Origin of the sequence: Enterobacter sp. 50588862 (genome assembly GCF_001462935.1) — a bacterium.
GTDB classification, from domain to species: domain Bacteria; phylum Pseudomonadota; class Gammaproteobacteria; order Enterobacterales; family Enterobacteriaceae; genus Enterobacter; species Enterobacter bugandensis.
The window spans coordinates 1-115,343 of record NZ_LNHM01000049.1 but is presented as its reverse complement, the minus strand read 5'-3'; the positions used below and the strand labels follow the sequence as shown (position 1 = coordinate 115,343).

The following is a 115,343-nucleotide window of genomic DNA, read 5'->3' as shown; positions in this document are numbered from 1 at the left end:
GAAGTAGTAACGGGTCGTTTCCGAGCAGCAGATACGCCGCGCGCAGCCCTTCATTGAGCTGCGCGCGGAGTTGTTCAGGATACAGCCTGATCATCATTTACCCAGAGAGGTAGAAACAGGAGGCGTACTGGCATCCGGTTTTTCAATAATGTCAGAGCCTTCTCGGTTAGACGCTGCAATACCCGGCAGTTTGCGGATCAGCTGTTCCGCCGCCTTGTCGTACATTTCGTTGATGATAATCTGCTGTTCGGCATCTTTTGCCAGCGCGGTTTGCGGGTTATCAAAGAACGAACGATACACTTTTGCGCTGATCGGATAGATGTCTTTACCCGGGATCAGTACAGCCGCGTTGACCGACAGCACCATCTGATATTCAGCCGTGCGGCCGTCCTGGAAGATGGACGCCGTATCCTGGCCCAGCGTCATTCCCAGTACGCGCAGAGACGGTACATCCTGGCGCAGCGTACCTTTCTCAATAAGCTCAACGCCGTTCAGGCGCAGCTGATTACGAATGGCCCGGCTGAGCGGTCCGTTTGGATCCCCGGAATCAAAGATCATTGTTTTCATCTCAGCAGGCACCGCCGTGGTGTTGCGCAGATGCCAGCCACAGCCAGCGGTGACAAGCACCGCCAAAGATAAGAGTATTGTTGCCAGTTGTCGCACGTTTCCTCCCGCGCTTAGCCAACGACCAGATTGAGCAGTTTACCCGGTACGTAGATCGCTTTACGTAAGGTAACGCCCTCAAGATATTTCGCAACCAGAGGTTCCTGGCCCGCGCGCTCGCGAACCTGATCTTCAGTTGCATCGACCGCCACGGTAATTTTACCACGGACTTTGCCGTTGACCTGGACCACCACCAGCGTGGTGTTTTCCACCATCGCTGCTTCGTCAGCCACCGGCCACGGCGCGTTGTCGATATCGCCTTCGCCTTTCAGCTCCTGCCACAGGGTGAAGCTGACGTGTGGCGTGAACGGGTTAAGCATGCGAACCACGGCCAGCAGCGCTTCACGCATGATGGCACGATCCTGCTCGCCGTCCTGCGGGGCTTTCGCCAGCTTGTTCATCAGTTCCATAATAGCCGCAATTGCGGTATTGAAGGTCTGACGACGACCAATATCATCGGTCACTTTCGCGATCGTTTTATGAACATCACGACGCAGCGCCTGCTGATCTTCGCTCAGCGCAGCGGCGTTCAGTGCCGGAGCATCACCCTGTGCGGTATGTTCGTACACCAGCTTCCAGACGCGTTTCAGGAAGCGGTTCGCGCCTTCTACGCCGGATTCCTGCCACTCAAGGGTCATATCAGCCGGAGAAGCAAACATCATGAACAGACGTACGGTGTCCGCGCCGTAACGCTCAACCATCACCTGCGGGTCGATGCCGTTGTTTTTAGACTTGGACATCTTGCTCATGCCGGTATAAACCAGTTCATGGCCTTCAGCGTCTGTCGCCTTCACGATACGGCCTTTCTCGTCGCGCTCAACGATCGCATCAACCGGAGAAACCCAGTTACGCTCTCCGTTCGCGCCAACGTAGTAGAAGGCGTCTGCCAGCACCATACCCTGGCACAGCAGCTGTTTAGCAGGCTCGTCAGAGTTCACCATGCCGGCATCGCGCATCAGCTTATGGAAAAAGCGGAAGTAGAGCAGGTGCATGATGGCGTGTTCGATACCACCAATATAGATATCTACCGGCAGCCAGTAGTTGGCGGCGTCAGAATCCAGCATGCCTTCTTTGTACTGCGGGCAGGTGTAGCGCGCGTAGTACCAGGAGGACTCCATAAAGGTATCGAAGGTGTCGGTTTCACGCAGCGCAGGCTGGCCGTTAACGGTGGTTTTGGCCCACTCAGGATCGGCTTTGATCGGGCTGGTGATGCCGTCCATAACCACGTCTTCCGGCAGGATCACGGGCAGCTGATCTTCAGGCGTTGGCATGACGGTGCCGTCTTCGAGGGTCACCATTGGAATTGGCGCACCCCAGTAACGCTGACGGGAGACGCCCCAGTCGCGCAGACGGAAGTTCACTTTACGCTCGCCCACGCCCAGTGAGGCCAGCTTATCGGCGATGGCGTTGAAGCCCTCTTCGAAGCTGAGGCCGCTGAACTCACCGGAGTTGAACAGGGTGCCTTTTTCGGTCAACGCCTGCTCGGACAGGTCAGGTTCAGAACCATCGGCGGCCAGAATAACGGCTTTAATCGGCAGGTTGTATTTGGTGGCAAACTCGTAGTCACGCTGATCGTGACCCGGAACGGCCATGACTGCACCTGTACCGTACTCCATCAGAACGAAGTTTGCTGCCCAGACCGGGATCGCTTCGCCCGTCAGCGGGTGCTTAGCATAGAAGCCCGTCGCAACGCCTTTTTTCTCCATCGTCGCCATGTCGGCTTCGGCCACTTTCGTGTTGCGGCATTCGTCGATGAAGGTCGCCAGTTCCGGGTTGTTCTCTGCTGCTTTCTGCGCCAGCGGGTGACCTGCGGCCACGGCCAGATAGGTCGCACCCATGAAGGTGTCCGGACGGGTGGTGTAGACGGTCAGGGGCTGGTCGTAGTTCTCAACGTTGAAGGTAATTTCCACGCCTTCAGAACGGCCGATCCAGTTGCGCTGCATGGTCTTAACGGTGTCAGGCCAGTGATCCAGCGTATCCAGATCGTTCAGCAGTTCGTCAGCGTAAGCGGTGATTTTGATAAACCACTGCGGGATCTCTTTACGCTCAACTTTGGTGTCGCAGCGCCAGCAGCAGCCGTCGATAACCTGCTCGTTCGCCAGAACGGTCTGGTCATTCGGGCACCAGTTAACGGCAGAGGTCTTCTTATACACCAGGCCTTTTTTGTACAGCTCGGTGAAGAACTTCTGCTCCCAGCGGTAGTATTCCGGGGTACAGGTCGCCAGCTCGCGGCTCCAGTCATAGCCGAAGCCCAGCATTTTGAGCTGGTTTTTCATGTACGCGATGTTGTCGTACGTCCACGGTGCCGGAGCGGTATTGTTTTTCACCGCTGCGCCTTCTGCAGGCAGGCCGAACGCATCCCAGCCGATTGGCTGCAGAACGTTTTTGCCCAGCATGCGCTGGTAACGGGCGATCACATCACCGATGGTGTAGTTACGCACGTGGCCCATGTGTAGTCGACCAGAAGGATAGGGAAGCATCGACAGGCAGTAATACTTCTCTTTGCTCTCGTCTTCGGTTACTTCAAAGGTGCGCTTCTCGTCCCAGTGTTGCTGGACTTTTGATTCTATCTCTTCCGGGCGGTATTGCTCTTGCATGGCAGCCAGTGGTCCTGTGTTCAATACAGCTACAAAAATGTAGCCAATGGATGTGGTAATTCAGATCCGCATAGCATAGCCCAAACGCCCGCGTCAAAACAGCCTTTCGCGCAATTGCACTTTGCAGGAATTTACCGGGTCTGTGCTTCACCTGACAAAGCGGCGGCGAAATAAGGTCTATTATTAGAAATAGTTATTTACCCGGGAGGCAAAATGATGAACAAGGTTGCTCAATTTTACCGCGAACTGGTGGCGACACTGACGGAACGGCTGCGTAACGGCGAGCGCGATATTGACGCGCTGGTCGAACAGGCGCGTGAACGGGTGACGCAAACGGGTGAGTTAACGCGAACCGAAGTGGAAGAGGTGACGCGCGCCGTACGCCGCGATCTGGAAGAGTTCGCGCGCAGCTACGAAGAGAACCAGGATGAGATCGCCGACAGCGTCTTTATGCGGGTGATCAAAGAGAGCCTGTGGCAGGAGCTGGCGGATATTACCGATAAAACCCAGCTGGAGTGGCGCGAGGTGTTCCAGGATTTAAATCATCACGGCGTGTACCAGAGCGGTGAAGTGGTGGGGCTGGGGAATCTGGTGTGCGAGAAGTGCCATCACCATATTGCGGTATATACGCCGGATGTGTTGCCGCTGTGCCCGAAGTGCGGGCACGATCAGTTCCAGCGTCGCCCGTTTGAGCCATAAGTAAAAGCGCAGTTTAGTTCCCTCTCCCCGTGGGAGAGGGCCAGGGTGTGGGCGTCAGGCCGCACAATAGTAAGCAAGTCTTTCCGCCAGCAAATCCACAAACGCCTCCCGGTCGATATCCACCATCAGCGTCGTATTCGGTTTATTCCCCGTCAGCGAATAGTAATCCACCACCGTCATCCCCTGGGTATATTTCCCCTGCGTCTCCACGCCAACCCATCTGTCCACCGTGGTAAACATTTCAGGCTTCAGCAGCCAGGCGATGGTGCACGGGTCATGCAGCGGCGCGCCGTGAAAGCCCCATTTCTCGGCTTTGTGATACTCCATAAAGAAGTCGAGCAGCTCGGCTACGGTTGTCGCAACCGGGTTGCCCACGGCGCGGAAGCGCTCAATATCGTCTGCCATAATCTGTGCCCGATGCGTCACGTCCAGCCCCGCCATCACAATCGGCAGGCCCGACTGGAAGACGATCTCCGCCGCTTCCGGATCAACAAAGATGTTGAATTCGGCCGCAGGCGTCCAGTTCCCTAGCCCCATAGCCCCACCCATAATCACAATACGGGCGATTTTACCGCGCAGTTCCGGATGGCTGTTCAGCAGGAGCGCAACGTTGGTCTGCGGGCCGGTAGCCACCAGCGTCACGGGCTCTGCGCTTTCACGCAGTATCTTCGCCATCAGCTCCACGGCGGTGCAGTTTTGCGGTGCAAAGCCCGGCTCCGGCAGCGCCGGGCCATCCAGCCCACTTTCACCGTGAACGTTGTCGGCAATGATCAGCTCGCGCATCAGCGGCTTAACGGCGCCGCCTGCGACAGGAATATCGGTGCGTTTCAGCAGCGTCAGCATTCGTAAAACGTTGCGCAGGGTTTTGTCCGGCGTCTGATTTCCGGCGGACGAGGTGACCGCTTTCACGTCCAGTTCAGGGGAGGCAAGCGCGAGGACGAGCGCGATCGCGTCATCATGACCCGGATCGCAGTCGAGAATTATAGGGTGTGCCATAGCGTTCTCCATTCTTAGCATTATTTTGTGACAAGGTTAACGCTGCGATGTGACGCCGAATAGAAAAAGAGATCTAAAGCGTGAAGCAGTGCGCAATCCGCAGATTGCGCACCGAGAAGATTAATGAAGAATTTTCGCGAGGAAATCTTTGGCGCGTTCGGATTTCGGGTTGGCGAAGAACTCTTCTTTCGGTGAGTCTTCGACAATTTTCCCTTCGTCCATGAAGATCACGCGGTTGGCCACTTTACGGGCGAAGCCCATTTCGTGCGTCACCACCATCATGGTCATCCCTTCGTGCGCCAGCTCGACCATCACGTCCAGCACTTCGTTGATCATTTCTGGATCGAGCGCTGACGTGGGCTCATCGAACAGCATCGCCACCGGATCCATGCACAGTGCGCGCGCAATCGCCACACGCTGCTGCTGGCCGCCGGAAAGCTGTGCCGGGAACTTATCGGCATGTGCAGAAAGCCCCACGCGCTCCAGAAGCTTGAGCCCCTTTTCGCGCGACGCTTTTTTATCACGCTTGAGCACTTTGACCTGAGCCAGCGTCAGGTTCTCAATAATGGACAGATGAGGGAACAGCTCAAAATGCTGGAACACCATGCCGACGTGAGAGCGAAGCTGGGCCAGGTTGGTTTTCTTGTCGTTCACTTTCGTGCCGTTAACAACAATTTCGCCCTGCTGCACAGGCTCCAGACCATTAACCGTTTTGATCAGCGTAGACTTACCGGAACCGGACGGCCCGCACACCACCACCACATCGCCTTTTTTGACTTCGGTGGAGCAGTCGGTCAGCACCTGAAAGTGCCCATACCATTTAGAAACATTTTTCAGGGAAATCATTATACCGTCCTTTTCTTCAGCCAGCTGACCAACAGCGACGCGCTTAAACTAATCACAAAATAGACCGCACCCGCGAAGAGCACCATCTCGACCTGCGTACCATCGCGTTCACCTATTGTCGACGCGGTACGGAAGAAGTCCGCCAGGCTCAGAACGTAAACCAGAGAGGTATCCTGGAACAGCACGATACCCTGGGTCAGCAGGAGCGGAACCATGGCGCGAAACGCCTGAGGCAGAATGATGAGCTGCATGGACTGCCAGTGCGTCATTCCCAGCGCCAGCGCGGCGCTGGACTGCCCACGGGAGATACTCTGGATACCCGCACGGATAATCTCTGAATAGTAAGCGGCCTCAAACATCGAGAACGCCACCATCGCAGAGATCAGGCGGATGTCGGTTTTCGGCGACAGTCCCAGCACATTCTGTAAGAAGCCTGGAACAATCAGGTAAAACCACAGCAGCACCATCACCAGCGGGATGGAGCGGAAGACGTTAACGTAGGCAGTCGCAAACCAGGCGAGCGGCTTAAAGCTCGACAGGCGCATGACGGCCAGCAGGGTGCCCCAGACGATACCCACGACGATAGCGATCGCGGTGATCTTTAGGGTAATCACCAGGCCATCGAGCAGGTAAGGCATGGATGGAACAATAGAACTCCAGTCAAATTCGTACATTATTTGCCTCCCAGATTGCCCGGCAGGCGTACTTTGCGTTCAACCAGGTTCATCACCAGCATGATGAAAGCGTTAATCAGAACATACGCGAGCGTGATCGCGGTGAAGGATTCCCACGCGTGAGCGGAGTAATCCAGCAGCTTGCCCGCCTGTGCAGCCATATCCACCAGGCCGATGGTTGAGGCGATGGCCGAGTTTTTCACCAGGTTCATCATCTCAGAGGTCATCGGTGGAACGATAACGCGGTAGGCGTTAGGCAGCAGCACGTAGCGGTAGGTTTGTGGCAGGGTCAGGCCCATCGCCAGGCCCGCATTTTTTTGTCCGCGTGGCAATGACTGAATGGCGGCTCGCACCTGCTCGCAAACGCGCGCAGCGGTAAACAGCCCCAGACACATCATGGAGGAGACAAAGAACTGCACGTTCGGATCCAGCTCCGACTTGAACCACATGCCAATATTTTCCGGCAGCAGTTCCGGGATGACCAGATACCAGGTAAAGAACTGCACGATGAGCGGAACGTTACGGAACAGTTCCACATACAGTGTGCCAATTGTTGAAAGAAAACGGTTAGGGACGGTTCGCAGAATACCGAACAGCGAACCGACAAGAAACGCGATGATCCACGCCGTTATCGATAATGCCACGGTAACCTGAAAGCCGCTCCACAGCCAGCCAAGATAGGTGGTGTTGCCGAACGGGGCTTGTTGCAGGAAAATGCCCCAGTTCCAGTCTATTGACATAATAAACTCCAGAAAAAAGAGGGTAGCAGCGCTACCCTCGAAGATTGGTGAGAAGCTCTTTTTTCGCGCTGAGTGGGGAACGACCACTCAGCGTATATGTCTGTCCATGCTTCCCGACAATCGAGAGGGCAGGAGATCCCGCCCCTGTTGTTCTAATTAGTTAAGAGCCTTGTCATTTGGAGATTTGAACAGCGCTTTCATATCGTCAGACAGTTCAAAGTTCATATTGAGATTTTTTGGTGGAATCGGGTTCTTAAACCACTTGTCGAACCATTTTTCCGCTTCGCCGGAGGTCTGCACCTGGGCGATAGTGTCATCGATCAGCTTTTTGAACTGCGGATCGTCTTTACGCAGCATGCAGCCGTAGGCTTCTTTGGACTGCGCGGTACCGACGATATCCCAGTTGTCTGGTTTCTTCGCCTTCGCACGTTCGCCCGCCAGCAGGGCGTCATCCATCATAAACGCGACGGCACGACCGCTTTCCAGCGTACGGAAGGAGTCGCCATGGTCTTTCGCGCTGATGATGCGCATATCCATTTTCTTCTCGTCGTTCAGCTTGTGCAGCAGGACTTCAGAAGTGGTACCGGAGGTCACAACGACCGCTTTGCCTTTCAGGTCCGCAAAATCTTTGATTGCTCCGCCCTTCTTGGTCAGCAGACGGGTGCCCACGACAAAGATGGTGTCAGAGAAGGCCGCCTGTTTTTGACGCTCGAGGTTGTTAGTGGTGGAACCACACTCGAAGTCAAAGGTGCCGTTTTGCAGCAGTGGAATACGGTTCTGTGAAGTGATTGGGATCAGCTTCACCTGTAGGTCAGGTTTGTTCAGCTTTTTCTTCACAGCTTCAACGATAGCGTTGGAGTAATCCTGTGAATAGCCCACGACTTTTTGCGTGTTGTCGTAGTAAGAGAACGGGACGGAAGATTCACGGTGGCCGACCACGATGACGCCGTTTTTGGCAATCTTGTCGAGAGTGCTGCCTGCTGCCGGAGCGTCTTCAGCGAGAACCACGCCTGCGGACATTCCCATAACCAGCATTGCTGTGGCCAGTTTACGTAATTGCATACCCAACTCCTTTCTTATCAGCGCCAGTGACGCATAGATACCCATTGTGATGTTGTTATATCTCGCGCAATGCGAGTGCAGTGTTATGCAAGCTTGTTAACATTTAGTCTGGCTTAATGTAAAGATTTTGCTGCGTTATTGTTTATTTTTGCGAAGCGCGCCGCACCATTCAGAGGCAATAATCTCCCGTTGCACCGTTTCGGTGCTAGCGACGATCTACACTGGTGCGACAAGGTTGCACGTTAAGCCAGACAGCGTTTACGTGAATAAATAAAGCAACAGGCGTGCCAGAATTGAAGATTGGGAGAAAATTGCCGGGTAAGGCGCAGCCGCCACCCGGCATCAGAAGGCAAGATTATTAATGACGCTGACGCAGGCTCATCAGCACGGCGCCAAAGCCGAACAGCGCGGTCAGGATCCACAGCGGCCAGTTGCCGGTGCGGGCGTATGGCGTCAGGCCCGTGGTTGGCGTGACTTTGGTTGTCAGCACTTCACGGGTGAACTGTGGGATCATGGCCTGGATTTCGCCCTGCGGGCCAATCACGGCGGTGATGCCGTTATTGGTGCTACGCAGCAGCGGACGCGCCAGCTCCAGAGAACGCATGCGTGCCATCTGGAAGTGCTGCCACGGGCCAATCGATTTACCGAACCACGCATCGTTGGAGATGGTCAGCAGATAGTCGGTGTCCGGGCGGAAGTTATCGCGCACCTGCTCGCCGAGGATGATTTCGTAGCAGATGGCGGCCGTCAGGGCCAGACCGTGCGCGTGCAGCTGGGGCTGAACGTACGGACCGCGGCTGAAGGAGGACATCGGCAGGTCAAAGAACGGTGCCAGCGGACGCAAAATAGACTCCAGCGGCACAAATTCACCGAACGGCACGAGGTGGTTCTTGTTGTACCGGTCGGTGGAGTGGTAGCTGTATTCGCTGTCTTTGCCGAGCGTAATAATGGTGTTGTAGGTGTCGTAGCGGTTCTGCTGATTCAGGCGCGCATCAACAATGCCGGTAATCAGGGTGCTGCCGCGCGCCACCAGCAGATCGTTCATCATGTTGAGGAACGGCTGCTGGTTAATTTCCAGATCGGGAATAGCGGATTCTGGCCAGATAATCAGCTGCGATTTGCCCATCACCTCTTCGGTGGCGTTGGCGTAGATCTTCAGCGTGTTCAGCAACTCTTTTTCGTCCCACTTCATGGACTGCGGGATATTCCCCTGCACCATGGAAACCTGCATGGCGCGCTCGGGCTCGGGCGTGAACCACTGGATATAGCGCAGCGGGAAGGGCAGGGCGAACAGCACCAGGGCCACAGCCAGCGGCTTCCAGCCGCGCGTGACCAGCGCCAGTACCAGCAGGCCGCTCACCACCATCAGCAGGAAGTTAATGGCTTCAACGCCCATTACCGGTGCCAGACCTTTCAGCGGGCCGTCAATCTGGCTGTAGCCGAACTGCAGCCACGGGAAGCCGGTCAGCACCCAGCCGCGCAGGAACTCGGTAATCTGCCAGACCACTGGCGCGGCAATGGCGACACGCAGCCAGGTGGTTTTAGGCCACAGGCGAGAGAGAATTCCGGCGAACAGACCGGTATAGAGCGAGAGATAGGCGGCTAGCAGGACGACCAGGAAGACGTTAACCGGCCCCGGCATCCCGCCAAACTGTGCGATGCTGACGTAGACCCAGTTAATGCCGGAGCCAAATAGCCCCAGCCCCCAGAAGTAGCCGATCGCAGCGGCCTGTACCGGACGACGATTCAGGGTTAACCCCTGAAGCCCCATCAGGGAGAGAATGGCCGCGGGCCAGATATCGTAAGGAGAAAAAGCCAGCGTACCGCTGGCTCCGAGTAACAGCGCCAGCAGCAAACGGACGCGCTGGCGTTCAAGCAATGGGGCAAATGCCATTTACATTAATCTTCCAGTTTTGGCACCGGTGAATCGTCCGGCGTTCTGACGTGAACCTGTATAATACGTCGGCTGTCGGCCATTGCCACTTTGAACTGGTAACCGTCGATGTCAACGGTCTCACCGCGCGCCGGAAGATGGCCAAAGGCCTGCATCACCAGCCCGCCAATGGTATCGACCTCTTCATCGCTGAAGTGAGTGCCGAAGGCGTCGTTGAAATCTTCAATCGAGGCCAGCGCGCGCACGGTCCAGGTGTGGCGGCTAAGCTGACGGAAGTCGATATCTTCTTCTTCGTCGTACTCGTCTTCGATTTCGCCCACGATCAGCTCAAGAATATCTTCGATCGTGACAAGACCTGAGACACCGCCGAATTCATCAATAACAATCGCCATGTGGTAACGCTGAGAGCGAAACTCTTTCAGCATCCGATCCACACGTTTACTTTCCGGCACGACCACGGCCTGGCGTAACACTTTTTCCATGCTGAAGGCTTCGGCATCGCTGCGCATAAACGGCAGCAGATCTTTGGCCATCAAAATCCCTTCGATGTGATCTTTATCTTCGCTGATGACCGGGAAACGCGAGTGGGCGGATTCGATGATCACATCGAGGCACTCGTCCAGCGTCTGGTTACGTTTCAGGGTGATCATCTGCGAGCGGGGGATCATGATGTCGCGGACGCGCTGGTCGGCAATGTCCATGACCCCTTCGAGCATTTCGCGCGTATCTTCGTCGATAAGGTCGTTCTGCCCGGAATCACGAATCAGCTCCAGCAGTTCATCACGGTTTTTCGGCTCGCCGTGGAAAAGCTGGTTCAGAATGAGGGAGAAAAATCCCTTTTTACTGGTTGTCGTGTCGCTACTGTGTGAATTGTCGTCGCTCATGGCGTTTGTTAAGGGTTCTCTTGTTAGTTCAATGTTAACCGCCGCGCTATGTCCCTGCGCGGCGGCATGGTAGTCAGTAACTGACTATTCTTTCTCGGCAATGTACGGATCCTCATAGCCCAGAGCAAGCATTATCTCTGTCTCAAGGGACTCCATCTCTTCCGCTTCGTCATCTTCAATGTGGTCGTAGCCCAGCAGGTGCAGGCTGCCATGTACCACCATATGCGCCCAGTGGGCTTCCAGCGGTTTCTGCTGCTCTTTGGCTTCCTGCTCAACCACCTGACGGCAGATGATCAGATCGCCCAGCAGCGGCATCTCAATACCCGGCGGCGCTTCGAACGGGAAAGAGAGCACGTTGGTTGGCTTATCTTTCCCTCGGTAGGTCAGGTTAAGCTCATGGCTTTCCGCTTTATCCACCAGGCGAATTGTGACTTCTGATTCTTCCTGAAACTGGGGGATTACCGCATCCAGCCATTTCTGAAACTGTGCCTCTTCTGGCATGCCGGAATTGTCTTCACATGCCAGCTGTAAATCGAGGATCACCTGACTCATTTCTGTTCTTGCTCCTGCGCTTCGCGCTTACGTTCAGCGGCCTGTTCGGCCCTGCGTTTTTGATCCGCCTCTTCCCAGGCTTCATAGGCGTTAACGATGCGCGCGACCACCGGGTGGCGAACGACGTCTTCACTGTGGAAGAAGTTAAAGCTAATTTCGTCTACCTCTGACAGCACCTCAATGGCGTGGCGCAGGCCTGATTTAGTGCTGCGCGGCAGGTCGATCTGGGTAACGTCACCGGTGATCACCGCTTTCGAGTTGAAGCCGATACGCGTCAGGAACATTTTCATCTGTTCGATGGTGGTGTTCTGGCTCTCATCGAGAATGATGAACGCGTCGTTGAGTGTGCGGCCGCGCATGTAGGCGAGCGGGGCCACTTCGATCACGTTACGTTCGATCAGCTTCTCCACTTTCTCGAAGCCGAGCATCTCGAACAGCGCGTCGTACAGCGGGCGCAGGTAAGGGTCGACCTTCTGGCTCAGATCGCCGGGCAGGAAGCCAAGTTTTTCACCCGCTTCAACGGCGGGGCGGGTCAGCAGGATACGACGGATCTCCTGACGCTCCAGCGCATCCACCGCAGCGGCAACCGCCAGATAGGTTTTACCCGTCCCCGCCGGACCCACGCCGAAGGTGATGTCATGGTCAAGAATGTTGGCGATGTACTGTGCCTGGTTAGGCGTACGCGGCTTGATGACGCCACGCTTGGTCTTGATATTGATTGCCTTGCCGTAGTCCGGCACGCTTTCCGCGCTCTGCTCAAGCACGCGCGCCTCTTTAATGGCGAGGTGGATCTGTTCCGGCTCGATATCCTGAATTTCGCCGCGCATCGGGGCGGTATCGACATACAGGCTGCGCAGAATATCTGCTGCCGCGTTGACGCAGATAGGGCGTCCGGTGAGTTTGAAATGGTTATCGCGACGATTGATTTCGATACCCAGACGTCGCTCCAGTTGTTTGATGTTGTCATCAAACGGCCCGCACAGGCTCAGCAGGCGAGCGTTGTCTGCGGGCTCAAGGCTAATTTCACGCGTATCTATGTTCAAACTGTTCCTCTTTAAATGGTTAACTGACCCGCTGCCATACGGCGCAATAGAACGGTCATTACCGAAATTATTCACGCCACAGAATAAAGGCGCAAGCGTTGCGGTAGATATTGGGGGTGATGAGAGGAAATACAAGGCCTGACGAAGAGGCAGGCCTGAAGGATCAAGGCTGGTAAATCCCAACGCCAGAATCGTTTTCTTTGCGGGTACGAGAAATAACGGATTCCGGTGACTCGGCAATACGCAGGCCCATTTCGTCCTCGGTGCGTACCACCTTCGCGCGCAGCGAGTTGGTCAGCACTTCGACAATTTCGACGTCCACAAATTTACCGATCATGTCCGGGGTGCCTTCGAAGTTCACCACGCGGTTGTTCTCGGTACGACCGGACAGCTCCATGATGCTCTTGCGGGAGGTGCCTTCCACCAGAATGCGCTGGACGGTGCCGAGCATGCGGCGGCTCCAGGCGTTGGCCTGCTGGTTGATGCGTTCCTGAAGAATATACAGACGCTGCTTTTTCTCTTCTTCCGGCACGTCGTCAACCATGTCGGCCGCAGGCGTGCCAGGACGCGCTGAGAAGATGAAGCTGTAGCTGACGTCAAAGTTCACTTCACCGATGAGCTTCATGGTGCGCTCGAAGTCATCAGCGGTTTCGCCTGGGAAGCCGACGATAAAGTCAGAGCTAATCTGGATATCCGGGCGCGCTTCGCGCAGCTTGCGGATGGTGGATTTGTACTCCAGCACCGTATGCGGGCGGCCCATCAGGTTCAGCACGCGGTCAGAGCCGCACTGAATAGGCAGGTGCAGGAAGCTCACCAGCTCTGGCGTATCGCGATAGACGTCAATAATGTCGTCGGTAAACTCCATCGGATGGCTGGTGGTAAAGCGAATACGGTCAATGCCGTCAATCGCGGCTACCAGGCGCAGCAGTTCGGCAAAGCTGCCGGTGGTGCCGTCGTAGTTCTCGCCGCGCCAGGCGTTAACGTTCTGGCCCAGCAGGTTCACTTCGCGAACGCCCTGCGCGGCAAGCTGCGCAATTTCAAACAGAATGTCGTCCGCAGGGCGGCTGACCTCTTCACCGCGGGTGTAAGGCACCACGCAGTAGGTACAGTATTTGTTGCAGCCTTCCATGATCGAGACGAAGGCGGTCGGGCCATCGGCGCGCGGCTCTGGCAGACGGTCAAATTTCTCGATCTCCGGGAAGCTGACGTCAACGACCGGGCTACGGTTGCCGCGAACCTGATTGATCATCTCCGGCAGGCGGTGCAGGGTCTGAGGACCAAAGACGATATCCACATACGGGGCTCTCTGGCGGATCAGCTTACCTTCCTGCGACGCGACGCAGCCACCGACGCCAATGATCAGGTCCGGATTTTTCCGTTTGAGAAGCTTCCAGCGGCCTAACACATGAAAGACTTTTTCCTGTGCTTTTTCACGAATTGAACAGGTGTTCAGCAGCAGCACATCGGCTTCTTTCGCATTTTCAGTCAGCTGGTATCCGTGGGTGGTATCCAGCAGATCGGCCATCTTGGATGAATCGTATTCGTTCATCTGACAGCCCCAGGTTTTTATATGGAGTTTTTTAGTCATCGACTTGCTCAGCTCAGGATTGCAAGCCGCGTATTGTAATGCTTTGGTGGGGTTGTGACCAGTATGAAGGTTGTGTGTCTCAGGACCGCAAAAATCCGGTAAACTTAAGGGATTCTCCAATAAGGAAAATTGACCATGACACTCCAACACACCGAAGTTGCCGTTGTCGGCGGCGGTATGGTCGGCGGCGCGCTGGCGCTGGGGCTGGCGCAGCAGGGATTTGATGTAACCGTTATTGAACAGGCGGCTCCCCCGGCATTCGATCCCGCCAGCAAACCGGACGTGCGCATTTCCGCCATCAGCGCGGCGTCCGTCGATCTGCTGCGCGGCCTGGGCGTCTGGGAGGCGGTGCAGGCGATGCGCGCGCACCCTTACAGCCGCCTTGAAACCTGGGAGTGGGAAAATGCCCACGTGTCGTTTGACGCCGCCGAGCTGAAGCTGCCGCGCCTGGGCTATATGGTGGAAAACAACGTGCTCCAGCTGGCGCTCTGGCAGGCGCTGGAGGCACATCCGAAGGTGACGCTGCGTATGCCTGCGTCACTTAAGGCACTGCATCCTCATGAAAGCGGCTATTTGCTGACGCTCGACAGCGGCGATGAACTGGCCGTGAAGCTGGTCGTCGGGGCCGATGGCGCTAACTCGCAGGTCAGGGAGATGGCGGGTATTGGGGTTCATGCCTGGCAATATCAGCAATCCTGCATGTTAATCACCGTTCAGTGTGAGAATGCGCCGGGCGAAAGCACCTGGCAGCACTTTACTCCGAACGGCCCGCATGCATTCTTGCCGCTGTTTGATAACTGGGCTTCGCTGGTGTGGTACGACAAACCGGCGCGCATTCGCCAGCTGCAGGGGCTGTCGATGGAGCAGTTGCAGCGCGAGATCCTGCTTCACTTCCCGAGCCGCCTTGGCAACGTGACGCCAGTCACCGCAGGTGCATTCCCGCTCACGCGCCGTCATGCTTTACAGTATGCCCGAGAAGGGCTGGCGCTGGTGGGCGATGCGGCACACACCATTCACCCGCTGGCGGGGCAGGGAGTCAACCTTGGATACCGTGACGTCGATGCGTTAGTGGACGTGCTGGGCAACGCACGCGCTCACGCGGAAGCCTGGGCCAGCCATCAGGTACTGAAGCGCTACCAGACGCGCCGTATGGCGGATAACTTCATCATGCAGTCAGGGATGGATCTGTTCTATGCCGGTTTCAGCAATGACCTGGCCCCGGTGCGCATTCTGCGTAACATTGGCTTAATGGCGGCAGAGCGTGCCGGTGGGCTGAAGCGTCAGGCCCTGAAATACGCCCTCGGACTCTAATCTTAATTCCCTCTCCCGTGGGAGAGGGGTAGGGTGAGAGCATCAGGCCGCGCTATTCTGAGCAACAAAAACAAAAAAGCCCGCAGAGCGGGCTTGTTTGTTTTAAGTGGCTGGGGTGCAGGGATTCGAACCCCGGAATGCTGGTATCAGAAACCAGAGCCTTACCGCTTGGCGACACCCCAATTGCGTTAAACAGACTGCTTAACGACTTTTAAATTGGCTGGGGTACGAGGATTCGAACCTCGGAATGCCGGAATCAGAATCCGGTGCCTTACCGCTTGGCGATACCCCAACAATTTTTTATTACCGAAACAAATCGATAATCTTAATTTGGTGGCTACGACGGGATTCGAACCTGTGACCCCATCATTATGAGTGATGTGCTCTAACCAACTGAGCTACGTAGCCAGTACTGCAGTCTTCGATGGCTGGGGTACCTGGATTCGAACCAGGGAATGCCGGTATCAAAAACCGGTGCCTTACCGCTTGGCGATACCCCAATACCGCGGAGAACCGCAAAATCGAAGAAATATGGCTGGGGTACCTGGATTCGAACCAGGGAATGCCGGTATCAAAAACCGGTGCCTTACCGCTTGGCGATACCCCATCCGTGCAACGCTTACCCGGGAATGGTGCGGGAGGCGAGACTTGAACTCGCACACCTTGCGGCGCCAGAACCTAAATCTGGTGCGTCTACCAATTTCGCCACTCCCGCAAAAAGATGGTGGCTACGACGGGATTCGAACCTGTGACCCCATCATTATGAGTGATGTGCTCTAACCAACTGAGCTACGTAGCCATCTTTTTTTCGCGTTACCTTATCGGCGTTGCGGGGCGCATTATGCGTATAGACCCTTGCAGCGTCAACACCTTTTTCAACGAAAATAGCCGGAATGTGACTGTTTGGTTAGGTTGCGAACAGCGTGACCGAATATTCGGCAATTATTGGTTATTAATCGATTTTTGGTGGTGAAATGTGAGGCAAAAAAAACAGGCCCCTTAGGAGCCTGTTTGAAATCGTTGTGATTATTTGTAGGCGGACTGGTGAACGCCTACCGCACGCCCCGATGGATCGTTCATCGCCTTGAAAGATTCATCCCATTCAATGGCTTTCGCGGATGAACAGGCCACTGACGGACCGCCAGGAACACACTCGGCAGCGCTCGGCACCGGGAACAGTTCTTCAAAGATCTCACGGTAGAGGTACGCTTCTTTCGAGCCCGGCGTGTTGTACGGGAAGCGGAAGCTTGCGGTTTCCAGTTGCTGGTCAGAAATCTGCTTCGCCGCCACCTCTTTCAGGGTGTCGATCCAGCTGTAGCCAACGCCATCAGAGAACTGCTCTTTCTGACGCCATGCCACGCTCGCCGGCAGGTAAGATTCAAAACATTCACGCAGGATATGTTTTTCCATTTTGCCGTTGCCGCACATTTTATCCTGCGGGTTGATGCGCATCGCCACGTCGAGGAATTTCTTATCCAGGAACGGCACGCGCGCTTCCACGCCCCAGGCCGACATCGCTTTGTTGGCACGGGCACAGTCGAACATATGCAGCGCCTGCAGCTTACGCACGGTCTCTTCATGCAGCTCTTTGGCGTTTGGCGCTTTATGGAAGTACAGGTAGCCGCCAAACACTTCGTCAGAACCTTCGCCGGAGAGCACCATCTTGATGCCCATCGCCTTGATCTTACGCGACATCAGGTACATCGGCGTGGAGGCGCGAATGGTGGTCACGTCATAGGTTTCAATGTGATAGATCACATCGCGGATCGCATCCAGACCTTCCTGCACGGTGAAGTGAATTTCATGGTGCACGGTGCCGAGGTGGTTTGCCACTTCCTGCGCGGCTTTCAGATCCGGTGCCCCTTCCAGGCCCACGGCAAAGGAGTGCAGCTGCGGCCACCAGGCCTCGGAGCGCTCCTGATCTTCCACGCGACGAGCCGCGAATTTCTTGGTGATCGCGGAGATCACGGAGGAGTCCAGACCGCCGGAGAGCAGTACGCCGTAAGGCACGTCTGACATCAGGTGGCTTTTCACGGAATCTTCCAGCGCCTGACGCAGCTCGGCTTTATCCGTCACGTTGTCTTTCACCGCGTCATAGTCAAACCAGTCGCGCTGGTAGTACGAACGGATTTCACCGTCTTTACTCCACAGATAGCTGCCCGCCGGGAACTCTTTGATGGTGCGGCAGACCGGTACCAGGGCTTTCATTTCGGACGCGACATAGAAGTTGCCGTGTTCATCGTGACCCATGTACAGCGGGATAATACCGATATGGTCACGGCCAATCAGGTAAGCGTCTTTTTCGCTGTCGTACAGCGCGAAGGCAAACATGCCCTGCAGGTCGTCGAGAAACTCGGGACCTTTCTCCTGATACAGCGCCAGGATCACTTCACAGTCAGAGCCGGTCTGGAAGGCGTAGTGGTCGCCGTACTCGGCGCGCAGCGCCTGATGGTTATAAATTTCACCGTTGACAGCCAGCGCGTGCGTTTTTTTCTCGTTATACAGCGGCTGTGCACCGGCGTTGACGTCAACAATAGACAGGCGTTCGTGAGCCAGAATCGCTTTGTCGCTGGCGTAAACGCCTGACCAGTCCGGGCCGCGATGGCGCATCAGGCGGGACAATTCGAGTGCTTTTTTACGCAGTTCGCCCGCGTCAGTTTTAATATCCAGTACGCCAAAAATTGAACACATAACCTTCTCCGTTAACCCTGTTGCATTGTGATGTTGCTTGCTTATGAAAATGCCGCAAAAGGGGGGAGGGGCGCAAGGGTTTTACGGGCCAAAACGGAAAAAGTGCAATAGTGATTGCTGAATAGTGAAAAAAGAGTACGTCAAACATCCTTTTATTGATGATTATGCAATGAAAAGGGTTTTTTGTTAGATGGTGTTTTGTTTGTATAAGCTGAAAATGAAAAACCACGCCCTGGGACGTGGTTCAGAATCAAATAACGTCGATTTCGTCGACAGAGGGGTAAATCCAGCTTGGTCGGAAGGGCATCGTATCGATGTCATCAAGCTGCGAGACGCCAGAAAGTACCAGGATGGTTTCAAGCCCTGCCTGGAAGCCAGCCAGAATATCGGTGCGCAGGTTGTCGCCAACAATGACGGTTTCTTCTGAGTGTGCCTGCATCGTATTCAACGCGGCGCGGATGATCCATGGGCTCGGTTTGCCGACAACAAAAGGCTTTCGGCCCGAGATTTTTTCAATACCGGCGCACAGCGCGCCGCAGGCCGGATAGAAACCACGGCCGTGCGTATCCGGGTTGGTGGCAATAAAACGCGCACCATTGGCGACAAAGTAGGCTGCTTTATGCATCATCTCCCAGTTAAAGGAGCGCGTTTCTCCCACGATCACAAAGTCCGGGTTCACATCGGTAATGGTAAAGCCTGCTTTATACAGCTCGTGGATCAGCGCGCCTTCACCGACCACGTAGGCTTTTTTTCCTTCCTGACGCTTCAGGAAATCCGCCGTTGCCATTGCGGAGGTATAAAACACGCTGTCCGGCACGTCGACGCCTGCGGTGGCAAAGCGATTCGCCAGATCCTGACCGGTTTGGGAAGGGTAGTTCGTGAGTAGAACCAGTGGCATTCCTTTGTCGATGATGCGGTGAAGAAACTCCGCAGCACCCGGCACGGCAACGTTGTCGTGCATCAGCACGCCGTCGATATCACAAATTACATTCTTAATGGTCATGGACATTCCGACATCAAAAAAAGAAGGCGTTACTATAAGGTCCGATCAGGATTCCAGCAAATGCTGGAGCAGGATCCCGTTGAGCATGGCGCGCTTGACCAGCGCAAACGCGCCAATCGCCGAGCGATGGTCAAGCTTCGAACGAACCACCGGGAGGTTCTGTCGGAACGCTTTCAGCGCCTGGGTGTTGATACAGCCTTCGATGGCGGGCAGCAGCACCTTTTCCGCTTCAACAATCTCTCCGGCGATCACCACTTTCTGCGGGTTAAACAGGTTAATGGCGATGGCGATGGTTTTCCCCAGATGGCGACCTACCTGCTCGATCACCTCACAGGCCAGCGCGTCGCCTTTATTGGCGGCTTTGCAGATGGTGCCTATCTTGCAATCGTCCAGCGTGACGCGGCTTTGATAACCCTGCTCAAGCAGGTGGCGAACGCGCTGCTCGATGGCCGTGTTGGCGGCGATGGTTTCAAGGCAGCCGAAGTTGCCGCAGTGGCAGCGTTCGCCGAGCGGTTCAACCTGGATGTGGCCGATCTCGCCAACGTTACCGTTACGACCAATAAAAATACGGCCATTGGAGATAATGCCTGCGCCCGTACCGCGGTGTACGCGCACCAGAATAGAGTCTTCACAGTCCTGACTCGCACCAAAGTAGTGCTCAGCCAGCGCTAAAGATCGAATATCATGGCCGACAAAGCAGGTCACCTTAAAGCGTTTTTCCAGCGCGTCGACCAGCGCCCAGTTCTCAACCTGAATATGCGGCATGTATCGGATCACACCGCTTTCCGGGTCGACCAGACCAGGCAGAATGACGGAGATGGCGATCAGTTCGCGGATCTTGCGCTGACAGCTTTCAATAAAGTGCGCGATAGTATTCAGCAGCGCGTGTTCCAGCGTCTCCTGGGTGCGCTCGGGCAGTGGGTAGTGCTCTTCCGCAATGGCTTTGCTGCTCAAATCGTACAGCGTGAGCGTGGTGTCATGACGACCAAGCCGGACGCCAATGGCCTGAAAGTTGCGGGTTTCGGTAATGATGGAGATGGCGCGGCGGCCCCCGGTGGAGGCCTGCTGATCGACTTCTTTGATCAAACCGCGCTCAATGAGCTGGCGGGTAATTTTTGTCACGCTGGCGGGAGCAAGCTGGCTTTGTTCGGCTATCTGGATCCGCGAGATTGGACCATGTTGGTCAATCAGGCGATAAACCGCCGCACTGTTAAGTTGTTTAACGAGATCGACATTACCGATTTGAGCTTGTCCGCCTGGTGTCATACTTTTACTTACTCAGTGACGACCTCGTTACCATTAACGATGGTCTTAATAATTTTATAATCGTGTGTGAATGCCGTCAGGTTTGCAACCATACCTGGTGCAATTCCGCCGAGCTGTTTATCCACGCCGATGGCGCGAGCCGGATAAAGGGTGGCCATACGCAGGACTTCATCAAGCGCAATCCCACAATGCTCCACCAGATTACGCACCCCTTCAATCATGGTCAAAGAGGAGCCACTCAGCGTACCGTTTTCATCCACACACAGTCCATTGCGGTAGTATATTGTTTTACCAGCAAAAATGAACTGCTCAATATTTGCACCTGCTGGCGCGGTGGCATCGGTGACCAGGCAGAGCTTGTCACCTTTCAGCCGTTTGGCGTTGCGAATGTTGGTGTAATCAACGTGCATGCCATCAGCGATAATGCCGCAGTAGACGTCTGGTTCGTCGAGAATCGCCCCGACCAGACCCGGTTCACGGCCGGTAATATACGGCATGGCGTTGTAAAGGTGGGTCGCAAAGGTAATGCCGGCACGGAAGCCCGCTTTGGCTTCTTTCAGCGTGGCGTTTGAGTGGCCTGCTGAAACCACAATCCCGGCGGCAGCCAGTTTGCTGATGACCTCAGTACCGGTCATTTCAGGCGCCAGCGTCACTTTAGCGATCACATCAGCATTGGCACACATGTAGTCGACCAGTTCAGCATCCGGCTTGCGCACGTAATCCGGGTTATGCGTGCCTTTTTTCACTATGTTCAGCCATGGCCCTTCCAGATGCAGACCCAGCGCCTGGTTCGGGTGTTTGGCCAGGTATTCGCGCATCACGCGGATACCCTGTTTCATCAGGTCATCACTGCTGGTGATGAGCGTCGGCAGATAGCTGGTGCAGCCTGATTTCTCGTTAGCTTTCTGCATGATTTCCAGCGTTTCAACCGTCACCGCCTCGGCGGTGTCATTGAACTGCACACCGCCGCAGCCGTTAAGCTGTACGTCGATGAAACCGGGGGAGATTACTGCTCCATTGAGTGAGCGCTGTTCTATCTCCGGCGGCAGTTCTGCCAGCGGGCAAACACGTTCAATCAGGCCATTGGCGATAACAATCGCATGGTCATCCAGAATTTCATGGCCGGTATAAATCCGACCGTGGGTTAAAGCGTACATATCGACCCCCGGTTAAAAAAAGCGACCGCCTCTGACAGAAGAGGCGGTTATTCAATTACAGACCTTTGATGTTCTCAGCTTCTAACTCGTTGAAGTATTTCAGCGTTTTCACCTTCAGTTCCATGGTGGACGGTTCGTCGCAGACGATGACTGATTTTGGATGCAGCTGCAGGCAGCTGATGGTCCACATGTGGTTAACGTTGCCTTCAACGGCTGCCTGGAGCGCCTGCGCTTTCACGCCGCCCAGTACCAGAATCATCACCTCTTCGGCATCCAGCAGGGTGCCTACGCCAACGGTCAGGGCGTATTTTGGAACCTGGTTCACGTCACCGTCAAAGAAGCGGGAGTTTGCCACGCGGGTGTCATGGGTCAGCGTTTTAATACGGGTACGGGAAGCCAGAGAAGAGGCTGGTTCGTTAAACGCGATATGACCATCGTTGCCCACGCCACCCATGAACAGGTGGATTTTACCGTAAGAACGGATTTTTTCTTCGTACTGACGGCATTCTGCGTCAATATCAGGCGCATTTCCATTCAGCAGGTTAATATTTTCAGCTGGGATATCAACGTGATCAAAGAAATTGCGGTGCATGAAGCTATGGTAGCTTTCAGGATGCTCCTTTGGCAGGCCGACATATTCGTCCATGTTGAAGGTCACAACGTGTTTAAAGCTAACCTGGCCCGCTTTATGCATTTCAACCAGCGCTTTGTACGCGGTCAGTGGGGTACCACCGGTTGGAAGGCCAAGAACGAAAGGACGATCGGCAGTAGGCTTGAAGGCATTAATACGGTTAACGATATGGCGAGCGGCCCATTTACCGACTTGTTCAGCAGTTGCCAGGGGAATCAGTCTCATTGTTCACCTCAAAGTTTAAGTAGAAGAGTGGGCGGATGGGTATCGGAACCTGATGCTTAAGCGTAACCTGGAACCTTTCAGGCCGGATCAATCCGTCTTGATTTTTTGAATGATAAAATAAGTTTTGGCTGTTAGCCAGTGAAAGGGAGGAGGGAATACGATATTTGGTGACAATAATCACAAAAAATAGGTGTTTAATTTGCGATACGAATTAATTTTTCACACACTCAGACTGCCAGTGAATCATCAACTGTATCAATCGTTCGTGACACAATAAAAACATAGTTTATGCGCGAGTCTTAATAATGGGTCTCGTAGGGGGAATAGGATGAATATTTTAGGTTTTTTCCAGCGCCTCGGTAGGGCTTTGCAGCTCCCTATCGCCGTGCTACCGGTTGCAGCGTTGCTGCTGCGATTTGGGCAACCCGATCTTCTTAACGTGCCGTTTATTGCCCAGGCAGGCGGCGCCATTTTTGACAACCTTGCGCTGATTTTCGCCATCGGCGTGGCGTCAAGCTGGTCAAAAGACAGCGCCGGTGCTGCGGCACTGGCAGGGGCGGTAGGTTACTTCATCCTCACGAAAGCGATGGTAACCATCAACCCGGAAATCAACATGGGTGTACTGGCGGGTATCATTACCGGTCTGGTCGGTGGTGCCGTGTACAACCGCTGGGCGGGTATCAAACTGCCTGACTTCCTGAGCTTCTTCGGCGGTAAACGTTTTGTGCCAATTGCGACGGGCTTTTTCTGTCTGATCCTGGCAGCTATCTTTGGCTACGTCTGGCCGCCGGTGCAGCATGCTATTCATGCGGGCGGCGAGTGGATTGTTTCAGCAGGTGCTGTGGGCTCAGGTATCTTTGGCTTTATCAACCGTCTGCTGATCCCAACCGGTCTGCATCAGGTGCTGAACACCATCGCCTGGTTCCAGATTGGTGAGTTCACCAATGCTGCGGGCACCGTATTCCACGGCGACATCAACCGCTTCTACGCGGGCGACGGCACCGCGGGTATGTTCATGTCTGGCTTCTTCCCAATCATGATGTTTGGTCTGCCGGGCGCTGCACTGGCAATGTACCTGGCTGCGCCAAAAGCGCGTCGCCCAATGGTTGGCGGCATGCTGCTGTCCGTTGCGATTACCGCGTTCCTGACCGGTGTAACCGAGCCGCTGGAATTCCTGTTCATGTTCCTGGCGCCGGTGCTGTACCTCATGCATGCGGTGCTTACCGGTATCAGCCTGTTTGTGGCGACCCTGCTGGGCATCCATGCTGGCTTCTCTTTCTCTGCAGGCGCGATCGACTACGTGTTGATGTACAACCTGCCGGCGGCAAGCAAGAACGTCTGGATGCTGGTGGTAATGGGTCTGGTCTTCTTCGTCATCTACTTCGTGCTGTTCACTGCGGTTATTCGTATGTTTAACCTCAAAACACCAGGCCGCGAAGATACCAAAGACGAAGTGGTCACCAACGAAGCCAACAGCAATACCGAAGAGGGTCTGACTCAGCTGGCGACCAGCTATATCGCTGCCGTCGGTGGGACTGACAACCTGAAAGCGATTGATGCCTGTATCACCCGTCTGCGTCTGACGGTGGGTGACTCGGCGCGCGTAAGCGACGCAATGTGTAAACGCCTTGGTGCATCGGGCGTGGTTAAACTGAACAAACAAACTATCCAGGTTATCGTAGGCGCCAAAGCGGAATCCATTGGCGACGAAATGAAGAAAGTGGTTGCCCGTGGCCCGGTCGCAGCCGCATCAGCCGACAGCGCACCTGCGTCGACGGCTGCGCCAGTTGCTAAGCCGCAGGCCGTGCCGAACGCCGTGACGGTGGCCGCGCTGGTCTCTCCGGTAACGGGTGACGTGGTTGACCTTGAGCAGGTGCCTGATGAAGCCTTCGCCAGCAAAGCGGTTGGTGACGGTGTGGCGGTGAAACCAACGGATAAAACCGTTGTGTCTCCGGCGGCAGGCACCATCGTGAAAATCTTCAACACCAACCACGCGTTCTGCCTCGAAACCGAAAAAGGCGCGGAGATCGTTGTCCATATGGGGATCGATACCGTAGCGCTGAACGGTCAGGGCTTTACTCGCCTGGTGGAAGAGGGGGCTGAAGTGGTGGCAGGTCAGCCGATTCTGGAAATGGATCTGGACTTCCTGAACGCCAACGCGCGCTCGATGATTAGTCCGGTCGTGTGCAGCAACATCGACGACTTTAGCGGTCTGGTACTCCAGGCGAAAGGTCAGGTGGTTGCGGGTCAGACACCGCTGTATGAGATTAAAGGCAAGTAATCGCTCCTGAGTAGAGTCATGCCTTAAGCGGCGGGGGATATCCTCCGCCGCTTTTTTTTGCAGCAAACGCCCCCATTATTTTCATCTGATACGTATTTTCCGTAACTAAGGGTTGTCACTACGTCCGGCTTATAAGATCATACGCCGTTATACGTTGTTTACGCTTTGAGGAATCCACGATGAGTGAGGCAGAAGCCCGCCCGAGTAACTTTATTCGTCAGATCATCGATGAAGATCTGGCCAGTGGTAAGCACACCACGGTACATACGCGTTTCCCGCCGGAGCCGAACGGCTACCTGCACATTGGTCACGCGAAATCGATCTGCCTGAACTTTGGCATTGCGCAAGACTACCAGGGGCAGTGCAACCTGCGTTTCGATGACACCAACCCAGTAAAAGAAGACATCGAATACGTTGAGTCCATTAAAAACGACGTGCAATGGCTGGGCTTCAACTGGTCTGGCGATATCTGCTACTCCTCTGACTATTTTGATCAGCTGTATGCCTACGCGGTGGAGCTGATCAACAAAGGTCTGGCATACGTTGACGAGCTGTCTGCGGACGAAATCCGCGAGTATCGCGGTACGCTGACTGCACCAGGCAAAAACAGCCCGTTCCGCGATCGCAGCGTGGAAGAGAACCTGGCGCTGTTTGAAAAAATGCGTGCCGGTGGCTTCGAAGAAGGTAAAGCTTGCCTGCGTGCCAAAATCGATATGGCGTCGCCGTTTATCGTGATGCGCGATCCGGTGCTGTACCGCATTAAGTTCGCAGAACACCACCAGACCGGCAACAAGTGGTGCATCTACCCGATGTACGACTTCACCCACTGCATCAGCGATGCGCTGGAAGGCATTACGCACTCGCTGTGTACGCTGGAGTTCCAGGATAACCGTCGTCTGTACGACTGGGTGCTGGATAACATCACCATTCCTGTGCATCCGCGTCAGTACGAGTTCTCTCGTCTGAATCTGGAATACACCGTGATGTCCAAGCGTAAGCTGAACCTGCTGGTGACCGACAAGCACGTTGAAGGCTGGGACGACCCGCGCATGCCGACCATCTCCGGCCTGCGTCGTCGTGGTTACACTGCCGCTTCTATTCGTGAGTTCTGCAAACGTATCGGCGTGACCAAGCAGGACAACACCATCGAAATGGCGTCTCTGGAATCCTGCATTCGTGAAGATCTTAACGAAAACGCCCCGCGCGCGATGGCTGTTATCGATCCGGTGAAACTGGTGATTGAAAATTACCCGCAGGGTGGAAGCGAGCTGGTCTCTATGCCTAACCATCCGAATAAACCGGAAATGGGAAGCCGCGACGTGCCGTTCAGCGGTGAGATCTGGATCGACCGTGCAGACTTCCGTGAAGAAGCCAATAAGCAGTACAAGCGTCTGGTGTTGGGTAAAGAAGTTCGTCTGCGTAACGCGTACGTCATCAAAGCCGAGCGCGTAGAGAAAGATGCTGAAGGTAACATTACCACCATCTTCTGTTCGTACGATGCTGAGACGCTGAGCAAAGATCCGGCAGACGGCCGCAAGGTGAAAGGCGTGATCCACTGGGTGAGCGCTTCCCACGCGCTGCCGGTAGAAATTCGTCTGTACGATCGTCTGTTTAGCGTACCTAACCCGGGTGCGGCGGAAGACTTCCTGGCGACCATCAACCCTGAATCTCTGGTGATCAAGCAGGGTTATGCGGAGCCATCGCTGAAAGCCGCTGAAGCGGGCAAAGCGTTCCAGTTCGAGCGTGAAGGTTACTTCTGCCTGGACAGCCGTTACAGCACGGCAGAAAAACCGGTATTTAACCGTACCGTAGGTCTGCGTGATACCTGGACCAAGATCGGCGAATAATAACGTTGCACTGGTCAATGAGAAACAAACGCCGCTTATAGCGGCGTTTTTTTATTTAATGATCATATCGTTAAAGTAGGCCCGTAATTAGGCCAGCTAAAATTTTTGGTCAATGCGGTGCTACTTATTTTTCTAAAAAAAGTTTGTCTGTTTCATAAAAAAGAGAATTAAGACAAATACGGGTTTTATTACGATCTGATACGCCGAAATTACCTGCTCTACCCCCGCCATACCTCGCATCCGGCCAAATGTTACAAAGCACTACCAATTATGTGCACTTCGTCATAATCCTGACTTTTGCCCACTGAAAAGCATTGATAATTCGCGTCGCGAAAAATAACCTAAAGACGGTAGTTAATTCGAGGGTATTTATAACTACCCCTGGCCTTTTGGTCTTTTATATTTTCGCCGTTTAAGGCGTTTTAATTCGTCAAAGAGGAATAATCTATGCGTACGTTCAGTGGCAAACGTAGTGCGCTGGCGCTGGCTATTGCCGGTGTGACAGCAATGTCGGGCCTGGTGGTGACACCAGAGGCAAAAGCAGCAGGTTTCATCGAAGATTCTACCCTCACTGGCGGTATTTATTACTGGCAGCGTGAACGTGACCGTAAAGATGTCACAGAAGATAAATACAAAACCAACCTCTCTCACTCCACCTGGAACGCCAACCTGGACTTCCAGTCAGGCTACGCCGCCGATATGTTCGGTCTGGATATTGCCGCGTTTACGGCGATTGAAATGGCTGAAAATGGCGACAGCGGCCACCCGAACGAAATTGCCTTCTCCTCCAGCAATAAAGCCTATGACGAAGACTGGTCAGGGGATAAAAGCGGTATCAGCCTTTATAAGGCCGCAGCGAAATTCAAATACGGCCCGGTATGGGCGCGTGGGGGCTATATTCAGCCAACCGGCCAGACGCTGTTAGCGCCGCACTGGAGCTTTATGCCTGGTACCTATCAGGGGGCAGAAGCCGGGGCTAATTTTGACTACGGTGATGCAGGTGCGTTGAGCTTCTCCTATATGTGGACCAACGAGTACAAAGCGCCGTGGCACATTGAGATGGACAAGTTCTACCAGAACGATAAGAAAACCAAAGTCGATTATCTCCACTCGCTGGGTGCGAAGTACGATTTCAAAAACGATCTGGTTCTGGAAGCCGCATTTGGTCAGGCGGAAGGCTATATCGATCAGTATTTTGCTAAAGCCAGCTACAAATTTGATATCGCCGGTAGTCCGCTGAGCACCAGCTACCAGTTCTACGGTACGCGCGATAAGGTCAGCGATGGCAGCGTAAATGACATTTATAACGGCACCGCGTGGCTGCAGGCGTTAACCTTCGGCTATAAGGTCGGTCAGGTTGATTTGCGTCTGGAAGGCACATGGGTGAAGGCGGAAGGGCAGCAGGGCTACTTCCTGCAGCGTATGACGCCGACCTATGCCTCATCCAACGGTCGTCTGGATATCTGGTGGGATAACCGCTCAGACTTCAACGCCGACGGCGAGAAAGCGGTCTTCTTCGGCGCCATGTATGACCTGAAAAACTGGAACCTGCCGGGCTGGGCGGTGGGCGCTTCTTACGCTTACGCCTGGGATGCAAAACCAGCAGACATGGCGACGCCGGATGCGTACTACGATCCAAACTATCGCCTGAAAGAGTCCTCCTACAGCCTGGATGCTATCTACACCCTGCAGGATGGCCGCGCGAAAGGCACGATGTTTAAGCTGCACTTCACGCAGTATGACAATCACTCCGATATCCCAAGCTATGCGGGCGGTTACGGCAACATCTTCCAGGATGAACGTGACGTCAAATTCATGGTTATCGCCCCATTCACCATCTTCTGATGAGCACACCGGCGGGCTGAGTCCCGCCAGTCTGGAGACTGCATATGATGAAAAAAATCGTAATCGTCGCGCTGATGGCATCAGGGCTGGTGGCGTGTGTTCAGACTCAGGCACCGAAAGAGGACGCCCGTCTGAAGGAGGCGTATAGCGCCTGCATTAATACTGCGGAAGGATCGCCGGAGAAAATTGAAGCCTGTCAGAGCGTGCTGAACGTGCTGAAGAAAGAGAAAGCGCACGAGCAGTTCGCGACGCAGGAGAACGTCCGCGTGATGGATTACCAGGCCTGTATCCAGGCGCGTAAAACCGGTAACGATCAGGAAGTGGCGAAGCGTTGCGATAAGATCTGGAACGAGATACGCAATAACAATAAGTAAGTTGCTTTACGCCCGGTAGCACAGCGCCACCGGGCTTTTTTCTGGCAAAAAAAAGCCAACCTTACGGCTGGCTCAGAGTATGAACGCTAACTTATTTTGTGTCGTGAGCGTGTTCATTCTCGCGGCAATCCCCTTCAGCGCAGTGACCGTAAAGGTACAGGCTGTGGTTGGTCAGGCGAATGCCATGACGAGCTGCGATTTCACGCTGACGCGCTTCGATGGAATCATCGCTAAATTCAATGACCTTGCCGCAATCGAGGCAGATCAGGTGATCGTGGTGATGCTGCTGGGTCAGTTCGAATACAGATTTACCGCCTTCGAAATTATGACGGGTAACAATGCCCGCGTCATCAAACTGGTTCAGCACGCGATATACGGTGGCCAGCCCAATCTCTTCACCCATGTCGATAAGACGTTTATAAAGGTCTTCCGCACTGACATGGTGATTGTCTGGACCCTGAAGCACTTCCAGGATTTTTAACCGAGGAAGCGTTACTTTCAGGCCAGCCTTCTTTAATGCGGTATTGTTGTCAGTCATGCGGAATCTGTCCTGTTGCTAAACGATTCACTTCTCTGGGAAGTGACAGAAAATGCACCTGGGATAATGCGTCTCATTATAGAACTGCCATGCCTAAATGAAAACTGCAAGTCTCAGGCAAAGTATGCTTATAAAAACGTGGTATCACCTACAAACTTGCTCAATGGAAACCACATTTTGCCAGGGAGACATTGTACAGGTCTGGGCGAAAAAGTTAAAAGTTTGTAGCAATTAATTTAATCGGTTTTACCTGGAAAAGGGGCGCAACCCGCGTTGCGCCGTAAAAAATCAGGCGTTGAGAATATCGTCCAGATGCAGTTCTTCGCGGATCTGCTTAACCCACTTCTCTACACGCTCTGCGGTCAGTTCTGGCTGACGGTCTTCGTCAATGGCAAGTCCGACAAAATGATCGTCATCGGCCAGGCCTTTAGAGGCTTCGAAGTGGTAACCGGCAGTCGGCCAGTGGCCCACAATAACCGCGCCATTAGGCTCAATGATGTCGCGAATCGTCCCCAGCGCATCACAGAAGTACTCGGCGTAATCTTCCTGATCGCCACAACCGAACAGGGCAACCAGCTTGCCGTTGAAGTCCACCTCTTCCAGCGTCGGGAAGAAATCGTCCCAGTCGCACTGGGCTTCACCATAGTACCAGGTTGGAATACCCAGCAGCAGAATGTCATAGCCCTCGAGATCTTCTTTGCTGCTCTTGGCGATGTCATGCACATCAGCAACGTCTTTACCGAGCTGTTTCTGAATGTTTTTTGCGATATTTTCGGTATTGCCGGTATCACTGCCGAAGAAAATGCCGATGATTGCCATGAGTAAAATAACCTCTTGAAACTTAATGGTATGGTGGCGCAATTCGGCCACGGATAAGGGCAATAATAGCAGAACTGGCAACCCTGCGGAAACCGCTATCGCGCAGGACTGCACTCTGTGCTACATGAAAAGGGCGATAAAGGGGTTTTTCAGACTTATGCCTGGCTGCGCAGCGTCTCAAGTTGGGCGATGAGCATCTCTTCAATAAGCTCGCTGCGGCTGATATTACGCGCCTCTGCCAGCTCGTTAAGCGCATCGACCGCGTCGGCGTTGAGCTTCAGTTCGACACGCTTAAGCCCACGATTTTTATCGCGTTTAAGCTGATTGCGTTTATTGATACGCAGCTGTTCATCGCGCGAAAGCGGATTCGTTTTCGGTCGTCCCGGTCGACGCTCATTCGCGAACAGATCTAGTGTCGTACGGTCCGTTTGTTCTTTGGCCATGATTATGAGACTTCGGGGGAAACACGCCGCCCTGCTAAAGCCCGGGCGATAAGCGCGCCATCATACATCACCAAAAACGGCACGCCAACGACTGGAAGCCCGTCATCTTCCAGTCGCTCTCTTTTTAATCAATTTGCAGTATCAGCGAGATAGCGGCGAATGGCGCGCAGTACAGCATCCGGTTTTTCCGCATGCACCCAGTGTCCGGCACCGGCAATGACGTGGGCGCGCGCCTGCGGGAATTGTGCCAGCAGCGTGTCCCGGTACGCGTCGGTAATATAAGGAGAGTTACCGCCGCGAATAAAGAGGGCAGGGTGCGGCCAGGCGGGAACGGTTTCCCAGCCCACGATGTGGTTGTACTGGTCCCACAGCACTGGCACGTTAAAACGCCACTGCCCGTCAACAAACGACTTCAAAAGGAACTGCACCACGCCTTCTTCATCAAGATGCTCACGCATAACCGCTGCCGCCTGCTGACGAGTGGAAACGCCAGCTTCGGTTACGGCATTGATCGCCGCGAAAATCTCATCGTGACGGCGAACGTCGTAATCCACAGGCGCAACGTCAATCACGACAAGCCCGGAAATTCGCTCTGGCGCCAGCGCGGTGAGCGCCATAACCGCTTTACCGCCCATTGAATGCCCGATGAGGGTCACCTTCTGCAGGTTGTGCGCGTCCAGCGTATCCAGCAGATCCTGCGCCATTGCCGCATAAGTCATTTCGTCTGAGCGGCCGGAAAGCCCGTGGTTGCGCATATCGACCTGCAAAATATCGTGATCGGTAACCAAATCGCGGGCCAGCACGCCCAGGTTATCCAGGCTGCCAAAAAGTCCATGAACCAGCACGATGGGGGAATTATTGTTCGGCGATTGTGCAGTTTGCGCTCGGGTATTCAATTTCATGGCAAAGTTCTTTTTTTACGTATGTCAGGTTAGGGTATCATGTTGACCATTCTGCCGCCCGGCTGCAAGGTTCCAGTTTAATCTGACTTTTGCCGCCAACCTGGTTTGACGCTATCCGCTGTTGGGATTTGACCTTATAATCCCAATGACTTGTATTCAGATAAGATATCGCACTGGATTAAGATGAAAACAATCGAAGTTGATGACGAACTCTATCAGTATATTGCCAGCCAGACGCGGCATATCGGGGAGAGCGCGTCCGACATTTTACGGCGCATGCTTAAAATTTCCGCCGCTTCACAGCCTGCCACCCCAGTTACCAAAGATGTCGTGTCTCAGCCGAGCGTTGCTGCACAAGCAAAACCTGCCGTGACGCCGGTGAAAGATAAAGTGCGCGCGATGCGCGAACTGCTGCTCTCCGACGAATATGCGGAGCAGAAAAAGGCGGTTAACCGTTTTATGCTGGTGCTGTCTACACTTTACTCCCTGGATAACAAAGCGTTTGCTGAAGCGACCGAGTCGCTGCACGGCCGTACCCGCGTCTATTTCGCGGGCGACGAGCAGACGCTGCTGCAAAATGGCAATCAAACCAAACCTAAACATGTCCCTGGCACTCCGTACTGGGTGATCACCAATACCAATACGGGCCGCAAGTGCAGCATGATTGAACACATCATGCAGTCCATGCAGTTCCCGGCGGAATTGATTGAAAAGGTTTGCGGTACAATTTAACCCTTGCATCATAAGGACCCGGTAATGGCAAATCACAGCCGTGCAGGCCAACCTGCACAACAAAGCGATTTGATTAACGTCGCTCAGCTGACCGCGCAGTATTACGTGCTGAAACCGGTCGTGGGCAACGCAGAACACGCAGTGAAGTTTGGTACATCTGGTCACCGCGGCAGCGCGGCGCGCCACAGCTTTAACGAACCGCACATTCTGGCCATTGCTCAGGCCATTGCGGAAGAGCGCGCTAAAAACGGCGTTACCGGTCCGTGCTACGTGGGCAAAGATACCCATGCGCTGTCTGAACCGGCGTTTATTTCCGTGCTGGAAGTGCTGGCGGCGAACGGTGTGGACGTGATTGTTCAGGAGAACAATGGGTTTACTCCAACACCGGCGGTATCAAACGCGATCCTTGTGCACAACAAAAAAGGCGGCGCGCAGGCTGACGGTATCGTCATCACGCCATCCCACAACCCGCCGGAAGACGGTGGTATAAAATACAACCCGCCTAACGGCGGCCCGGCTGACACTAACGTCACCAAAGTGGTGGAAGATCGTGCAAACGCGCTGCTGGCCGACGGTCTGAAAGGCGTTAAACGCATTTCTCTTGATGAGGCGATGGCCTCCGGCCACGTGAAAGAGCAGGATCTGGTTCAGCCGTTTGTGGAAGGGCTGGCGGATATCGTCGATATGGCGGCGATTCAGAAAGCTGGCCTGAAGCTGGGCGTGGATCCGCTGGGCGGCTCCGGTATTGAGTACTGGAAGCGCATCGCCGAGCACTACAAGCTGGATCTGACCATCGTGAACGATCACGTCGATCAGACCTTCCGCTTTATGCACCTGGACAAAGACGGCGCGATCCGTATGGACTGCTCCTCCGAATGTGCGATGGCGGGCCTGCTGGCGCTGCGCGATAAATTTGACCTGGCGTTTGCTAACGACCCGGACTATGACCGTCACGGCATCGTCACCCCTGCCGGGCTGATGAACCCGAACCACTATCTGGCTGTTGCGATCAACTACCTGTTCCAGCACCGTCCGCAGTGGGGCAAAGAGGTGGCTGTCGGTAAAACGCTGGTCTCTTCTGCGATGATCGACCGCGTGGTGGACGCGCTGGGCCGCAAGCTGGTGGAAGTGCCGGTGGGCTTCAAGTGGTTCGTTGACGGTCTGCACGACGGCAGCTTTGGCTTCGGCGGCGAAGAGAGCGCAGGCGCGTCCTTCCTGCGTTTCGACGGCACCCCGTGGTCAACCGATAAAGACGGCATCATCATGTGCCTGCTGGCGGCGGAGATTACCGCGGTTACCGGCAAGAATCCGCAGGAACACTACAACGAGCTGGCTGCACGCTTTGGTGCACCAAGCTATAACCGTATTCAGGCTGGCGCGACCTCTGCCCAGAAAGCGGCTCTGTCCAAACTCTCTCCGGAGATGGTCAGCGCAAGCACCCTGGCAGGCGATCCGATCACCGCGCGTCTGACGGCGGCACCGGGTAACGGTGCGTCTATCGGCGGCCTGAAAGTGATGACCGAAAATGGCTGGTTTGCCGCGCGTCCGTCCGGTACGGAAGATGCGTACAAGATCTATTGCGAAAGCTTCCTCGGCGCTGAGCATCGCCAGCAGATTGAGAAAGAAGCGGTAGAGATTGTCAGCGAAGTGCTGAAAAACGCATAAGTCGTGTTCTGGTGCGGGCTGATGCCCTCACCCCGGCCCTCTCCCGCGGGGAGAGGGAGAAAACACTAAAAACGGCAACCTCAGGGTTGCCGTTTTGCTTTTACCTAACTGTGTTTGTTCTTCAATTCAAATCTCGGCGACACCAGACCGTACAGCGTCCAGCCCATGAAGGTCACTATCGCCCCGTACAGCATCGCCTCCTGTCCGGACGAGTAGAGCGCATAGAAGCTGTATATCGCCCCAACCAGCGCCACGATATTCGCTACTCGCGCTTTGTGCGGATCCACCTTCGCCACCTTCTGAATGATCGCCAGCGCCGCCATCGACAGAATATACGGGATGATGTTCGTCACCACCGCCAGGTTGACCAGCACGTTGAACTGGCTGTTCAGCGACGGGCTGATGGTCATTAGCGATAATCCGCTCTGGAAGATGACAATTGCCAGCATACCCTGCACCGGCGCATCGGCTTTGGTCACGCGGGAGAAGATTTTCGGGAAATAGCCTTCATCTGCCGAAGATTTAAAAACCTGTGCAATGGTGAACTGCCAGCCAAGCAGCGATCCGCAGCAGGACATCACCATCAACCCCATGATCACTTTCCCGACTTCCGGGGTGAACATCTGCGCAAAGGCCAGTCCGAACGGTGCCGTGGAGTTAGCCAGATCCATGTTTGGCACGATCCCCGCTATCACGTTGGTTGAAACGATATAGATCACCGCCGCGCCCAGCGTCCCGCCGAGAACCGCAATCGGCACGTTCTTCTCCGGATTTTCCACCACTTCCGCATTTGCGCAGGCGGATTCCAGGCCCAGGAAAGCCCAGAGCGTCATGGCGATAGACGAGCCCACGGCGGTGAAGAACGGCACATGGTGCGGGTTCCAGGAGTTGGCGTACAGCGTCGGGCTAAACCAGAACCAGCCGATGATGCACAGGCCGACCACCGGGATGATCACGCCCCAGACGGTAATGCTGCTGAGCTGTCCGGTGATGCGCGCGCCGCCAAAGTTGGCGACGGTACAGATCCACAGCACGCCGATGGTTGCCAGCCCAATTTGCACCGGGCTGAGCGTCGCGCCAAACAGCTCCGTACCGTAGCCCACGGCGGAGATGGCAATCGCCACGTTGGCGATCAGCAGCGACACCCCATAGGTATAGTTCGCCATAAAGTTGCCGGACTTGCCGAAGGCGTACTCGGCATAGCCGCCCATGCCGCCTGACTTGCGGCTGAACATCCCGCACTTGGCAAACGCCCACGCCAGCGCCATCGATCCGACAGCCGTCACCAGCCAGGAGATGATCGAGATGGTCCCCACCTCGGCAAGCTTGGTGGGCAGCATGATAATCCCGGAGCCCATCATGTTAACCATGGTGAGGATAGTCAGCTGCACCACGCCCATCTTATTGGACTTGCTCATAATTTTTCTCCTTTCAGCAGCGTTGGCTGAGCAGCGGATTGTTTGATGACGTAGCAGCGAACCTGTTTGCGACCGTCACACTCCTCGACGTACACGCCCTGCAGCTCCGGCGCGAAGCCCGGCAGCAAGTTGATGCCTTCTTCCAGCGCGGCAAAGTAGCGCAGCACGGAACCGCCCCAGACTTCCCCTGGAACCACGCACAGTACCCCCGGTGGGTAAGGGAGCGCACCTTCGGCGGCGATGCGGCCTTCCGCGTCGCGCAGGGAGACCAGCTCGACCTCACCGCGCAGGTAGGCGTAGTTCGCCTCTTGCGGGTTCATCATCACGTGCGGGAAGTGAGACTTGCGGAACATCTCTTTTTGCAGCTGCTTCACGTTATGTCGGGCGTACAGGTCGTGCATCTCCTGGCAGATCTGGCGCAGGGTGTAACCCGCGTAACGTTCCGGATGCTGTTTGTAGAGGGAGGGCAGGACGTCTTTCAGCGGCACATCGCTCTCAAGCAGTTTTTCGAAGCGCACCAGCTGGCCGACCAGCTGCTGCAGCTTGCCCATGTCCTCCGCAGGGGTGAGCAGGAACAGGATCGAGTTGAGATCGCATTTTTCCGGCACGATGCCGTTTTCACGCAGGAAGTTGGCGAGAATGGTGGCGGGCACGCCGAAGTCGTCATACTCCCCGGTGCGGGCGTTAATGCCCGGCGTAGTCAGGAGGAGCTTGCACGGGTCGATAAAATACTGATGCTCAGCGTAGCCATCAAAAGCGTGCCAGCGTTCACCCGGTACGAAATGGAAGAAGCGCAGATCGGTTGCAATCTCTGCCGTGTCCCAGCTTTCCCACGCGCGGCCATCCACCGTCTCGGGCACAAATGGACGAATAAATCGGCAGTTCTCCAGGATCAGCTTGCGCGCCTCAATGCCCGTCACCACGCAGTCCATCCACATGTTGCGGCCGCTTTGCCCCTCATGCATGCGGGCGTTAATGTCCAGCGCGGCAAACAGCGGATAAAACGGGCTGGTGGAGGCGTGCATCATAAAGGCATTGTTGAGCCGCTTATGTGGGACATAGCGTTGCTGGCCTTTGATGTGGCTGTCCTTCTTGTGAATTTGCGAGGTCTGCGAGAAGCCAGCCTGCTGTTTATGCACGGACTGGGTGACCAGAATCCCCGGATCGTTTTCGTTCAGCTCCAGCAGCAGCGGCGAGCAGTCGGCCATCATCGGAATAAACTGCTCGTAACCCACCCAGGCCGAGTCAAACAGGATGTAGTCGCACAGGTGCCCAATCTTATCCACCACCTGACGGGCGTTGTAGATGGTGCCATCGTAGGTGCCCAGCTGGATCACCGCCAGGCGGAACGGACGCGCATCGCGTGCACGGCCAGGCGCCACCTCTGCCACCCGTTCACGCAGGTAGCTCTCCTCAAAGCAGTGCGCGTCAATGCCGCCGATGAAGCCGTACGGGTTGCGCGCGGTTTCCAGATAGACCGGCGTTGCCCCAGCCTGAAGGAGGGCACCGTGGTGGTTAGACTTGTGGTTGTTACGGTCGAACAGCACCAGGTCGCCTGGGGTGAGCAGGGCGTTCAACACCACTTTGTTGGACGACGAGGTGCCATTCAGCACGAAGTAGGTCTTATCGGCGTTAAAGACTTTTGCCGCATGATGCTGGGCAATGCACGGTGCGCCTTCGTGGATCAGCAGATCCCCCATCGCAACGTCGGCGTTGCACAGATCGGAGCGGAAAAGCGTCTCGCCAAAGAAATCGACAAACTGATTGCCGGCAGGATGACGGCGGAAAAACTGCCCGCCCTGATGCCCCGGGCAGTCAAACGCGCTGTTGCCCTGCTTCACGTAGTCGACAAGGGCGCGGAAAAACGGCGGGCGCAGCTGGGTTTCATACTTCTGCGCGGCCGCTTCCAGCTGGCGTCCATAAAAGTCTTTGCTGGTGTCTGAATGCTCAAATACGCCGTGAATGCGCGATAAATAATCTGCCGGGATGAGCTCTTCTTTGTGCGTCGCCACAAATACGGGAATGCCAAAACCGGTAGCTTCTATTTCTTCCAGGATACCGCTGGCAATATCCGTGACCGCCAGAACAATGGCGGCAACATCAATATAATCAGAAGCGCGGACATCCACCACTTCACGCTGGGTAGTAAAGCAGTCCGGACATGCACGGCTGGCTGCGATTTTTAAATTTTTCATCTTTCTCTCTTTATTTTAGGTAATAAGCGTCCCTCGATTTCTTGCAAGAAAGAAATCGATAATTTTCCGGAAAAAAAGCAATGGGTAGCCGCTGATTAAAATCAGTGAATTGCTTTTTTGATGATTGAAATTCAGTCCGCCCGGTGCGGATGAGTCTGAATCAAGATGAATGAGCGCACGAGTTTACAGGCAATTGCCTGTAAGCTAAGGTTTTTCAGGATAACCTGTAAGCGAGTGCGCCAGAAGTCGAAGGACTACCGGGCATTAAAGAGATGAAAGTCAAAGCAGTTTCGGTGGGCAAACATCATAATATGCGTTGTCCGCCTTATATGGGGCATTAAGCGATTGTTGTTTTCCATGTTTCATTTTCCTTTCAGTAATTGAAAGCATGGTCATTTTATCCAGGCAAAGGCGATTAACCGTGAAGCAGATCACCATTAACCGATCATTTCAGAAATAATTAGTCGTTTTTGATGAATAATGCAGATCAAAATTCTGAATTGTTAGTGTCGCGTTAATAGATTGTGTTGTGAATGTTTGATGTGAGCGTAAATAATCAAAAAAATAACGGTTGGGATATTTGTGAAATATTTTCTGAGAGTTTTCGTTTTTATTTAAAAATAAATTGAATAGTTATTCAAAGCATAAACCGATAACCGATACCGGTTTCAGTTAATAAATGACGGGGGCGCGCGGGGTCAACTTCAAGTTTCTGGCGAAGATGTCCCATATATATGCGTAAATAGTGACTATGCTCCACCGCGTTGGGTCCCCACACCTGACTTAACAGCTGGCGCTGGGTGAGTACTTTACCGTGATTATTAAGCAGCACGGCGAGCAGGCGAAACTCGATTGGCGTGAGATGGATTTCTTCTTCACCGCGCACAATACGTCGCGCGGCCAGATCAACCCGGATATCCCCAAACGTGTAGGTTGGGTCAGCAGGCGTGGTTGCGCTATGGCGGCGCAGGGCCACGCGCAGGCGAGCCTGTAGCTCGCCGATACCAAAAGGTTTTATCAGATAGTCGTCCGCCCCGGCATCCAGCGCGGCGATTTTATCCGTCTCTTCAGTACGGGCGGAGAGCACCAGAATCGGCATCTGGCTCCACTGACGTACCTCGCGGATAAAATCGATGCCGTCACCGTCCGGCAGGCCAAGATCGAGGATCACCAGGTCCGGCTTGCGGGTTGCGGCTTCAATTAACCCCCGCTGAAGCGTACCCGCATCATGAACGCGCAGACCATCGCCTTCCAGCGCTGCGCGCAGAAACCGGCTAATGGCGATCTCATCTTCAACAATCAGAACGTTGATCACAAATCCTCTGGTAATTCATTCAGTTCCGGCGGGGTTTCCAGAGGAAGTGTAACACAAAAACGCGCGCCGCCTTCCGGACGATTCTCCGCGAAAATGGTTCCGCCATGAACATCAATTATTGCCTGACAAATCGCCAGCCCCAGCCCCACGCCCGGGATGGCAGATTCTTTATTGCCGCGTGCGAATTTTTCGAAAATAGCCATCTCCTGTCCGGCAGGAATGCCCGGCCCGGTATCCCAGACGTCAAGACGAAGCGTGTCGTCGTCCACCGTCGCATCCACCCCAATCCGGGCGCTGGCACCTGCATATTTGCCGGCGTTTTCCAGCAGGTTAATCAACACTCGTTCAAAAAGCGGACCGTCGACGTGAATTAACGTCAGGGGCTCGGGCATGTTCAGCGCAATATGCCGCCCACCGAGGCCGGGTTCGAGCATTTTCAGCGCGCTGCCCACCACCTCTTCAAGCGTGAGCCACTCTTTTTTGAGGTTAAAACCGCCCGACTGGATCCGCGCCATATCGAGCAGGTTATTCACCAGGCGCGTGGTATTGAGCACGTGCTGACGGATTTCGCTGGCCTGCATGGCGTGTTTTGAACCTTCTGCTGCCAGGTCCAGCGTCAGGATTTCCGACTGGCCAAACAGGACGGTAAGAGGTGTGCGCAGGTCGTGAGACAGCGCCGCCAGGAGCGAGTTACGGATGCTTTCGCGCTCGCTTGCCAGCCGGGCCTGCTCTTCGCTGGCGGTGAGGGCCAGCCGTTCCAGCGCGCTGGCAACAAGCAGCGTAAAGGTCTCCAGCAGTCGCTGCTGTTCGGGGATCATCAGCTGGCGCAGATTGGAGGGCTCCACGATAACCAGCCCCAGGTTTTTATCGGCGCTGCGCAGGGGCAGAATTTGATAGGGCACGCCGGGCAGGGTGTCGGTCCCTGCACCCGCCGGTAGCCCTTTATCAAAGCTCCAGCGGGCGATGGCTTCGTCCCAGGGCGTCATGCCCGAGGCCGACGTCAGCGGGCGCAGCTTGCCGTGATCGTCCGGGAGTAAAATCAGGTTGCTGGCATGAAAGGTCGAGCGAATAAACTGCTCGCTGGTCTGCACAATATCCAGCGGCGTGCGGCCTACCGCCAGCGATTTCGACATCTCATAAAGATGCCGCGTGCGCTGTTCGCGATAGCGGGCGATACGCGCCTGGTAGCGCACGCCAGCCGTTAAGTTCCCGATCACCAGCCCGACGGTAAGCATCACGGCGAAGGTGAGGATGTACTGTACGTCCGAGACGGCGAGCGTCCCGCGGGGGGCAATAAAGAACAGATCGAAGCTGATGACGTTAATAACCGTCGCCAGTACCGACGGCCAGCGTCCGTAAAAGAGCGCCACCACTACCACGCCCAGCAGGTAGATCATCACCAGGTTGGCCGCGTCGAAGGCAATCAGCCATTTGCTGGCGATTATAGTGATCAGGGCGCAGAGCACGACGGCGACAAAACAGCCGCGGAGCTGAATGCGCCATTTATCGCTGAAGGCCCGGCTGTCCGGCGCGCGGCTGGGGAGGGGAGCAGGTTTATCATCCAGCGCCACGATCACCAGGTCCAGATCCGGCGCGCGGCGGGCCAGCTTGTCGGCAAAGGATTCGCGGCTAAACCAGCGGCGATGCTGGCGGCGGCCAATGACAATTTTCCCCAGGTTATGCTCCCGCGCGTAGCGCAGAATGGCCTTATCTTCCTGCGGATCGGAAAGGGTAGCGGTTTCGGCACCCAGCTCCTGCGCCAGGCGCAGCGAGCTCAGGATCGCGCGGCGCTGATTTTCGGGCAGAGCGTGCAGCTGCGGCGTTTCGACATACACCGCATGCCAGACGCTGCCAAATTTGGCCGCCAGGCGCGCAGCGGTGCGGACCAGTTTTTCATTGCCGCTGCCGTGCCCCACGCACAGCAGAATGGCATCCCGCGTATGCCAGACGCGCTCCTGTCCCTGCAGGTCGCGCCAGGCGCGCATCTGATCGTCAACGCGATCGGCAGTACGCCGCAGGGCCAGCTCGCGCAGGGCAATCAGGTTACCTTTGCGGAAGAAATGTTCGATGGCGCGCTCGGCCTGGCCGGCAATATAAACCTTTCCTTCGTGCAGGCGCTGGCGCAAATCGTCAGGAGGCAGGTCAACCAGCACCACCTCATCGGCAGAATCAAAGAACGGGTCGGGCACCGTCTCGCGCACCTGAATGCCGGTCACGCCGCTGACTACGTCGTTCAGACTTTCAAGATGCTGAACGTTAACCGTCGTGAACACATCAATGCCGGCCTCGAGCAGCTCTTCAACATCCTGCCAGCGTTTGGGATGGCGTGAGCCTGGCGCATTGCTGTGCGCCAGTTCGTCCATCAGGATAAGCGCGGGACGGCGGGCGAGGGCGGCATCGAGATCGAATTCAGTGACTAACCGACCGCGATGGCTGATGCGGCGGGGCGGCTGGGTAGCCAGCCCCTTCAGCAGTGATGCTGTCTCTTTACGTCCGTGGGTTTCAACCACGCCGATCAGAATATCGAGCCCCTGCGCCCGAAGCCGCTGGGCTTCCGTCAGCATGGCGAAGGTTTTCCCGACGCCTGCGCAGGCGCCAAAGAAAATTTTCAGTTTGCCGCGATGGGCTTCAGCCGTCTGTTCAAGCAGCCTGTCCGGATCCGGGCGCATGGGCTCGTCGGTCATTTAGTTTTTCCTTAGCGCGTCCAGCGCCAGATTCAGCTCAACAATATTTACCACGGGCATGCCGATGAAGTTGACCAGCGGCTTTTGCGTGTGCTCTGCCACCAGCTTGCTCACCTGTTCCACGGTCAACTGACGGGCGGCGGCGACGCGCGGGATCTGCCAGGCCACCGCTGCCGGCGTCAGGCTGTAGTCCAGCCCGCTGGCCGAGGCGGTCACCAGCTCTACGGGCACCTCGCGGCTGGCCTGAGGATTGGCGGCACGCAGGGTTGCCACGCGTTCAGAGACGGCTTTGTCCAGCTCCGGGTTGCTGCCCGCCAGGTTACTGCCGCCGGATGCCATCGGATTATACGGGCTTTCGGCAGTGGCGGAAGGGCGTCCCTGGAAGTAGCGAGCATCCGTAAAGTTCTGACCAATCAGGCGTGAACCGCGGTTTTCGCCGTTTTGTATAATCAGCGAGCCGTTGGCCTGATCCTTAAACCACCACTGGCCCAGCGCGGTGGTTACCAGCGGGTACAGCCCGCCGGTAATGAGAGACAGCAGAATAAACAAAAGTATAGCGGGGCGTAACATCGTCATTTGATTCACCTTTTAAACCAGCCCGAACAGCGTCAACAGCAGGTCGATAGCCTTGATACCGATGAAAGGCACCACCAGCCCGCCCAGGCCGTAAATCCACAGGTTGCGGCGCAGCATGGCGGCGGCGGTCAGCGGCTTATAGCTCACGCCCTTCAGCGCCAGCGGAATAAGAAAGACAATGATCAGGGCGTTGAAAATCACCGCGCTCAGAATGGCCGATGCCGGAGAGTGCAGGTGCATCACATTCAGCGCATTGAGCTGCGGATAGGTGGCCGCAAAGGCCGCCGGGATAATGGCGAAATACTTCGCCACGTCGTTGGCGATACTGAAGGTGGTCAGCGAACCGCGCGTCATCAACATCTGTTTGCCGATGTGCACCACCTCAATCAGCTTGGTCGGGTTAGAGTCGAGGTCGACCATGTTGCCCGCCTCTTTTGCTGCCTGGGTACCGGAGTTCATCGCCACCGCCACGTCGGCCTGCGCCAGGGCAGGGGCATCGTTGGTACCGTCGCCGGTCATCGCCACCAGACGACCTTCCGCCTGATACTGACGAATCAACGCCAGCTTGGCTTCCGGCGTGGCTTCGGAAAGGAAATCATCCACGCCCGCTTCGGCGGCAATCGCCGCTGCGGTAAGACGGTTATCCCCGGTGATCATCACCGTTTTAATGCCCATTTTACGCAGCTGGGCAAAGCGCTCTTTAATGCCGCCTTTAACGATATCTTTCAGGGAAATTACGCCCAGCACGTTCGCGCCTTCTGCCACCACCAGCGGCGTGGCCCCCTGACGGGCTACGCTTTCGACCAGGTTGTCCACTTCAGGCGGGAAGTGGCCATTGTTGGCCTCAATGTGGCGACGGATGGCGTCAACAGAGCCTTTACGGATCATGCGATCCTGAATGTTAATCCCGCTCATTCGGGTTTGCGCCGTAAACGGCACGAAGGTGGCATGCAGGCTCTGAACGTCGCGCTGGCGCAGGTTAAAGCGCTGCTTGGCGAGAACAACAATGCTTCGGCCCTCCGGGGTTTCATCGGCAAGCGAGGAGAGCTGTGCCGCATCCGCCAGCGTTTTTTCATCCACGCCCGGGGCGGGTAAGAAATCCGACGCCTGGCGGTTACCGAGGGTAATGGTGCCGGTTTTATCCAGCAGCAACACATCCACGTCACCGGCGGCTTCTACGGCACGCCCGCTGGTGGCGATGACGTTGGCACCGAGCATACGGCTCATGCCAGCCACGCCGATGGCCGACAGCAGGCCGCCAATGGTGGTGGGGATAAGGCAGACCAGCAGCGCCACCAGTACCGTGACGGTGACCGCGGTACCGCCATAGGCGGAGAACGGCCACAGTGTGGCGGTTGCCAGCAGGAAGACAATGGTCAGGGCCACCAGCAGGATGGTCAGGGCAATCTCGTTTGGCGTTTTACGGCGCTGTGCGCCTTCCACCATGGCGATCATCCGGTCGAGGAAGGTTTCACCCGGGTTAACGCTGCATTGGATCACCAGCCAGTCGGAGAGAATGCGCGTCCCGCCCGTCACGGAGGCAAAATCACCGCCGGATTCACGGATCACCGGTGCGGATTCCCCGGTAATGGCGCTTTCATCTACCGATGCGCCACCTTCAATGACTTCTCCGTCGCACGGGATGATGTCGCCAGCTTCCACCAGCACCACATCACCTTTACGTAGTTCATCCGCCGGAACGTGGTCCATCTGCGCACCGTACTTCGGTTCACGTAGCTTGCGCGCGAAGGCGGTTTTTTTCACCCCTTTCAGGCTATTGGCCTGGGCTTTACTGCGGCCTTCCGCCAGCGCTTCGGCAAAGTTGGCGAACAGCACGGTAAACCACAGCCACAGGCTGATGGCGCCGGTAAACATCGCATTTCCCGGCATATGGCCCGTTCCCATGACAATCGCCAGGGCGGTTGTCAGGACGCTTCCCGCCCAGACAATAAACATCACCGGGTTGTGCCACTGCACGCGCGGGCTCAGCTTTTTCACCGCATCCATGAGCGCCTGGCGAACTAATGACGGTTCGAACAGGGCCAGTTGTTTACGACTCATGACAATTTCTCCGCAAAATCAGCGTAAAGAGAGGTATTCCGCGACCGGGCCTAACGCGAGGGCGGGGATAAAGGTCAGGGCGCCGACCAGCAACACGGTGCCCGTCAGCAGGCCGATAAACAGCGCGCCGTGGGTCGGTAATGTCCCGGTAGTGGTCGGCTGGATTTTTTTGTTCACCAGCGATCCGGCTATCGCCATAACCGGCACAATGATCCCGAAGCGGCCCACGAACATGCAGAACGCCAGCAGACAGTTCCAGAACGGAGAGTTGGCGCTTAAGCCTGCAAAGGCGCTGCCGTTGTTGTTGGCGGCAGAGGAGACGGCATACAGCACTTCACTGAAACCGTGAATGCCGGGGTTAAAGATGCCGCTGCGTCCGGCCTCGGTCATCAGCGCCAGCGCGGTGCCGAGCAGCACGAGAGCCGGGGTGACCAGGATTGCCAGCGCGGTTAATTTCATCTCGCGAACGTCGATTTTTTTACCCAGATATTCCGGGGTGCGGCCAATCATCAGACCGGCAATAAACACCGCCAGCAGCACGAACAGCAGCATGCCGTAAAGACCGGAGCCCACGCCGCCAAATACCACCTCGCCAATCTGCATCAGCCACATCGGGATCATGCCGCCCAGCGCGGTGAAAGAGTCATGCATGGCGTTCACCGCCCCGCACGAGGCTGCTGTAGTGACGACTGCATAAAGGCTGCTGGCAAGAATGCCGAAGCGGCTTTCTTTGCCTTCCATATTAATAGTGCTGTTCGCCCCAAGCTGCATGAAATGGGGGTTACCGCTCCATTCAGCCCACATCACCAGCGCCACGCAGACCACGAAGATCAGCGACATGGTCCAGAGCAGTGTGCGGCCCTGACGGCGATCGTTGACCACATCACCAAAGGCGAAACAGAGCGCGGCGGGGATCAGGAAGATCGCCAGCATCTGCACAAAATTGGTCAGGGCGGTAGGGTTTTCAAACGGATGCGACGAGTTGGCGTTGAAGAATCCGCCGCCGTTGGTGCCGAGCATCTTGATGGCTTCCTGCGACGCCACTGGGCCCATCGGCAGGAGCTGTTTTGCTCCTTCCAGCGAGGTATACGGGGCGTAAGGCAGCAGGTTTTGCAGGGCGCCCTGCTGAATAAAGAACAGCGCGATAAGCAACGCAATCGGCAGCAGGATCCACAGCGTAATGCGCGTCAGATCCACCCAGGCGTTACCCAGGGTACCGATTTTCTGACGTGCAAACGCGCGCGTCAGCGCGAAAATTACCGCGATACCGCTGGCTGCAGAGAGGAAGTTCTGCACGGTTAATCCAGCCATCTGGCTGAAATAGCTCAGCGTGGTTTCACCGGCATAGGACTGCCAGTTGGTGTTGGTAACAAAACTGACCGCCGTGTTCAGCGCAAGATGCCAGGACAGGCCCGGTAACCGTTGCGGATTCAGCGGCAGGATGCCCTGCAGCATCAGCATGGCAAAAAGTGCAAAAAGCCCAACGATGTTCAGCAGCAGAATAGCGAACAGATATTCGCGCCAGCTCATCTCCCGATCGTCGATTCCCAGCACGCGCCAGATCCCTTTTTCAACGCTTCCCGTGCCGGGCAGGGGGACGTTGTTGATAAGCCTGGCCAGCCCCGTTCCCAGCGGCCTTGCCAGAACGAACAATACCACTAAGAAGCTGGCAATAAGCAAAAACGCCTGAGCAGCCATCAGAATGCCTCCGCGTTAATCAGGGCATAGACCAGATAACCCAATAACAGGAACACCAGCACGATGCCGGCAATAAGACCTGCACTCACAATCCACCTCCGGGTGACTTTTGTTGTTGTGCTAACGGTAGGATTTATGGCGCAAAGATTTCGCAAAAATGAGAAGGGCGGGTGTAAAAAAAGTATAAAAATGGCAAAGCCCACAGTTTAACTATTGATAAGTAAATCGTTAACTTTTTTGTAACTTAATTACGGTGCGAGTGTAAGTTTTTGCTAAACGGACGAAAATAAGTGGTCGGATGAGTAGTAAAATTACAAACAAAGCGATATTATTTTATCCAGGTCACAGATTTCACATTTTCCGGAGAAGGTTTCCGGCCAACTACAGGGGAGAAAAATATGGATCTTTATAAAGAGTATCCGGCTCATATCGTGTTCATGCGTCGCACTTTCGCCGTAGTGGCTGGCGTGCTGGCCCTGCCGGTGATGTTGTTCTGGAAAGATCGCGCGCGTTTTTATAGCTATCTGCACCGCGTCTGGGCGAAAACCAGCGAGAAGCCGGTGTGGATGGATCAGGCAGAGAAAGCGACCTGCGATTTCTATTGATACAACGCTGACGCGTAGCCATAAAAAAACCGCCAATAGCAATATGGCGGTTTTTTTGTCCCTCGGGATTCGCGGTCCGTTGGGTGGTCTTCAAGCCCTCGTCAGAGGCTTCCAAGAATATCTCGGGTCCTTAAGTAATCAAACTGCAACTCCCTAAATATATTCTTAAAATCTTTTCGGTGGATTACGTTTTACACCAGGGCCAACTACTATGCAGCGTCCCTTTCCGCCATCTCGCACATGGGCACCGGTCCCGGGAAAGGCGTCACCACAACCGTAAGTCAGGCTCTCGTCAGGGCTTGTGTCCACCGATTTATCACCGGTGGTGAACGGTGGAGCGGTTAGCAGCAGGGACCGCATAGTGAAACGCTATATATGCATCGCGTTCATTGTCGCCAGCGTACTCGTTGTAAAGAGTGATGAACCTAATGCGTTTGTCGCTTTAACCACGATAGCGCAGGACAAGTAGCGTTAAGGCCGCCCCGGGCGGCCTTTTTTATTTCATCCCGTCTACACTTCATGGCAAAGTAGTTCAATGCATGCTTTTTCCTTGTATGGCATGCCCTTATGGACATAATGGACAATAGCCTGGAGTTTTATGGCCACCCATCTGGTTTGGTTTCGCGCGGATTTGCGCGTACATGACAACATCGCTCTCGCGGCAGCCTGCCGCTCTGATGACGCCAGCGTACTGGCGCTATTTATCGCCACGCCTGAGCAGTGGCAGCAGCATGATATGGCACCACGGCAGGCGGCTTACCTCAAATCACACCTGAACGAACTGCAGCACGCGCTTGCCGAGAAAGGCATACCTCTTATCTACAAAGAGGTCAGCGATTTTACCGCGCAGCTTCATATGCTGCAGGAGATATGCCAGCAGAACGGCGTCACGCATCTTTTTTATAACTACCAGTACGAACTGAACGAACAGCAGCGGGACCGCCAGCTGGAGAAAATGCTGGGAGAGGTGGTATGTGAGGGATTTGATGACAGCGTGATGCTGGCTCCGGGCAGCGTTATGACCGGCGGTCACGAAATGTATAAAGTGTTTACGCCGTTTAAAAATGCTTTTGTTAAGCGCCTGAAAGAGGCGCTGCCGGAGTGCGTACCCGCGCCCGCCGCCAGAGGAGAGGCTATAACCGATCTCCCCGAATTAACGTTCAACTATCCCCTGCGGGCATTTGATGAACTTCTGTTCCCTGCCAGTGAGAAGGCCGCTATTGCGAAGCTGCGCCAGTTTTGCAAGCAGTGCGCGGGAGAATATGACGCGCGCAGGGATTTCCCGGCAATTGAAGGGACAAGCCGGTTATCGGCCTGCCTGGCGCTGGGCGTGCTCTCTCCTCGCCAGTGTTTGCATCGTCTTCTGGCCGAACAGCCGCAGGCGCTGGACGGTGGTGCGGGCTCGGTGTGGCTGAACGAACTTATCTGGCGTGAATTCTACCGCCATCTGATGACGTACCATCCCAATCTCTGTAAGCATCGTCCGTTCATTACGTGGACCGACAGCGTAAAATGGCAGCACGATGAGGCACTTTTACAGGCCTGGCAAAAAGGGGATACGGGCTATCCGATTGTGGACGCCGCTATGCGCCAGCTAAATGAAACCGGGTGGATGCACAATCGTCTGCGAATGATTACCGCGAGCTTCCTGGTGAAAGATCTGCTTATCGACTGGCGAATCGGAGAGCGCTATTTTATTTCTCAGCTGATCGATGGCGATCTGGCGGCGAATAACGGTGGCTGGCAGTGGGCGGCCTCTACCGGCACCGATGCGGCTCCCTATTTCAGGATTTTTAATCCGACCACGCAGGGGCAAAAATTTGATGCCAACGGCGACTTTATTCGCCGCTGGTTGCCCGCGCTCAGGAACGTTCCTGAAAAAGCGATCCATGACCCGTGGGCATGGGCGGATAAACAGGGCGTAAAGCTCGATTATCCCCGCCCGATTGTCGACCATAAACAGGCGCGCGTCGCCACGCTGGCGGCGTACGAAGCCGCCCGAAAAGTTTGAGAGAATGATGATGAAAAACAGTGAACTGGAACGCCTGATTAACGAAAAACTTAATACCGCCTCCTTTAGCGACTATGGCCCGAATGGCCTGCAGGTCGAAGGGCGCGAAACGGTGCAGAAAATCATCACCGGCGTGACGGCAAGCCAGGCGCTGCTGGATGAGGCGGTGCGTCAGGAAGCCGACGCGGTGATTGTCCATCACGGTTACTTCTGGAAAAACGAATCGCCGATTATCCGCGGCATGAAGCGCAACCGCCTCAAAACGCTGCTGTCGAATGATATCAACCTGTACGGTTACCATCTGCCGCTGGATGCGCATCCTGAACTGGGAAATAACGTCCAGCTGGCGCAGCTGTTAGGGATTACCGTGATGGGTGAAATCGAGCCGCTGGTGCCGTGGGGCGAACTGTCGATGCCGGTACCGGGGCTGGAGCTGGCCTCGTGGATCGAAGCGCGGCTGGGGCGTCGTCCGCTGTGGTGCGGAGATACCGGGCCGGATACCGTGAAGCGCGTGGCGTGGTGTACCGGCGGCGGCCAGGGCTTTATCGACAGCGCCGCGCGCTTTGGTGTTGATGCGTTTATTACCGGCGAAGTCTCCGAGCAGACGGTTCACTCTGCCCGCGAGCAGGGGCTGCATTTCTACGCGGCAGGCCACCACGCTACCGAGCGCGGCGGTATTCGCGCCCTCAGCGAGTGGCTGACGGAAAATACCGATCTGGATGTGACCTTTATTGATATTCCTAATCCGGCCTGATGAGAGGTAGTTAAGTGCAGCGAGCGCGTTGTTATCTTCTGGGTGAAACCGCGGTAGTTCTGGAGCTTGAGCCTCCCGTGACGCTTGCCACGCAAAAGCGTATCTGGCGCCTGGCACAGCGACTGCCCGAGCTACCCGGCGTGGTTGAAGCTATTCCGGGTATGAATAATATCACCGTGGTGTTACGCGATCCGCACACCGGGGCGCTGGATGCCATTGAGCGTCTTCAGCGCTGGTGGGAAGAGAGCGAGGCGCTGGAGCCAGAATCGCGGGCGATTGAGATCCCGGTTGTCTATGGCGGCAAAGGTGGCCCTGACCTTGGCGTGGTGGCCGAACACTGTGGATTAACAGTAAAGCAGGTTGTGGAGCTGCACAGCTCGGTGGATTACGTCGTCTGGTTTCTGGGTTTTCAGCCGGGCTTTCCGTATCTGGGCGGATTATCTCCCCGGCTGCATACCCCGCGTCGGGCTGAGCCGCGCCTGAGCGTACCCGCAGGAACGGTGGCGATTGGCGGTGAACAAACCGGAATTTATCCGCTTACTTCACCGGGCGGCTGGCAGCTTATCGGGCACACCTCTATGCCACTATTTAAACCGGGGCAGGAGGCACCGATCCTCCTGCGTCCGGGTGATACCCTGCGCTTTATCCCGCAGAAGGAGGGGGTATGTTAACGCTTATTCGCGCGGGGCTTTATACCTCCGTTCAGGATGCCGGACGCTTTGGCATGCGCCAGTCCGGCGTGAGCTACTGCGGTGCGCTCGATCGTCCTTCGCTGGAGATTGCCAACCTGCTGGTAGGCAACGCGGGCAGCACGGCGGCGTTAGAAATTACGCTGGGTCAGTGCGTTATTGAATTTGGTGAGGAGACCTGGTTCGCCTTAACCGGCGCGGGCTGTGACGCAACGCTGGACGGCAAAGCGGTGTGGACCGGCTGGCGATTGCGGGCGAAAGCCGGGCAGCGTCTGACGCTTAAGCGTCCTCTGCACGGCGTGCGCAGCTATCTTGCCGTGGCGGGGGGCATCGACGTGCCGGAGGTGTTGGGGTCGTCCAGCACCGACCAGAAAGCGGGAATGGGCGGCCATGAAGGACGGCTGCTGCGCGACGGCGATCGTCTTGCGATTAAGCCATCAGCGCGCCATTTCACCACCACGCAGGGCGTGAAGCAGCTGCTTTGGGGGAACGTGATCCGCGCCTTGCCGGGACCGGAATATCAGGAGTTTGATGAAGCCTCAAAAGAGTCTTTCTGGCGTTCGCCGTGGAAAATCAGCCCGCAGAGTAACCGTATGGGTTACCGGCTTCAGGGGCAGCCGCTGACCCGCACGACTGACCGGGAGCTGCTTTCCCACGGGCTGCTGCCGGGGGTGATTCAGGTGCCGGGCAACGGGCAGCCCATCGTACTGATGAACGACGCGCAAACTACCGGCGGCTATCCGCGTATTGCCTGCATTATCGAAGCGGATCGCTACCATCTGGCGCAAATCCCTCTCGGTCAGCCGATTCATTTCGTGCAGTGTACGCTGGAGGAGGCGCTAAAGGCCCGGCAGGATCGGCAGCGCTATCTCGAACAGCTGGCGTGGAGGCTTGATGGTAAAGATTGATTTAAACGCCGATCTGGGGGAGGGCAGCAGCGCCGATGCGGAACTGATGACCCTGGTCTCCTCGGTCAATATCGCCTGCGGTTTTCACGCGGGCGATGCGCAAACCATGCTGGAGAGCGTGCGTAATGCCATTAAAAACGGCGTGGCGATTGGCGCTCACCCGAGCTTCCCGGACCGGGAGAACTTTGGCCGTACGGCGATGGATCTGCCCCCTGAGACGGTCTACGCTCAGGTGCTCTACCAGATCGGCGCGCTGGAGGCGATAGTGCGCGCTGAACATGGCGTGCTGCGTCACGTCAAACCGCACGGCATGCTCTATAACCAGGCAGCGAAAGCCCCGGCGCTGGCGGAGGCGATTGCCCGCGCGGTGCGGGACTGCAATCCGCAGCTGATTCTGGTTGGCCTGGCGGGTAGCGAGCTTATTCGTGCCGGAGAACGGCTGGGGCTGACGACGCGGCAGGAAGTCTTTGCCGATCGGGGATACATGCCGGACGGCAGCCTGGTGCCGCGCACGCAGGCCGGTGCGCTGATTACTGACGAAAATAAAGCGCTGGCGCAGACGCTGGCGATGGTGCGCTTCGGGCGGGTGACCGCTGTGGACGGCACGTCGGCACACGTTCAGGCTGATACGGTATGTTTACATGGTGATGGCGAGCATGCGCTCCAGTTTGCGCGCCGCCTGCGGGCGGCGTTCTCTGAAGAGGGCATTCTCGTCAGCGCAGATTGATTATTAAAGGACAATGACATGCCTGAAGGTCCGGAGATCCGCCGTGCGGCGGATAGCCTGGAGGCGGCGATAAAGGGCAAACCGCTGACCGATGTCTGGTTTGCCTTTCCTCAACTTAAGCCGTTTGAAACAGAGCTGGTGGGACAGACGGTGACCCACATTGAAACGCGCGGCAAAGCGTTGCTCACGCATTTTTCCCATAACCTGACGTTATATAGCCATAACCAGCTCTACGGTGTGTGGCGCGTCGTCGATGCGGACGAGCAGCCGCAAACGACGCGCGTGCTGCGCGTCCGGTTACAAACGGCGGATAAGGCGATCCTGCTCTACAGCGCCTCTGATATTGAAATGTTAACGCCGGAGCAGCTGCTGACGCATCCGTTCTTACAGCGCGTCGGGCCGGACGTGCTGGACATGCGCCTGACGGCGAGCGACGTGAAGGCCCGACTGTTATCGCCAAAATTCCGCAACCGCCAGTTTTCCGGATTGTTGCTCGATCAGGCTTTTCTGGCGGGATTAGGCAACTATCTGCGGGTGGAAATCCTTTGGCAAGTGGGGCTGGCGCCGCAGCGCAAGGCCTCTCAGCTTAGCGAGGAACAGCTGGACGCGCTGTCGCACGCGCTGCTGGATATTCCACGGCTGTCGTACAACACGCGCGGCGTGGTGGATGAGAACAAACATCACGGGGCGCTGTTCCGCTTTAAGGTGTTCCATCGGGCGGGGAAAAAGTGCGAGCGGTGCGGCGGGATTATCGACAGGATTATGCTCTCTTCCAGACCTTTTTACTGGTGCCCGCACTGCCAGAGATAAAAGCAAAACGGTAACCCAGGGGTTACCGTTTTTAAGGTTTGTTCCCTCTCCCTGTGGGAGAGGGCCGGGGTGAGGGCATCAGGCCGCACCCAACGTTTTTTAGCGCTTCAGGTCAGACTTAAAATCACGCTGCTCGTAGCCGGTGTACAGCTGACGAGGACGGGCGATTTTCATACCTTCGCTGTGCATTTCGTTCCAGTGCGCAATCCAGCCCACGGTACGCGCCATGGCGAAGATCACGGTGAACATGGAAGACGGAATGCCCATCGCTTTCAGAATAATGCCAGAGTAGAAATCGACGTTCGGGTAGAGTTTCTTCTCGATGAAGTACGGGTCGTTCAGCGCGATGTGTTCCAGCTCCATCGCCACTTCCAGCAGATCGTCTTTGGTGCCCAGCTCTTTCAGCACTTCATGGCAGGTCTCACGCATAACGGTTGCGCGCGGGTCGTAGTTTTTGTAAACACGGTGACCGAAGCCCATCAGGCGGAAGGAGTCATTCTTGTCTTTCGCGCGACGCACGAACTCTGGAATGTGCTCAACGGTGCTGATCTCTTCCAGCATCTTCAGCGCCGCTTCGTTCGCGCCGCCGTGCGCCGGTCCCCACAGGGAGGCGATGCCCGCAGCGATACAGGCGAACGGGTTCGCGCCTGAAGAGCCTGCGGTACGGACAGTAGAGGTAGAGGCGTTCTGCTCGTGGTCAGCGTGCAGGATCAAAATACGGTCCATCGCGCGTTCCAGCACCGGATTCACTTCATACTCTTCGCACGGCGTGGAGAACATCATGCGCAGGAAGTTGCCGGCGTAGGAGAGGTCGTTACGTGGGTACACAAACGGCTGGCCGATGGAGTATTTGTAGCACATCGCCGCCATGGTCGGCATTTTGGACAGCAGGCGGAACGCCGCGATATCACGGTGACGCGGGTTATTCACGTCAAGTGAGTCGTGGTAGAACGCCGCCAGCGCACCGGTAATCCCGCACATCACCGCCATTGGGTGAGAGTCACGACGGAACGCATGGAACAGACGGGTAATCTGCTCATGGATCATGGTGTGACGGGTTACGGTGGTTTTGAATTCATCGTACTGCGCCTGCGTCGGCTTTTCGCCGTTCAGCAGGATGTAGCACACTTCCAGGTAGTTGGATTCGGTGGCTAACTGATCGATGGGGAAGCCGCGATGGAGCAGGATACCTTCGTCACCGTCAATGTAGGTGATTTTGGATTCGCAAGATGCGGTAGAGGTAAATCCAGGGTCAAAGGTAAATACTCCTTTGGAACCCAGCGTACGGATATCAATAACATCCTGACCGAGCGTGCCTTTTAGCACATCCAGTTCAATAGCATCATCACCATTTAGGGTGAGTTTTGCCTTTGTATCAGCCATTTACGGTCTCCTTAGCGCCTTATGCTTAAGACTGCTTTTACCGGATTTGCCTTCAGCTGTTAATCACCGTTACCAGATTGTTATTTGGCTTACCGCTCAGCTCACGAGGAGTAACCAGGGTACAGAGCTATGGCGCCTTGCAGGTAAACGAATGAAATATCAGTGAAACAACAGCAAATCAGCGTTTTTGCAGTCCGAATTATTCAAACCTGTATATCACTAATAACTGTCCTGATAACTTCGGTCAATACCATCACACTGTTACATAACTATTTGTCAGGTGAAAGAGAGACCTCATAACTTTTGCGCATTATATGCCTTTTCTGATGACGTTTGTAACAATATTGTTTAACATTTGTCAAATCAGATGATTAAAAATTAAAAAGATGTTGTTATCGTGACCCTGATCACTGTTCCAGAGAAAACCCAACAAACTGTATGTAGGTTAATTGTAATGATTTTGTGAACGGCCTATACTGCCGCCAGGTCTCCGGAACACCCTGCAATCCCGAGCCACCCAGCGTTGTAACGTGTCGTTTTAGCATTTGGAAGCAATGTTTTGCATGACGCGCAGTTATAGAAAAGGAACGCTGCTTGACCCGCATCGCAGTCCGGAGGAAGGAAACAATAAGAACAGCATGTGGGCGTTATTCATGATAAGAAATGTGAAAAAACAAAGACCTGTCAATCTGGATCTCAAAACGATCCGGTTCCCCGTAACAGCAATAGCGTCCATTCTGCACCGTGTTTCTGGTGTGATTACGTTTGTGGCGGTCGGTATTTTGCTGTGGTTACTGGGCACCAGCCTCTCTTCCCCTGAAGGATTCCTCCAGGCCTCGGCCATCATGAATAGCTTCTTCGTGAAATTTATCATGTGGGGCATTCTCACCGCGCTGGCCTATCACGTTGTTGGCGGCGTACGCCACATGCTGATGGACTTTGGCTATCTGGAAGAGACGTTCGAGGCCGGGAAACGTACCGCGAACATTTCATTTGTGATCACTGTCGTGCTTTCACTTCTCGCAGGAGTTCTCGTATGGTAAGCAACGCCTCCGCATTAGGACGCAACGGCGTACATGACTTCATTCTGGTCCGCGCTACCGCCATCGTCCTCACGCTTTACATCATCTATATGATCGGTTTCTTCGCGACCAGCGGCACGCTGACGTGGGAAAACTGGAGTGGTTTCTTCGGATCGGCCTTCACCAAAGTGTTCACCCTGCTGGCCCTGTTCTCCATCCTTATCCATGCCTGGATCGGCATGTGGCAGGTGTTGACCGATTACGTTAAACCGCTGGCGATTCGCCTTCCGCTGCAACTGATTATTGTTGTTGCGCTGCTGGTTTACGTCATTTATGGATTTGTTGTGGTGTGGGGTGTGTAATGAAACTGCCAGTCAGAGAATTTGATGCTGTTGTGATTGGTGCGGGTGGCGCAGGTATGCGCGCCGCACTGCAAATTTCCCAGAGCGGCCAGACCTGTGCGCTGCTCTCTAAAGTGTTCCCGACCCGTTCCCACACTGTGTCCGCGCAGGGCGGTATTACCGTTGCGCTGGGTAACTCCCATGAAGATAACTGGGAATGGCACATGTACGACACGGTAAAAGGTTCCGATTATATCGGCGACCAGGATGCCATCGAATATATGTGTAAAACCGGCCCGGAAGCGATTCTGGAGCTGGACCATATGGGTCTGCCGTTCTCCCGTCTGGAAAATGGCACCATCTATCAGCGTCCGTTTGGCGGCCAGTCGAAAAACTTCGGCGGCGAGCAGGCGGCACGTACCGCGGCGGCGGCTGACCGTACCGGTCACGCACTGCTGCACACCCTGTATCAGCAGAACCTGAAAAACCATACCACCATCTTTTCCGAGTGGTATGCGCTGGATCTGGTGAAAAACGCCGATGGCGCAATTGTTGGCTGTACCGCACTGTGCATCGAAACCGGTGAAGTGGTTTACTTCAAAGCCCGCGCGACCGTGTTGGCGACCGGTGGCGCGGGCCGTATTTATCAGTCCACCACTAACGCCCACATCAACACCGGTGACGGCGTCGGTATGGCTATTCGCGCCGGCGTACCCGTGCAGGACATGGAGATGTGGCAGTTCCACCCAACCGGTATCGCCGGTGCGGGCGTGCTGGTCACCGAAGGCTGCCGCGGTGAAGGTGGCTACCTGCTGAACAAACACGGCGAGCGCTTCATGGAGCGTTATGCCCCGAATGCGAAAGACCTGGCGGGTCGTGACGTGGTGGCGCGTTCCATCATGATCGAAATCCGTGAAGGCCGCGGCTGCGATGGCCCATGGGGTCCACACGCGAAGCTGAAGCTCGACCATCTGGGTAAAGAAGTGCTGGAATCCCGTCTGCCGGGCATTCTGGAACTGTCCCGTACTTTCGCGCACGTCGATCCGGTGAAAGAGCCGATCCCGGTTATCCCAACCTGCCACTACATGATGGGCGGTATTCCGACCAAAGTGACCGGTCAGGCGCTGACCGTGAACGAGCAGGGCGAAGACGTGGTCATTCCTGGCCTGTTCGCGGTAGGCGAAATCGCCTGCGTATCCGTACACGGCGCAAACCGTCTGGGCGGCAACTCGCTGCTGGACCTGGTGGTATTTGGTCGTGCGGTGGGTCTGCATCTGCAGGAGTCCATTGCCGAGCAGGGCGCGCTGCGTGATGCAACCGACGACGAAATCGACGCCTCTCTTGAACGCCTCAACCGCTGGAACGGTAACCGTAACGGCGAAGATCCGGTGGAAATCCGTAAAGCGCTGCAGGAGTGCATGCAGCACAACTTCTCGGTATTCCGTGAAGGCGATGCGATGGCCAAAGGCCTTGAGCAGCTGAAGGCGATCCGCGAGCGTCTGAAAAATGCCCGTCTGGACGACACCTCCAGCGAGTTCAACACCCAGCGCGTTGAGTGCCTGGAGCTGGATAACCTGATGGAAACCGCATTCGCAACCGCCATGTCGGCAAACTTCCGTACCGAAAGCCGTGGCGCCCATAGCCGCTTCGACTTCCCGGATCGTGACGATGAAAACTGGCTGTGCCATTCCCTGTATCTGCCAGAGTCGGAAACCATGACGCGTCGTAACGTCAACATGGAACCGAAACTGCGTCCGGCGTTCCCGCCGAAGATTCGTACTTACTAATGCGGAGACAGGATAATGAAACTCGAATTCTCAGTTTATCGTTATAACCCGGATGTTGATGACGCTCCGCGCATGCAGGACTATACCCTCGAAGCGGAAGAAGGTCGTGACATGATGCTGCTGGATGCCTTAATCCAGCTGAAAGAGAAAGATCCTACGCTGTCGTTCCGCCGCTCCTGCCGTGAAGGGGTATGTGGCTCTGACGGTGTGAACATGAACGGCAAAAACGGCCTGGCCTGCATCACGCCAATTTCAGCGCTGCAGCGTCCTGGTCAGAAAATTGTTATCCGTCCTCTGCCAGGCCTGCCGGTCGTGCGTGATTTGGTGGTAGACATGGGGCAATTCTATGCACAATATGAGAAGATTAAGCCTTACTTATTGAATAATGGGCAAAATCCACCCGCTCGCGAGCACTTACAGTCTCCTGAGCAGCGTGAAAAACTCGATGGTCTGTACGAGTGTATTCTCTGCGCATGCTGTTCAACGTCCTGCCCGTCGTTCTGGTGGAACCCGGACAAGTTTATCGGCCCTGCGGGTCTGCTGGCTGCCTATCGCTTCCTGATCGACAGCCGCGACACCGAAACCGACAGCCGTCTGGAAGGATTAAGTGACGCTTTCAGCGTATTCCGCTGCCATAGCATCATGAACTGCGTCAGTGTGTGTCCGAAGGGGCTGAACCCGACGCGTGCCATCGGCCATATTAAGTCGATGCTGCTGCAGCGCAGTGCGTAAGTAGTGAGAGGGGAGCGCTGTTCCCCTCACCCTAACCCTCTCCCAAAGGGAGAGGGAATAAATTGCAGAAACCTTTAAAAACTGCCAGATAAGTAAATAATCGAGACGTTCAGCGCGAGACAAGGCGCGGTTGAACGAATCCCCAGGAGCATAGTGAACTATGTGACTGGGGTGAGTGAAAGCCGCAACGCAGTCGCAGCCTGAACGACGAAGATTATTTAGACAGTTTCTAAAGGTTCCTTCGCGGGCCAAAGTAAAAGAGCTCGCAGGTGAACCCCGGCACGTACACGCGGTGTGCGTGGTAGTTTCTACGGCGAAAGTAAGCATAAAAATGCTTAAGGGATCACGATGCAGAACGGCGCAATGAAAGCCTGGCTGGACTCTTCTTACCTCTCTGGTGCCAACCAGAGCTGGATAGAACAGCTCTATGAAGACTTCTTAACCGATCCTGACTCAGTGGACGCAAACTGGCGTTCCATGTTCCAGCAGTTGCCTGGTACAGGGGTCAAACCGGATCAATTCCATTCCAAAACACGTGATTATTTCCGTCGTCTGGCGAAGGATGCCTCACGTTACTCTTCTGCGATTTCCGACCCTGACACCAATGCGAAGCAGGTTAAAGTCCTGCAGCTTATCAACGCTTATCGCTTCCGCGGTCACCAGCATGCGAATCTCGATCCGCTGGGACTGTGGCAGCAGGAACGTGTGGCCGATCTCGATCCGGCGTATCACGATCTGACCGAGGCCGATTTCCAGGAAAGCTTTAACGTAGGTTCCTTTGCTATCGGCAAAGACACGATGAAGCTGGGCGATCTGATTGACGCGCTCAAGCAAACCTACTGCGGCTCCATCGGCGCGGAATATATGCACATTACCTCTACTGAAGAGAAACGCTGGATCCAGCAGCGCATCGAATCCGTAGCGGGCCACGCGACCTTCTCGGCCGACGAGAAGAAACGCTTCCTCAGCGAACTGACCGCAGCGGAAGGGCTTGAGCGCTATCTGGGCGCGAAGTTCCCGGGCGCAAAACGCTTCTCGCTGGAAGGCGGCGACGCGCTGGTGCCGATGCTGAAAGAGCTGATTCGCCACGCAGGCAAGAGCGGCACCCGTGAAGTGGTGCTCGGCATGGCGCACCGTGGTCGTCTGAACGTGCTGGTCAACGTGCTGGGTAAAAAACCGCAGGACCTGTTCGACGAATTCGCGGGCAAACACAAAGAACACCTCGGCACCGGCGACGTGAAGTACCACATGGGCTTCTCGTCAGATATCGAAACCGAAGGCGGTCTGGTTCACCTGGCGCTGGCGTTTAACCCGTCACACCTGGAAATCGTCAGCCCGGTGGTTATCGGTTCCGTGCGCGCGCGTCTGGATCGTCTGGACGAGCCGAGCAGCAATAAAGTGCTGCCAATCACCATCCACGGTGATGCGGCGGTCACAGGGCAGGGCGTGGTTCAGGAAACCCTGAACATGTCGAAAGCGCGTGGTTATGAAGTGGGCGGTACCGTTCGCATCGTGATCAACAACCAGGTGGGCTTCACCACCTCTAACCCGCTGGATGCGCGTTCTACCCCGTACTGCACCGACATCGGTAAGATGGTACAGGCGCCAATCTTCCACGTTAATGCGGATGACCCGGAAGCCGTTGCTTTCGTTACCCGTCTGGCGCTGGACTTCCGTAATACCTTTAAGCGCGATGTGTTCATTGACCTCTTCTGCTACCGCCGTCACGGCCACAACGAAGCGGATGAGCCAAGTGCAACCCAGCCGCTGATGTACCAGAAAATCAAAAAACACCCGACCCCGCGCAAAATCTATGCTGACAAGCTGGAAAGCGACAACGTGGCGACGCTGGAAGATGCGACCGAAATGGTCAACCTCTACCGCGACGCGCTGGACGCGGGTGAATGCGTGGTGAAAGAACTGCGCCCGATGAACATGCACTCCTTTACCTGGTCGCCGTACCTCAACCACGAGTGGGATGAGAGCTACCCGAACAAGGTTGAGATGAAGCGCCTGCAGGAGCTGGCTAAACGCATCAGCACTGTGCCGGACGCTATCGAGATGCAGTCTCGCGTGGCGAAAATCTACGCCGACCGTCAGTCCATGGCGGCAGGCGAGAAGCTGTTCGACTGGGGCGGGGCGGAAACGCTGGCCTACGCAACGCTGGTTGACGAAGGGATCCCTGTTCGTCTGTCCGGTGAAGATGCGGGCCGTGGGACCTTCTTCCACCGTCATGCGGTGGTTCACAACCAGTCTAACGGTTCAACCTACACCCCGCTGCAGCACGTGCACAACGGTCAGGGCCAGTTCAAGGTCTGGGACTCCGTGCTGTCTGAAGAAGCGGTACTGGCTTTCGAATACGGTTACGCCACGGCGGAACCGCGCACCCTGACCATCTGGGAAGCGCAGTTCGGTGACTTCGCCAACGGTGCGCAGGTGGTTATCGACCAGTTCATCTCCTCCGGCGAACAGAAATGGGGCCGCATGTGTGGCCTGGTGATGCTCCTGCCGCACGGTTATGAAGGCCAGGGTCCGGAGCACTCCTCCGCGCGTCTGGAACGTTATCTGCAGCTCTGCGCCGAGCAGAACATGCAGGTCTGCGTGCCGTCCACCCCGGCGCAGGTGTACCACATGCTGCGTCGTCAGGCGCTGCGCGGTATGCGCCGTCCGCTGGTGGTGATGTCGCCGAAATCCCTGCTGCGTCATCCGCTGGCGGTCTCCAGCCTGGAAGAGCTGGCGAACGGCACCTTCCTGCCGGCCATCGGTGAAATTGACGAGCTGGATCCGCAGGCCGTGAAGCGTGTGGTGATGTGTTCTGGTAAGGTTTATTACGACCTGCTGGAACAGCGCCGTAAGAACGATCAGAAAGATGTCGCCATCGTGCGTATCGAACAGCTTTATCCGTTCCCGCATCAGGCGATGCAGGAAGTGCTGAAACAGTACGCTCACGTACATGATTTTGTCTGGTGCCAGGAAGAGCCGCTCAACCAGGGCGCATGGTACTGCAGCCAGCATCATTTCCGTGAAGTGATTCCATTTGGGTCAGCCCTGCGCTATGCAGGTCGCCCGGCCTCCGCCTCTCCGGCGGTAGGGTATATGTCCGTTCACCAGAAGCAGCAACAAGATCTGGTCAATGACGCGCTGAACGTCGATTAATTAAAGGATACATAATGAGTAGCGTAGATATTCTTGTTCCCGACCTGCCTGAATCCGTAGCAGATGCGACCGTCGCTACCTGGCACAAAAAACCAGGCGATGCCGTTAAGCGCGATGAAGTGCTGGTAGAAATCGAAACTGACAAAGTGGTACTGGAAGTACCGGCTTCGGCGGATGGCGTTCTGGACGCGGTGCTGGAAGATGAAGGCACCACCGTCACCTCTCGTCAGATCCTGGGGCGCCTGCGTGAAGGCAACAGCGCGGGCAAAGAGTCCAGCGCGAAGTCTGAAGAGAAAGCCTCTACGCCGGCTCAGCGCCAGCAGGCTTCTCTGGAAGAACAGTCTAACGACGCCCTCAGCCCGGCGATCCGTCGCCTGCTGGCTGAACACAGCCTTGACCCGGCAGCCATCAAAGGCACCGGTGTGGGCGGTCGTCTGACCCGCGAAGACATCGACAAGCATCTGGCAAAAGCGCCTGCTCAGGCAGAAGCGAAAGCCCCTGCGGCAGCTCCGGCAGCACAGCCTGCGCTGGGTGCCCGCAGCGAAAAACGCGTACCGATGACGCGCCTGCGCAAGCGCGTGGCCGAGCGTCTGCTGGAAGCGAAAAACTCCACCGCGATGCTGACCACCTTCAACGAAGTGAACATGAAGCCAATTATGGATCTGCGTAAGCAGTACGGTGACGCGTTTGAAAAACGTCACGGTATCCGTCTGGGCTTCATGTCCTTCTACGTGAAGGCGGTGGTTGAAGCGCTGAAACGTTACCCGGAAGTGAACGCGTCTATCGATGGCGATGACGTGGTTTACCACAACTACTTCGACGTCAGCATGGCGGTTTCTACCCCACGCGGCCTGGTGACCCCGGTTCTGCGTGATGTGGATACCCTGGGTATGGCTGACATCGAGAAGAACATTAAAGAGCTGGCCGTGAAAGGCCGCGACGGCAAGCTGACCGTAGACGATCTGACCGGCGGTAACTTCACCATTACCAACGGCGGCGTATTCGGCTCGCTGATGTCTACCCCGATCATTAACCCGCCGCAGAGCGCGATCCTGGGTATGCATGCCATTAAAGATCGCCCGATGGCGGTAGACGGTAAAGTTGAGATCCTGCCGATGATGTACCTGGCGCTCTCTTACGACCACCGCCTGATCGACGGCCGCGAGTCCGTGGGCTTCCTGGTAGCTATTAAAGAGCTGCTGGAAGATCCAACGCGTCTGCTGCTGGACGTCTAGTAACGATTTAGCATCACCTGCCCCGTGGACCGGCACACGCTGCGCCGGTCTACAGGTTTGAAGATAACGATTACCCTGAAGGATGGATAGAACACATGAACTTACATGAATATCAGGCCAAACAGCTGTTTGCCCGGTATGGCTTACCGGCTCCGGTGGGTTATGCCTGTACTACCCCGCGTGAAGCAGAAGAAGCCGCATCTAAAATCGGTTCCGGCCCGTGGGTAGTTAAATGTCAGGTTCACGCTGGTGGCCGTGGTAAAGCGGGCGGTGTGAAGGTTGTTAAGAGCAAAGAAGAGATTCGTGCGTTTGCTGAACATTGGCTCGGCAAGCGTCTGGTGACCTACCAGACAGATGCGAACGGCCAGCCGGTTAACCAGATCCTGGTCGAAGCGGCGACCGACATCGCGAAAGAGCTGTACCTGGGCGCGGTGGTTGACCGTAGCTCCCGTCGCGTGGTGTTCATGGCGTCTACCGAAGGCGGCGTGGAAATTGAAAAAGTGGCGGAAGAGACCCCGCACCTGATCCACAAAGTGGCTATCGATCCGCTGGCGGGCCCAATGCCTTATCAGGGTCGCGAGCTGGCGTTCAAGCTGGGTCTGGAAGGCAAGCTGGTTCAGCAGTTCACCAAGATCTTCATGGGCCTGGCGACTATCTTCCTTGAGCGCGATCTGGCGCTGATCGAGATCAACCCGCTGGTGATCACCACCCAGGGCGACCTGATCTGCCTCGACGGCAAGCTGGGCGCTGACGGCAACGCGCTGTTCCGCCAGCCGGATCTGCGCGAAATGCGCGACCAGTCTCAGGAAGATCCGCGTGAAGCACAGGCTGCTCAGTGGGAGCTGAACTACGTGGCGCTGGATGGCAACATCGGCTGCATGGTTAACGGTGCGGGCCTGGCGATGGGCACCATGGACATCGTTAAGCTGCACGGCGGTGAGCCGGCGAACTTCCTTGACGTGGGCGGTGGCGCAACCAAAGAGCGCGTAACCGAAGCGTTCAAAATCATCCTCTCTGACGACAACGTTAAAGCGGTACTGGTTAACATCTTCGGCGGCATCGTCCGTTGCGACCTGATTGCTGACGGCATCATCGGTGCGGTAGAAGAAGTGGGTGTTAACGTTCCGGTGGTTGTGCGTCTGGAAGGTAACAACGCTGAACTCGGCGCGAAAAAACTGGCTGACAGCGGCCTGAATATTATTGCAGCGAAAAGTCTGACGGATGCAGCTCAGCAGGTTGTTGCCGCAGTGGAGGGGAAATAATGTCAGTTTTAATTAATAAAGATACCAAGGTTATCTGCCAGGGCTTCACCGGTAGCCAGGGGACTTTCCACTCCGAACAGGCGATTGCCTACGGCACGCAGATGGTTGGCGGCGTAACGCCAGGTAAAGGCGGCACCACGCACCTGGGCCTGCCGGTGTTCAACACCGTGCGTGAAGCGGTAGAAGCGACGGGCGCAACCGCGACCGTGATCTACGTTCCGGCACCGTTCTGCAAAGACTCCATTCTGGAAGCGATCGACGCAGGCATCAAGCTGATCATCACCATCACCGAAGGCATCCCGACCCTGGATATGCTGACCGTGAAGGTGAAGCTGGACGAAGCAGGCGTGCGTATGATCGGCCCGAACTGCCCTGGCGTGATCACTCCGGGCGAATGCAAAATCGGCATCATGCCTGGTCACATTCACAAGCCGGGCAAAGTGGGCATCGTTTCCCGTTCCGGTACCCTGACCTATGAAGCGGTTAAGCAGACCACCGACTACGGCTTTGGCCAGTCCACCTGCGTGGGCATCGGCGGTGACCCAATCCCGGGATCTAACTTCATCGACATCCTGAAGCTGTTCCAGGAAGATCCGCAGACCGAAGCGATCGTGATGATCGGCGAGATCGGCGGTAGCGCGGAAGAAGAAGCGGCTGCTTACATCAAAGAACACGTGACCAAGCCAGTCGTGGGCTACATCGCGGGTGTGACTGCGCCGAAAGGCAAGCGTATGGGCCACGCGGGCGCGATCATCGCCGGTGGTAAAGGTACGGCTGATGAGAAGTTTGCTGCGCTGGAAGCCGCAGGCGTGAAGACCGTTCGCAGCCTGGCGGATATCGGCGAAGCACTGAAATCCATCATTAAGTAAGTCCTCTCTGCTCCCCGAACGGGGAGCGATGAAGTATAAAAATGTCCGTTTCGACATGGTTGGCCGCTGTAAAGCGGCCTTTTTTATTGCCTGCGTCTGGCGACGAGAGTGAACTTGTAGTCGTCGGTATTGAACACGTTGCGGCTGTATTCAAACACCCGTCCGTCCTTCAGGAACCCACGGGAGACTTTTTCCAGGATCGGCTTTGCCGGATCGAGCGACAGCGCGGCGATCGCCTCCTCTGACGGCATGATCGGCATCAACTCCTGCTCGCTGCGATCGATAACCAGCTTTTTGATCTGCTCAACGTAGTGATATTTCGAATTCTCCATCACTTCCCAGGTGAGGTCGGGAAACATGGCCAGCGGCATCCATGTCTCCTCCAGGTTCACCGGCTTCTGCTTGATGAAACGCACGCGCTTAACGTGCCAGACCTTATCTTCCACGCCAACCGCTAATGTTGCCGCCAGCCGCGCATCGGCTTTCACCACTTCAAAGATTTTGACATCACTGTGCGTATCGACATGACGATCCGCCAGCTTTTCGTAAAAGCCGGTGAGCTGATAAATATCGTAATTGACGCGCTCCTCTTTTTTTACATAAGAGCCGCTGCCCTGAATACTTTCGATGACCTGCTCATCGGCGAGCAGTTTCAGGGCCTGCCGCACGGTGACGCGGCTGACGCGAAACGCCTCCTGAAGACTGGACTCCGTCGGCAGCGCGTCTCCGGGTTTTAATTCCCCGGCGTTGATTTTCTCGCGGAACGCATCGGCTATCTGCCGGTACATCGGTTTGTTGCCCATTTTATCGCGCCTGCTTAATACCTTTTCAGGGAATTATGCATTCAACTGATGATTTGTAAATAATACAATTAAAATACAAATTTGGCTTTTAGTGAAAGTGATCACATAAATGTATTATTGGGTCTGCCAGAATCCTCCCCAGACAATAACTCTGTATAGGTGAGGATCTTTATGAACCTGACGACTCTGACCGATCCGCGTGCTGTTTGCGTTCAGGCGCAGTTTACCCGCCGGGATGAGGCAATCCGTCAGCTTACGGCGCGGCTGGTGGCGCTGGGCAAAATCGCTGATGCCGATGCGTTTCTGGAGGAGGTGTTTCATCGGGAATCGCTTGGGCCGACCGCGCTGGGTGAAGGACTGGCCGTTCCTCACGGTAAATCAGCCGTCGTGAAGGAGGCGGCTTTTGCCGTGGCAACTCTGCGAGAACCGCTTGCATGGGAAGGCGTGGACGGGCCGGAAGAGGTTGAGCTGGTTTTTCTGCTCGCCATTCCGCCAGCAGAAGCGGGTTCAACCCATATTCAGGTGCTGACGGAGCTGACGTCTCGCCTGGCGGATGACGATCTCAGGGCGCGCGTGATGGCTGCTACCACGGCGGAAGACGTGCTTGCTGCGCTTGAAGCTGCCCCTGACACGGAAGAGGCAGCCGTCGCGCTGAATGCCCCGACAATCGTCTGCGTGACCGCCTGTCCGGCCGGGATCGCGCATACCTATATGGCCGCAGAGTACCTGGAAAAAGCGGGACGCAAGCTTGGCGTCAACGTGGTGGTCGAAAAGCAGGGGGCGAACGGCATTGAGGGGCGCATCACCGCGCAGCAGCTTCGTGAGGCCAAAGCGTGCATTTTTGCCGCAGAAGTGGCGATCAAAGAGAGCGAGCGTTTTCAGGGGATTCCCGCCATCTCTGTGCCCGTCGCGGAGCCTCTGCGCCATGCTGAAGCGCTGATTGAGCGCGCGCTGGCGCTGCAGCCTGCATCCGATGCGCGTCCTGCGCATGTCGATACCGAAACGAAAAAGAGCGTTAAAACTGAACTCAAGCAGGCACTTCTCAGCGGTATCTCTTTTGCGGTGCCGCTGATCGTCGCTGGCGGTACGGTGCTGGCCGTGTCGGTACTGCTGGCGCAAATCCTGGGTCTGCAGCACCTGTTTGACCAGGAAAACTCGTGGCTGTGGATGTACCGCAAGCTTGGCGGCGGCATGCTCGGCATTCTGATGGTACCTGTTCTGGCGGCCTATACCGCGTATTCGCTGGCGGATAAACCTGCGCTGACGCCGGGTTTTGCGGCCGGTCTTGCTGCCAATATGATCGGCTCCGGTTTTCTGGGCGCTATCGTCGGTGGGCTGATCGCGGGCTATCTGATGCGCTGGGTGAAAAACCACATTCGGCTCAGTAGCCGCTACAACGGCTTTCTGACCTTTTATCTCTATCCGGTGATTGGCGTGCTGGGCGCGGGCAGCCTGATGCTGTTTGTGATTGGCGAACCGGTGGCCTGGCTCAATAACACGCTCACCGTCTGGCTTAACGGTCTCTCCGGCGCGAATGCGCTGCTTCTGGGGGCAATCCTCGGGTTTATGTGCTCATTCGATTTGGGTGGCCCGGTCAACAAAGCCTCTTACGCGTTTTGCCTGGGGGCGATGGCGAACGGCGTTTATGGTCCTTACGCAATCTTTGCCTCCGTCAAAATGGTCTCAGCCTTCACCGTCACGGCGTCGACGATGCTGGCGCCGAAGCTGTTTAAACCGTTTGAAATTGAAACCGGTAAATCAACGTGGCTGCTCGGCCTGGCGGGCATTACCGAAGGGACGATCCCGATGGCGATTGAAGATCCGCTTCGCGTCATTGGCTCATTTGTACTTGGATCCATGGTGACAGGCGCGGCTGTCGGTGCGATGGGGATCGGGTTGTCTACCCCGGGGGCCGGGATTTTCTCTCTCTTTTTACTTCACGATGCCGGGTTGGGCGGTGTGGTTGCGGCGGCGGGCTGGTTTGGCGCGGCGCTGGCGGGGACCGCTGTCTCCACGTTTGTTCTGCTGCTCTGGCGACGTCAGGCGGTAAAAAAGGGCAAGTACCTCACAGAAGACGCCATACCGTAAAAACTCACAAAACAGGAAACGAAGATGAAAGCTGTATCTCGCGTTCATATCACGCCGCATATGCACTGGGACCGTGAGTGGTACTTCACCACTGAAGAGTCGCGCATTCTTCTGGTCAATAATATGGAAGAGATCCTGACCCGCCTGGAGCAGGACGACGAGTATAAATATTACGTCCTTGATGGCCAGACGGCGGTGCTGGAAGATTATTTTGCCGTCGTGCCCGAAAACCGCGCGCGGGTAAAGGCGCTTGTGGAGCGCGGAAAACTGATTATCGGCCCCTGGTATACCCAGACCGATACCACGATTGTCAGCGGCGAGTCGATTGTCCGCAACCTGATGTACGGCATCCGGGACTGTATGGCGTTCGGCGAGCCGATGAAGATCGGCTATCTGCCGGATTCGTTTGGTATGTCCGGCCAGCTTCCGCATATCTATAACGGATTTGGCATTACCCGGACGATGTTCTGGCGCGGCTGCTCGGAACGACACGGGACCGATAAAACCGAATTTCTCTGGCAGAGCCAGGACGGCAGTGAAGTCACGGCGCAGGTGCTGCCGCTGGGCTACGCGATTGGTAAGTACTTACCGGAGGACGAAGCCGGGCTGCGAAAACGGCTCGACAGCTATTTCGACGTTCTGGAAAAGGCCTCCGTCACCAAAGAGATTGTGCTGCCCAACGGTCACGATCAGATGCCGCTGCAGCAGAACATTTTCTCCGTGATGGATAAGCTGCGTGAAATCTATCCGCAGCGTCAATTTGTAATGAGCCGCTTTGAAGAGGTGTTTGACCACATTGAGGCACGCCGCGATGAACTGGCGACTCTGAAAGGGGAGTTTATCGACGGGAAATACATGCGCGTGCACCGGACAATCGGCTCCACGCGCATGGATATCAAAATTGCCCATGCGCGTATTGAGAACAAAATTGTCAACATCCTCGAACCGCTGGCGACGCTTGCATGGACGCTGGGCTTCGATTATCACCACGGCCTGCTGGAGAAGATGTGGAAAGAGATCCTTAAAAACCACGCTCACGACAGCATCGGCTGCTGCTGCAGCGACAAGGTGCATCGTGAGATTGTCTCTCGTTTTGAACTGGCTGAAGACATGGCAGATAACCTGGTGCGTTTCTATATGCGCAAGATTGTCGACAACATGCCACAAAGCGACGCCGACAAACTGGTGATGTTCAACCTGATGCCCTGGCCGCGTGAAGAGGTGATGAACACCACGATTCGACTGCGCGCCAGCCAGTTCCGTCTGTTGGATGATAAAGGCAACGAGATCCCGTATTTCATTCGCAGCGCGCGCGAGCTGGACCCTGGTCTCATTGACCGGCAGATTGTCCATTACGGTAATTATGAGCCGTTTATGGAGTTTGATATTCAGCTCAGCCAGATACTGCCGTCGATGGGCTACCGTACGCTGTTTATCGAGCCAAACGTGGCCGGGAAGGTGGTCTCTCCGGTGATAAACACTGAATCCTTGCTCGAAAACGCCTTCTGGCAGATTGATTTAAATAACGACGGTACGCTGCGCCTGCGCGACAAAGAAACCGGGCTGATTTATGACCGGGTGCTGGAAATCGAAGAGAGTTCGGATGATGGCGATGAGTACGACTACTCGCCTTCGCGGGAAGAGTGGAGACTCACTTCAGCGCAGGGCGAGCATCAGGTCGAGGTTATACACGAAGGCTGGCAGAGCAGGGCGGTGATTCGCCATCAGATCGCGGTACCGGCTAATCTGGCCGAACGCGCGGCGGGTCAGCGAAGCGGGTCTCTCGGCGCTGAGGTTGAAATCACGCTTAGCCACCACAGCAGACGTATTGATGTGGCGGTGCGTCTGGATAATCAGGCTGACGACCACCGCGTCCGCGTGCTGATCCCTACGCCGTTTATGACAGAGGACGTGTTAGCGGATACCCAGTTTGGCACCCTCACTCGTCCGGTGCAGGACGCGGCGATGGAAAACTGGCAGGAGGAGGGGTGGAAAGAAGCGCCGGTTCCCGTCTGGAATTTACTCAACTATGCCGTCCTGCAGGAAAAACGAAACGGGCTTGCGCTGTTCACCGAAGGACTGCGCGAGTTTGAAGTAGTAGGCGAGGATAAAAAAGCCTTTGCCCTGACCCTGCTGCGCGGCGTGGGGTTACTCGGCAAAGAAGATTTGCTGTTGCGCCCCGGTAGGCCTTCAGGAATCAAAATGCCTGTTCCTGACTCCCAGGTGCGCGGTTCGTTAAGCTGTCGCTTTAGCCTCTTCAGCTTCAGTGGAACGCCGGAAAACGCGGGCGTCGCGCAGCAGGCTAAATCGTGGTTAACGCCGGTGCAGTGCTATAACAAAATTCCCTGGGACGCGATGAAGCTCAATCGCTCGTCGTGTACCACGCCGGAAAGTTACAGCCTGCTGGCGCTTTCGCCCACGGGATGCGTGCTCAGTACGCTCAAAAAGGCTGAAGATCGAGACGAGCTCATTCTTCGTCTGTTCAACCCTTCCGAGTCCAGCGCATGTGACGCGACGTTATCCGTGGCTCCGACCGTGAAACGGTGCTGCGAAACGGACATGAATGAACGGATAATAGACAATCGTGAAGAAGAGGGCATCGTCGGGGCGTTCAGACCGGGACAGTCACGAACCTTCAGCATTCTTCTTGCCTGAAAACCGCTGACACGATCAAAAGGCCGCAGAGTTCGCGGCCTTTTTTCATTAAATAGTCACGCTTCGGTGTTAACTTCCGGGATAATAAAAGTAAATCAAATGTAATTTCTAAGGGTTGCAAAAACAGAATGGAAAAATAAACTGGCCCAGCTACGCTTATTGTTTGTCCCGCTTCGACAGGGCATTTTTCTCTCACGTTAATTAAAATCACTTCTGTTTATATTTTTTTTGGTCTTCGATAACCAATCGCATCTTTGCATGCACATATCATTAACATGGTTTTTACCATTCTCACCGCAGCTAAACATGATTAACATCAAGACCAGTTTTTGATTTAAATCAAAGTTTAATGCTTGGAAAAAGATGCCGAAAAGCGCTAAATTGTCCCCGATCAAAATGGCCGAAAAGTGGTAATTTTGCTATAAATTGATCGCCGTCGAAAAACGTAAATGTGATTCAATAAAAACCTGTTTATTGTAAGGGTTTTGCAGCGTATTATATTTGCGGGATCAATTTGAGTTTTTTATTAACCTATTTGTAACTTGTCGTCATCGTTTTTATCCTTCTCCAGGGTAATAACGACGACCAGGATGCGAATAATTTGTATTGGGGCATGCGTGTGAATCTCTTTCTAACGGGGTTCACTCTCGGAGTCTTCATGCGATGAGCAAGGAGTCATAATGTTAGACGTAGTCGAACTGTCGCGCTTACAGTTTGCCTTGACCGCGATGTACCACTTCCTGTTTGTGCCGCTGACGCTCGGTATGGCGTTCCTGCTGGCAATTATGGAAACGGTTTACGTCCTCTCCGGCAAACAGATTTATAAAGATATGACCAAGTTCTGGGGCAAGTTGTTCGGTATCAACTTCGCGCTGGGCGTGGCAACCGGTTTGACCATGGAGTTTCAGTTCGGGACTAACTGGTCTTACTATTCCCACTATGTAGGGGATATCTTCGGTGCGCCGCTGGCCATTGAAGGCCTGATGGCCTTCTTCCTCGAATCCACCTTTGTAGGTCTGTTCTTCTTCGGTTGGGACCGTCTGGGTAAAGTCCAGCACATGGCCGTAACCTGGCTGGTGGCATTAGGTTCGAACCTGTCCGCGCTGTGGATCCTGGTGGCGAACGGCTGGATGCAGAACCCGATCGCGTCTGACTTCAACTTCGAAACCATGCGTATGGAGATGGTCAGCTTTGCCGAGCTGGTCCTGAACCCGGTTGCTCAGGTTAAATTTGTTCACACCGTGGCATCTGGCTACGTGTGCGGCGCGATGTTCGTGTTGGGTATCAGCTCCTACTATATGCTGCGCGGTCGTGACTTCGCGTTTGCCAAGCGCTCCTTTGCTATCGCTGCAAGCTTCGGTATGGCTGCAATCCTCTCCGTTATCGTTCTGGGTGATGAATCCGGTTACGAAATGGGTGACGTGCAGAAAACCAAACTGGCCGCTATCGAAGCCGAATGGGAAACCCAACCGGCGCCTGCTGCCTTTACGCTGTTCGGTATTCCCGATCAGGACGCGCAGGAAAACCGCTTCGCCATCCAAATTCCTTACGCGCTGGGTATCATCGCAACCCGTTCTGTCGATAAGCAGGTAACGGGTCTGAAGGAGCTGATGGTTCAGCACGAAGAGCGTATCCGTAACGGTATGAAGGCTTACTCGCTGCTGGAACAGCTGCGTGCCGGCTCTACCGATCAGGCCGTTCGCGATCAATTTAACGACGTGAAGAAAGACCTGGGCTACGGTTTGTTGCTGAAACGTTATACCCCGAACGTTTCTGATGCGACGGAAGCACAGATTCAGATGGCGACCAAAGACTCGATTCCACGCGTTGCGCCACTGTACTTCGCATTCCGTATCATGGTGGGCTGCGGCATCATCATGCTGCTGATCATTGCGGCGTCCTTCTGGTCCGTGATTCGTAACCGCATCGGCGAGAAAAAATGGCTGCTGCGCACCGCGCTGTACGGTATTCCACTGCCGTGGATCGCGATTGAATCCGGCTGGTTTGTAGCGGAGTATGGCCGTCAGCCATGGGCGATTGGTGAGGTACTGCCAACGGCGGTAGCGAACTCTTCCCTGACGGCAGGCGACCTGATCTTCTCCATGCTGCTGATCTGTGGTCTGTACACCCTGTTCCTGGTGGCTGAACTGTTCCTGATGTTCAAGTTCGCGCGCCTTGGCCCAAGCAGCCTGAAAACCGGTCGCTATCACTACGAGCAATCCACTGTGACTACTCAGCCGGCACGCTAAGACAGGAGTCATCAAATGATCGATTATGAAGTATTGCGTTTTATCTGGTGGCTGCTGGTTGGCGTTCTGCTGATCGGTTTCGCCGTCACGGATGGTTTCGACATGGGGGTGGGGATGCTCACCCGTTTCCTCGGTCGTAATGACACCGAGCGTCGAATCATGATTAACTCCATCGCCCCTCACTGGGACGGTAACCAGGTGTGGCTGATCACCGCAGGCGGCGCGCTGTTCGCTGCCTGGCCGATGGTCTACGCGGCTGCGTTCTCCGGCTTCTATGTGGCGATGATTCTGGTGCTGGCCTCTTTATTCTTCCGTCCGGTCGGTTTCGACTACCGTTCCAAGATTGAAGATACCCGCTGGCGCAACATGTGGGACTGGGGCATCTTCATTGGTAGCTTCGTTCCACCGCTGGTGATTGGCGTGGCATTCGGTAACCTGCTGCAGGGCGTACCGTTCCGCCTCGATGAATACATGCGTCTTTACTACACCGGCAACTTCTTCCAGCTGCTGAATCCGTTTGGCCTGCTGGCCGGTGTGGTGAGCGTGGCGATGATCATCACTCAGGGCGCAACTTACCTGCAGATGCGTACTGTGGGTGAACTGCACCTGCGTTCCCGTGCTACTGCTCAGGTGGCGGCACTGGTGACGCTGGTTTGCTTCGCTCTGGCAGGCGTGTGGGTGGTGTACGGTATTGATGGCTACGTGGTGACGTCTGCGATTAACCACTCGGCACCGTCTAACCCGCTGACCAAAGAAGTGGCGCGTCAGGCTGGTGCATGGCTGGTGAACTTCAACAATACCCCTGCGCTGTGGGCGATCCCGGCTCTGGGCGTGCTGCTGCCGCTGCTGACCGTGCTGACGTCTCGCCTGGAGAAAGGTGCTCTGGCGTTCGTGTTCTCTTCACTGACGCTGGCGTGCATCATCCTGACGGCGGGTATTGCCATGTTCCCATTCGTCATGCCATCCAGCACCATGCTGAATGCTAGCCTGACCATGTGGGATGCAACCTCCAGCCATATGACGCTGAACTTAATGACTTACGTTGCTTGCGTGTTCGTTCCGATTGTTCTGGCCTACACCATCTGGTGTTACTGGAAAATGTTCGGTCGTATCACCAAAGAACATATCGAAAGCAACACCCACTCTATGTACTAAGTAAGGAGCTGAATATGTGGTATTTCGCATGGATTTTAGGGACGCTTCTTGCCTGTGCTTTTGGTGTCATCACTGCCCTGGCGCTTGAGCACGTCGAAGCGATCAAAGCGGGTGAAGAAAAACACTGATGAATATTATCGCGAAGCTTTACGCGGTAATGGATAAGCGCCCGTTACGGGCGCTTTCTTTAGTGATGGCATTACTGCTGGCAGGCTGTATCTTCTGGGACCCGTCGCGCTTTGCGGCAAAGACCAGCGAGCTTGAGATCTGGCACGGCTTCCTCATCATGTGGGCGGTGTGCGCAGGTGTGATCCACGGTGTGGGCTTTCGTCCGAAAGCCGTTCACTGGCAGGGAATTTTTTGCCCGCTGATTGCCGATCTGGTGCTTCTCGCCGGTTTGATTTTCTTCTTCTTCTGAATAAGAAATGTCCGTTAACGTTATGGGCTTACCCGAGCCCATAAAAATTTACTCTCCGTTTACTTTCCCCCATTCCAAACCATCTTCCCCGCGCGTATAGTAGCGAAGTTTAAAAGCTCTAACTTTTGTTGCATTACTGGGATGTAAAGTGAATACAACGCTGTTTCGATGGCCGGTTCGTGTCTATTACGAAGATACCGATGCCGGTGGTGTGGTTTACCACGCCAGCTACGTTGCTTTTTATGAACGGGCACGCACAGAGATGCTGCGCCATCATCACTTTAGTCAACAGGTGCTGTTGGCTGAGCGAGTTGCCTTCGTGGTACGCAAGATGACGCTTGAGTATTTTGCGCCTGCCAGACTCGACGATATGCTCGAAGTCCAAACTGAAATTACATCAATGCGCGGGACCTCACTGGTTTTCACGCAGCGGATAGTCAACGCAGAGAACACCGTACTGAACTCAGCTGAAGTACTGATTGTTTGTGTTGATCCAACCATAATGAAGCCTCGTGCGCTTCCTAAGTCTATTGTCGCGGAGTTTAAGCAGTGACTGACATGAATATCCTTGATTTGTTCCTGAAGGCAAGCCTTCTGGTTAAACTTATCATGTTGATTTTGATTGGTTTTTCAATCGCATCCTGGGCCATCATCATCCAGAGAACGCGTATCCTCAATGCTGCTGGCCGTGAAGCGGAAGCATTTGAAGATAAGTTCTGGTCGGGTATTGAACTTTCTCGCCTGTATCAGGAGAGCCAGGGACGCCGTGAAAACCTGACCGGCTCCGAACAAATTTTCTATAGCGGATTCAAAGAGTTCGCTCGTCTGCATCGGGCAAACAATCATGCGCCGGAAGCCGTCGTGGAAGGTGCATCGCGTGCGATGCGTATCTCCATGAACCGCGAGCTGGAAAATCTTGAAACGCACATTCCTTTCCTCGGCACCGTGGGTTCTATCAGCCCGTATATCGGTCTGTTTGGTACCGTGTGGGGGATCATGCACGCCTTTATCGCGCTTGGCGCGGTGAAGCAGGCGACGTTGCAGATGGTTGCACCGGGTATCGCTGAAGCACTGATTGCGACCGCTATCGGTCTGTTTGCGGCAATTCCGGCGGTAATGGCTTACAACCGTCTGAACCAGCGCGTGAACAAACTGGAACTGAACTACGACAACTTTATGGAAGAGTTCACCGCGATTCTGCACCGTCAGGCGTTTACCAGCACCGAGAGCAACAAGGGGTAAACCATGGCCAGATCGCGTGGACGAGGTCGTCGCGAGCTCAAGTCCGAAATCAATATCGTGCCACTGCTGGACGTTCTGCTGGTACTGCTGCTGATCTTCATGGCAACAGCGCCCATCATTACCCAGAGTGTGGAAGTCGATCTGCCGGATGCGACAGAATCACAGGCGGTGAGCACCAATGACGATCCTCCGGTCATCATTGAAGTTTCCGGCGTAGGGCAGTACAGCGTAGTGGTAGAGAAAGATCGTATGGATCAGCTGCCACCTGAGCAGGTTATTGCCGAAGCGCAGCGTCGCCTGGAGTCAAATCCGAAAACGGTCTTCTTAATCGGTGGCGCGAAAGACGTACCCTACGATGAAATTATTAAAGCGCTGAACTTGCTACATAGTGCGGGTGTTAAGTCAGTTGGCTTAATGACTCAACCTATTTGATCATCCGCGTAGTTTTTGGGAACCGATAGTGTCAAAGGCAACCGAACAGAACGACAAGCTTAAGCGAGCGATAATCGTCTCCGCAGTGCTGCACGTTATTCTTTTTGCAGGGCTGATCTGGAGTTCGTTCGACGAGCATATTGATGCATCAGCAGGCGGCGGTGGAGGGTCTTCCATTGACGCCGTAATGGTGGATCCCGGTGCGGTAGTGCAAAACTATAATCGCGAACAACAGCAGAAGGCGAGTGCCAAACGGGCTGAAGAGCAGCGCGAAAAACAGGCGCAACAGCAGGCGGAAGAGCTGCGTGAAAAGCAGGCCGCCGAGCAGGAGCGTTTGAAGCAGCTTGAGAAAGAACGTTTGCAGGCGCAGGAAGCTGCGAAAGCGCAGGCGGAACAGCAGAAGCAAGCCGAAGAGGCCGCGAAGAAAGCGCAGGAACAGCAAAAGCAGGCGGAAGAGGCGGCAGCAAAAGCCGCAGCGGATGCCAAAGCGCAGGCTGATGCCCAGGCAAAATTAGCGGCAGAAGCGGCGAAGAAAGCGGCTGCCGATGCCCAGAAGAAAGCTGAGGCCGAAGCCGCGAAGAAAGCCGCTGCGGATGCCCAGAAGAAAGCCGAAGCGGAAGCCGCGAAGAAAGCCGCTGCTGACGCACAGAAGAAAGCTGAAGCCGAAGCCGCGAAGAAAGCCGCTCAGGACGCAGAGAAGAAAGCGGCTGCCGAGGCTGCGAAGAAAGCCGCTGCGGCTGAGATGGCTGCTGCCGAAAAAGCTGCCGCCGCTGAAAAAGCCGCTGCTGATAAAAAAGCTGCAGCTGAGAAGGCCGCTGCCGATAAGAAAGCAGCTGCTGAAAAAGCGGCTGCTAAAAAGGCTGCTGCCGCTGAAAAAGCCGCGGCCGCCGCAGGGGTTGACGATCTGCTGGGGGATTTAAGCTCCGGTAAGAATGCACCGAAAACGGGCGGTGGCGCGAAAGGAAACAACGCAGCGCCGACCGGAAGTGGTAACACTAAGAGTAACGGTGCGACAGGGGCTGAAATCAACGGCTATGCCGCGCAGATTAAATCGGCGATTGAAAGCCGGTTCTATGATGCGTCTTCCTATGCCGGTAAAACGTGTACGCTGCGTATAAAATTGGCTCCGGACGGCATGCTGCTTGATATTAAGTCTGAAGGTGGCGACCCGGCTTTATGTACTGCGGCTCTGGCTGCAGCGCGTCAGGCGAAGATGCCTAAACCGCCTTCTCAGGCAGTCTACGAAGTCTTCAAAAATGCGCCGCTGGACTTCAAACCTTAAGTTACATTTTCCCCGTGCAAACGGGGAAAAATAGACCAGGTTTAGTCACAGGGTTCGGGTAGTTTTGTCTATTTGAGTTTGTTAACATTCTGCTAAATTATCGTGGGTAAGGTTACCCGGATAAGGGAGATATGATGAAGCAGGCATTACGTGTAGCATTTAGTTTTTTAATGCTGTGGGCAGCAGTCCTGCACGCAGAAGTACGTATCGAGATCACCCAGGGGGTGGACTCGGCACGCCCAATCGGTGTTGTTCCGTTCCAGTGGGCCGGTCCTGGCGCTGCACCTGAAGATGCCGGTGGCATCGTGGCGGCTGACCTGCGTAACAGCGGTAAATTCAACCCGTTAGATCGTTCTCGTCTGCCGCAGCAGCCGGGCAGTGCGCAGGAAGTCCAGCCTGCTGCATGGTCTGCGCTGGGTATTGATGCCGTGGTGGTGGGGCAGGTTACGCCTAACCCGGACGGTTCTTACAACGTGGCCTGGCAGCTGGTGGATACCGGCGGTGCACCGGGTACCGTCCTGGCACAGAACTCTTACAAGGTCACTAAACAGTACCTGCGCTACGCGGCACACGCGGCCAGCGACGCGGTATTCGAAAAGCTGACCGGTATTAAAGGTGCGTTCCGTACCCGTATCGCATATGTGGTACAGACCAACGGCGGTCAGTTCCCGTACGAGCTGCGCGTATCTGACTACGACGGTTACAACCAGTTCCTGGTGAAACGCTCTTCACAGCCGCTAATGTCTCCAGCCTGGTCTCCGGACGGGTCTAAACTGGCGTATGTGACCTTCGAAAGTGGTCGTTCTGCGCTGGTTATCCAGACGCTGGCTAACGGTGCGGTGCGTCAGGTAGCGTCGTTCCCACGTCACAACGGTGCGCCTTCCTTCTCACCAGATGGGTCTAAACTGGCGTTTGCGCTGTCTAAAACCGGTAGCCTGAACCTGTACGTGATGGACATTGGCTCTGGCCAGATCCGTCAGGTGACCGACGGTCGCAGCAACAATACTGAACCATCATGGTTCCCGGACAGCCAAAACCTGGCGTTTACCTCTGACCAGGCAGGCCGTCCACAAATCTATAAAGTGAACATTAACGGCGGTGCTCCGCAGCGTATCACCTGGGAAGGCTCTCAGAACCAGAACGCAGACGTGAGCAGCGACGGTAAATTCATGGTAATGGTCAGCTCCAACGGTGGGCAGCAGCACATTGCCAAACAAGATCTGGTAGCGGGTGGCGTTCAAGTTCTGTCGTCAACGTTCCTGGATGAAACGCCAAGTCTGGCACCTAACGGCACTATGGTAATCTACAGCTCTTCTCAGGGGATGGGATCTGTGCTGAATCTGGTTTCTACAGATGGGCGTTTCAAAGCGCGTATTCCGGCCACTGATGGACAGGTAAAATCACCTGCCTGGTCGCCGTATCTGTAAATAATAATTAATTGATTACTAAAGGAATCATAGAAATGCAACTGAACAAAGTGCTGAAGGGGCTGATGATCGCTCTGCCTGTAATGGCAATCGCAGCGTGTTCTTCTAACAAGAACGCCAGCAATGACCAGAGCGGCGAAGGCATGATGGGTGCCGGTACCGGTATGGACGCGAACGGCAATGGCAACATGTCTTCTGAAGAGCAAGCGCGTCTTCAGATGCAGCAGCTGCAGCAGAACAACATCGTTTACTTCGATCTGGATAAATACGACATCCGTTCTGACTTCGCTGCGATGCTGGATGCTCACGCTAACTTCCTGCGTAGCAACCCATCTTACAAAGTCACCGTAGAAGGTCACGCGGACGAACGTGGTACTCCAGAGTACAACATCTCCCTGGGTGAACGTCGTGCTAACGCCGTTAAGATGTACCTGCAGGGTAAAGGCGTTTCTGCTGACCAGATCTCCATCGTTTCTTACGGTAAAGAAAAACCTGCAGTACTGGGTCACGACGAAGCGGCTTACTCCAAAAACCGTCGTGCCGTACTGGTTTACTAAGAGAATTGCATGAGCAGTAACTTCAGACATCATCTGTTGAGTCTGTCGTTACTGGTTGGAATAGCGGCCCCCTGGGCCGCTTTTGCTCAGGCACCAATCAGTAGTGTCGGCTCAGGCTCGGTAGAAGACCGGGTCACTCAGCTCGAGCGTATTTCTAACGCTCACAGTCAGCTTTTAACCCAACTCCAGCAGCAACTTTCCGATAACCAAAACGATATTGACTCTCTCCGTGGTCAGATTCAGGAAAGTCAGTATCAGCTTAACCAGGTTGTGGAACGTCAGAAGCAAATTTTATTGCAGATAGATAGCCTCAGCAGCGGCGGTGCAGCAGCACAACCCGCAGCGGGCGATCAAAGCGGCGCGGCAACCTCAGCGCCTGCGCCGTCTGATGATGCTTCAGCCTCAACAGGTGCGCCTGTACAGAGCGGTGACGCGAATACGGATTACAATGCGGCCATTGCCCTGGTGCAGGATAAATCTCGTCAGGATGACGCGCTCGCTGCGTTTCAGAACTTTATCAAGAAATACCCTGACTCAACCTATCAGCCAAATGCGAATTACTGGCTCGGTCAGTTGAATTACAACAAGGGTAAAAAGGACGATGCGGCGTTTTATTTTGCCTCCGTGGTAAAAAATTACCCGAAATCGCCGAAAGCGCCAGATGCGATGTTTAAGGTTGGCGTGATCATGCAGGACAAAGGCGACACGGCGAAAGCCAAAGCGGTTTATCAGCAGGTGGTCGCAAAATTCCCGGGCACCGAAGGTGCTAAGCAGGCGCAAAAACGCCTGAATTCGATGGGATGATTATCGCATGACCAGAAATCGCGTTATTTCTGGTCGTGCAGCATGATTACTAAGCAGTTAAGTGATCTTCATCGAAATTTTTGTTGCGCAGAATTCTTAAATCAGTAATATATGCCGCCGTTGCCACGGGATATCAAACAACGTGAAAGCAGCATAAAAGTGGGTCGTTAGCTCAGTTGGTAGAGCAGTTGACTTTTAATCAATTGGTCGCAGGTTCGAATCCTGCACGACCCACCACTAAGTCAGGTGGAATTAGTAGTAAAACGTGAAGGATAACGTTGCGTCAGCAACGGCCCGTAGGGCGAGGCGAAGCCGAGTCATCCTGCACGACCCACCACTTAGCGCAGTTCCGGCAGTACAGAGTGGGTGATTAGCTCAGTTGGTAGAGCATCTCCTTTACACGGAGGGGGTCGGCGGTTCGAGCCCGTCATCACCCACCACTCGGGTCGTTAGCTCAGTTGGTAGAGCAGTTGACTTTTAATCAATTGGTCGCAGGTTCGAATCCTGCACGACCCACCAATTTTATTGGTGCCGAGTGATAATTCAGGCAACACCCGAATGGGTCGTTAGCTCAGTTGGTAGAGCAGTTGACTTTTAATCAATTGGTCGCAGGTTCGAATCCTGCACGACCCACCAGCCTGAATAAATTTGCAGTACATCCCGCAAGGGGTCGTTAGCTCAGTTGGTAGAGCAGTTGACTTTTAATCAATTGGTCGCAGGTTCGAATCCTGCACGACCCACCAATGTAAAAAAGCGCCCTAAAGGCGCTTTTTTGCTATCTGCGATCTGGATGATTCGAACCTGCAGCAGGTTCGAGCCGAACGTAGTGAGGCACCGGAGCCGTTTTCGGCGACGGCCCGAAGGGCGAGCGAAGCGAGTCATCCTGCACGACCCACCAGTGTAGAAAGGCGCCCTAAAGGCGCCTTTTTGCTATCTGCCGTACAACAAATGCTCCGCCCATCTATTCCCGGTGACTTTTCACTCCAGATTCGCTATCTTGTTTAGTATATAAAACACAATTGCCCTGCGTTTTGCTTTGTCAGGCAAAAGAAAGGCAATATTGTTAAGCCAGTAAAACGAGAAGCCATAATGAGCGTGATGTTCGATCCTGAAGCCGCAATCTATCCGTTTCCGCCAAAGCCTGTGCCATTAAGCCAGGATGAAAAACAATTCTACCGCGAGAAGATCAAACGGCTTCTCAAAGAGCGCGATGCGGTGATGGTGGCCCATTACTACACCGATCCGGAAATCCAGCAGCTGGCGGAAGAGACCGGGGGCTGTATTTCTGATTCACTGGAGATGGCCCGCTTCGGTGCAAAACATCCCGCTTCCACGCTGCTGGTTGCAGGAGTGCGTTTTATGGGCGAAACGGCAAAGATCCTCAGCCCGGAAAAAACCATTCTGATGCCGACGCTCAATGCGGAGTGTTCGCTCGATCTCGGCTGCCCGATTGAGGAATTCAACGCCTTCTGCGACGCCCATCCTGACCGGACCGTGGTTGTTTACGCCAACACCTCTGCGGCGGTAAAAGCGCGCGCAGACTGGGTGGTCACGTCGAGCATCGCCGTTGAGCTGATTGAGCATCTGGACAGCCTGGGTGAGAAAATTATCTGGGCCCCTGACCGCCATCTTGGCAATTACGTTCAGAAGCAGACCGGCGCTAACGTTCTCTGCTGGCAGGGCGCCTGCATTGTGCACGACGAATTCAAGACCCAGGCGCTGTCTCGTATGAAGGCGCTTTATCCTGACGCGGCCATTCTTGTTCATCCTGAATCACCGCAGTCGATTGTTGATATGGCCGATGCGGTTGGCTCAACCAGCCAGCTTATCAACGCGGCCAGGACGCTGCCGCACAAGCAGCTCATCGTCGCGACCGATCGCGGTATCTTCTATAAGATGCAGCAGGCCGTACCGGAGAAAGAGCTGCTGGAAGCACCAACGGCAGGTGAGGGTGCGACGTGCCGCAGCTGCGCGCATTGCCCGTGGATGGCGATGAACGGCCTGAAGGCCATTGCCGAAGGGCTCGAGACAGGCGGTGCAGCGCATGAAATTCATGTGGACGCCGCTCTGCGTGACGGTGCGTTAATTCCGCTTAACCGCATGCTGGATTTTGCGGCTACACTACGTACTTAATTCAAAAACGCACTGGGGAAAAGATGGATTTTTTTAGCACGCAAAACATTCTGGTTCATATACCGATTGGTGCAGGTGGCTATGACCTGTCATGGATTGAAGCCGTAGGCACGCTGGCGGGGTTGCTGTGTATCTGGCTGGCAAGCCTGGAGAAGATCAGCAACTACGCGTTCGGGCTGATTAACGTCACGCTGTTTGCGATTATCTTCTTCCAGATCCAGCTGTACGCCAGCCTGCTTTTACAGCTGTTTTTCTTCGCCGCCAATATTTACGGCTGGTACGCCTGGTCCCGGCAGAACAGCCAGCAGGAGGCGGAGCTGCAGATCCGCTGGCTGCCCTTACCGAAAGCCATCGCCTGGTTTGTCGCCTGCGTCGTCGCCATTGGTTTGATGACCGTCTACATCAACCCGGTGTTTGCGTTCCTGACCCGCGTTGCCGTTTCGGTCATGTCCGCGATTGGCCTCAACGTGACGATGCCGGAGCTTCAGCCGGATGCCTTCCCGTTCTGGGATTCCTGCATGATGGTGCTGTCGATCGCGGCGATGGTGCTGATGACCCGTAAATACGTTGAGAACTGGCTGCTGTGGGTCATCATCAACGTCATCAGCGTGGTGATTTTTGCCCTTCAGGGCGTCTATGCCATGTCGCTGGAGTATCTGCTGCTGACCTTCATTGCCCTGAACGGCAGCCGGATGTGGATCAAGAGCGCGCGTGAGCGTGGCTCACACGCGCTTTCAAGCTAGTGGTGATGATGTGAATGGTCGGGCTGCGCCTCGTTAAGGTGGCAGTCCGGCCCGCTACAGGGCTGATACTCCATCTGGATGGTGGCGTGACCTATCTCATAGTGATGTTCAAGAAAGTGCTGGATGCGTTCAAGCAGCGCGTCGTGGTCATGGGGCGGGATGACCTGGACGTGCAGCGTCATGACCGGCTTCTCGCCTACCAGCCAGACGTGCACGTGATGAACGTTACGCACTTCCGGGACAGTACGGCGCAGGTTTCGTTTCAGCTCGTCAATGTCCATTGATGCCGGCGCCCCTTCCAGCAGTTCATTGACGCTCTCCTTCAGTAGCCGCCAGGCGCTGCGCAAGACCAGACACGATACCAGCACGGAGAGAATGGGGTCGACAGGCGTCCAGCCGGTATAGAGGATCACCAGCGCGGCGACAATCGCCCCGACTGAGCCGAGCAAATCCCCCAGCACATGCAGAGCCGCAGCGCGAACGTTGAGGTTCTTTTCCCCGCTGCCGCGATGCAAAATCCAGAACGCCAGAATATTTGCCAGCAACCCCGCCACGGCAATCACCATCATTGTCGTCCCGGCGATGGGCTGCGGGTGCCTGAAACGCTGTACGGCCTCCCAGACGATAAGAACAGTAATAACCACCAGCGCGATGGCGTTAACAAACGCGGCAAGGGTGGTCAGCCTCAGCCAGCCGAAGGTATGACGCGCATTGGGTGGGCGGCGAGCAAACTGCACCGCCAGCAGGGCGAAAAGCAGCGCTGCGGCATCGGTCAGCATATGTCCGGCATCAGCCAGCAGCGCCAGCGAGCCGGAAACCAGGCCGCCAATGACCTCGATAACCATAAACGTGGCCGTAACGCCAAAGGCCAGCATAAGTCGTTTTGCATTGTCGTTGCCGGGAGAAGATGGGTGTGAGTGGGTGTGCGCCATGTCTGCTTTCCTGATTCGTTATTATTTTAGTGTAGCGTTTTTAACAGGTTACTCCAAAAAGAAAGGAGAGCCTGGGCTCTCCTTTCACATTTGAAGCATCAAGAATTACTGGGTTGTGCCATCAGTTTTGGTATTGGCGTCGTTACCCACTTTGTCGTTCGGATCGGGACATTTGCCGTCCTTGCACATCGAGTTCTTATGAACCTCATCCGAGCTCATGTTGTCATGATTCATGGTATCGGAAGCACTACCGTTCGGATGCAGCATAGTACCGCCGGTGTTGGTATTGCCGGTATTGATCTGGCTGTTATCGACATTATTCGGGGCGATATTCTGTTTCGCATCAGGCGCAACCTGGCCTGCCGCTGCTGCCGCATTGGCATCACCGTTGCTGTCTGAAGCACCCGTTTCTGCGGCCAGGACGCTGCCGCTGGCAAGGGTGAGTGTGGCAGTCAGGAAGAGGGTGGTCAGTTTTGTCATTTTCATGATGGTGCTCCTGTTCTTGTCGTTACGCTGGATAACATTCTCCAACAGTGCATCTTTTTAGAGGCGAAAGATTCCGCCTTACGGACTTACGTCAGTAGGGAATCGCGTTTAAGCGTTTAAAAATGGTTGTTACAGTTAAAAAGCTTAGGTTAGATCTCATTTTTCGCTATTTTGTGGCGATTTTTAGGCGAATTCCAGGAATTATCTGCGTGAAGTGTAAAACCGTGTTTACACTTCCTGGTCGACAAGATAGATTGAAAGGATTGCTTTCATTACTAAAGATATGGCAGAGCTGGAAAGAAGATGAATTATCAGAACGACGATTTACGCATCAAAGAGATCAATGAGTTATTACCTCCTGTAGCACTCCTTGAGAAATTCCCCGCCACTGAAAATGCCGCAAATACGGTTTCTCATGCTCGTAAAGCGATCCACAAGATCCTGAAAGGTAATGACGATCGTCTTCTGGTGGTGATTGGCCCGTGCTCCATTCACGATCCTGCCGCTGCGAAAGAGTATGCGGCGCGTCTGCTCACCCTGCGTGAAGAGTTAAAGGATGAGCTGGAAATCGTCATGCGCGTCTATTTTGAAAAACCGCGCACGACCGTGGGCTGGAAAGGGCTGATTAACGATCCGCACATGGATAACAGCTTCCAGATCAACGACGGCCTGCGCATTGCGCGCAAGCTGCTGCTGGAGATCAACGACAGCGGCCTGCCTGCTGCCGGCGAGTTCCTGGATATGATTACGCCACAATACCTGGCAGACCTGATGAGCTGGGGTGCCATTGGTGCCCGTACCACTGAATCTCAGGTTCACCGCGAGCTGGCTTCCGGTCTCTCATGTCCGGTGGGCTTCAAAAACGGTACTGATGGCACCATCAAAGTGGCTATCGATGCCATCAACGCCGCGGGTGCGCCGCACTGCTTCCTGTCCGTGACCAAATGGGGTCACTCCGCCATCGTCAACACCAGCGGTAACGGTGATTGCCATATCATTCTGCGCGGCGGTAAAGAGCCAAACTACAGTGCAAAACACGTGGCAGAGGTGAAGGCCGGGCTGGAAAAAGCCGGGCTGCCACCGCAGGTGATGATCGACTTCAGCCACGCCAACTCCAGCAAGCAGTTCAAAAAGCAGATGGAAGTGGGGGCAGACGTCTGTCAGCAGATCGCCAACGGTGAGAAGGCGGTAATTGGGGTGATGATCGAAAGCCATCTGGTTGAAGGTAACCAGAACCTGGAAGGCAGCGAGCCGCTGGTGTATGGCAAAAGCGTCACCGATGCCTGCATTGGCTGGGACGATACCGATGCCATCCTGCGTCAGCTGGCGAATGCGGTAAAAGCGCGCCGCGGCTGAGTCCTCATGCACAAATAAAAAAGCGCGGAAGGCTCCGCGCTTTTTTTACGTCTGGCGAAAATTACTTCGCTTTACCCTGGTTCGCGACAGCCGCTGCTTTCGCTGCGATCTCGTCCGCGTTACCCAGGTAGTAATGTTTGATTGGCTTGAAGTTTTCGTCGAACTCATATACCAGCGGTACGCCAGTTGGGATGTTCAGTTCGAGGATCTCGTCTTCGCCCATGTTGTCCAGGTATTTCACCAGCGCGCGCAGGGAGTTACCGTGAGCAGCGATGATCACGCGCTCACCGCTTTTCAGGCGTGGCAGAATGGTTTCGTTCCAGTAAGGCACAACGCGGTCGATGGTCAGCGCCAGGCTCTCGGTAGTTGGCAGCTCAGCATCGGTCAGTTTCGCGTAGCGCGGGTCGTGGCCCGGATAGCGCTCGTCATCTTTGGTCAGCTCTGGTGGGGTGACCGCGAAGCCGCGACGCCACTGTTTAACCTGCTCGTCGCCGTATTTCTCAGCGGTTTCCGCTTTGTTCAGACCCTGCAGCGCACCGTAGTGACGCTCGTTCAGTTTCCAGGATTTCTCAACCGGCAGCCAGGCCTGATCCAGTTCGTCCAGCACGTTCCACAGGGTGTGGATGGCACGTTTCAGCACAGAGGTGTAAGCAAAATCAAAGCTGAAGCCTTCTTCCTTCAGCAGTTTACCTGCTGCTTTTGCTTCGCTTACGCCTTTCTCGGACAGATCAACGTCGTACCAACCGGTAAAGCGGTTTTCGTTGTTCCACTGGCTTTCGCCGTGACGCACCAGGACCAGCTTAGTAATAGCCATCTCTTACTCCTCAAGCATTTTTAGAATGATAACAATTCTCATTATATTGCTGTGGCCGTGCCAGCAGCAACGCTTAACCCTAACCATAGCGAAAATAGTCTCTGAGTGTAAGATGCTTGTGAATCCAGGGTTAGGATTTTGTCAGCGATCGGCGCTATTTTCAGCAAGACGCGCAGAAAAAAGCCCTCCGATGGGAGGGCTGGAAATCATTTCGGAATAAAATGGTATTCCGTCACGCTAATGTACTCTTCACCGGGGCGCAGCACGCAGTCCGGCTGCGGCCATTCCTGATGATTGGGGCTGTCCGGCAGGAACTCGCTCTCAAGCGCAAGTCCTTGCCAGTCGCTGTACTCATTGTGTTCGCGCGCCGTCGTGCCGCCGAGGTAGTTGCCCGAGTAGAATTGCAGGGCAGGGGCGGTGGTATACACCGTCATCTGCAGTTTCTCATCGCTGGACCAGACCTGTGCGGCAGGCTGCTTCACATCACCTTTGGCGTGCAGCAGGAACGCGTGATCGTAGCCTTTCACCTTGCGCTGATCGTCATCGCTCAGGAAATCCTGGGCGATAACTTTCGCGCTGCGGAAATCAAAGCTGGTCCCGCTCACGTCTTTCAGGCCCTGATACGGAATGCCCATCTCGTCAACCGGCAGATACGCGTCCGCCAGGATCTGCAGCTTGTGGTTACGCACGTCGCACTGGTTGCCGTCGAGATTGAAGTAGGCATGGTTAGTCAGGTTAACCGGACACGGCTTGTCGACCGTCGCACGGTATTCAATGGCGATACGGTTGTCGTCCGTCAGTGTAAAGCGCGCGGACGCGGTAAGGTTCCCCGGGAAGCCCTGATCGCCATCAAGCGAATCCAGCGAGAACAGCACTTCGCCGTCGTTTTGACGAACTATTTTCCAGCGGCGTTTATCAAACCCGTCCGGACCGCCGTGAAGCTGGTTCTCGCCCTGGCTTGGCAGCAGCGGGTACTGCACGCCGTCGAGCTCAAAACGGCTCTTCGCGATGCGGTTGGCATAGCGCCCGACGGACGCGCCCAGATAGGCAGACTGATTAACGTACTGCTCGGGTGAGGCGCAGCCCAGCAGGGTTTCGCGCACGCTGCCGTCCGGCATCGGTACGCGGGCAGAAAGCAGGGTCGCACCCCAGTCCATCAGCGTAACCACCATCCCCGCGCTGTTGCGCAGGGTTAACAGGCGATACGGCAGACCATCCGGTGCGAGGGTAGGTGTTTCGTTTAGCACTGTCCGGCTCCTTGTGATGCTTTACATACATAGAACGTTTCTTTGATGCCCGTTTGCGCTTCGTACTGCTTCGCCACGGCGTCCTGGACGGCAGGGACCAGCTCTTCCGGCACCAGCGCGACGATGCAGCCGCCAAAGCCGCCGCCCGTCATGCGCACGCCGCCTTTATCGCCAATAACCGCTTTGACGATGTCCACCAGGGTGTCGATCTGCGGCACGGTGATTTCAAAATCATCGCGCATGGAGGCGTGAGATTCCGCCATCAGCTCACCCATGCGCTTTAGGTCGCCTTTCGCCAGCGCGGAGGCGGCTTCAACGGTACGGGCGTTTTCGGTCAGCACGTGGCGAACGCGTCTGGCGACGACAGGATCCAGCTCGTGCGCCACTTTGTTAAATTCATCGAGCGTCACGTCGCGCAGGGCAGGCTGTTGGAAGAAGCGCGCGCCGGTTTCGCACTGTTCGCGGCGGGTGTTGTACTCGCTGCCCACCAGCGTGCGTTTAAAGTTACTGTTGATAATCACGACGGCCGCGCTTTTTGGCAGGGGAACGGCTTTGGTGCCAAGCGAGCGGCAGTCGATCAGTAAAGCATGCTCTTTTTTGCCTAGCGCGGAGATCAGCTGGTCCATGATGCCGCAGTTGCAGCCCACGAACTGGTTTTCCGCTTCCTGACCGTTCAGGGCAATTTGCGCCCCGTCCAGCGGCAGATGATACAGCTGCTGGAAGACGGTTCCCACGGCCACTTCGAGCGAGGCCGACGAGCTTAAGCCCGCACCCTGCGGCACGTTGCCGCTGATGACTAAATCGGCGCCGCCGAAGTTCTTGTTGCGCTTCTGCAGATGCTTCACCACGCCGCGCACGTAGTTAGACCACTGCTGGCTGTCGTGCGTCACAATCGGGGCATCAAGGGAAAACTCGTCCGTCTCATTACCGTAATCCGCCGCAATCACGCGAACCTGGCGGTCATCGCGCTTCGCACAGCTGATAACCGTCTGGTAATCGATGGCGCACGGCAGCACGAAGCCGTCGTTGTAGTCGGTGTGTTCACCGATCAGGTTGACGCGACCAGGCGCCTGAATTACGTGGGTGGCAGGGTAGCCAAATTTCTCAGCAAACAGGGATTGTGTTTTATCTTTCAGACTCATTTTTAGACTCCTGATTCGCGATAGTGGACGTCGCTGACGGCACGCAGACGCTCTGCCGCCTGTTCCGCCGTCAGGTCACGCTGGGTTTCCGCCAGCATTTCATAGCCCACCATAAATTTACGCACCGTTGCAGAGCGCAGCAGCGGCGGATAGAAATGGGCGTGCAGCTGCCAGTGCTGATTCTCTTCGCCGTTAAACGGCGCGCCGTGCCAGCCCATGGAGTACGGGAAGGAGCACTGGAACAGGTTGTCGTAACGGCTGGTCAGCTTTTTCAGCGCCAGCGCCAGGTCGTCGCGCTGCGCGTCGCTGAGATCGGTAATGCGCTGAACGTGCGCTTTCGGCAGCAGCAGCGTCTCAAACGGCCAGGCGGCCCAGTAAGGCACGACCGCCAGCCAGTGTTCGGTTTCCACTACGGTACGGCTGCCGTCGGCCAGCTCGCGCTGGGTGTAGTCCACCAGCATGGGTGAGCCGTTTTCTGCGAAATAGTCCTTCTGCAGACGGTCTTCACGCTCGGCTTCGTTGGGCAGGAAGCTGTTCGCCCAGATCTGGCCGTGCGGATGCGGGTTAGAGCAGCCCATCGCCGCGCCTTTGTTTTCGAACACCTGCACCCACGGATAGCTCTGCCCCAGCTCAGCGGTTTGCGCCTGCCAGGTGCTGACCACCTCTTTCAGCGCGTCCATGCTCAGCTCCGGCAGCGTTTTGCTGTGATCGGGCGAGAAGCAGATCACGCGGCTGGTACCGCGCGCGCTTTCGCAGCGCATCAGCGGGTCGTGGCTCGCGGGGGCATCCGGGGTGTCGGTCATCAGGGCGGCAAAATCGTTGGTAAACACGAAGGTGCCTTTGTAGTCCGGGTTTTTATCCCCGGTCACGCGCGTGTTGCCCGGACAGAGGAAGCAATCCGGGTCGTGCTGCGGCAGGGTCTGTTTTGCAGGCGTCTCCTGCGCCCCCTGCCAGGGACGCTTGGCGCGATGCGGAGAGACCAAAATCCATTGCCCGCTTAGCGGGTTAAAACGACGATGCGGATGATCGACGGGATTAAACGAAGTCATGACGGATCCTTAGTCCGGATAACCCTGCGGGTGGCGTGACTGCCAGTGCCAGGTATCCTGTGCCATTTCATCAAGCGTGCGGGTGACACGCCAGTTAAGTTCTTTATCGGCTTTGGTTGCATCGGCCCAGTAAGCAGGCAGGTCGCCATCACGACGCGGAGCGAAGTGGTAGTTCACCGGCTTACCGCAGGCTTTGCTGAAGGCGTTAACCACGTCCAGCACGCTGCTGCCGACCCCGGCGCCGAGGTTATAAATATGCACGCCCGGTTTGTCAGCCAGCTGCTGCATGGCTGCAACGTGGCCGTCTGCTAAATCCATCACGTGGATATAGTCACGCACGCCGGTGCCGTCTTCGGTAGGGTAGTCATTGCCAAAAATGGCCAGCGACTCGCGACGGCCTACCGCCACCTGGGCGATGTACGGCATCAGGTTGTTCGGGATACCCTGCGGATCTTCACCCATATCGCCAGACGGATGGGCGCCGACCGGGTTGAAGTAGCGCAGCAATGCGATGCTCCACTCCGGCTGGGCTTTTTGCAGGTCGGTCAGGATCTGCTCTACCATCAGCTTGCTTTTGCCGTATGGGCTTTGCGGCGTACCGGTCGGGAAGCTTTCAACGTAAGGAATTTTTGGCTGATCGCCATAGACGGTGGCGGAGGAGCTAAAGATAAAGTTTTTGACGTTTGCCGCGCGCATGGCGGAGATCAGACGCAGGGTACCGTTGACGTTGTTGTCGTAATACTCAAGCGGTTTCGCAACGGATTCACCGACCGCTTTCAGCCCCGCGAAGTGGATCACCGCTTCGATGGCGTGGTCGTGAAGGATCTCGGTCATCAGCGCTTCGTTGCGGATGTCGCCTTCTACGAAAGTCGGCTGTTTACCGCCAAGACGTTCAATCACCGGCAGCACGCTGCGCTTACTATTGCACAGGTTGTCGAGGATGATCACATCGTGACCATTTTGCAGCAGCTGCACACAGGTATGACTTCCGATGTAACCGCTACCACCTGTTACCAGAACTCGCATAATTCGCTCCATTGGGCCTATGGTATGTAATAACCATAGCATAACAGAGACGCAAAAAGTGTGACATGGGATAAAATAGTGGAATCGTTTACACTCGTTTTCGCACTCGCTTTTTCGATGACGTAGAGCATTCTAGATCAAAGAGATAGCGATGTATTGATGCAAGTTATCTGAAAAGAGGAGGGCGGTGCCCTCCGCGGTTAATTTACGTTGCTGAGAAGATAGCGATAACCCTCACCGTCCGCGACAAACTCGAGGCGGTGGGTGATGCAGGAGGGGGCATCTTCGGCATGGTGTGAAACGAACAGCAGCTGCGTTTCACCTTCGCTAATCAGCACGTCCACAAAGCGGCGGACCAGCTGTCGGTTAAGCGGATCCAGCCCCTGCAGCGGCTCGTCGAGGATCAGGAGTGTAGGGTGTTTTACCAGCGCGCGAACGATCAGTGCCAGGCGCTGCTGCCCCCACGACAGGCTATGAAACGGCGCGTCAGCCACCCGGTTATCCATCCCCAGAATATCCAGCCACTGCTGGGCCAGCTTGTGCTGTTTATCTGACACCGCCTGATAAATGCCGATGGAATCAAAATAGCCGGAAAGGATCACGTTGCGTACCGTGGTACTGACCCGGTAATCCAGATGCAGGCTGCTGCTAACGTAGCCAATGTGCTTTTTGATATCCCAGATGGTTTCGCCGCTGCCGCGACGGCGGCCAAACAGCGTCAGATCGTTACTGTAGCCCTGCGGGTGATCGCCGGTTATCAGGCTCAGCAGCGTGGATTTCCCCGCGCCGTTGGGACCGACAATCTGCCAGTGTTCGCCAGGATTGACCGTCCAGCTGAGGTGATTCAGGATCGGTCGTTCGTCATAGGAGACTACGCCATCGCGCAGGACGATAAGCGGCTGCCTGGGGTCGAGACCGTGGCGTGCTGCCGGCGCGTCGGGGTCCGGCAGCGCAATGCCCGCCAGCTTTTCGCTGTGCGCAAGCTGGGCAATCAGCGCCTGTCGGAGCAGCGCGGATTTTTCTCCGGTTTCGATCAGGCTACAGTCTGCCAGCACGCCCGCGTTTTGCACGAAGTCAGGAATTTCATCGAAGCGGTACAGCACCAGTACGATCGTATAGCCTTCCTGATTCAGAGAGTCCAGCATGGCAGCCAGCTGGGCGCGGGAGTGGACATCCAGCCCGTCAAAGGGCTCATCCAGAATCAGCAATTCCGGCTGGCTCATTAACGCCTGGCACAGCAGCGTTTTCCGCGTCTCGCCGGTAGAGAGGTACTTAAAGCGCCGGTTCAGCAGCGCGGAAATGCCAAACTGTTCCGCCAGATGCTGACAGCGGGCGGGATCTTTCACCTCATCCTGAATAATTTCCGCCGCCGTGCGGCCGGTATCTTCTTCGCCAGGACTGAGTAAATCGGTATTGTTGCGCTGCCACTCGTCGCTGACCAGCTTCTGCAGCTGTTCAAAGGACAGGCGCGTCAGGCGCGTGAAATCGCTCCGGCATTCGCCTCTGAGAAGGGTAAGCTCTCCGGCCAGCGCGCGGGCCAGCGCGGATTTACCGCTGCCGTTAGTGCCGACAAACGCCCAGCTTTCACCCGCGCGTATTGTCAGATCGGCAATCGTCAGCGTTCGGGTATCGCTAAGACGAAACGTACCTTGCGAAATATGCAATGATGACATGATATATCCCATTTTTTGCAGCAATAGATATCAGGGATACGCACTGTCGTCACGATTGTCAATGCGCTCAGCACAATGTGGCGATAATCACACGGTCCGCGTTGAAATATGCGGTGACGACAGCACCTTCTTCTAAATCGTTCGCCTCGCTGTGCGGGACCGTGGCGCAAAGCGCCTGTCCGTCTGCCAGGGGCATCAGCACTTCGCACTGCTCCTTGCCGCGTTCGATATGGCTGATGGTACCCCGCAGCTGGTTATCAGCCGCCTTTGCCTTGTCCGGATCGCGTGTGATATTGACCCAGGGTGCTTTCAGCAACACCAGCACCTCTTTACCTTCATCCAGGTCAAGGCGCTCTGCGCTCTGGGCCGTTATCGCCGCTTTCAGACGGGTGACACCATCGGCAAGCAGGATCTCAACATGCTGCTGTACCTGGAGATTATCGCGCGCCGTCACCGTACCAAACCACTGGTTGCGGGCGCTGGTCTGCAACGAGAAGCGGGAAATGGCGGCCAGCAAGCTGTCCAGCGGAACGTTGTCGTCGTCACTCAATACATCGAATGCTTTTTGCTGAATCTGGCCCAGGAGATCGTAGAGCTGAATCAGGCGCAGGCCGTAGCGTGTGACAACAGCACCTCCACCCCCTTTGCCCCCTGTGGCTCTGTCCACCAGCGGATGCTCGCTCAGGGTGTTCATGTCATTGATGGCATCCCAGGCGCTTTTATAGCTAATCCCGGCGTTCTTAGCGCCCTGGCTAATTGAGCCGGTTTGTTCTATCTGTTTAAGTAGGGCAATACGTCGGGGATCGGCGAAAAGCTTTTGCTGAAGTCGGAGAGTAAGAAGAATTTCGGCCTGCATAACAGTGTCCTGGCAAAAAGAATATTGTGACCCAAATGGTGCAGGGCGCAAAGGGCACCGCACAAAAGGGGATGTTTTTCTTACTTTTCAGGGTAGAATAGCCCATTCACAAAATCTGGAGAAAACCATGTTAGAGTTGTTGAAAAGTCTGGTATTCGCCGTGATCATGGTACCAGTAGTGATGGCCATCATCCTCGGTGCCATCTACGGCCTGGGTGAAGTGTTCAACATCTTTTCGAATATCGGTCACAGTGACCGTGCGAAAAAGCAGCATTAATTTCCCACAAAACGCCCGGCTTGCCCGGGCGTTTTGCTCTCAAGCTTTTCTTACTTTCGCCGATATTATTTAACGTAACACACCGTGTTACCCCTTGAGCGGTACGAATTACCGCTGGGATCTCCCTGACGATACCGTTATATTAATATGTATATAACGCTACTCACAGGAGTTACAGATGGCACGTTCATGGGTACGCCTTTTAGCAGGGGCAACGCTGACGCTTTCACTTACCGGACACGCGCTGGCGAACGAAGGTAAAATCACGGTCTTTGCAGCGGCGTCGTTGACCAACGCGCTGCAGGATATTGCGGCGGCGTATAAAAAAGAGAAAAACGTCGAGGTAGTCTCCTCTTTTGCCTCTTCCTCTACGCTGGCACGGCAGATAGAAGCGGGCGCTCCGGCAGATCTGTTTATCTCTGCTGACCAGAAGTGGATGGACTACGCGGTGGAGAAGAAATCGATTGATGCGGCGACCCGCGAAACGCTGCTGGGCAATAGCCTGGTTGTGGTTGCACCGAAGGCCAGCACGCAGGGTGAAATCACCATCAACAATGAGACAAACTGGACCCGCCTGCTGAACGGTGGCCGTCTGGCGGTGGGTGACCCGGAACACGTTCCGGCCGGGATTTACGCCAAAGAAGCGCTGCAAAAGCTGGGCGCGTGGGAGACCCTGTCACCAAAACTGGCCCCGGCGGAAGATGTGCGCGGCGCGCTGGCGCTGGTGGAGCGTAACGAAGCTCCGCTGGGCATTGTGTATGGTTCCGATGCCGTTGCCAGCAAGGGCGTAAAAGTGGTTGGCACCTTCCCGGAAGACTCCCACAAGAAAGTGGAATATCCTGTGGCGATTGTTGATGGACATAAAAATGCGACCGTAACGGCCTTCCGCGATTATCTGAAGGGGCCGGAGGCGTCCGCAATCTTTAAACGTTATGGATTTACGACTCACTGATGATACTGACCGATCCTGAATGGCAGGCTGTTCTGCTGAGCCTTAAAGTCTCTTCCCTGGCGGTTGCGCTGAGTTTGCCCTTTGGGATCTTTTTTGCCTGGCTACTGGTTCGCTGTCGGTTCCCCGGCAAAGCGCTGCTCGACAGCGTCCTTCATCTTCCCCTGGTTTTACCGCCCGTGGTGGTCGGTTATCTGCTGCTGATTTCGATGGGGCGACGCGGTTTTATCGGCGAAAAGCTCTACGACTGGTTCGGAATCACCTTTGCCTTTAGCTGGCGCGGTGCGGTACTGGCGGCGGCGGTGATGTCATTCCCGCTGATGGTCAGAGCGATCCGCCTCGCGCTGGAAGGCGTGGATATGAAGCTCGAACAGGCAGCCCGCACGCTCGGTGCCGGGCGCTGGCGCGTCTTTTTTACCATCACGCTTCCGCTTACGCTGCCGGGCATCATTGTCGGGACGGTGCTGGCGTTCGCCCGCTCGCTGGGCGAGTTTGGTGCGACCATCACCTTTGTGTCGAACATTCCCGGCGAGACGCGGACCATCCCATCGGCCATGTATACCCTGATTCAGACGCCAGGGGGAGAGAGTGCCGCAGCGCGGCTGTGCATCATCTCTATCGTATTAGCCCTGGTTTCGCTGCTGGTTTCTGAATGGCTGGCACGGCTAAGCCGCGAACGGATGGGGAAATAACGATGCTGGAACTGAATTTCACCCAGACGCTGGGAAACCATACTCTGACGCTTAACGAGACGCTGCCTGCAAGCGGCATCACCGCCATCTTCGGCGTGTCGGGCGCGGGTAAAACGTCTCTGATTAACGCCATCAGCGGCCTGACGCGCCCGCATTCAGGGCGCATTGTCCTGAACAACCGCGTCCTGAATGACGTGGAGAACAAGATTTACCTTTCGCCGGATAAACGCCGCATCGGCTATGTTTTTCAGGACGCGCGCTTATTCCCGCACTACAGCGTGCGCGGCAACCTGCGCTACGGCATGGCGAAAAGCATGGCCGGGCAGTTTGATAAGCTGGTGACGCTTTTAGGCATTGAACCCCTGCTCGACAGGCTGCCGTCCTCGCTCTCCGGCGGGGAGAAACAGCGTGTGGCTATAGGCCGCGCGTTGCTGACCGCCCCCGAACTGCTGCTGCTCGACGAGCCGCTGGCCTCGCTGGATATACCTCGCAAGCGCGAGCTTTTGCCTTACCTGCAGCGTCTGACCCGCGAAATTAATATTCCGATGCTCTACGTCAGCCATTCGCTGGATGAGATCCTGCATCTGGCCGACAAAGTGCTGGTGCTGGAAGAGGGCAGCGTGAAGGCCTTCGGCAACCTGGAAGAGGTGTGGGGCAGTAGCGTGATGCACCCCTGGTTACCCAGGGAGCAGCAGAGCAGCATCCTGAAGGTGAGCGTTCTGGAGCATCATCCGCACTACGCGATGACCGCCCTGGCGCTGGGCGACCAGCATCTTTGGGTCAATAAGATCGACAAACCATTGCAGTCCGCGCTGCGGATCCGCATCCAGGCGTCGGACGTCTCGCTGGTGCTGCAGCCGCCGCTGCAAACCAGTATTCGAAATATTCTGCGCGCCAAAGTGGCGGAGTGTTTTGATGATAACGGGCAGGTAGAGGTGAAGCTCGACGTGGGCAGCAGGACGCTCTGGGCGCGCATCAGCCCGTGGGCCAGGGATGAGTTAGCAATCAAGCCCGGCCTGTGGCTTTACGCGCAAATCAAGAGCGTTTCGATCACCGCCTGATTACAGCAGGTGGGTATAGATGTACTGCGCGATGCTGTCGGTGGTGTTGTCGCCAATCACCACGTTAGCGCGCGCTTTTACCGCGTCGTCGGCATTGCCCATCGCCACGCCCGTACCGACGGCTTCCAGCATGCTGATGTCGTTGTAGTTGTCGCCGAAGGCGATCGCGTCCTGCATTGACCAGCCCTGCGACTCCACGTACTGCGTCAGACGCTTGCCTTTGCTGTTGCCTTTGCGGGCAATATCCACCTGATCGTGCCAGGACCATTCGCACTCCAGCCCCAGCGTGTCCTCGACGTGTTTCGCGAAGGTATTCAGTTTGGTGGTGTCTTCATCCGTCAGGGCAAACTTCCAGATAGCCTCAACGTCCTGGGCCGCCTGACGCAGAGAGGAAACCTGGGTAAAGACCGGACGCTGCGCTTCTGGCAGGGACAACGCCCAGTTGCTGGTGCGTACCACATGGCCGGTTGGGCGCTCGTACACCATCGCGTTATCCACATACATCAGGCCGTGAACATTATGCTCATCCAGCAGATCGATCAGCTGCAGCGCCTGGGGAACCGGCAGCGGGTCGGAGGCTAAAACCTTTTTTGCCTGATAATCATACAAATAAGTGCCATTACAACAAATTGCAGGTGTATCCAGCGCCAGTGCCTGATAAAAAGGGTGAATGGCTACGTGATGTCGACCCGTTACGATAAGGAGTTGATATCCCACTTCCTGCGCGCGTTTAAGCGCTTCAAGGGAGGAGGGGAGCAGGGTTTTCTGAGGGGTAAGTAATGTTCCGTCTAAATCCAGTGCAATCACACGCGAGGTCATTTGTTCTTCCGGGTTAATGTTGAATTTTAGGTTTCAGGGGATGTTACACCGAGAGTAAATCGCTGCAAAATTCCTGGCTAAAATTCAGCATTCACCGTTAAAAATAATCACTTTCACGTGCAGTGAGGAAAGGAGTATTCATGAAACAAACCGTTTATACCGCCAGTCCTGAAAGTCAGCAGATCCACGTCTGGCGCTTGAATGCAGAAGGTTCGCTCACGCTGGTTCAGGTTGTTGATGTGCCGGGCCAGGTGCAACCGATGGTCGTCAGCCCGGATAAACGTTTCTTATACGTGGGTGTGCGCCCGGAGTTTCGCGTGCTGGCCTACCGCATCTCTCCTGACGACGGCGCGCTGACCTACACCGCTGAAGCGCCACTGCCGGGCAGCCCAACCCACATCTCGACCGATCGTAAAGGCCGCTTCATTTTTAGCGGTTCTTACAATGCCGGTTGCGTCAGCGTGACCCGTCTTGACGATGGTATTCCGGTAGAAACTGTCGACGTGGTGGAAGGGCTGGAAGGCTGCCATTCGGCGAATATCTCCCCGGACAACCGCACGCTGTGGGTGCCTGCGCTGAAGCAGGATCGAATCTGCCTGTTCACCCTGAGCGACGATGGTCACCTGGTGGCGCAGAATCCGGCTGAAGTCACCACCGTTGAGGGCGCGGGTCCGCGTCATATGGTCTTCCACCCGAACCAGCAATATGCTTACGTCGTTAACGAACTGAACAGCTCGGTGGACGTATGGGAGCTGAAAGATCCAAACGGTCAGATTGAGTGCGTACAGACGCTGGACATGATGCCGTCTGACTTCTCTGACACTCGCTGGGCGGCAGATATTCACATCACGCCGGATGGTCGCCATCTGTACGCCTGCGACCGCACCTCCAGCCTGATTACCGTCTTCAGCGTCTCCGAAGATGGCAGCGTGCTGGCTATTGAGGGCTTCCAGCCAACGGAAACCCAGCCGCGCGGCTTTAATATCGATCACAGCGGTAAATACCTGATTGCGGCGGGGCAGAAATCCCACCACATCGCGCTGTATGAAATCAAAGGCGAGCAGGGGCTGCTGGAAGAGAAAGGACGCTATGCGGTAGGCCAGGGGCCAATGTGGGTGGTGGTTAACGCGCACTAAGCGGCTTAAAACAAAAAACCTCGCGAATGCGAGGTTTTTTTATGCCCGGTGGTAGCCGGGTGAGCACATCAAAACGTAACCAACAGGGTCATCATAATGTCGACTCAAGGCGATGTAAATTCATCGTCAACGAACAAAGGAGAACACGGAATGATCAGTGAATAGTATATAAATAATAATCAGTCACTTAAGTGCTTTTGCTTTATAAATTCCTAAATTGGTTTTAACTGTTTTTATGTACAGTGGTGATTTGATATCATTCTGTGCGTTGGTTCGATGTGTTGCAGTTCCGCAATTCAGGATCCTTTTTAAGTCCTGGCTGTCGGGTGGTGCCGACGGTGCCTAAACTGCGGAGCACATCAAAACATAACCAACACACCTCTGGTGACAGGCAGCGGAAAGGTAAACCAGAGGAGAAGTGCTCTATACCAAAGGAGTGGCGTATGAGCGGTGTGGAATGGGCAATTCTGTTCCTGCAACTCATGGTTGCGATTATGCAACTATTGGATGCGTATCTTAAGTTTGGAGCCTGACGCATTCAGTCGCAGTAAAAAGGGGGATTAAACTCCCCCTTTTACTCTCATCTCGTTACTGCTTCGGCTCAGCAACCACGTTGCTGCCCAGACCGCGGTTGTTGTATTCCCACATGCGGTTGAAGTTCGCGTCGTTCAGGTTGCGCTGCACGTTTCCTTTATCGTCCACCGCACCGGTGTTGCCGGAGAACGGACGTTTGGAGACAGCCGCATCAGCCCACGGCTTCGCCACGTTAAAGCCTTCGTTGATCACGCTGTCGCGGATAACGACCTGGCCGTTGGTCGCAGAGTCCACGTCCAGGGAGCGTCCCAGCTGCGCCACGCCGTCACCGGCCGCGTTAAAGCGGCTGTTCACGGCCAGGAAGCCGTAAAACAGGTTAGACTGGGTTGCCGGAGCAAACACATAGCCTTCCTGCTGGGTACGGGAATTCACCACGCGGAAATCGGTGTTATCAAACACTACCGCGCCGCGACCGGACACCAGATCAACGTCACCTTCAACGTAGCTGTTGGTCACCAGCGTACGGGTCAGACGGTTGTTCTGCAGCGTGTTCTGTACGCCGCTGTTGGTCACGAAGAAGGTGTTCTGACGGCCCAGAATATTGACGTTGTTAATCTGCACCTTATCGCCGTCGCTACGCAGCGCAACGGCCTGGTGGTTACCGGCATCCACGCTGTCACCCAGGGTATTCTGAATGGTCAGGTTCTGCAGTTGCAGGCCATTATTCTGCGACCAGAACACCGCCGAGCACATCACGCCAATGGTGGCGGAACGCTTGCTCTGGCAGTTATCAAACATATACCACGCCGGTTTGCCCGGCATATATTTGCCTGCCGGGTTCACCAGGTGACGCCAGGCGGTGCTGTCGATTTCGGAATCAATCGCCAGGCCAATTTTTACGTCGATGGCTTTTTCACCCAGACCGTAAATCGTAATGCTGCCAGGAGCCGCCGGAACATACACGGTGCCTTCGTATTCACCCGGCAGGATCGCGATGTACTGGCGAGACGCGCTGTGTTTAGTGATTGCCGCGTCAACCGCTGCCTGGATAGAGGTATGCGTTACGCCCTGCGCGCCAGCCGGGCCAACAACGAAGTCAGGCTGTTTAGGCAGGTTAATAGAAGACGGTGTCCACGGCGCGGCGTTAGGATCCATCGCCGAGAAGTAATGGGCGCGGTCGAAATTCTTCGCTTCATCCGCGGACAAAATCGGGCGGGAGGCGGTACCGGGCGCTACCTGCTCAGAAGGACGCTGATCCGGTGGTGTAGAACTGCATGCGGATAATGTCACGCCAAAGGCGAGCGCTAACGCCAGACGGGAAATCCTGGAAATGTTCAAGGTGAAGCTCCTGGGTATGCAAGTCTTTACGGGATAGACGAAATAGCCTGCTTTTTTATACTAAGTTGAGCGAAACGGGAAGATAAAAAGGGTAAAAGTTGCATTTTTTGCCCGGAGGTGACGGGAAAGTCATCACAAATAAATAACATTTTCCCTCAAGGCGGTTGACAGCAGACGATGGATGCAAATAAATGTCTATACAACCCATGACAAGTGGAATGCCCATGCAGCTTCAACCTGACGATGTTATATGGCGAAATGCGCGCCTGGCAACAATGGTTCCCGATACATCCGCGCCTTATGGCCTGAAAGATCAGCACGCGCTGGTCGTGCGCGGCCAAACTTTCCTTGCCGTGCTCCCTGAATCTGACCTTCCTTCCGGACACCGTCACGTCATCGATCTTGAGGGACGTCTGATCACGCCTGGCCTGATTGACTGCCATACCCATCTGGTATTTGGCGGCGACCGCGCGGCGGAGTGGGAGCAGCGTCTGAACGGCGTCTCTTACCAGACCATCAGCGCTCAGGGGGGCGGGATTAACGCCACCGTGACGGCAACGCGCAGCAGTTCCCTGGAAACCCTGCTGAAACTGGCGCAGCAGCGGCTCCAGCGTCTGATGAATGAAGGTGTAACGACCGTTGAAATCAAATCGGGATACGGACTCAACGCCGAGGCCGAAGAGAAGATGCTGCAGGTTGCCCGCCAGCTGAGCCTCAATAACCCGGTTGATATCAGCCCAACGCTGCTGGCGGCCCATGCGGTTCCGCCGGAATACCGACAGGATCCGGATGCGTACCTCGCGCTGGTCTGTGAGCAGATCCTGCCCACGCTGTGGCAAAAAGAGTTATATGAAGCAGTAGACGTGTTTTGTGAAAACGTCGGCTTTACCCCGTCGCAAACCGAGCGCCTCTTCCAGGCCGCCGCCGCGCTCGGTATTCCGGTGAAAGGGCATGTTGAACAGCTGTCGAATCAGGGCGGAGCGGCGCTGGTCAGCCAATATAACGGACTGTCGGCCGATCATATCGAATATCTCGACGACGCGGGCGTTCAGGCGATGGCGCAAAGCGGTACGGTTGCGGTACTGCTCCCCGGCGCGTTCTATTTTCTGCAGGAGCGCCAGCGTCCGCCGGTTGATCAGCTCCGAAAACGTGGTGTGCCGATGGCCGTCGCCACCGACTATAACCCCGGCACCAGCCCGTTTGCCAGCCTGCACCTGGCGATGAATATGGCCTGCGTCCAGTTTGGCCTGACCCCCGAAGAGGCCTGGGCTGGCGTCACGCGGCATGCGGCGCAGGCGCTGGGCCGCGGCGCAACGCACGGGCAGCTGCAGTCGGGGTTTGTCGCTGATTTTATCGTCTGGGACGCTCACCACCCGGTGGAGATGGTCTACGAGCCGGGACGCAATCCGCTGTATCAACGTATTTTCCGTGGGGAGGCAGTATGAAGTTATGGCGGCCCGTCGCCGAAACGGTCTGGCAGGGGCGAGATGACAGCGCCGAAGCCAGCAATGCAACGCGCATTTTCCAGACGATACAACAGCAGGCGCTGTTCACGCCGCTTTCATCCGGCATCGCGCTGATAGGATTTGAATGCGATGCAGGGGTTAAACGCAATCAGGGCAGGCCCGGCGCCGCGCAGGCCCCAGATATTCTGCGCAAAGCACTGGCGAATATGGCAAGCCATCAGGGACACGAACGGCTGGCGGATATGGGCTCGGTGTACGTTGAAAGCGATGAGCTTGAACCCGCGCAGCGGGCGTTAAGCGATGCCGTGACGGCCTGCCAGCAGTCCGGGATGCGCACCCTGGTGTTTGGCGGCGGGCATGAAACCGCCTGGGCGCACGGTCGGGGTGTTCTGGATGCGTTCCCCGGCGAGCGCGTGGCGGTGATAAACCTGGATGCGCATCTCGACCTGCGCAAGGCCGACCGGGCGACGTCCGGTACGCCGTTTCGTCAGTTGGCTCAATACTGCGATGAATGCGGGCGCGAGTTTCGCTACGCCTGCTTTGGCGTCAGCCGCGCGGCGAACACCCAGGCACTGTGGGATGAGGCCGAACGCCTGAACGTCACGCTGGTGGAGGATCTTCATTTCAGACGCGAGGCATTATCGGCGCTGGAAAAGGTGCTGGCGCAGGCCGATCGTGTCTATCTGACGATCGATCTGGACGTCCTGCCCGCGGGCGAAATGCCCGCCGTTTCCGCCCCTGCGGCGTTAGGCGTCCCGGCAATGGATCTAATGCCGGTTATTGAACAAATCTGCCGCAGCGGTAAGCTGCAGGCCGCCGATCTGGTAGAGTTTAACCCGCAGTACGATCGGGACGGACAGGGCGCAAAGCTCGCCGCCCGTCTGGCCTGGCAAATTGCTCACTGGTGGGCATAACACTATTAAAGGAGTCATGATGTTTTCACGCTCGCCCCTGCCGCAACCGAGCCCGCCCGCGCCTTTTTATGAAAAGGTGAAGCAGGCGATTAGCGAAAAGATTGCTACCGGCGTCTGGCGCCCGCACGATCGCATTCCGTCGGAGGCCGAGCTGGTGGCGCAGTTCGGTTTTAGCCGGATGACCGTCAACCGGGCGCTGCGCGAGCTGACCGACGAAGGGCTTCTGGTGCGTCTGCAGGGCGTCGGGACGTTTGTGGCGGAACCGAAAGGGCAATCCGCCCTGTTTGAAATCCGCAGTATTGCGGACGAAATTGCCGCGCGTAATCATCAGCACCGCTGTGAAGTGCTGGTGCTCGAAGAGACCCAGGCCAGCGCCGAGCAGGCGGTAGAGCTGAATGTCAAAGAGGGAAGCCGCATCTTCCACTCCGTGATGGTGCATTTCGAAAACGATATTCCGGTGCAGATTGAAGATCGCTGCGTGAACGCCGAACGGATACCGGACTATCTGAACCAGGATTACACCCAGACCACCCCGCACGCCTATCTGTCGCTTGTCGCACCGCTGACGGAAGGGGAGCACATTGTGGAGGCCGTGCGCGCCACGCCGCAGGAGTGCGAGCGGCTGCGCATTAAAGAGCACGACCCGTGCCTGCTGATCCGCCGTCGAACCTGGTCCTCGTCGCACATTGTGTCGCATGCCCGGCTGCTTTTCCCGGGGAACCGTTACCGGCTGCAGGGCCACTTTATGTCATAAGTTTTATAAGCGTGATCGCTAACGCAATATAACAAAATTGTATCTTTTTTGTTAAATCTGACCTTGTGTGTGCTTGTCTATACAAGTATATCTAAATGCATCATCTGTCCCGTATAGGAGCACACAATGTCGTCAGGTAAATACCGCCAGCAGGATGTCCGCGCCGCGCGTGGCACCACCCTTACCGCCAAAAGCTGGCTCACCGAAGCCCCGCTGCGCATGTTGATGAACAACCTCGATCCTGAAGTGGCGGAAAACCCCCACGAGCTGGTGGTCTACGGCGGCATTGGCCGCGCCGCGCGCAACTGGGAATGCTATGACGCAATTGTAAAATCTCTGACCGAACTCGAACATGACGAAACCCTGCTGGTGCAGTCCGGCAAGCCGGTTGGCGTATTTAAAACCCATAAGAACGCGCCGCGCGTGCTGATCGCCAACTCTAACCTCGTGCCGCACTGGGCCACCTGGGAACACTTCAACGAGCTGGACGCGAAAGGGCTGGCGATGTATGGCCAGATGACCGCCGGGAGCTGGATCTACATCGGCAGCCAGGGGATTGTGCAGGGCACCTACGAAACTTTCGTGGAAGCGGGGCGTCAGCACTATAACGGCTCGCTGAAGGGCCGCTGGGTGCTTACCGCCGGTCTGGGCGGGATGGGCGGCGCGCAGCCGCTGGCCGCCACGCTGGCCGGCGCGTGCTCGCTGAACATTGAATGCCAGCAGAGCCGCATTGATTTCCGTCTGCGTACCCGTTACGTCGATGAACAGGCCGACAACCTCGATGACGCGCTGGCGCGCATCAAAAAGTACACTGCTGAAGGCAAAGCGGTGTCGATTGCCCTGTGCGGCAACGCGGCGGATATTCTGCCGGAGCTGGTTGCCCGCGGCGTGCGTCCGGATCTCGTTACCGACCAGACCAGCGCCCATGACCCGCTGCACGGTTACCTGCCAAAGGGCTGGACGTGGGAAGGCTATCAGCAAAAAGCGGAAACCGACCCGGAAGGCACGGTGCTCGCTGCGAAACGCTCTATGGCGGAACACGTCTCCGCGATGCTGGCTTTCAGCCAGATGGGCATTCCGACCTTCGATTACGGCAACAACATCCGCCAGATGGCGAAAGAGATGGGCGTAAATAACGCCTTCGACTTCCCCGGCTTCGTGCCTGCCTATATCCGTCCGCTGTTCTGCCGCGGCATCGGCCCGTTCCGCTGGGTGGCCTTGTCCGGCGATCCGCAGGATATCTACAAAACTGACGCCAAAGTGAAGGAGATCGTCGCAGACGACGAACACCTGCACCACTGGCTGGATATGGCTCGCGAACGCATCAGCTTCCAGGGCTTGCCGGCGCGCATCTGCTGGGTAGGGCTGGAGTGGCGGCAAAAGCTGGGTCTGGCCTTCAACGAAATGGTGCGCAGCGGTGAAGTCTCCGCGCCGATCGTCATTGGCCGCGACCATCTGGACTCCGGTTCCGTCGCCAGCCCAAACCGTGAAACCGAAGCCATGCGCGACGGATCTGACGCGGTCTCCGACTGGCCATTGCTTAATGCCCTGCTGAATACCGCCAGCGGCGCCACCTGGGTGTCGCTGCACCACGGCGGCGGCGTCGGGATGGGCTTCTCCCAGCACTCAGGGATGGTCATCGTCTGTGACGGAACCGATGAAGCGGCCGCGCGCATCGCCCGTGTGCTGCACAACGACCCGGCAACCGGCGTGATGCGTCACGCGGATGCGGGTTACGAGATTGCCATTGACTGTGCCAAAGAGCAGGGACTGAACCTGCCGATGATCCCTGCCACACAAGGAAAGCATGCATGAACGCGTTAACACTCACTCCCGGCTCGCTGACGCTCAAACAGCTGCGTAACGTCTGGCGCCAGCCGGTCACCCTTTCACTTGATGAAAGCGCCCACGCCGCGATAAACGACAGCGTCGCCTGCGTAGAAGCGATTGTTGCCGAAGGGCGCACCGCCTACGGGATTAACACCGGCTTTGGCCTGCTGGCGCAGACCCGCATCGCCACGCACGATCTGGAAAACTTACAGCGTTCGCTGGTGCTGTCGCACGCGGCGGGCGTTGGCCAGCCGCTGGATGATGAGATTGTCCGTCTGATGATGGTGCTCAAAATCAACAGCCTGGCGCGCGGTTTCTCGGGCATTCGCCTGAGCGTGATCCAGGCGCTGATGGCCCTGGTGAATGCAGAAGTCTATCCGTGGATCCCGGAAAAAGGTTCCGTCGGCGCCTCCGGCGATCTCGCCCCGCTGGCGCACATGTCGCTGCTGCTGCTGGGTGAGGGCAAAGCGCGCTGGCAGGGCGAGTGGCTCCCTGCGAAAGAGGCGCTGGCAAAAGCCGGCTTAACGCCAATCACTCTCGCGGCAAAAGAGGGGCTGGCGCTGCTCAACGGCACGCAGGCGTCGACGGCCTTCGCGCTGCGCGGCCTGTTTGAAGCGGAAGATCTGTTTGCGTCGGCGGTGGTGTGCGGTGCGCTGACCACCGAGGCGGTGCTCGGCTCGCGTCGTCCGTTTGACGCGCGTATTCACGCGGTGCGCGGCCAGCGCGGGCAGATTGATGCCGCCGACATGTACCGCCACGTGCTTACCGACACGAGTGAGATTGCGGATTCACACCATAACTGCGAGAAGGTGCAGGATCCGTATTCCCTGCGCTGTCAGCCGCAGGTGATGGGCGCGTGCCTGACGCAGCTGCGCCAGGCGGCAGAGGTGCTGCTGGTGGAGGCCAACGCGGTCTCCGACAACCCGCTGGTGTTCGCTCAGGAAAACGAGGTGGTCTCCGGGGGCAACTTCCACGCCGAGCCGGTGGCGATGGCGGCGGATAATATCGCGCTGGCGATTGCCGAGGTCGGGGCGTTGTCCGAGCGCCGCATCGCGCTGATGATGGATAAACACATGTCCCAGCTGCCACCGTTCCTGGTGCGTAACGGTGGGGTCAACTCGGGCTTTATGATCGCTCAGGTGACGGCCGCAGCGCTGGCAAGCGAGAACAAAGCCCTGTCGCACCCGCACAGCGTGGACAGCCTGCCAACTTCGGCGAATCAGGAAGATCACGTTTCGATGGCACCCGCTGCCGGGCGTCGTCTCTGGGAGATGGCCTCCAACACCCGCGGCGTGCTGGCGGTGGAGTGGCTGGCGGCGTGTCAGGGTATCGATCTGCGCGAAGGGCTTAAATCCAGCCCGCTGCTGGAGCAGGCGCGCCATGTGCTGCGCGAGCACGTCACGCATTACGATGACGACCGCTTCTTTGCGCCGGATATTGATAAGGCGATGCAGCTTCTGGAAGAGGGACGCCTTGTAGGACTGCTACCTTCGGTGCTGTGATGTTTTGCCCGGTGGCGCTGCGCTTACCGGGCCAACGAATGCGAAATCCAGGCCGGGTAAGGCGTAGCCGCCACCCGGCTTTTTTCAGGAATACATCGCCGTAATCGACGCGCTCCCCAGGGAATGGAAATGCACGTTAAACCCGACCATCGCGCCGCTCGCCCCTTCATCGACCTCAATCTTCTCCACATCCAGCGCATGCACCGTGAAGATATAGCGGTGGGTTTCCCCTTTTGGCGGCGCCGCGCCGCCGTAGCCCGCTTTACCAAAGTCAGTGCGCGTCTGAATGGCACCTTCAGGCAGGGCAACCAGGTCTGAACCGGAACCCTGCGGCAGCACGCGCGTGTCGGCGGGCAGGTTCGCCACAACCCAGTGCCACCAGCCCGAGCCGGTCGGCGCGTCCGGGTCGTAGCAGGTCACGACAAAGCTTTTGGTTCCTGCAGGAACGTCGTCCCACGCCAGGTGCGGGGAGATATTATCCCCCTGATAGCCCATGCCGTTGAAAACGTGGCGTTCCGGGAGTTTTTCACCGTCGCGCAGATCTTTACTGATGATTTTCATACGGTTTACCCTCGTTATTCACTCGTTCAGGAAGTGTAACGCATGGGATTAAATCGCGAAATGCGCGGGAATGTTAACGGCTGTTACGACCGCGTCGGTTAATTTACGCAGCTGCTCCGGCGTGATGCTGTACGGCGGCATGAGGTAGATAAGCTTGCCGAAAGGCCGCACCCAGACGCCCTGGTCAACGAAGAAGCGCTGGAGCGCCGCCATGTTCACCGGATGGGTGGTTTCAATCACCCCGATGGCACCCAGCACGCGCACGTCCGCCACAAAATTCGCCCCCGAGGCGGCGCTCAGCTCTCCTTTCAGCTGTGCCTCAATCGCCGCGACCTGCGTCTGCCACTCGCCGCTCTCCAGAATGGCGAGGCTTTCGCTTGCCACGGCGCAGGCCAGCGGGTTGCCCATAAACGTCGGGCCGTGCATAAAGCAGCCCGCCTCGCCGTCGCTGATGGTGTCGGCAACCTGACGAGTGGTGAGGGTGGCGGAGAGCGTCATGGTGCCGCCGGTCAGCGCTTTGCCGAGGCACAGAATATCCGGGGCGATACCCGCATGTTCGCAGGCAAACAGCTTGCCGGTGCGGCCAAAGCCGGTGGCAATTTCATCGGCAATCAGCAGAATGCCCTCGCGGTCGCACATCTTGCGAATGCGCCTCAGCCATTCCGGATGGTACATCCGCATTCCGCCCGCGCCCTGCACGATCGGTTCGAGAATAACGGCGGCGATTTCATGGCGATGCGCCGCCATCAGCCGCGCGAAGCCCACCATGTCCGTCTCGTTCCACTCGCCGTCGAAGCGGCTTTGCGGCGCAGGGGCAAACAGGTTTTCCGGCAGATAGCCCTTCCACAGGCTGTGCATGGAGTTGTCCGGATCGCAGACCGACATCGCCCCGAAGGTATCCCCGTGATAGCCGTTGCGGAAGGTGAGGAACCGCTGGCGCGTTTCGCCCTTCGCATGCCAGTACTGCAGCGCCATCTTCATTGCCACTTCCACCGCCACCGAGCCGGAATCGGCCAGGAAAACGCACTCCAGCGATTCAGGCGTCATCGCCACCAGGCGACGGCATAAATCCACCGCGGGCTGATGGGTGATTCCGCCAAACATCACGTGCGACATCTGGTCAATCTGCGCCTTCATCGCCGCGTTCAGGCGCGGATGGTTGTATCCGTGAATGGCCGCCCACCAGGAGGACATCCCGTCAACCAGCCGCTCGCCGCTGGCGAGATGCAGCTCGCAGCCGTGGGCGGAGGCCACCGGATAGACGGGAAGGGGGCGGGTGGTGGAGGTGTAAGGGTGCCAGATATGCTGCTTGTCGAAGGCGAGATCGTCCTGGGTCATAATCGACTTGTAAACCATTTTGAAAAGTTTTAGGTTTACGAGTATAAACCGAACCGAAAATTAACAAAACCCTTTGGAGAAGCCCAATGGCTCACCACGCACGCTGGACGATGTCGCAAGTTACTGAATTATTCAACAAACCTTTCCTTGAGCTGATGTTCGAAGCCCAACAGGTGCATCGTCAGCACTTCGATCCGCGTCATGTTCAGGTCAGCACGCTGCTGTCGATCAAGACCGGCGCCTGCCCCGAAGACTGCAAATATTGCCCGCAGAGCGCGCGCTACAAAACCGGTCTCGAATCCGAGCGTCTGATGGAAGTGGAGCAGGTGCTCGACTCCGCGCGCAAGGCGAAAAACGCGGGCTCAACCCGCTTCTGCATGGGCGCCGCGTGGAAGAACCCGCACGATCGCGATATGCCATATCTGGAGCAGATGGTGAAAGGCGTGAAGGAGATGGGCCTCGAAGCCTGTATGACGCTCGGCACGCTGAACGAGGAGCAGGCGCAGCGCCTCTCGGCGGCGGGGCTGGATTACTACAACCACAACCTCGACACCTCCCCGGAGTTTTACGGCAACATCATCACCACGCGTACCTACCAGGAGCGTCTGGACACGCTGGACAAAGTGCGTGATGCAGGGATCAAGGTCTGCTCCGGCGGCATCGTGGGCTTAGGCGAAACGGTGAAAGACCGCGCGGGCCTGCTGCTGCAGTTGGCGAACCTGCCCACCCCGCCGGAAAGCGTGCCGATCAACATGCTGGTGAAGGTCAAGGGCACGCCGCTGGCGGATAACGAGGATGTGGATGCGTTTGATTTTATCCGCACCATCGCGGTGGCGCGCATCATGATGCCAACGTCTTACGTTCGCCTCTCTGCGGGCCGCGAGCAGATGAACGAGCAGACCCAGGCGATGTGCTTTATGGCCGGAGCCAACTCCATCTTCTACGGCTGCAAGCTGCTGACCACGCCGAACCCGGAAGAGGACAAAGACGTTCAGCTGTTCCGCAAGCTGGGGCTGAACCCGCACCAGACCGAGGTGCTGACGGGCGATAACGAGCAACAGCAGCAGCTGGAGCAGCAGATTCTCAACGCCGACACCGACCAGTTCTACAACGCGGCAGCCGTATGACCTGGCAGGTACGGATTAATGCCGCGCTGGAAGAACGCCGGGCGGCAGAGGCGTTTCGCGTTCGCAGGGTGGTGGAAAACGGCGCGGGCCGTTTTCTGACCCGCGAGGGACGGCAGTTTTGTAATTTCTCCAGCAATGACTATCTCGGACTGAGCCAGCATCCGGCCATCGTCCGCGCCTGGCAGCAGGGCGCGGAGCGGTTTGGCGTGGGCAGCGGTGGCTCGGGGCACGTCAGCGGATACACCACGGCGCATCAGGCGCTGGAGAAAGAGCTGGCCGACTGGCTGGGCTATCCGCGCGCGCTGCTGTTTATCTCCGGATTTGCCGCCAACCAGGCGGTCATCACGGCCCTGATGGGCAAGGACGATCGCATTGTCGCCGACCGCTTAAGCCACGCCTCGCTGCTGGAGGCGGCAAACTTAAGTCCGGCGCAGCTGCGCCGCTTTGCCCATAACGATGCGTCACAGCTCGCCTCGCTGCTGGACAAACCCTGCGATGGGCAACAGCTGGCAGTCACGGAAGGGGTGTTCAGCATGGACGGCGACAGTGCGCCGCTTGCCGCGCTTCACGAGGCCGCAAAGCGGCAAAACGCCTGGCTGCTGGTCGATGATGCTCACGGTACTGGGGTGATGGGCGATGAAGGACGCGGCAGCGCCCATCAACAAAACGTGAAGCCGGAACTGCTTGTGGTTACCTTCGGCAAAGGCTTTGGCGTCAGCGGCGCCGCCGTGCTGTGCAGCGAATCTGTCGCCGACTATCTGCTGCAGTTTGCCCGACACCTCATCTACAGCACCAGCATGCCCCCGGCGCAGGCCGTGGCGCTGTCGGCGTCGCTGGCGGTGATCCGCAGCGCAGAAGGGGATGAACGCCGTCAGCAGCTGGCAGAGCATATCTCCTGCTTCCGTCAGGGACTGGCGGCGCTTCCCTTCCAGAGTCCCGATTCGCAGAGCGCCATCCAGCCCGTGATTGTCGGCGAAAACGGCCGCGCGCTGGCGCTGGCCCAGGCGCTGCGCGAGCGGGGGATGTGGGTAACGGCCATTCGTCCGCCAACCGTGCCGCCAGGCACCGCGCGTCTGCGCTTAACCCTGACGGCGGCGCATGAGGCGCAGGATATCCAGACGCTGCTGGAGGCGCTTCATGATGCCGGTGAATAAGCAGGCCGTTGCGGCGGCGTTTGGCCGGGCCGCGCGGAGCTATTCGCAGCACGATGAACTCCAGCGCCAGAGCGCGCAGGGGCTTCTGGCCGCGCTTGGCGAGAACCGCTTCCCGCAGGTGCTGGACGCCGGCTGTGGTCCCGGCAGCAACAGCCGCTACTGGCGCGAGGCGGGGAGCGAGGTGACGGCCATAGACCTGTCGCCCGCCATGCTGGACGAGGCGCGCCAGCAGCAGGCTGCGCACCACTATGTAGTGGCCGATATCGAGGCGATCCCGCTGGCGGACGCGCAGTTTGATCTGGTCTGGAGCCATCTGGCGGTTCAGTGGTGCAGCAGCCTGCCGCAGGCGTTACGCGAGCTTTATCGCGTCGCACGACCGGGCGGAAAGGTGGCCTTTACCACCTTGCTGGAAAGTTCGCTGCCGGAGCTGAATCAGGCGTGGAAAGCGGTGGATGAGCAGCCGCACGCGAACCGCTTTTTATCGTATGAGCAGGTGACGCAGGCGCTGGCTGGCTGGCGCTGTCGCAGCACGGTGCAAAACATCACGCTTAATTTTAGCGACGCGTTCAGCGCCATGCGCTCTCTGAAGGGCATCGGCGCCACGCACCTGCACGCCGGGCGGGAGAAAAAACCGCTGACCCGGGGGCAGCTGCAACGCCTGGAGCTGGCCTGGCCGCAGCAGCGGGGCCTTTTCCCGCTCTCTTATCAACTTTTTCATGGGATTATCGAACGTGACTGAACGTTATTTTGTTACCGGCACGGATACGGAAGTGGGCAAAACGGTTGCCAGCGCTGCGCTGCTGCAGGCGGCACGACTGCTCGGAAAAAACACCGCCGGATATAAGCCCGTGGCTTCCGGCAGCGAGATGACGGCGGAAGGGTTACGCAACACCGACGCGCTGGCGCTCCAGCGTAACAGTAGCCTTGAGCTTGCCTATTCGGCGGTGAATCCCTATACCTTTGCCGAGCCGACGTCGCCGCACATTATCAGCGCTGAGGAAGGCCGTCCGATTGATTTCGCCGTGCTGTCTGCCGGGTTACGGACGCTGGAAAGCCAGGCCGACTGGGTGCTGGTGGAAGGCGCGGGAGGCTGGTTTACGCCACTTTCGGACACGCAGACCTTTGCTGACTGGGTGCAGGCCGAGCGGCTTCCGGTCATTCTGGTCGTCGGCGTGAAGCTGGGCTGCATCAATCACGCCATGCTGACGGCGCAGGCCGTTCAGCAGGCAGGGCTGACGCTGGCAGGCTGGATAGCCAACGACGTGGTTGCGCCGGGCAGGCGGCATCAGGAGTATCTGGCGACCCTCAAGCGCGTGCTCCCGGCACCGTTCCTCGGGGAAATCCCCTGGATTGCTGGTGATGCTGAGCAGGCCGAAACCGGGCGTTATCTCGACCTCAGCGTCTTGCTTCCCGCGACATCCAGTGGGCGATAAGCTCATCGTTCAGCTCGCTAACGTGGCCCTGAGCCACGTTACGCCCGCGATAAAGCATGCAAAACCGATCCGCCACCCGGCGGATAAACGACAGCTGCTGCTCTGCCAGCAGCACCGTCATGCCTAACTCCCGGTTTAAGCGCACCAGCAGCTGCGCCAGCTTCTGGGCAAATCCGTGTCCTGCCCCATGCGTAGGCTCATCCAGAATCAGCATCCGCGGGCGGTTGACCAGTGCATTCGCCAGGGCAAGCTGATACTGATCCTCTGGCGAAAGGGCATTGCCCCGCGTCTGACGTCGCGCGTAGAGTTCCGGGAACAGATCGTATACGTCGCTTTTCGCCGCCGGGTCGGGTTTCCCCATCGCCCGCATGGCAATATGCAGATTCTCCTCAATCGTCAGTTGAGAGAAAATACGCCTGTCCTGCGGCACATAGCCTATTCCCGGCTCTGAACGTTGTTCCGGTGCCGGGCTGAGCAAATCACGCGGCGGTGCGCCCGCTTCATGCCAGATAATCGTGCCGCTTTCGACGGGGATGTTTCCGGTAATGCAGTTCATCAGGGTGGTTTTGCCCATCCCCGGCAGGCCTATGACGCCTGTACACATCCCTTGCGGAAAATCCAAATCCACGTTCCATAGCGTATGTTGGCTTCCGTAAAACTGATTCACTGCACGCAGACTCAACATCTTTCTCTCCTTAAAATGCGTAGGGATAGGCCTGACGTGAAGCTGCAAAACGCTTGCCAGAAAACTGAAATCGATTAAAAAAACGACTTTTTTAGGAATAAGCCACAGGAGAGCAGGGTAAAAACGCGTGGCTTGCACATCGACGGTGCCGGGAATGGTGAGTTGTGGTGCAGGACAAAAAATGGCTGAAATGTGAGCAGGATCGCATCTGTTGGTTATGAATGACTCAACTGTTTATCGTCAAAAAAGAGCTATAAAAATTTTTTGTTGCCGCCTCGTGGGAAAATCCGGGAATTTGCTGAGCGGCGGTCTACACGGGCTGGAAGCAGTTATCCACTATTCCTGTGGATAACCATGTGCATTAGAGTTAGAAAACACGCGATAAGCGAGAGAAGACGCGGCTTTCGCCCAAATTGACGCGAAACGCGGCTTTAGAAAATATCGTTTAAAATTTAATTGCTTAGATAAAAGCAATTACCGTCATGAAAGTGTCACTCGTTGCCATAAAACTATCATTACCTGGCTTGACAAATGTTAAAAAAGAAAATGTTCTGGGGATAACCCAACCTGGCTGGTTTTTTATCTCGTCAGAGCCTAAATTTTGTCTGCTAACGCGCTAATGACTCCGCCGCTACGCTAAATATCCTGACACGCTACTGGTTTTTCATCCAGTGTTTTTTACTGGCATTCCTGGCAACAACGAGTAAAATTACTCACCTGCCGCTTATAACGTCATCAGGTCGTCGCCCATGAGTAAACCGTTCAAACTGAATTCTGCTTTCCGCCCCTCTGGCGATCAGCCTGAGGCGATCCGTCGTCTTAAAGAGGGGCTGGAAGACGGGCTGGCGCACCAGACGCTGCTGGGGGTAACCGGCTCGGGCAAAACGTTTACTGTCGCCAACGTGATCGCTGACCTGCAGCGCCCCACGATGGTGCTTGCACCCAATAAAACCCTCGCGGCACAGCTTTACGGCGAGATGAAAGAGTTCTTCCCGGAAAACGCGGTGGAGTATTTTGTCTCCTACTACGATTACTACCAGCCGGAAGCCTATGTGCCGAGCTCTGATACCTTCATCGAGAAAGATGCTTCGGTGAACGAACACATCGAACAGATGCGACTGTCTGCGACCAAGGCGCTGCTTGAGCGACGCGATGTGGTTGTGGTCGCGTCTGTTTCGGCAATTTACGGCCTGGGCGATCCGGATCTCTATCTCAAGATGATGCTGCACCTGACGCAGGGGATGATCATCGATCAGCGCGCAATTTTGCGCCGTCTGGCCGAGCTGCAGTACACCCGTAATGACCAGGCCTTCCAGCGCGGGACGTTCCGCGTGCGCGGTGAGGTGATCGACATCTTCCCGGCGGAATCGGACGATATGGCGCTGCGCGTCGAGCTGTTTGACGAAGAGGTCGAGCGTTTGTCACTGTTCGACCCGCTGACCGGCCACGTTGAGTCGGTGATACAGCGTTTTACCATCTACCCTAAAACGCACTACGTGACGCCACGAGAGCGTATCGTGCAGGCGATGGAAGAGATCAAAGAGGAGCTTGCAGAGCGCCGTAAGGTGCTTCTGGCTAACAATAAGCTGCTGGAAGAGCAGCGCCTGAGCCAGCGCACCCAGTTCGATCTGGAGATGATGAACGAGCTGGGCTACTGCTCGGGTATCGAAAACTACTCGCGCTTCCTCTCCGGGCGCGGGCCGGGCGAGCCACCGCCGACGTTGTTTGACTACCTTCCGGCCGACGGTCTGCTGGTGATCGACGAATCCCACGTCACGATCCCGCAGATCGGCGGGATGTACCGCGGTGACCGCGCGCGTAAAGAGACGCTGGTGGAGTACGGCTTCCGCCTGCCGTCAGCGCTGGATAACCGTCCGATGAAGTTTGAAGAGTTTGAGGCGCTGGCGCCGCAGACCATCTACGTGTCGGCTACGCCGGGCAACTACGAGCTGGAAAAATCGGGCGATGAGGTGATCGACCAGGTGGTCCGTCCGACCGGGCTGCTGGACCCGATTATCGAAGTGCGCCCGGTGGCGACCCAGGTGGACGATCTGCTTTCTGAGATCCGCGCCCGTTCCGCCATCAACGAGCGCGTGCTGGTGACGACACTTACCAAGCGCATGGCGGAAGACCTGACCGAGTATCTTGAAGAACACGGTGAGAAGGTGCGCTATCTGCACTCGGATATCGACACCGTGGAGCGCATGGAGATTATCCGCGATCTGCGTCTGGGCGAGTTTGACGTGCTGGTGGGGATCAACCTGTTGCGAGAAGGTCTGGATATGCCGGAAGTCTCGCTGGTGGCGATTCTGGACGCCGATAAAGAGGGCTTCCTGCGCTCTGAACGCTCCCTGATCCAGACCATTGGCCGCGCCGCGCGTAACGTCAACGGGAAAGCGATTCTGTACGGCGACAAAATCACCCCGTCGATGGCGAAAGCGATTGGCGAAACGGAACGCCGACGCGAGAAGCAGCAGCGCTACAACGAAGAGCACGGCATTACGCCGCAGGGGTTGAACAAGAAGGTGGTGGATATTCTGGCGCTGGGTCAGAACATTGCGAAGACCAAAGCGAAAGGCCGCGGCAAGGCACGTTCAGTGGTGGAAGAAGATACCGTCGTACTGACGCCGAAGGCGCTGCAGCAGAAAATCCACGAGCTGGAAGGGCAGATGATGCAGCACGCCCAGAACCTGGAGTTCGAAGAGGCGGCGCAGATCCGCGACCAGCTTCATCAGCTGCGGGATCTGTTTATCGCGGCATCATAGGTAAAGCGGCGTGTATTCCCCCTCTCCCTGTGGGTGTACAGTCCGGGGACATGGTAGACAGGTGTTCGGGGACATGGTGAACACTTTTTAACATCCTTTACCCATAGTGATCGACTTTTTCTTCAGGTCGATCACCCCCACTTTCGTGCTGTACCACCACACTTCATAGCAGCCGTCATCCTGTGTCTCCCTCAGCCCGACCCGTTCTCCCCTGAACGCCTTGCCTGCGCTCA

The 115,343-nt window shown here is 56.1% G+C and carries 102 protein-coding genes, 12 tRNA genes, 1 other RNA gene and 1 pseudogene (1 of these 116 running past the window's edge); 61 read left to right on the top strand and 55 right to left on the bottom strand.

The window, feature by feature from the left end; translation table 11 throughout:
- The 3 genes in view from holA to leuS are tightly spaced (at most 14 nt apart) and all read right to left on the bottom strand, a layout consistent with a single transcriptional unit that may run on beyond the window.
- Nucleotides 1–94, bottom strand: partial view of a DNA polymerase III subunit delta gene (holA, locus tag APT89_RS22345; RefSeq protein ID WP_060573629.1) — the 5' portion only. It extends 938 nt beyond the left edge of the window; only the first 94 of its 1,032 coding nucleotides appear in the window; the start codon lies at nucleotides 92–94; its stop codon lies off the left edge, out of view.
- The gene (gene lptE / locus APT89_RS22340) at nucleotides 94–663 is read right to left on the bottom strand and encodes an LPS assembly lipoprotein LptE (RefSeq protein ID WP_045630867.1); all 570 of its coding nucleotides are present in this window, start codon (nucleotides 661–663) and stop codon (nucleotides 94–96) included. The genes holA and lptE overlap by 1 nt, the downstream gene beginning before the upstream one ends.
- Nucleotides 664–677: 14 nt before the next feature.
- Nucleotides 678–3,260, bottom strand: coding sequence for a leucine--tRNA ligase (gene leuS / locus APT89_RS22335; RefSeq protein WP_060573627.1), 2,583 nt, complete (start codon nucleotides 3,258–3,260; stop codon nucleotides 678–680).
- 216 nt (nucleotides 3,261–3,476) lie between these two features.
- Here leuS and APT89_RS22330 point away from each other — a divergent pair, with 216 nt between their 5' ends.
- Complete coding sequence (locus APT89_RS22330; protein WP_047363754.1) at nucleotides 3,477–3,959, top strand: zinc ribbon-containing protein; 483 nt, start codon at nucleotides 3,477–3,479, stop codon at nucleotides 3,957–3,959.
- 54 nt (nucleotides 3,960–4,013) lie between these two features.
- Here the strand turns inward: APT89_RS22330 and rihA are convergent, their stop codons facing one another.
- From rihA to miaB, 10 genes are all read right to left on the bottom strand, one after another.
- Nucleotides 4,014–4,955 carry a pyrimidine-specific ribonucleoside hydrolase RihA gene (rihA, locus tag APT89_RS22325; protein WP_060573625.1) on the bottom strand — a complete coding sequence of 314 codons (942 nt, stop codon included), beginning with the start codon at nucleotides 4,953–4,955 and terminating at the stop codon, nucleotides 4,014–4,016.
- 120 nt (nucleotides 4,956–5,075) lie between these two features.
- A complete protein-coding gene (locus APT89_RS22320; RefSeq protein WP_014883001.1) occupies nucleotides 5,076–5,801 on the bottom strand; it encodes an amino acid ABC transporter ATP-binding protein in 726 nt (241 codons plus the stop codon).
- Nucleotides 5,801–6,475: a glutamate/aspartate ABC transporter permease GltK gene (gene gltK / locus APT89_RS22315; protein WP_028012346.1), complete on the bottom strand. Its 675-nt coding sequence runs from the start codon at nucleotides 6,473–6,475 to the stop codon at nucleotides 5,801–5,803. Before gltK ends, APT89_RS22320 begins: the two co-directional genes overlap by 1 nt.
- Nucleotides 6,475–7,215, bottom strand: coding sequence for an amino acid ABC transporter permease (locus APT89_RS22310; RefSeq protein WP_028012347.1), 741 nt, complete (start codon nucleotides 7,213–7,215; stop codon nucleotides 6,475–6,477). The genes gltK and APT89_RS22310 overlap by 1 nt, the downstream gene beginning before the upstream one ends.
- A 156-nt stretch (nucleotides 7,216–7,371) precedes the next feature.
- Nucleotides 7,372–8,277: an amino acid ABC transporter substrate-binding protein gene (locus tag APT89_RS22305; RefSeq protein ID WP_060573623.1), complete on the bottom strand. Its 906-nt coding sequence runs from the start codon at nucleotides 8,275–8,277 to the stop codon at nucleotides 7,372–7,374.
- A gap of 358 nt (nucleotides 8,278–8,635) precedes the next feature.
- A complete protein-coding gene (gene lnt / locus APT89_RS22300; RefSeq protein WP_060573622.1) occupies nucleotides 8,636–10,171 on the bottom strand; it encodes an apolipoprotein N-acyltransferase in 1,536 nt (511 codons plus the stop codon).
- A 5-nt stretch (nucleotides 10,172–10,176) separates the two neighbouring features.
- Complete coding sequence (gene corC, locus APT89_RS22295) at nucleotides 10,177–11,055, bottom strand: CNNM family magnesium/cobalt transport protein CorC (protein WP_021242574.1); 879 nt, start codon at nucleotides 11,053–11,055, stop codon at nucleotides 10,177–10,179.
- A gap of 84 nt (nucleotides 11,056–11,139) precedes the next feature.
- On the bottom strand, nucleotides 11,140–11,607 hold the full coding sequence (ybeY, locus tag APT89_RS22290; RefSeq protein ID WP_048956851.1) for an rRNA maturation RNase YbeY: 468 nt from the start codon (nucleotides 11,605–11,607) through the stop codon (nucleotides 11,140–11,142).
- A complete protein-coding gene (locus APT89_RS22285) occupies nucleotides 11,604–12,650 on the bottom strand; it encodes a PhoH family protein (protein WP_028012349.1) in 1,047 nt (348 codons plus the stop codon). Before APT89_RS22285 ends, ybeY begins: the two co-directional genes overlap by 4 nt.
- A 163-nt stretch (nucleotides 12,651–12,813) precedes the next feature.
- Entirely contained in the window at nucleotides 12,814–14,238 is a 1,425-nt protein-coding gene (miaB, locus tag APT89_RS22280; RefSeq protein WP_028012350.1) for a tRNA (N6-isopentenyl adenosine(37)-C2)-methylthiotransferase MiaB, read from the bottom strand.
- Nucleotides 14,239–14,373: 135 nt separating this feature from the next.
- Here miaB and ubiF point away from each other — a divergent pair, with 135 nt between their 5' ends.
- Nucleotides 14,374–15,549, top strand: coding sequence for a 3-demethoxyubiquinol 3-hydroxylase (gene ubiF / locus APT89_RS22275; protein ID WP_045630863.1), 1,176 nt, complete (start codon nucleotides 14,374–14,376; stop codon nucleotides 15,547–15,549).
- Between the two features lie 107 nt (nucleotides 15,550–15,656).
- Here ubiF and APT89_RS22270 read toward each other — a convergent pair.
- The 12 genes from APT89_RS22270 to nagB all read right to left on the bottom strand — a co-directional run bounded on the left by APT89_RS22270 (nucleotide 15,657) and on the right by nagB (nucleotide 22,522).
- Nucleotides 15,657–15,731, bottom strand: a tRNA-Gln gene (locus tag APT89_RS22270).
- A gap of 35 nt (nucleotides 15,732–15,766) precedes the next feature.
- Nucleotides 15,767–15,841, bottom strand: a tRNA-Gln gene (locus APT89_RS22265).
- Nucleotides 15,842–15,880: 39 nt separating this feature from the next.
- Nucleotides 15,881–15,957 (bottom strand) — tRNA-Met (locus APT89_RS22260).
- Nucleotides 15,958–15,974: 17 nt separating this feature from the next.
- Nucleotides 15,975–16,049: transfer RNA gene (locus tag APT89_RS22255), tRNA-Gln, on the bottom strand.
- Nucleotides 16,050–16,081: 32 nt separating this feature from the next.
- Nucleotides 16,082–16,156: transfer RNA gene (locus APT89_RS22250), tRNA-Gln, on the bottom strand.
- A gap of 23 nt (nucleotides 16,157–16,179) precedes the next feature.
- Nucleotides 16,180–16,264 (bottom strand) — tRNA-Leu (locus APT89_RS22245).
- 7 nt (nucleotides 16,265–16,271) lie between these two features.
- A tRNA-Met gene (locus APT89_RS22240) sits at nucleotides 16,272–16,348 on the bottom strand.
- 227 nt (nucleotides 16,349–16,575) lie between these two features.
- Entirely contained in the window at nucleotides 16,576–18,240 is a 1,665-nt protein-coding gene (asnB, locus tag APT89_RS22235) for an asparagine synthase B (protein WP_060573620.1), read from the bottom strand.
- 250 nt (nucleotides 18,241–18,490) lie between these two features.
- The gene (gene nagD / locus APT89_RS22230) at nucleotides 18,491–19,243 is read right to left on the bottom strand and encodes a ribonucleotide monophosphatase NagD (protein ID WP_028012353.1); all 753 of its coding nucleotides are present in this window, start codon (nucleotides 19,241–19,243) and stop codon (nucleotides 18,491–18,493) included.
- Between the two features lie 45 nt (nucleotides 19,244–19,288).
- A complete protein-coding gene (nagC, locus tag APT89_RS22225; RefSeq protein WP_028012354.1) occupies nucleotides 19,289–20,509 on the bottom strand; it encodes a DNA-binding transcriptional regulator NagC in 1,221 nt (406 codons plus the stop codon).
- Between the two features lie 8 nt (nucleotides 20,510–20,517).
- On the bottom strand, nucleotides 20,518–21,666 hold the full coding sequence (gene nagA, locus APT89_RS22220; protein ID WP_028012355.1) for an N-acetylglucosamine-6-phosphate deacetylase: 1,149 nt from the start codon (nucleotides 21,664–21,666) through the stop codon (nucleotides 20,518–20,520).
- A gap of 55 nt (nucleotides 21,667–21,721) precedes the next feature.
- On the bottom strand, nucleotides 21,722–22,522 hold the full coding sequence (gene nagB / locus APT89_RS22215; RefSeq protein WP_028012356.1) for a glucosamine-6-phosphate deaminase: 801 nt from the start codon (nucleotides 22,520–22,522) through the stop codon (nucleotides 21,722–21,724).
- A gap of 328 nt (nucleotides 22,523–22,850) precedes the next feature.
- On the opposite strand from nagB, the gene nagE reads away from it, so the two are divergent.
- The 4 genes from nagE (at nucleotide 22,851) to chiQ (ending at nucleotide 28,869) form a co-directional block, all read left to right on the top strand.
- Complete coding sequence (nagE, locus tag APT89_RS22210) at nucleotides 22,851–24,803, top strand: PTS N-acetyl glucosamine transporter subunit IIABC (RefSeq protein WP_028012357.1); 1,953 nt, start codon at nucleotides 22,851–22,853, stop codon at nucleotides 24,801–24,803.
- Between the two features lie 179 nt (nucleotides 24,804–24,982).
- The gene (gene glnS / locus APT89_RS22205) at nucleotides 24,983–26,650 is read left to right on the top strand and encodes a glutamine--tRNA ligase (RefSeq protein WP_041910779.1); all 1,668 of its coding nucleotides are present in this window, start codon (nucleotides 24,983–24,985) and stop codon (nucleotides 26,648–26,650) included.
- A gap of 447 nt (nucleotides 26,651–27,097) precedes the next feature.
- Entirely contained in the window at nucleotides 27,098–28,495 is a 1,398-nt protein-coding gene (gene chiP, locus APT89_RS22200; protein WP_028012359.1) for a chitoporin ChiP, read from the top strand.
- A gap of 47 nt (nucleotides 28,496–28,542) precedes the next feature.
- Nucleotides 28,543–28,869 carry a ChiQ/YbfN family lipoprotein gene (gene chiQ / locus APT89_RS22195; RefSeq protein WP_041912040.1) on the top strand — a complete coding sequence of 109 codons (327 nt, stop codon included), beginning with the start codon at nucleotides 28,543–28,545 and terminating at the stop codon, nucleotides 28,867–28,869.
- 91 nt (nucleotides 28,870–28,960) lie between these two features.
- On the opposite strand, the gene fur is transcribed toward chiQ, so the two are convergent.
- The 4 genes from fur to ybfF all read right to left on the bottom strand — a co-directional run bounded on the left by fur (nucleotide 28,961) and on the right by ybfF (nucleotide 31,571).
- Nucleotides 28,961–29,407 (bottom strand): ferric iron uptake transcriptional regulator, encoded by a 447-nt coding sequence (gene fur, locus APT89_RS22190; RefSeq protein ID WP_028012361.1) that lies wholly within the window; start codon nucleotides 29,405–29,407, stop codon nucleotides 28,961–28,963.
- Between the two features lie 288 nt (nucleotides 29,408–29,695).
- Nucleotides 29,696–30,226 (bottom strand): flavodoxin FldA, encoded by a 531-nt coding sequence (gene fldA, locus APT89_RS22185; protein WP_008501067.1) that lies wholly within the window; start codon nucleotides 30,224–30,226, stop codon nucleotides 29,696–29,698.
- A 155-nt stretch (nucleotides 30,227–30,381) separates the two neighbouring features.
- A complete protein-coding gene (gene ybfE / locus APT89_RS22180) occupies nucleotides 30,382–30,669 on the bottom strand; it encodes a LexA regulated protein (protein ID WP_014883017.1) in 288 nt (95 codons plus the stop codon).
- A gap of 128 nt (nucleotides 30,670–30,797) precedes the next feature.
- The gene (gene ybfF / locus APT89_RS22175; protein ID WP_059355280.1) at nucleotides 30,798–31,571 is read right to left on the bottom strand and encodes an esterase; all 774 of its coding nucleotides are present in this window, start codon (nucleotides 31,569–31,571) and stop codon (nucleotides 30,798–30,800) included.
- A gap of 183 nt (nucleotides 31,572–31,754) precedes the next feature.
- Between ybfF and seqA the strand changes: the two genes are divergently transcribed.
- Both seqA and pgm read left to right on the top strand, forming a co-directional pair.
- Nucleotides 31,755–32,303: a replication initiation negative regulator SeqA gene (seqA, locus tag APT89_RS24280; RefSeq protein ID WP_028012363.1), complete on the top strand. Its 549-nt coding sequence runs from the start codon at nucleotides 31,755–31,757 to the stop codon at nucleotides 32,301–32,303.
- 24 nt (nucleotides 32,304–32,327) lie between these two features.
- Entirely contained in the window at nucleotides 32,328–33,968 is a 1,641-nt protein-coding gene (gene pgm, locus APT89_RS22165; RefSeq protein WP_028012364.1) for a phosphoglucomutase (alpha-D-glucose-1,6-bisphosphate-dependent), read from the top strand.
- A 104-nt stretch (nucleotides 33,969–34,072) separates the two neighbouring features.
- On the opposite strand, the gene potE is transcribed toward pgm, so the two are convergent.
- The 9 genes from potE to kdpF form a co-directional block, all read right to left on the bottom strand.
- Nucleotides 34,073–35,386, bottom strand: a complete 1,314-nt coding sequence (gene potE / locus APT89_RS22160; protein ID WP_045630860.1) for a putrescine-ornithine antiporter — start codon at nucleotides 35,384–35,386, stop codon at nucleotides 34,073–34,075.
- Nucleotides 35,383–37,581, bottom strand: coding sequence for an ornithine decarboxylase SpeF (gene speF, locus APT89_RS22155; RefSeq protein WP_060573618.1), 2,199 nt, complete (start codon nucleotides 37,579–37,581; stop codon nucleotides 35,383–35,385). The genes potE and speF overlap by 4 nt, the downstream gene beginning before the upstream one ends.
- Before the next feature lie 254 nt (nucleotides 37,582–37,835).
- Entirely contained in the window at nucleotides 37,836–37,940 is a 105-nt protein-coding gene (gene speFL / locus APT89_RS23880; RefSeq protein WP_003858645.1) for a leader peptide SpeFL, read from the bottom strand.
- Nucleotides 37,941–38,218: 278 nt separating this feature from the next.
- Nucleotides 38,219–38,896, bottom strand: a complete 678-nt coding sequence (kdpE, locus tag APT89_RS22150) for a two-component system response regulator KdpE (RefSeq protein ID WP_008501074.1) — start codon at nucleotides 38,894–38,896, stop codon at nucleotides 38,219–38,221.
- Nucleotides 38,893–41,580, bottom strand: coding sequence for a two-component system sensor histidine kinase KdpD (gene kdpD, locus APT89_RS22145; RefSeq protein WP_060573616.1), 2,688 nt, complete (start codon nucleotides 41,578–41,580; stop codon nucleotides 38,893–38,895). The genes kdpE and kdpD overlap by 4 nt, the downstream gene beginning before the upstream one ends.
- Nucleotides 41,581–42,156 carry a potassium-transporting ATPase subunit KdpC gene (gene kdpC, locus APT89_RS22140; RefSeq protein ID WP_060573614.1) on the bottom strand — a complete coding sequence of 192 codons (576 nt, stop codon included), beginning with the start codon at nucleotides 42,154–42,156 and terminating at the stop codon, nucleotides 41,581–41,583.
- 12 nt (nucleotides 42,157–42,168) lie between these two features.
- Nucleotides 42,169–44,217, bottom strand: coding sequence for a potassium-transporting ATPase subunit KdpB (gene kdpB / locus APT89_RS22135; RefSeq protein ID WP_060573612.1), 2,049 nt, complete (start codon nucleotides 44,215–44,217; stop codon nucleotides 42,169–42,171).
- Nucleotides 44,218–44,235: 18 nt separating this feature from the next.
- Nucleotides 44,236–45,915, bottom strand: coding sequence for a potassium-transporting ATPase subunit KdpA (gene kdpA, locus APT89_RS22130; protein ID WP_060573610.1), 1,680 nt, complete (start codon nucleotides 45,913–45,915; stop codon nucleotides 44,236–44,238).
- Nucleotides 45,915–46,004, bottom strand: coding sequence for a K(+)-transporting ATPase subunit F (gene kdpF / locus APT89_RS23875; RefSeq protein WP_014069365.1), 90 nt, complete (start codon nucleotides 46,002–46,004; stop codon nucleotides 45,915–45,917). The genes kdpA and kdpF overlap by 1 nt, the downstream gene beginning before the upstream one ends.
- A gap of 309 nt (nucleotides 46,005–46,313) precedes the next feature.
- Here kdpF and APT89_RS22120 point away from each other — a divergent pair, with 309 nt between their 5' ends.
- From APT89_RS22120 to nei, 7 genes are all read left to right on the top strand, one after another.
- Nucleotides 46,314–46,520, top strand: a complete 207-nt coding sequence (locus tag APT89_RS22120; protein WP_014069366.1) for a YbfA family protein — start codon at nucleotides 46,314–46,316, stop codon at nucleotides 46,518–46,520.
- A 598-nt stretch (nucleotides 46,521–47,118) separates the two neighbouring features.
- Nucleotides 47,119–48,531 (top strand): deoxyribodipyrimidine photo-lyase, encoded by a 1,413-nt coding sequence (gene phrB / locus APT89_RS22115; RefSeq protein ID WP_060573608.1) that lies wholly within the window; start codon nucleotides 47,119–47,121, stop codon nucleotides 48,529–48,531.
- 10 nt (nucleotides 48,532–48,541) lie between these two features.
- On the top strand, nucleotides 48,542–49,285 hold the full coding sequence (locus tag APT89_RS22110; RefSeq protein ID WP_028012373.1) for a type 2 GTP cyclohydrolase I: 744 nt from the start codon (nucleotides 48,542–48,544) through the stop codon (nucleotides 49,283–49,285).
- A gap of 14 nt (nucleotides 49,286–49,299) precedes the next feature.
- On the top strand, nucleotides 49,300–49,956 hold the full coding sequence (pxpB, locus tag APT89_RS22105) for a 5-oxoprolinase subunit PxpB (RefSeq protein WP_028012374.1): 657 nt from the start codon (nucleotides 49,300–49,302) through the stop codon (nucleotides 49,954–49,956).
- Nucleotides 49,950–50,882 (top strand): 5-oxoprolinase subunit PxpC, encoded by a 933-nt coding sequence (gene pxpC, locus APT89_RS22100; RefSeq protein WP_028012375.1) that lies wholly within the window; start codon nucleotides 49,950–49,952, stop codon nucleotides 50,880–50,882. Before pxpB ends, pxpC begins: the two co-directional genes overlap by 7 nt.
- The gene (gene pxpA, locus APT89_RS22095; RefSeq protein WP_060573606.1) at nucleotides 50,869–51,609 is read left to right on the top strand and encodes a 5-oxoprolinase subunit PxpA; all 741 of its coding nucleotides are present in this window, start codon (nucleotides 50,869–50,871) and stop codon (nucleotides 51,607–51,609) included. Before pxpC ends, pxpA begins: the two co-directional genes overlap by 14 nt.
- Nucleotides 51,610–51,627: 18 nt before the next feature.
- Nucleotides 51,628–52,419: an endonuclease VIII gene (gene nei, locus APT89_RS22090; protein ID WP_060573604.1), complete on the top strand. Its 792-nt coding sequence runs from the start codon at nucleotides 51,628–51,630 to the stop codon at nucleotides 52,417–52,419.
- 99 nt (nucleotides 52,420–52,518) lie between these two features.
- On the opposite strand, the gene APT89_RS22085 is transcribed toward nei, so the two are convergent.
- Entirely contained in the window at nucleotides 52,519–53,802 is a 1,284-nt protein-coding gene (locus APT89_RS22085; RefSeq protein ID WP_028012378.1) for a citrate synthase, read from the bottom strand.
- A gap of 638 nt (nucleotides 53,803–54,440) precedes the next feature.
- On the opposite strand from APT89_RS22085, the gene sdhC reads away from it, so the two are divergent.
- The 8 genes from sdhC (at nucleotide 54,441) to sucD (ending at nucleotide 64,206) form a co-directional block, all read left to right on the top strand.
- Complete coding sequence (sdhC, locus tag APT89_RS22080) at nucleotides 54,441–54,845, top strand: succinate dehydrogenase cytochrome b556 subunit (protein WP_026080740.1); 405 nt, start codon at nucleotides 54,441–54,443, stop codon at nucleotides 54,843–54,845.
- Nucleotides 54,839–55,186, top strand: coding sequence for a succinate dehydrogenase membrane anchor subunit (gene sdhD, locus APT89_RS22075; protein WP_060573602.1), 348 nt, complete (start codon nucleotides 54,839–54,841; stop codon nucleotides 55,184–55,186). Before sdhC ends, sdhD begins: the two co-directional genes overlap by 7 nt.
- On the top strand, nucleotides 55,186–56,952 hold the full coding sequence (gene sdhA / locus APT89_RS22070; protein ID WP_041910764.1) for a succinate dehydrogenase flavoprotein subunit: 1,767 nt from the start codon (nucleotides 55,186–55,188) through the stop codon (nucleotides 56,950–56,952). Before sdhD ends, sdhA begins: the two co-directional genes overlap by 1 nt.
- Before the next feature lie 15 nt (nucleotides 56,953–56,967).
- The gene (sdhB, locus tag APT89_RS22065) at nucleotides 56,968–57,684 is read left to right on the top strand and encodes a succinate dehydrogenase iron-sulfur subunit SdhB (protein ID WP_008501090.1); all 717 of its coding nucleotides are present in this window, start codon (nucleotides 56,968–56,970) and stop codon (nucleotides 57,682–57,684) included.
- A gap of 348 nt (nucleotides 57,685–58,032) precedes the next feature.
- Nucleotides 58,033–60,840 carry a 2-oxoglutarate dehydrogenase E1 component gene (sucA, locus tag APT89_RS22060; RefSeq protein ID WP_041910763.1) on the top strand — a complete coding sequence of 936 codons (2,808 nt, stop codon included), beginning with the start codon at nucleotides 58,033–58,035 and terminating at the stop codon, nucleotides 60,838–60,840.
- A 14-nt stretch (nucleotides 60,841–60,854) separates the two neighbouring features.
- Nucleotides 60,855–62,075, top strand: a complete 1,221-nt coding sequence (gene odhB, locus APT89_RS22055) for a 2-oxoglutarate dehydrogenase complex dihydrolipoyllysine-residue succinyltransferase (protein WP_008501093.1) — start codon at nucleotides 60,855–60,857, stop codon at nucleotides 62,073–62,075.
- Between the two features lie 95 nt (nucleotides 62,076–62,170).
- The gene (sucC, locus tag APT89_RS22050; protein ID WP_006809579.1) at nucleotides 62,171–63,337 is read left to right on the top strand and encodes an ADP-forming succinate--CoA ligase subunit beta; all 1,167 of its coding nucleotides are present in this window, start codon (nucleotides 62,171–62,173) and stop codon (nucleotides 63,335–63,337) included.
- The gene (gene sucD, locus APT89_RS22045; protein ID WP_008501094.1) at nucleotides 63,337–64,206 is read left to right on the top strand and encodes a succinate--CoA ligase subunit alpha; all 870 of its coding nucleotides are present in this window, start codon (nucleotides 63,337–63,339) and stop codon (nucleotides 64,204–64,206) included. The genes sucC and sucD overlap by 1 nt, the downstream gene beginning before the upstream one ends.
- Before the next feature lie 83 nt (nucleotides 64,207–64,289).
- Here the strand turns inward: sucD and APT89_RS22040 are convergent, their stop codons facing one another.
- Complete coding sequence (locus APT89_RS22040; protein WP_060573596.1) at nucleotides 64,290–65,009, bottom strand: GntR family transcriptional regulator; 720 nt, start codon at nucleotides 65,007–65,009, stop codon at nucleotides 64,290–64,292.
- Nucleotides 65,010–65,180: 171 nt separating this feature from the next.
- Here APT89_RS22040 and mngA point away from each other — a divergent pair, with 171 nt between their 5' ends.
- The 21 genes from mngA to pnuC all read left to right on the top strand — a co-directional run bounded on the left by mngA (nucleotide 65,181) and on the right by pnuC (nucleotide 82,194).
- Nucleotides 65,181–67,097 carry a PTS 2-O-a-mannosyl-D-glycerate transporter subunit IIABC gene (mngA, locus tag APT89_RS22035; RefSeq protein WP_060573594.1) on the top strand — a complete coding sequence of 639 codons (1,917 nt, stop codon included), beginning with the start codon at nucleotides 65,181–65,183 and terminating at the stop codon, nucleotides 67,095–67,097.
- A 24-nt stretch (nucleotides 67,098–67,121) separates the two neighbouring features.
- Nucleotides 67,122–69,752, top strand: coding sequence for a mannosylglycerate hydrolase (gene mngB, locus APT89_RS22030; RefSeq protein ID WP_060573590.1), 2,631 nt, complete (start codon nucleotides 67,122–67,124; stop codon nucleotides 69,750–69,752).
- 680 nt (nucleotides 69,753–70,432) lie between these two features.
- Complete coding sequence (gene cydA / locus APT89_RS22025; protein WP_028012385.1) at nucleotides 70,433–72,001, top strand: cytochrome ubiquinol oxidase subunit I; 1,569 nt, start codon at nucleotides 70,433–70,435, stop codon at nucleotides 71,999–72,001.
- Nucleotides 72,002–72,016: 15 nt separating this feature from the next.
- The gene (gene cydB / locus APT89_RS22020; RefSeq protein WP_060573587.1) at nucleotides 72,017–73,156 is read left to right on the top strand and encodes a cytochrome d ubiquinol oxidase subunit II; all 1,140 of its coding nucleotides are present in this window, start codon (nucleotides 72,017–72,019) and stop codon (nucleotides 73,154–73,156) included.
- Between the two features lie 14 nt (nucleotides 73,157–73,170).
- The gene (gene cydX, locus APT89_RS22015; RefSeq protein WP_045630848.1) at nucleotides 73,171–73,284 is read left to right on the top strand and encodes a cytochrome bd-I oxidase subunit CydX; all 114 of its coding nucleotides are present in this window, start codon (nucleotides 73,171–73,173) and stop codon (nucleotides 73,282–73,284) included.
- Nucleotides 73,284–73,574 (top strand): cyd operon protein YbgE, encoded by a 291-nt coding sequence (ybgE, locus tag APT89_RS22010; protein WP_008501100.1) that lies wholly within the window; start codon nucleotides 73,284–73,286, stop codon nucleotides 73,572–73,574. The genes cydX and ybgE overlap by 1 nt, the downstream gene beginning before the upstream one ends.
- A gap of 148 nt (nucleotides 73,575–73,722) precedes the next feature.
- Entirely contained in the window at nucleotides 73,723–74,127 is a 405-nt protein-coding gene (gene ybgC, locus APT89_RS22005) for a tol-pal system-associated acyl-CoA thioesterase (RefSeq protein ID WP_003858593.1), read from the top strand.
- Nucleotides 74,124–74,816, top strand: coding sequence for a Tol-Pal system protein TolQ (gene tolQ, locus APT89_RS22000; RefSeq protein ID WP_008501101.1), 693 nt, complete (start codon nucleotides 74,124–74,126; stop codon nucleotides 74,814–74,816). The genes ybgC and tolQ overlap by 4 nt, the downstream gene beginning before the upstream one ends.
- Before the next feature lie 3 nt (nucleotides 74,817–74,819).
- On the top strand, nucleotides 74,820–75,248 hold the full coding sequence (tolR, locus tag APT89_RS21995; RefSeq protein WP_003858589.1) for a colicin uptake protein TolR: 429 nt from the start codon (nucleotides 74,820–74,822) through the stop codon (nucleotides 75,246–75,248).
- A gap of 28 nt (nucleotides 75,249–75,276) precedes the next feature.
- The gene (gene tolA / locus APT89_RS21990) at nucleotides 75,277–76,530 is read left to right on the top strand and encodes a cell envelope integrity protein TolA (RefSeq protein ID WP_060573584.1); all 1,254 of its coding nucleotides are present in this window, start codon (nucleotides 75,277–75,279) and stop codon (nucleotides 76,528–76,530) included.
- Between the two features lie 134 nt (nucleotides 76,531–76,664).
- Nucleotides 76,665–77,957: a Tol-Pal system beta propeller repeat protein TolB gene (gene tolB, locus APT89_RS21985; protein ID WP_013097529.1), complete on the top strand. Its 1,293-nt coding sequence runs from the start codon at nucleotides 76,665–76,667 to the stop codon at nucleotides 77,955–77,957.
- Between the two features lie 35 nt (nucleotides 77,958–77,992).
- The gene (gene pal / locus APT89_RS21980; RefSeq protein ID WP_003858578.1) at nucleotides 77,993–78,514 is read left to right on the top strand and encodes a peptidoglycan-associated lipoprotein Pal; all 522 of its coding nucleotides are present in this window, start codon (nucleotides 77,993–77,995) and stop codon (nucleotides 78,512–78,514) included.
- A gap of 9 nt (nucleotides 78,515–78,523) precedes the next feature.
- Complete coding sequence (gene cpoB, locus APT89_RS21975; RefSeq protein WP_060573582.1) at nucleotides 78,524–79,318, top strand: cell division protein CpoB; 795 nt, start codon at nucleotides 78,524–78,526, stop codon at nucleotides 79,316–79,318.
- 161 nt (nucleotides 79,319–79,479) lie between these two features.
- Nucleotides 79,480–79,555, top strand: a tRNA-Lys gene (locus APT89_RS21970).
- A gap of 127 nt (nucleotides 79,556–79,682) precedes the next feature.
- Nucleotides 79,683–79,758, top strand: a tRNA-Val gene (locus tag APT89_RS21960).
- Between the two features lie 3 nt (nucleotides 79,759–79,761).
- Nucleotides 79,762–79,837 (top strand) — tRNA-Lys (locus tag APT89_RS21955).
- A gap of 41 nt (nucleotides 79,838–79,878) precedes the next feature.
- Nucleotides 79,879–79,954: transfer RNA gene (locus APT89_RS21950), tRNA-Lys, on the top strand.
- 31 nt (nucleotides 79,955–79,985) lie between these two features.
- A tRNA-Lys gene (locus APT89_RS21945) sits at nucleotides 79,986–80,061 on the top strand.
- A gap of 26 nt (nucleotides 80,062–80,087) precedes the next feature.
- A non-coding RNA gene (locus APT89_RS21940) (RtT sRNA) lies at nucleotides 80,088–80,216 on the top strand.
- A gap of 191 nt (nucleotides 80,217–80,407) precedes the next feature.
- Entirely contained in the window at nucleotides 80,408–81,451 is a 1,044-nt protein-coding gene (gene nadA / locus APT89_RS21935) for a quinolinate synthase NadA (RefSeq protein WP_060573580.1), read from the top strand.
- A 23-nt stretch (nucleotides 81,452–81,474) separates the two neighbouring features.
- The gene (gene pnuC / locus APT89_RS21930; RefSeq protein ID WP_028012391.1) at nucleotides 81,475–82,194 is read left to right on the top strand and encodes a nicotinamide riboside transporter PnuC; all 720 of its coding nucleotides are present in this window, start codon (nucleotides 81,475–81,477) and stop codon (nucleotides 82,192–82,194) included.
- Here the strand turns inward: pnuC and zitB are convergent.
- Together zitB and APT89_RS21920 are read right to left on the bottom strand one after the other, a co-directional pair.
- Nucleotides 82,191–83,126 (bottom strand): CDF family zinc transporter ZitB, encoded by a 936-nt coding sequence (gene zitB, locus APT89_RS21925; protein WP_028012392.1) that lies wholly within the window; start codon nucleotides 83,124–83,126, stop codon nucleotides 82,191–82,193. The two genes, pnuC and zitB, sit on opposite strands and share 4 nt — an antisense overlap.
- Before the next feature lie 105 nt (nucleotides 83,127–83,231).
- Complete coding sequence (locus APT89_RS21920; RefSeq protein WP_045259933.1) at nucleotides 83,232–83,612, bottom strand: protein YbgS; 381 nt, start codon at nucleotides 83,610–83,612, stop codon at nucleotides 83,232–83,234.
- A gap of 303 nt (nucleotides 83,613–83,915) precedes the next feature.
- Between APT89_RS21920 and aroG the strand changes: the two genes are divergently transcribed.
- Entirely contained in the window at nucleotides 83,916–84,968 is a 1,053-nt protein-coding gene (gene aroG, locus APT89_RS21915) for a 3-deoxy-7-phosphoheptulonate synthase AroG (RefSeq protein WP_028012394.1), read from the top strand.
- 61 nt (nucleotides 84,969–85,029) lie between these two features.
- Here aroG and gpmA read toward each other — a convergent pair whose 3' ends face one another.
- From gpmA to modE, 7 genes are all read right to left on the bottom strand, one after another.
- On the bottom strand, nucleotides 85,030–85,782 hold the full coding sequence (gene gpmA, locus APT89_RS21910; protein WP_008501111.1) for a 2,3-diphosphoglycerate-dependent phosphoglycerate mutase: 753 nt from the start codon (nucleotides 85,780–85,782) through the stop codon (nucleotides 85,030–85,032).
- Nucleotides 85,783–85,988: 206 nt separating this feature from the next.
- Nucleotides 85,989–87,029, bottom strand: coding sequence for a galactose-1-epimerase (gene galM, locus APT89_RS21905; protein ID WP_041910757.1), 1,041 nt, complete (start codon nucleotides 87,027–87,029; stop codon nucleotides 85,989–85,991).
- Nucleotides 87,023–88,171, bottom strand: a complete 1,149-nt coding sequence (gene galK / locus APT89_RS21900; protein WP_060573578.1) for a galactokinase — start codon at nucleotides 88,169–88,171, stop codon at nucleotides 87,023–87,025. Before galK ends, galM begins: the two co-directional genes overlap by 7 nt.
- A gap of 2 nt (nucleotides 88,172–88,173) precedes the next feature.
- The gene (galT, locus tag APT89_RS21895) at nucleotides 88,174–89,220 is read right to left on the bottom strand and encodes a galactose-1-phosphate uridylyltransferase (protein WP_060573576.1); all 1,047 of its coding nucleotides are present in this window, start codon (nucleotides 89,218–89,220) and stop codon (nucleotides 88,174–88,176) included.
- A gap of 9 nt (nucleotides 89,221–89,229) precedes the next feature.
- On the bottom strand, nucleotides 89,230–90,246 hold the full coding sequence (gene galE / locus APT89_RS21890) for a UDP-glucose 4-epimerase GalE (RefSeq protein WP_041910754.1): 1,017 nt from the start codon (nucleotides 90,244–90,246) through the stop codon (nucleotides 89,230–89,232).
- A gap of 200 nt (nucleotides 90,247–90,446) precedes the next feature.
- Nucleotides 90,447–91,919, bottom strand: coding sequence for a molybdate ABC transporter ATP-binding protein ModF (modF, locus tag APT89_RS21885; RefSeq protein ID WP_060573575.1), 1,473 nt, complete (start codon nucleotides 91,917–91,919; stop codon nucleotides 90,447–90,449).
- 67 nt (nucleotides 91,920–91,986) lie between these two features.
- Nucleotides 91,987–92,775 carry a molybdenum-dependent transcriptional regulator gene (modE, locus tag APT89_RS21880; RefSeq protein ID WP_060573573.1) on the bottom strand — a complete coding sequence of 263 codons (789 nt, stop codon included), beginning with the start codon at nucleotides 92,773–92,775 and terminating at the stop codon, nucleotides 91,987–91,989.
- A gap of 127 nt (nucleotides 92,776–92,902) precedes the next feature.
- On the opposite strand from modE, the gene APT89_RS21875 reads away from it, so the two are divergent.
- The 4 genes from APT89_RS21875 (at nucleotide 92,903) to modC (ending at nucleotide 95,754) form a co-directional block, all read left to right on the top strand.
- Nucleotides 92,903–93,052, top strand: coding sequence for an AcrZ family multidrug efflux pump-associated protein (locus APT89_RS21875; protein WP_060573571.1), 150 nt, complete (start codon nucleotides 92,903–92,905; stop codon nucleotides 93,050–93,052).
- A gap of 178 nt (nucleotides 93,053–93,230) precedes the next feature.
- Nucleotides 93,231–94,004, top strand: coding sequence for a molybdate ABC transporter substrate-binding protein (gene modA, locus APT89_RS21870; protein ID WP_060573570.1), 774 nt, complete (start codon nucleotides 93,231–93,233; stop codon nucleotides 94,002–94,004).
- Entirely contained in the window at nucleotides 94,004–94,693 is a 690-nt protein-coding gene (modB, locus tag APT89_RS21865) for a molybdate ABC transporter permease subunit (protein WP_041910749.1), read from the top strand. The genes modA and modB overlap by 1 nt, the downstream gene beginning before the upstream one ends.
- A 2-nt stretch (nucleotides 94,694–94,695) precedes the next feature.
- Nucleotides 94,696–95,754, top strand: coding sequence for a molybdenum ABC transporter ATP-binding protein ModC (gene modC / locus APT89_RS21860; RefSeq protein ID WP_060573568.1), 1,059 nt, complete (start codon nucleotides 94,696–94,698; stop codon nucleotides 95,752–95,754).
- Here the strand turns inward: modC and APT89_RS21855 are convergent, their stop codons facing one another.
- Nucleotides 95,755–96,573, bottom strand: a complete 819-nt coding sequence (locus APT89_RS21855) for a pyridoxal phosphatase (protein WP_045259940.1) — start codon at nucleotides 96,571–96,573, stop codon at nucleotides 95,755–95,757.
- A 140-nt stretch (nucleotides 96,574–96,713) separates the two neighbouring features.
- Between APT89_RS21855 and pgl the strand changes: the two genes are divergently transcribed.
- Nucleotides 96,714–97,709 (top strand): 6-phosphogluconolactonase, encoded by a 996-nt coding sequence (pgl, locus tag APT89_RS21850; protein WP_041910746.1) that lies wholly within the window; start codon nucleotides 96,714–96,716, stop codon nucleotides 97,707–97,709.
- Between the two features lie 443 nt (nucleotides 97,710–98,152).
- Nucleotides 98,153–98,242 carry a type I toxin-antitoxin system toxin TisB gene (gene tisB, locus APT89_RS24730; protein ID WP_023332440.1) on the top strand — a complete coding sequence of 30 codons (90 nt, stop codon included), beginning with the start codon at nucleotides 98,153–98,155 and terminating at the stop codon, nucleotides 98,240–98,242.
- A gap of 55 nt (nucleotides 98,243–98,297) precedes the next feature.
- On the opposite strand, the gene APT89_RS21845 is transcribed toward tisB, so the two are convergent.
- Complete coding sequence (locus tag APT89_RS21845; protein WP_060573566.1) at nucleotides 98,298–99,581, bottom strand: putative acyl-CoA thioester hydrolase; 1,284 nt, start codon at nucleotides 99,579–99,581, stop codon at nucleotides 98,298–98,300.
- A 224-nt stretch (nucleotides 99,582–99,805) separates the two neighbouring features.
- Here APT89_RS21845 and hutI point away from each other — a divergent pair, with 224 nt between their 5' ends.
- The 5 genes from hutI (at nucleotide 99,806) to hutH (ending at nucleotide 106,047) form a co-directional block, all read left to right on the top strand.
- Nucleotides 99,806–101,026, top strand: a complete 1,221-nt coding sequence (hutI, locus tag APT89_RS21840; protein WP_060573564.1) for an imidazolonepropionase — start codon at nucleotides 99,806–99,808, stop codon at nucleotides 101,024–101,026.
- Nucleotides 101,023–101,961 carry a formimidoylglutamase gene (gene hutG, locus APT89_RS21835; protein WP_047363799.1) on the top strand — a complete coding sequence of 313 codons (939 nt, stop codon included), beginning with the start codon at nucleotides 101,023–101,025 and terminating at the stop codon, nucleotides 101,959–101,961. The genes hutI and hutG overlap by 4 nt, the downstream gene beginning before the upstream one ends.
- A gap of 19 nt (nucleotides 101,962–101,980) precedes the next feature.
- On the top strand, nucleotides 101,981–102,715 hold the full coding sequence (locus tag APT89_RS21830) for a histidine utilization repressor (RefSeq protein ID WP_041910742.1): 735 nt from the start codon (nucleotides 101,981–101,983) through the stop codon (nucleotides 102,713–102,715).
- A 126-nt stretch (nucleotides 102,716–102,841) separates the two neighbouring features.
- Nucleotides 102,842–104,530, top strand: coding sequence for a urocanate hydratase (gene hutU, locus APT89_RS21825; RefSeq protein ID WP_059355399.1), 1,689 nt, complete (start codon nucleotides 102,842–102,844; stop codon nucleotides 104,528–104,530).
- Nucleotides 104,527–106,047: a histidine ammonia-lyase gene (hutH, locus tag APT89_RS21820; RefSeq protein ID WP_060573562.1), complete on the top strand. Its 1,521-nt coding sequence runs from the start codon at nucleotides 104,527–104,529 to the stop codon at nucleotides 106,045–106,047. The genes hutU and hutH overlap by 4 nt, the downstream gene beginning before the upstream one ends.
- 84 nt (nucleotides 106,048–106,131) lie before the next feature.
- Here hutH and APT89_RS21815 read toward each other — a convergent pair whose 3' ends face one another.
- Together APT89_RS21815 and bioA are read right to left on the bottom strand one after the other, a co-directional pair.
- Entirely contained in the window at nucleotides 106,132–106,608 is a 477-nt protein-coding gene (locus APT89_RS21815; RefSeq protein ID WP_028012412.1) for a kinase inhibitor, read from the bottom strand.
- Nucleotides 106,609–106,656: 48 nt separating this feature from the next.
- Nucleotides 106,657–107,946, bottom strand: a complete 1,290-nt coding sequence (gene bioA, locus APT89_RS21810) for an adenosylmethionine--8-amino-7-oxononanoate transaminase (RefSeq protein WP_072201815.1) — start codon at nucleotides 107,944–107,946, stop codon at nucleotides 106,657–106,659.
- An 86-nt stretch (nucleotides 107,947–108,032) separates the two neighbouring features.
- Here bioA and bioB point away from each other — a divergent pair, with 86 nt between their 5' ends.
- The 4 genes from bioB to bioD are packed head-to-tail and all read left to right on the top strand — an operon-like array spanning nucleotide 108,033 to nucleotide 111,660.
- Nucleotides 108,033–109,073, top strand: coding sequence for a biotin synthase BioB (bioB, locus tag APT89_RS21805; RefSeq protein ID WP_045259947.1), 1,041 nt, complete (start codon nucleotides 108,033–108,035; stop codon nucleotides 109,071–109,073).
- The gene (gene bioF, locus APT89_RS21800) at nucleotides 109,070–110,227 is read left to right on the top strand and encodes an 8-amino-7-oxononanoate synthase (RefSeq protein WP_047363790.1); all 1,158 of its coding nucleotides are present in this window, start codon (nucleotides 109,070–109,072) and stop codon (nucleotides 110,225–110,227) included. The genes bioB and bioF overlap by 4 nt, the downstream gene beginning before the upstream one ends.
- On the top strand, nucleotides 110,211–110,966 hold the full coding sequence (gene bioC / locus APT89_RS21795; protein WP_060573559.1) for a malonyl-ACP O-methyltransferase BioC: 756 nt from the start codon (nucleotides 110,211–110,213) through the stop codon (nucleotides 110,964–110,966). Before bioF ends, bioC begins: the two co-directional genes overlap by 17 nt.
- The gene (bioD, locus tag APT89_RS21790) at nucleotides 110,959–111,660 is read left to right on the top strand and encodes a dethiobiotin synthase (RefSeq protein ID WP_060573558.1); all 702 of its coding nucleotides are present in this window, start codon (nucleotides 110,959–110,961) and stop codon (nucleotides 111,658–111,660) included. Before bioC ends, bioD begins: the two co-directional genes overlap by 8 nt.
- On the opposite strand, the gene APT89_RS21785 is transcribed toward bioD, so the two are convergent.
- A complete protein-coding gene (locus APT89_RS21785) occupies nucleotides 111,623–112,345 on the bottom strand; it encodes an ABC transporter ATP-binding protein (protein WP_047363785.1) in 723 nt (240 codons plus the stop codon). The two genes, bioD and APT89_RS21785, sit on opposite strands and share 38 nt — an antisense overlap.
- A 749-nt stretch (nucleotides 112,346–113,094) precedes the next feature.
- On the opposite strand from APT89_RS21785, the gene uvrB reads away from it, so the two are divergent.
- Nucleotides 113,095–115,110 (top strand): excinuclease ABC subunit UvrB, encoded by a 2,016-nt coding sequence (uvrB, locus tag APT89_RS21780; protein ID WP_028012419.1) that lies wholly within the window; start codon nucleotides 113,095–113,097, stop codon nucleotides 115,108–115,110.
- An 87-nt stretch (nucleotides 115,111–115,197) separates the two neighbouring features.
- On the opposite strand, the pseudogene APT89_RS24275 reads toward uvrB, so the two are convergent.
- Nucleotides 115,198–115,343: pseudogene (locus APT89_RS24275) on the bottom strand (IS481 family transposase); the annotation flags it as partial.

Coding starts and splice junctions, on each gene's coding strand:
- leuS (WP_060573627.1), bottom strand. CDS start 3,260: ATGCAAGAGCAATACCGCCCGGAAGAGATAGAATCAAAAGTCCAGCAA.
- APT89_RS22330 (WP_047363754.1), top strand. CDS start 3,477: ATGAACAAGGTTGCTCAATTTTACCGCGAACTGGTGGCGACACTGACG.
- rihA (WP_060573625.1), bottom strand. CDS start 4,955: ATGGCACACCCTATAATTCTCGACTGCGATCCGGGTCATGATGACGCG.
- APT89_RS22320 (WP_014883001.1), bottom strand. CDS start 5,801: ATGATTTCCCTGAAAAATGTTTCTAAATGGTATGGGCACTTTCAGGTG.
- gltK (WP_028012346.1), bottom strand. CDS start 6,475: ATGTACGAATTTGACTGGAGTTCTATTGTTCCATCCATGCCTTACCTG.
- APT89_RS22310 (WP_028012347.1), bottom strand. CDS start 7,215: ATGTCAATAGACTGGAACTGGGGCATTTTCCTGCAACAAGCCCCGTTC.
- APT89_RS22305 (WP_060573623.1), bottom strand. CDS start 8,277: ATGCAATTACGTAAACTGGCCACAGCAATGCTGGTTATGGGAATGTCC.
- lnt (WP_060573622.1), bottom strand. CDS start 10,171: ATGGCATTTGCCCCATTGCTTGAACGCCAGCGCGTCCGTTTGCTGCTG.
- corC (WP_021242574.1), bottom strand. CDS start 11,055: ATGAGCGACGACAATTCACACAGTAGCGACACGACAACCAGTAAAAAG.
- ybeY (WP_048956851.1), bottom strand. CDS start 11,607: ATGAGTCAGGTGATCCTCGATTTACAGCTGGCATGTGAAGACAATTCC.
- miaB (WP_028012350.1), bottom strand. CDS start 14,238: ATGACTAAAAAACTCCATATAAAAACCTGGGGCTGTCAGATGAACGAA.
- ubiF (WP_045630863.1), top strand. CDS start 14,374: ATGACACTCCAACACACCGAAGTTGCCGTTGTCGGCGGCGGTATGGTC.
- asnB (WP_060573620.1), bottom strand. CDS start 18,240: ATGTGTTCAATTTTTGGCGTACTGGATATTAAAACTGACGCGGGCGAA.
- nagD (WP_028012353.1), bottom strand. CDS start 19,243: ATGACCATTAAGAATGTAATTTGTGATATCGACGGCGTGCTGATGCAC.
- nagC (WP_028012354.1), bottom strand. CDS start 20,509: ATGACACCAGGCGGACAAGCTCAAATCGGTAATGTCGATCTCGTTAAA.
- nagA (WP_028012355.1), bottom strand. CDS start 21,666: ATGTACGCTTTAACCCACGGTCGGATTTATACCGGCCATGAAATTCTG.
- nagB (WP_028012356.1), bottom strand. CDS start 22,522: ATGAGACTGATTCCCCTGGCAACTGCTGAACAAGTCGGTAAATGGGCC.
- nagE (WP_028012357.1), top strand. CDS start 22,851: ATGAATATTTTAGGTTTTTTCCAGCGCCTCGGTAGGGCTTTGCAGCTC.
- glnS (WP_041910779.1), top strand. CDS start 24,983: ATGAGTGAGGCAGAAGCCCGCCCGAGTAACTTTATTCGTCAGATCATC.
- chiP (WP_028012359.1), top strand. CDS start 27,098: ATGCGTACGTTCAGTGGCAAACGTAGTGCGCTGGCGCTGGCTATTGCC.
- chiQ (WP_041912040.1), top strand. CDS start 28,543: ATGAAAAAAATCGTAATCGTCGCGCTGATGGCATCAGGGCTGGTGGCG.
- fur (WP_028012361.1), bottom strand. CDS start 29,407: ATGACTGACAACAATACCGCATTAAAGAAGGCTGGCCTGAAAGTAACG.
- fldA (WP_008501067.1), bottom strand. CDS start 30,226: ATGGCAATCATCGGCATTTTCTTCGGCAGTGATACCGGCAATACCGAA.
- ybfE (WP_014883017.1), bottom strand. CDS start 30,669: ATGGCCAAAGAACAAACGGACCGTACGACACTAGATCTGTTCGCGAAT.
- ybfF (WP_059355280.1), bottom strand. CDS start 31,571: ATGAAATTGAATACCCGAGCGCAAACTGCACAATCGCCGAACAATAAT.
- seqA (WP_028012363.1), top strand. CDS start 31,755: ATGAAAACAATCGAAGTTGATGACGAACTCTATCAGTATATTGCCAGC.
- pgm (WP_028012364.1), top strand. CDS start 32,328: ATGGCAAATCACAGCCGTGCAGGCCAACCTGCACAACAAAGCGATTTG.
- potE (WP_045630860.1), bottom strand. CDS start 35,386: ATGAGCAAGTCCAATAAGATGGGCGTGGTGCAGCTGACTATCCTCACC.
- speF (WP_060573618.1), bottom strand. CDS start 37,581: ATGAAAAATTTAAAAATCGCAGCCAGCCGTGCATGTCCGGACTGCTTT.
- speFL (WP_003858645.1), bottom strand. CDS start 37,940: ATGGAAAACAACAATCGCTTAATGCCCCATATAAGGCGGACAACGCAT.
- kdpD (WP_060573616.1), bottom strand. CDS start 41,580: ATGACCGACGAGCCCATGCGCCCGGATCCGGACAGGCTGCTTGAACAG.
- kdpC (WP_060573614.1), bottom strand. CDS start 42,156: ATGACGATGTTACGCCCCGCTATACTTTTGTTTATTCTGCTGTCTCTC.
- kdpB (WP_060573612.1), bottom strand. CDS start 44,217: ATGAGTCGTAAACAACTGGCCCTGTTCGAACCGTCATTAGTTCGCCAG.
- kdpA (WP_060573610.1), bottom strand. CDS start 45,915: ATGGCTGCTCAGGCGTTTTTGCTTATTGCCAGCTTCTTAGTGGTATTG.
- APT89_RS22120 (WP_014069366.1), top strand. CDS start 46,314: ATGGATCTTTATAAAGAGTATCCGGCTCATATCGTGTTCATGCGTCGC.
- phrB (WP_060573608.1), top strand. CDS start 47,119: ATGGCCACCCATCTGGTTTGGTTTCGCGCGGATTTGCGCGTACATGAC.
- APT89_RS22110 (WP_028012373.1), top strand. CDS start 48,542: ATGAAAAACAGTGAACTGGAACGCCTGATTAACGAAAAACTTAATACC.
- pxpC (WP_028012375.1), top strand. CDS start 49,950: ATGTTAACGCTTATTCGCGCGGGGCTTTATACCTCCGTTCAGGATGCC.
- pxpA (WP_060573606.1), top strand. CDS start 50,869: ATGGTAAAGATTGATTTAAACGCCGATCTGGGGGAGGGCAGCAGCGCC.
- nei (WP_060573604.1), top strand. CDS start 51,628: ATGCCTGAAGGTCCGGAGATCCGCCGTGCGGCGGATAGCCTGGAGGCG.
- APT89_RS22085 (WP_028012378.1), bottom strand. CDS start 53,802: ATGGCTGATACAAAGGCAAAACTCACCCTAAATGGTGATGATGCTATT.
- sdhC (WP_026080740.1), top strand. CDS start 54,441: ATGTGGGCGTTATTCATGATAAGAAATGTGAAAAAACAAAGACCTGTC.
- sdhD (WP_060573602.1), top strand. CDS start 54,839: ATGGTAAGCAACGCCTCCGCATTAGGACGCAACGGCGTACATGACTTC.
- sdhA (WP_041910764.1), top strand. CDS start 55,186: ATGAAACTGCCAGTCAGAGAATTTGATGCTGTTGTGATTGGTGCGGGT.
- sdhB (WP_008501090.1), top strand. CDS start 56,968: ATGAAACTCGAATTCTCAGTTTATCGTTATAACCCGGATGTTGATGAC.
- sucA (WP_041910763.1), top strand. CDS start 58,033: ATGCAGAACGGCGCAATGAAAGCCTGGCTGGACTCTTCTTACCTCTCT.
- odhB (WP_008501093.1), top strand. CDS start 60,855: ATGAGTAGCGTAGATATTCTTGTTCCCGACCTGCCTGAATCCGTAGCA.
- sucC (WP_006809579.1), top strand. CDS start 62,171: ATGAACTTACATGAATATCAGGCCAAACAGCTGTTTGCCCGGTATGGC.
- sucD (WP_008501094.1), top strand. CDS start 63,337: ATGTCAGTTTTAATTAATAAAGATACCAAGGTTATCTGCCAGGGCTTC.
- APT89_RS22040 (WP_060573596.1), bottom strand. CDS start 65,009: ATGGGCAACAAACCGATGTACCGGCAGATAGCCGATGCGTTCCGCGAG.
- mngA (WP_060573594.1), top strand. CDS start 65,181: ATGAACCTGACGACTCTGACCGATCCGCGTGCTGTTTGCGTTCAGGCG.
- mngB (WP_060573590.1), top strand. CDS start 67,122: ATGAAAGCTGTATCTCGCGTTCATATCACGCCGCATATGCACTGGGAC.
- cydA (WP_028012385.1), top strand. CDS start 70,433: ATGTTAGACGTAGTCGAACTGTCGCGCTTACAGTTTGCCTTGACCGCG.
- cydB (WP_060573587.1), top strand. CDS start 72,017: ATGATCGATTATGAAGTATTGCGTTTTATCTGGTGGCTGCTGGTTGGC.
- cydX (WP_045630848.1), top strand. CDS start 73,171: ATGTGGTATTTCGCATGGATTTTAGGGACGCTTCTTGCCTGTGCTTTT.
- ybgE (WP_008501100.1), top strand. CDS start 73,284: ATGAATATTATCGCGAAGCTTTACGCGGTAATGGATAAGCGCCCGTTA.
- tolR (WP_003858589.1), top strand. CDS start 74,820: ATGGCCAGATCGCGTGGACGAGGTCGTCGCGAGCTCAAGTCCGAAATC.
- tolB (WP_013097529.1), top strand. CDS start 76,665: ATGAAGCAGGCATTACGTGTAGCATTTAGTTTTTTAATGCTGTGGGCA.
- pal (WP_003858578.1), top strand. CDS start 77,993: ATGCAACTGAACAAAGTGCTGAAGGGGCTGATGATCGCTCTGCCTGTA.
- cpoB (WP_060573582.1), top strand. CDS start 78,524: ATGAGCAGTAACTTCAGACATCATCTGTTGAGTCTGTCGTTACTGGTT.
- nadA (WP_060573580.1), top strand. CDS start 80,408: ATGAGCGTGATGTTCGATCCTGAAGCCGCAATCTATCCGTTTCCGCCA.
- pnuC (WP_028012391.1), top strand. CDS start 81,475: ATGGATTTTTTTAGCACGCAAAACATTCTGGTTCATATACCGATTGGT.
- zitB (WP_028012392.1), bottom strand. CDS start 83,126: ATGGCGCACACCCACTCACACCCATCTTCTCCCGGCAACGACAATGCA.
- APT89_RS21920 (WP_045259933.1), bottom strand. CDS start 83,612: ATGAAAATGACAAAACTGACCACCCTCTTCCTGACTGCCACACTCACC.
- aroG (WP_028012394.1), top strand. CDS start 83,916: ATGAATTATCAGAACGACGATTTACGCATCAAAGAGATCAATGAGTTA.
- gpmA (WP_008501111.1), bottom strand. CDS start 85,782: ATGGCTATTACTAAGCTGGTCCTGGTGCGTCACGGCGAAAGCCAGTGG.
- galK (WP_060573578.1), bottom strand. CDS start 88,171: ATGAGTCTGAAAGATAAAACACAATCCCTGTTTGCTGAGAAATTTGGC.
- galT (WP_060573576.1), bottom strand. CDS start 89,220: ATGACTTCGTTTAATCCCGTCGATCATCCGCATCGTCGTTTTAACCCG.
- galE (WP_041910754.1), bottom strand. CDS start 90,246: ATGCGAGTTCTGGTAACAGGTGGTAGCGGTTACATCGGAAGTCATACC.
- modF (WP_060573575.1), bottom strand. CDS start 91,919: ATGTCATCATTGCATATTTCGCAAGGTACGTTTCGTCTTAGCGATACC.
- modE (WP_060573573.1), bottom strand. CDS start 92,775: ATGCAGGCCGAAATTCTTCTTACTCTCCGACTTCAGCAAAAGCTTTTC.
- APT89_RS21875 (WP_060573571.1), top strand. CDS start 92,903: ATGTTAGAGTTGTTGAAAAGTCTGGTATTCGCCGTGATCATGGTACCA.
- modA (WP_060573570.1), top strand. CDS start 93,231: ATGGCACGTTCATGGGTACGCCTTTTAGCAGGGGCAACGCTGACGCTT.
- modB (WP_041910749.1), top strand. CDS start 94,004: ATGATACTGACCGATCCTGAATGGCAGGCTGTTCTGCTGAGCCTTAAA.
- modC (WP_060573568.1), top strand. CDS start 94,696: ATGCTGGAACTGAATTTCACCCAGACGCTGGGAAACCATACTCTGACG.
- APT89_RS21855 (WP_045259940.1), bottom strand. CDS start 96,573: ATGACCTCGCGTGTGATTGCACTGGATTTAGACGGAACATTACTTACC.
- pgl (WP_041910746.1), top strand. CDS start 96,714: ATGAAACAAACCGTTTATACCGCCAGTCCTGAAAGTCAGCAGATCCAC.
- tisB (WP_023332440.1), top strand. CDS start 98,153: ATGAGCGGTGTGGAATGGGCAATTCTGTTCCTGCAACTCATGGTTGCG.
- hutI (WP_060573564.1), top strand. CDS start 99,806: ATGCAGCTTCAACCTGACGATGTTATATGGCGAAATGCGCGCCTGGCA.
- hutG (WP_047363799.1), top strand. CDS start 101,023: ATGAAGTTATGGCGGCCCGTCGCCGAAACGGTCTGGCAGGGGCGAGAT.
- APT89_RS21830 (WP_041910742.1), top strand. CDS start 101,981: ATGTTTTCACGCTCGCCCCTGCCGCAACCGAGCCCGCCCGCGCCTTTT.
- hutU (WP_059355399.1), top strand. CDS start 102,842: ATGTCGTCAGGTAAATACCGCCAGCAGGATGTCCGCGCCGCGCGTGGC.
- hutH (WP_060573562.1), top strand. CDS start 104,527: ATGAACGCGTTAACACTCACTCCCGGCTCGCTGACGCTCAAACAGCTG.
- APT89_RS21815 (WP_028012412.1), bottom strand. CDS start 106,608: ATGAAAATCATCAGTAAAGATCTGCGCGACGGTGAAAAACTCCCGGAA.
- bioA (WP_072201815.1), bottom strand. CDS start 107,946: ATGACCCAGGACGATCTCGCCTTCGACAAGCAGCATATCTGGCACCCT.
- bioB (WP_045259947.1), top strand. CDS start 108,033: ATGGCTCACCACGCACGCTGGACGATGTCGCAAGTTACTGAATTATTC.
- bioF (WP_047363790.1), top strand. CDS start 109,070: ATGACCTGGCAGGTACGGATTAATGCCGCGCTGGAAGAACGCCGGGCG.
- bioC (WP_060573559.1), top strand. CDS start 110,211: ATGATGCCGGTGAATAAGCAGGCCGTTGCGGCGGCGTTTGGCCGGGCC.
- APT89_RS21785 (WP_047363785.1), bottom strand. CDS start 112,345: ATGTTGAGTCTGCGTGCAGTGAATCAGTTTTACGGAAGCCAACATACG.
- uvrB (WP_028012419.1), top strand. CDS start 113,095: ATGAGTAAACCGTTCAAACTGAATTCTGCTTTCCGCCCCTCTGGCGAT.